General features: G+C 65.0%; 120 protein-coding genes and 1 tRNA gene (2 of these 121 running past the window's edge). 75 read left to right on the top strand and 46 right to left on the bottom strand.

Going from position 1 to position 110989, the window contains the following annotated elements; all coding sequences use genetic code 11:
• From IEY28_RS12915 to dhaM, 6 genes are all read left to right on the top strand, one after another.
• Positions 1-120 carry the 3' end of a hypothetical protein gene (locus IEY28_RS12915; protein ID WP_188998287.1) on the top strand. Its footprint begins 213 nt before the window's first position, so 120 of the gene's 333 nt are visible here — the last part of the coding sequence; its start codon lies beyond the left edge, outside the window; its stop codon occupies positions 118-120.
• Between the two features lie 51 nt (positions 121-171).
• On the top strand, positions 172-1416 hold the full coding sequence (locus IEY28_RS12910; protein ID WP_188998284.1) for an MFS transporter: 1245 nt from the start codon (positions 172-174) through the stop codon (positions 1414-1416).
• Between the two features lie 47 nt (positions 1417-1463).
• Positions 1464-2054, top strand: coding sequence for a thioredoxin family protein (locus IEY28_RS12905; RefSeq protein WP_188998278.1), 591 nt, complete (start codon positions 1464-1466; stop codon positions 2052-2054).
• A gap of 159 nt (positions 2055-2213) precedes the next feature.
• Entirely contained in the window at positions 2214-3212 is a 999-nt protein-coding gene (gene dhaK, locus IEY28_RS12900) for a dihydroxyacetone kinase subunit DhaK (RefSeq protein ID WP_188998275.1), read from the top strand.
• Positions 3209-3916, top strand: a complete 708-nt coding sequence (dhaL, locus tag IEY28_RS12895; protein WP_188998272.1) for a dihydroxyacetone kinase subunit DhaL — start codon at positions 3209-3211, stop codon at positions 3914-3916. The genes dhaK and dhaL overlap by 4 nt, the downstream gene beginning before the upstream one ends.
• Positions 3916-4296, top strand: coding sequence for a dihydroxyacetone kinase phosphoryl donor subunit DhaM (gene dhaM / locus IEY28_RS12890; protein ID WP_188998269.1), 381 nt, complete (start codon positions 3916-3918; stop codon positions 4294-4296). Before dhaL ends, dhaM begins: the two co-directional genes overlap by 1 nt.
• Before the next feature lie 9 nt (positions 4297-4305).
• On the opposite strand, the gene ptsP is transcribed toward dhaM, so the two are convergent.
• Both ptsP and ptsH1 read right to left on the bottom strand, forming a co-directional pair.
• Positions 4306-5997, bottom strand: coding sequence for a phosphoenolpyruvate--protein phosphotransferase (gene ptsP, locus IEY28_RS12885; RefSeq protein WP_188998264.1), 1692 nt, complete (start codon positions 5995-5997; stop codon positions 4306-4308).
• Positions 5994-6281 (bottom strand): phosphocarrier protein HPr, encoded by a 288-nt coding sequence (gene ptsH1 / locus IEY28_RS12880; protein WP_188998258.1) that lies wholly within the window; start codon positions 6279-6281, stop codon positions 5994-5996. Before ptsH1 ends, ptsP begins: the two co-directional genes overlap by 4 nt.
• A gap of 80 nt (positions 6282-6361) precedes the next feature.
• Here ptsH1 and IEY28_RS12875 point away from each other — a divergent pair, with 80 nt between their 5' ends.
• The 5 genes from IEY28_RS12875 to IEY28_RS12855 all read left to right on the top strand — a co-directional run bounded on the left by IEY28_RS12875 (position 6362) and on the right by IEY28_RS12855 (position 10889).
• Positions 6362-7312, top strand: coding sequence for a mechanosensitive ion channel family protein (locus IEY28_RS12875; RefSeq protein ID WP_188998254.1), 951 nt, complete (start codon positions 6362-6364; stop codon positions 7310-7312).
• Between the two features lie 38 nt (positions 7313-7350).
• Positions 7351-8019, top strand: coding sequence for an O-methyltransferase (locus tag IEY28_RS12870; protein ID WP_188998252.1), 669 nt, complete (start codon positions 7351-7353; stop codon positions 8017-8019).
• Positions 8020-8087: 68 nt separating this feature from the next.
• The gene (locus IEY28_RS12865; protein ID WP_188998247.1) at positions 8088-8480 is read left to right on the top strand and encodes a DUF8048 family protein; all 393 of its coding nucleotides are present in this window, start codon (positions 8088-8090) and stop codon (positions 8478-8480) included.
• Positions 8481-8560: 80 nt separating this feature from the next.
• Positions 8561-9163, top strand: a complete 603-nt coding sequence (locus tag IEY28_RS12860) for a chemotaxis protein CheC (RefSeq protein ID WP_166971279.1) — start codon at positions 8561-8563, stop codon at positions 9161-9163.
• 73 nt (positions 9164-9236) lie between these two features.
• Complete coding sequence (locus IEY28_RS12855; RefSeq protein WP_188998244.1) at positions 9237-10889, top strand: long-chain fatty acid--CoA ligase; 1653 nt, start codon at positions 9237-9239, stop codon at positions 10887-10889.
• Positions 10890-10912: 23 nt separating this feature from the next.
• On the opposite strand, the gene IEY28_RS12850 is transcribed toward IEY28_RS12855, so the two are convergent.
• Positions 10913-11689 carry a DUF6517 family protein gene (locus tag IEY28_RS12850; protein WP_188998240.1) on the bottom strand — a complete coding sequence of 259 codons (777 nt, stop codon included), beginning with the start codon at positions 11687-11689 and terminating at the stop codon, positions 10913-10915.
• Between the two features lie 127 nt (positions 11690-11816).
• Between IEY28_RS12850 and IEY28_RS12845 the strand changes: the two genes are divergently transcribed.
• Positions 11817-12971 carry an acyl-CoA dehydrogenase family protein gene (locus IEY28_RS12845; RefSeq protein ID WP_188998233.1) on the top strand — a complete coding sequence of 385 codons (1155 nt, stop codon included), beginning with the start codon at positions 11817-11819 and terminating at the stop codon, positions 12969-12971.
• Positions 12972-13075: 104 nt separating this feature from the next.
• A complete protein-coding gene (locus IEY28_RS12840) occupies positions 13076-13861 on the top strand; it encodes an N-acyl homoserine lactonase family protein (RefSeq protein ID WP_188998230.1) in 786 nt (261 codons plus the stop codon).
• 4 nt (positions 13862-13865) lie between these two features.
• Here the strand turns inward: IEY28_RS12840 and IEY28_RS12835 are convergent, their stop codons facing one another.
• Positions 13866-14042 carry a hypothetical protein gene (locus IEY28_RS12835; RefSeq protein WP_166971269.1) on the bottom strand — a complete coding sequence of 59 codons (177 nt, stop codon included), beginning with the start codon at positions 14040-14042 and terminating at the stop codon, positions 13866-13868.
• 133 nt (positions 14043-14175) lie between these two features.
• Positions 14176-14895 carry a DICT sensory domain-containing protein gene (locus IEY28_RS12830; protein ID WP_188998226.1) on the bottom strand — a complete coding sequence of 240 codons (720 nt, stop codon included), beginning with the start codon at positions 14893-14895 and terminating at the stop codon, positions 14176-14178.
• 216 nt (positions 14896-15111) lie between these two features.
• Between IEY28_RS12830 and IEY28_RS12825 the strand changes: the two genes are divergently transcribed.
• The 7 genes from IEY28_RS12825 to IEY28_RS12795 all read left to right on the top strand — a co-directional run bounded on the left by IEY28_RS12825 (position 15112) and on the right by IEY28_RS12795 (position 23655).
• Positions 15112-17010, top strand: coding sequence for a 2-oxoacid:acceptor oxidoreductase subunit alpha (locus IEY28_RS12825; protein ID WP_188998223.1), 1899 nt, complete (start codon positions 15112-15114; stop codon positions 17008-17010).
• Positions 17011-17012: 2 nt separating this feature from the next.
• Entirely contained in the window at positions 17013-17951 is a 939-nt protein-coding gene (locus tag IEY28_RS12820) for a thiamine pyrophosphate-dependent enzyme (RefSeq protein ID WP_188998220.1), read from the top strand.
• 98 nt (positions 17952-18049) lie between these two features.
• Positions 18050-18478 (top strand): HTH-type transcriptional regulator LrpA1, encoded by a 429-nt coding sequence (gene lrpA1, locus IEY28_RS12815; RefSeq protein ID WP_166971261.1) that lies wholly within the window; start codon positions 18050-18052, stop codon positions 18476-18478.
• Positions 18479-18513: 35 nt separating this feature from the next.
• A complete protein-coding gene (locus IEY28_RS12810) occupies positions 18514-20034 on the top strand; it encodes a DHH family phosphoesterase (RefSeq protein WP_188998217.1) in 1521 nt (506 codons plus the stop codon).
• A gap of 38 nt (positions 20035-20072) precedes the next feature.
• The gene (locus tag IEY28_RS12805) at positions 20073-20867 is read left to right on the top strand and encodes a CBS pair associated ParBc domain-containing protein (protein WP_188998214.1); all 795 of its coding nucleotides are present in this window, start codon (positions 20073-20075) and stop codon (positions 20865-20867) included.
• A gap of 135 nt (positions 20868-21002) precedes the next feature.
• The gene (locus IEY28_RS12800; protein WP_188998211.1) at positions 21003-22706 is read left to right on the top strand and encodes a methylmalonyl-CoA mutase family protein; all 1704 of its coding nucleotides are present in this window, start codon (positions 21003-21005) and stop codon (positions 22704-22706) included.
• A gap of 70 nt (positions 22707-22776) precedes the next feature.
• The gene (locus IEY28_RS12795) at positions 22777-23655 is read left to right on the top strand and encodes a hypothetical protein (protein ID WP_188998207.1); all 879 of its coding nucleotides are present in this window, start codon (positions 22777-22779) and stop codon (positions 23653-23655) included.
• A gap of 22 nt (positions 23656-23677) precedes the next feature.
• Here IEY28_RS12795 and IEY28_RS12790 read toward each other — a convergent pair whose 3' ends face one another.
• The 4 genes from IEY28_RS12790 to IEY28_RS12775 all read right to left on the bottom strand — a co-directional run bounded on the left by IEY28_RS12790 (position 23678) and on the right by IEY28_RS12775 (position 26773).
• Positions 23678-23956 carry a DUF7520 family protein gene (locus IEY28_RS12790; RefSeq protein WP_166971251.1) on the bottom strand — a complete coding sequence of 93 codons (279 nt, stop codon included), beginning with the start codon at positions 23954-23956 and terminating at the stop codon, positions 23678-23680.
• Between the two features lie 205 nt (positions 23957-24161).
• Positions 24162-25940 (bottom strand): cytochrome c oxidase subunit I, encoded by a 1779-nt coding sequence (gene ctaD / locus IEY28_RS12785; protein WP_166971249.1) that lies wholly within the window; start codon positions 25938-25940, stop codon positions 24162-24164.
• Positions 25941-26005: 65 nt separating this feature from the next.
• Positions 26006-26329, bottom strand: a complete 324-nt coding sequence (locus IEY28_RS12780) for a DUF6684 family protein (protein ID WP_188998204.1) — start codon at positions 26327-26329, stop codon at positions 26006-26008.
• Positions 26330-26377: 48 nt separating this feature from the next.
• Positions 26378-26773 (bottom strand): DUF7541 family protein, encoded by a 396-nt coding sequence (locus IEY28_RS12775; protein ID WP_188998201.1) that lies wholly within the window; start codon positions 26771-26773, stop codon positions 26378-26380.
• 183 nt (positions 26774-26956) lie between these two features.
• On the opposite strand from IEY28_RS12775, the gene IEY28_RS12770 reads away from it, so the two are divergent.
• Positions 26957-29293: a DUF7527 domain-containing protein gene (locus IEY28_RS12770; RefSeq protein WP_188998198.1), complete on the top strand. Its 2337-nt coding sequence runs from the start codon at positions 26957-26959 to the stop codon at positions 29291-29293.
• 18 nt (positions 29294-29311) lie between these two features.
• Here IEY28_RS12770 and IEY28_RS12765 read toward each other — a convergent pair whose 3' ends face one another.
• Positions 29312-29617 carry a hypothetical protein gene (locus IEY28_RS12765; RefSeq protein WP_135304560.1) on the bottom strand — a complete coding sequence of 102 codons (306 nt, stop codon included), beginning with the start codon at positions 29615-29617 and terminating at the stop codon, positions 29312-29314.
• A 186-nt stretch (positions 29618-29803) separates the two neighbouring features.
• Between IEY28_RS12765 and IEY28_RS12760 the strand changes: the two genes are divergently transcribed.
• From IEY28_RS12760 to IEY28_RS12750, 3 genes are all read left to right on the top strand, one after another.
• Entirely contained in the window at positions 29804-31180 is a 1377-nt protein-coding gene (locus IEY28_RS12760) for an adenylosuccinate synthase (RefSeq protein WP_188998195.1), read from the top strand.
• 215 nt (positions 31181-31395) lie between these two features.
• Positions 31396-31590: a methytransferase partner Trm112 gene (locus tag IEY28_RS12755; protein ID WP_166971241.1), complete on the top strand. Its 195-nt coding sequence runs from the start codon at positions 31396-31398 to the stop codon at positions 31588-31590.
• 125 nt (positions 31591-31715) lie between these two features.
• Positions 31716-32273 (top strand): DUF7524 family protein, encoded by a 558-nt coding sequence (locus IEY28_RS12750; RefSeq protein WP_188998192.1) that lies wholly within the window; start codon positions 31716-31718, stop codon positions 32271-32273.
• Here the strand turns inward: IEY28_RS12750 and IEY28_RS12745 are convergent.
• The 3 genes from IEY28_RS12745 to IEY28_RS12735 form a co-directional block, all read right to left on the bottom strand.
• A complete protein-coding gene (locus tag IEY28_RS12745; protein ID WP_188998189.1) occupies positions 32270-33349 on the bottom strand; it encodes a DR2241 family protein in 1080 nt (359 codons plus the stop codon). The two genes, IEY28_RS12750 and IEY28_RS12745, sit on opposite strands and share 4 nt — an antisense overlap.
• 93 nt (positions 33350-33442) lie before the next feature.
• Positions 33443-34324 (bottom strand): CbiX/SirB N-terminal domain-containing protein, encoded by an 882-nt coding sequence (locus IEY28_RS12740; RefSeq protein WP_188998184.1) that lies wholly within the window; start codon positions 34322-34324, stop codon positions 33443-33445.
• Positions 34325-34406: 82 nt separating this feature from the next.
• A complete protein-coding gene (locus IEY28_RS12735; protein WP_188998181.1) occupies positions 34407-35321 on the bottom strand; it encodes a helix-turn-helix transcriptional regulator in 915 nt (304 codons plus the stop codon).
• A 148-nt stretch (positions 35322-35469) separates the two neighbouring features.
• On the opposite strand from IEY28_RS12735, the gene IEY28_RS12730 reads away from it, so the two are divergent.
• On the top strand, positions 35470-36888 hold the full coding sequence (locus tag IEY28_RS12730; protein ID WP_188998177.1) for an FAD-binding oxidoreductase: 1419 nt from the start codon (positions 35470-35472) through the stop codon (positions 36886-36888).
• Positions 36889-36980: 92 nt separating this feature from the next.
• Here the strand turns inward: IEY28_RS12730 and IEY28_RS12725 are convergent, their stop codons facing one another.
• Complete coding sequence (locus IEY28_RS12725) at positions 36981-37139, bottom strand: hypothetical protein (RefSeq protein ID WP_188998173.1); 159 nt, start codon at positions 37137-37139, stop codon at positions 36981-36983.
• 115 nt (positions 37140-37254) lie between these two features.
• On the opposite strand from IEY28_RS12725, the gene IEY28_RS12720 reads away from it, so the two are divergent.
• The 6 genes from IEY28_RS12720 to corA all read left to right on the top strand — a co-directional run bounded on the left by IEY28_RS12720 (position 37255) and on the right by corA (position 41781).
• Positions 37255-37740: a DUF7523 family protein gene (locus tag IEY28_RS12720; RefSeq protein ID WP_188998169.1), complete on the top strand. Its 486-nt coding sequence runs from the start codon at positions 37255-37257 to the stop codon at positions 37738-37740.
• 63 nt (positions 37741-37803) lie between these two features.
• Positions 37804-39288 (top strand): cysteine--tRNA ligase, encoded by a 1485-nt coding sequence (gene cysS / locus IEY28_RS12715; protein ID WP_188998156.1) that lies wholly within the window; start codon positions 37804-37806, stop codon positions 39286-39288.
• A 115-nt stretch (positions 39289-39403) separates the two neighbouring features.
• On the top strand, positions 39404-39901 hold the full coding sequence (locus IEY28_RS12710; RefSeq protein WP_188998151.1) for a hypothetical protein: 498 nt from the start codon (positions 39404-39406) through the stop codon (positions 39899-39901).
• 48 nt (positions 39902-39949) lie between these two features.
• Entirely contained in the window at positions 39950-40585 is a 636-nt protein-coding gene (locus IEY28_RS12705) for a DUF6517 family protein (protein ID WP_188998148.1), read from the top strand.
• 51 nt (positions 40586-40636) lie between these two features.
• On the top strand, positions 40637-40807 hold the full coding sequence (locus IEY28_RS12700; RefSeq protein ID WP_188998143.1) for a hypothetical protein: 171 nt from the start codon (positions 40637-40639) through the stop codon (positions 40805-40807).
• Positions 40804-41781, top strand: coding sequence for a magnesium/cobalt transporter CorA (gene corA / locus IEY28_RS12695; protein ID WP_188998140.1), 978 nt, complete (start codon positions 40804-40806; stop codon positions 41779-41781). The genes IEY28_RS12700 and corA overlap by 4 nt, the downstream gene beginning before the upstream one ends.
• On the opposite strand, the gene IEY28_RS12690 is transcribed toward corA, so the two are convergent.
• From IEY28_RS12690 to IEY28_RS12675, 4 genes are all read right to left on the bottom strand, one after another.
• On the bottom strand, positions 41776-43002 hold the full coding sequence (locus tag IEY28_RS12690; RefSeq protein WP_188998137.1) for a tripartite tricarboxylate transporter permease: 1227 nt from the start codon (positions 43000-43002) through the stop codon (positions 41776-41778). The two genes, corA and IEY28_RS12690, sit on opposite strands and share 6 nt — an antisense overlap.
• A 97-nt stretch (positions 43003-43099) precedes the next feature.
• A complete protein-coding gene (gene rpl12p / locus IEY28_RS12685) occupies positions 43100-43441 on the bottom strand; it encodes a 50S ribosomal protein P1 (protein WP_188998134.1) in 342 nt (113 codons plus the stop codon).
• An 18-nt stretch (positions 43442-43459) separates the two neighbouring features.
• Positions 43460-44503 (bottom strand): 50S ribosomal protein L10, encoded by a 1044-nt coding sequence (locus tag IEY28_RS12680; RefSeq protein ID WP_188998131.1) that lies wholly within the window; start codon positions 44501-44503, stop codon positions 43460-43462.
• 1 nt (position 44504) lies between these two features.
• Positions 44505-45143 carry a 50S ribosomal protein L1 gene (locus IEY28_RS12675; RefSeq protein WP_188998129.1) on the bottom strand — a complete coding sequence of 213 codons (639 nt, stop codon included), beginning with the start codon at positions 45141-45143 and terminating at the stop codon, positions 44505-44507.
• Between the two features lie 149 nt (positions 45144-45292).
• Between IEY28_RS12675 and IEY28_RS12670 the strand changes: the two genes are divergently transcribed.
• Positions 45293-46930, top strand: coding sequence for a sensor histidine kinase (locus tag IEY28_RS12670; protein ID WP_188998126.1), 1638 nt, complete (start codon positions 45293-45295; stop codon positions 46928-46930).
• 82 nt (positions 46931-47012) lie between these two features.
• Here the strand turns inward: IEY28_RS12670 and IEY28_RS12665 are convergent, their stop codons facing one another.
• Complete coding sequence (locus IEY28_RS12665) at positions 47013-47501, bottom strand: 50S ribosomal protein L11 (protein ID WP_188998123.1); 489 nt, start codon at positions 47499-47501, stop codon at positions 47013-47015.
• Between the two features lie 149 nt (positions 47502-47650).
• Entirely contained in the window at positions 47651-47851 is a 201-nt protein-coding gene (locus IEY28_RS12660) for a VNG_1110C family protein (RefSeq protein ID WP_166971206.1), read from the bottom strand.
• Between the two features lie 243 nt (positions 47852-48094).
• Here IEY28_RS12660 and IEY28_RS12655 point away from each other — a divergent pair, with 243 nt between their 5' ends.
• The 5 genes from IEY28_RS12655 to artA all read left to right on the top strand — a co-directional run bounded on the left by IEY28_RS12655 (position 48095) and on the right by artA (position 54884).
• The gene (locus IEY28_RS12655; protein ID WP_166971204.1) at positions 48095-49207 is read left to right on the top strand and encodes an OBG GTPase family GTP-binding protein; all 1113 of its coding nucleotides are present in this window, start codon (positions 48095-48097) and stop codon (positions 49205-49207) included.
• Between the two features lie 60 nt (positions 49208-49267).
• A complete protein-coding gene (locus IEY28_RS12650) occupies positions 49268-49717 on the top strand; it encodes a TIGR04206 family protein (RefSeq protein ID WP_188998120.1) in 450 nt (149 codons plus the stop codon).
• A 55-nt stretch (positions 49718-49772) separates the two neighbouring features.
• A complete protein-coding gene (locus tag IEY28_RS12645; RefSeq protein ID WP_188998117.1) occupies positions 49773-50525 on the top strand; it encodes a VOC family protein in 753 nt (250 codons plus the stop codon).
• A gap of 377 nt (positions 50526-50902) precedes the next feature.
• Positions 50903-53740 carry a DUF7282 domain-containing protein gene (locus IEY28_RS12640; protein WP_188998114.1) on the top strand — a complete coding sequence of 946 codons (2838 nt, stop codon included), beginning with the start codon at positions 50903-50905 and terminating at the stop codon, positions 53738-53740.
• 142 nt (positions 53741-53882) lie between these two features.
• Positions 53883-54884, top strand: coding sequence for an archaeosortase A (gene artA, locus IEY28_RS12635; RefSeq protein ID WP_188998111.1), 1002 nt, complete (start codon positions 53883-53885; stop codon positions 54882-54884).
• Here artA and dph5 read toward each other — a convergent pair.
• A complete protein-coding gene (gene dph5, locus IEY28_RS12630) occupies positions 54881-55654 on the bottom strand; it encodes a diphthine synthase (RefSeq protein ID WP_188998108.1) in 774 nt (257 codons plus the stop codon). The genes artA and dph5 overlap by 4 nt on opposite strands.
• A gap of 75 nt (positions 55655-55729) precedes the next feature.
• Between dph5 and IEY28_RS12625 the strand changes: the two genes are divergently transcribed.
• The 3 genes from IEY28_RS12625 to IEY28_RS12615 all read left to right on the top strand — a co-directional run bounded on the left by IEY28_RS12625 (position 55730) and on the right by IEY28_RS12615 (position 57431).
• A complete protein-coding gene (locus tag IEY28_RS12625) occupies positions 55730-56710 on the top strand; it encodes a class I SAM-dependent methyltransferase (RefSeq protein ID WP_188998105.1) in 981 nt (326 codons plus the stop codon).
• 112 nt (positions 56711-56822) lie between these two features.
• Positions 56823-57236: a universal stress protein gene (locus IEY28_RS12620; protein WP_188998101.1), complete on the top strand. Its 414-nt coding sequence runs from the start codon at positions 56823-56825 to the stop codon at positions 57234-57236.
• 121 nt (positions 57237-57357) lie between these two features.
• Positions 57358-57431, top strand: a tRNA-Thr gene (locus IEY28_RS12615).
• A gap of 35 nt (positions 57432-57466) precedes the next feature.
• On the opposite strand, the gene IEY28_RS12610 is transcribed toward IEY28_RS12615, so the two are convergent.
• On the bottom strand, positions 57467-57976 hold the full coding sequence (locus IEY28_RS12610) for a DUF8102 family protein (RefSeq protein WP_188998098.1): 510 nt from the start codon (positions 57974-57976) through the stop codon (positions 57467-57469).
• Between the two features lie 54 nt (positions 57977-58030).
• Here IEY28_RS12610 and IEY28_RS21005 point away from each other — a divergent pair, with 54 nt between their 5' ends.
• From IEY28_RS21005 to IEY28_RS12585, 5 genes are all read left to right on the top strand, one after another.
• Entirely contained in the window at positions 58031-58162 is a 132-nt protein-coding gene (locus IEY28_RS21005) for an AbrB/MazE/SpoVT family DNA-binding domain-containing protein (RefSeq protein ID WP_188998095.1), read from the top strand.
• Positions 58163-58448: 286 nt separating this feature from the next.
• Positions 58449-58667: a hypothetical protein gene (locus tag IEY28_RS12600; RefSeq protein ID WP_188998092.1), complete on the top strand. Its 219-nt coding sequence runs from the start codon at positions 58449-58451 to the stop codon at positions 58665-58667.
• Positions 58664-61063 carry a phage/plasmid primase, P4 family gene (locus IEY28_RS12595; protein WP_188998089.1) on the top strand — a complete coding sequence of 800 codons (2400 nt, stop codon included), beginning with the start codon at positions 58664-58666 and terminating at the stop codon, positions 61061-61063. Before IEY28_RS12600 ends, IEY28_RS12595 begins: the two co-directional genes overlap by 4 nt.
• Positions 61064-61362: 299 nt before the next feature.
• On the top strand, positions 61363-61590 hold the full coding sequence (locus IEY28_RS12590; protein WP_188998083.1) for a hypothetical protein: 228 nt from the start codon (positions 61363-61365) through the stop codon (positions 61588-61590).
• A gap of 71 nt (positions 61591-61661) precedes the next feature.
• The gene (locus IEY28_RS12585) at positions 61662-64784 is read left to right on the top strand and encodes an SIR2 family protein (RefSeq protein ID WP_188998080.1); all 3123 of its coding nucleotides are present in this window, start codon (positions 61662-61664) and stop codon (positions 64782-64784) included.
• A gap of 42 nt (positions 64785-64826) precedes the next feature.
• Here IEY28_RS12585 and IEY28_RS12580 read toward each other — a convergent pair whose 3' ends face one another.
• A complete protein-coding gene (locus tag IEY28_RS12580; RefSeq protein WP_188998077.1) occupies positions 64827-66059 on the bottom strand; it encodes a tyrosine-type recombinase/integrase in 1233 nt (410 codons plus the stop codon).
• Positions 66060-66517: 458 nt separating this feature from the next.
• On the opposite strand from IEY28_RS12580, the gene IEY28_RS12575 reads away from it, so the two are divergent.
• Positions 66518-66928 (top strand): GNAT family N-acetyltransferase, encoded by a 411-nt coding sequence (locus tag IEY28_RS12575; protein WP_188998074.1) that lies wholly within the window; start codon positions 66518-66520, stop codon positions 66926-66928.
• 244 nt (positions 66929-67172) lie between these two features.
• Here IEY28_RS12575 and IEY28_RS12570 read toward each other — a convergent pair whose 3' ends face one another.
• A complete protein-coding gene (locus IEY28_RS12570; protein ID WP_220639386.1) occupies positions 67173-68060 on the bottom strand; it encodes a DUF6920 family protein in 888 nt (295 codons plus the stop codon).
• A gap of 241 nt (positions 68061-68301) precedes the next feature.
• Here IEY28_RS12570 and IEY28_RS12565 point away from each other — a divergent pair, with 241 nt between their 5' ends.
• Complete coding sequence (locus IEY28_RS12565) at positions 68302-68601, top strand: DUF7562 family protein (RefSeq protein ID WP_188998071.1); 300 nt, start codon at positions 68302-68304, stop codon at positions 68599-68601.
• A gap of 12 nt (positions 68602-68613) precedes the next feature.
• On the opposite strand, the gene IEY28_RS12560 is transcribed toward IEY28_RS12565, so the two are convergent.
• The 4 genes from IEY28_RS12560 to IEY28_RS12545 all read right to left on the bottom strand — a co-directional run bounded on the left by IEY28_RS12560 (position 68614) and on the right by IEY28_RS12545 (position 71543).
• Complete coding sequence (locus IEY28_RS12560) at positions 68614-69654, bottom strand: NAD(P)-dependent alcohol dehydrogenase (RefSeq protein WP_188998068.1); 1041 nt, start codon at positions 69652-69654, stop codon at positions 68614-68616.
• A 51-nt stretch (positions 69655-69705) separates the two neighbouring features.
• The gene (locus IEY28_RS12555; RefSeq protein WP_188998065.1) at positions 69706-70341 is read right to left on the bottom strand and encodes a PGF-CTERM sorting domain-containing protein; all 636 of its coding nucleotides are present in this window, start codon (positions 70339-70341) and stop codon (positions 69706-69708) included.
• Between the two features lie 64 nt (positions 70342-70405).
• On the bottom strand, positions 70406-70648 hold the full coding sequence (locus IEY28_RS12550; protein ID WP_166971167.1) for a DUF7385 family protein: 243 nt from the start codon (positions 70646-70648) through the stop codon (positions 70406-70408).
• Between the two features lie 31 nt (positions 70649-70679).
• Positions 70680-71543, bottom strand: coding sequence for a cytochrome c oxidase subunit 3 (locus IEY28_RS12545; protein ID WP_188998060.1), 864 nt, complete (start codon positions 71541-71543; stop codon positions 70680-70682).
• A 104-nt stretch (positions 71544-71647) separates the two neighbouring features.
• On the opposite strand from IEY28_RS12545, the gene IEY28_RS12540 reads away from it, so the two are divergent.
• The 3 genes from IEY28_RS12540 to IEY28_RS12530 all read left to right on the top strand — a co-directional run bounded on the left by IEY28_RS12540 (position 71648) and on the right by IEY28_RS12530 (position 74508).
• Positions 71648-73030, top strand: coding sequence for a hypothetical protein (locus tag IEY28_RS12540; protein WP_229783135.1), 1383 nt, complete (start codon positions 71648-71650; stop codon positions 73028-73030).
• Positions 73027-73293: a DUF7410 domain-containing protein gene (locus tag IEY28_RS12535; RefSeq protein ID WP_188998056.1), complete on the top strand. Its 267-nt coding sequence runs from the start codon at positions 73027-73029 to the stop codon at positions 73291-73293. The genes IEY28_RS12540 and IEY28_RS12535 overlap by 4 nt, the downstream gene beginning before the upstream one ends.
• Before the next feature lie 930 nt (positions 73294-74223).
• Complete coding sequence (locus tag IEY28_RS12530; RefSeq protein ID WP_188998052.1) at positions 74224-74508, top strand: DNA-directed RNA polymerase subunit L; 285 nt, start codon at positions 74224-74226, stop codon at positions 74506-74508.
• A gap of 18 nt (positions 74509-74526) precedes the next feature.
• Here the strand turns inward: IEY28_RS12530 and IEY28_RS12525 are convergent, their stop codons facing one another.
• The 3 genes from IEY28_RS12525 to IEY28_RS12515 form a co-directional block, all read right to left on the bottom strand.
• The gene (locus IEY28_RS12525) at positions 74527-75387 is read right to left on the bottom strand and encodes a hypothetical protein (protein WP_188998049.1); all 861 of its coding nucleotides are present in this window, start codon (positions 75385-75387) and stop codon (positions 74527-74529) included.
• A gap of 90 nt (positions 75388-75477) precedes the next feature.
• Positions 75478-76293, bottom strand: a complete 816-nt coding sequence (gene hisF / locus IEY28_RS12520; RefSeq protein WP_188998045.1) for an imidazole glycerol phosphate synthase subunit HisF — start codon at positions 76291-76293, stop codon at positions 75478-75480.
• Positions 76294-76375: 82 nt separating this feature from the next.
• Positions 76376-77455, bottom strand: coding sequence for a PQQ-binding-like beta-propeller repeat protein (locus IEY28_RS12515; RefSeq protein WP_188998042.1), 1080 nt, complete (start codon positions 77453-77455; stop codon positions 76376-76378).
• Between the two features lie 105 nt (positions 77456-77560).
• Between IEY28_RS12515 and IEY28_RS12510 the strand changes: the two genes are divergently transcribed.
• From IEY28_RS12510 to IEY28_RS12500, 3 genes are read left to right on the top strand one after another with little or no spacing between them, the layout of a single operon-like run.
• The gene (locus IEY28_RS12510; RefSeq protein ID WP_166971153.1) at positions 77561-77752 is read left to right on the top strand and encodes a DUF7550 family protein; all 192 of its coding nucleotides are present in this window, start codon (positions 77561-77563) and stop codon (positions 77750-77752) included.
• 54 nt (positions 77753-77806) lie between these two features.
• Positions 77807-79012, top strand: a complete 1206-nt coding sequence (locus IEY28_RS12505; protein ID WP_229783134.1) for an FIST signal transduction protein — start codon at positions 77807-77809, stop codon at positions 79010-79012.
• Positions 79013-79015: 3 nt separating this feature from the next.
• Positions 79016-80233: a sensor histidine kinase gene (locus tag IEY28_RS12500; protein WP_188998039.1), complete on the top strand. Its 1218-nt coding sequence runs from the start codon at positions 79016-79018 to the stop codon at positions 80231-80233.
• A gap of 1 nt (position 80234) precedes the next feature.
• Here IEY28_RS12500 and purL read toward each other — a convergent pair whose 3' ends face one another.
• The 5 genes from purL to IEY28_RS12475 form a co-directional block, all read right to left on the bottom strand.
• Positions 80235-82400, bottom strand: a complete 2166-nt coding sequence (gene purL / locus IEY28_RS12495; protein WP_188998034.1) for a phosphoribosylformylglycinamidine synthase subunit PurL — start codon at positions 82398-82400, stop codon at positions 80235-80237.
• Positions 82401-82459: 59 nt separating this feature from the next.
• Complete coding sequence (locus IEY28_RS12490; RefSeq protein ID WP_188998031.1) at positions 82460-83113, bottom strand: DUF2306 domain-containing protein; 654 nt, start codon at positions 83111-83113, stop codon at positions 82460-82462.
• A gap of 91 nt (positions 83114-83204) precedes the next feature.
• The gene (locus IEY28_RS12485; protein WP_188998027.1) at positions 83205-83795 is read right to left on the bottom strand and encodes a TetR/AcrR family transcriptional regulator; all 591 of its coding nucleotides are present in this window, start codon (positions 83793-83795) and stop codon (positions 83205-83207) included.
• 43 nt (positions 83796-83838) lie between these two features.
• Complete coding sequence (locus IEY28_RS12480) at positions 83839-84147, bottom strand: hypothetical protein (RefSeq protein WP_188998024.1); 309 nt, start codon at positions 84145-84147, stop codon at positions 83839-83841.
• 55 nt (positions 84148-84202) lie between these two features.
• Positions 84203-84763: a DUF7998 family protein gene (locus IEY28_RS12475; RefSeq protein ID WP_188998021.1), complete on the bottom strand. Its 561-nt coding sequence runs from the start codon at positions 84761-84763 to the stop codon at positions 84203-84205.
• An 89-nt stretch (positions 84764-84852) separates the two neighbouring features.
• Between IEY28_RS12475 and IEY28_RS12470 the strand changes: the two genes are divergently transcribed.
• The 4 genes from IEY28_RS12470 (at position 84853) to IEY28_RS12455 (ending at position 86371) form a co-directional block, all read left to right on the top strand.
• Positions 84853-85224, top strand: coding sequence for a cupin domain-containing protein (locus IEY28_RS12470; RefSeq protein ID WP_188998019.1), 372 nt, complete (start codon positions 84853-84855; stop codon positions 85222-85224).
• Between the two features lie 51 nt (positions 85225-85275).
• On the top strand, positions 85276-85512 hold the full coding sequence (locus tag IEY28_RS12465) for a DUF2249 domain-containing protein (protein ID WP_188998016.1): 237 nt from the start codon (positions 85276-85278) through the stop codon (positions 85510-85512).
• Positions 85509-85826 (top strand): cupin domain-containing protein, encoded by a 318-nt coding sequence (locus IEY28_RS12460; RefSeq protein WP_188998012.1) that lies wholly within the window; start codon positions 85509-85511, stop codon positions 85824-85826. The genes IEY28_RS12465 and IEY28_RS12460 overlap by 4 nt, the downstream gene beginning before the upstream one ends.
• Before the next feature lie 92 nt (positions 85827-85918).
• The gene (locus IEY28_RS12455) at positions 85919-86371 is read left to right on the top strand and encodes a thiol-disulfide oxidoreductase DCC family protein (RefSeq protein ID WP_188998009.1); all 453 of its coding nucleotides are present in this window, start codon (positions 85919-85921) and stop codon (positions 86369-86371) included.
• A 1-nt stretch (position 86372) separates the two neighbouring features.
• Here the strand turns inward: IEY28_RS12455 and IEY28_RS12450 are convergent, their stop codons facing one another.
• Positions 86373-86651, bottom strand: coding sequence for a glutamyl-tRNA reductase (locus tag IEY28_RS12450; RefSeq protein WP_188998006.1), 279 nt, complete (start codon positions 86649-86651; stop codon positions 86373-86375).
• Positions 86648-86914, bottom strand: a complete 267-nt coding sequence (locus tag IEY28_RS12445) for a DUF2249 domain-containing protein (protein ID WP_188998003.1) — start codon at positions 86912-86914, stop codon at positions 86648-86650. The genes IEY28_RS12450 and IEY28_RS12445 overlap by 4 nt, the downstream gene beginning before the upstream one ends.
• A gap of 89 nt (positions 86915-87003) precedes the next feature.
• Here IEY28_RS12445 and IEY28_RS12440 point away from each other — a divergent pair, with 89 nt between their 5' ends.
• A complete protein-coding gene (locus tag IEY28_RS12440; RefSeq protein WP_188998000.1) occupies positions 87004-88320 on the top strand; it encodes a hypothetical protein in 1317 nt (438 codons plus the stop codon).
• Between the two features lie 5 nt (positions 88321-88325).
• Here IEY28_RS12440 and IEY28_RS12435 read toward each other — a convergent pair whose 3' ends face one another.
• The 3 genes from IEY28_RS12435 to IEY28_RS12425 all read right to left on the bottom strand — a co-directional run bounded on the left by IEY28_RS12435 (position 88326) and on the right by IEY28_RS12425 (position 89370).
• Positions 88326-88616: a DUF7521 family protein gene (locus IEY28_RS12435; protein WP_396275597.1), complete on the bottom strand. Its 291-nt coding sequence runs from the start codon at positions 88614-88616 to the stop codon at positions 88326-88328.
• 73 nt (positions 88617-88689) lie between these two features.
• Positions 88690-88989, bottom strand: coding sequence for a DUF7521 family protein (locus IEY28_RS12430; protein ID WP_188997998.1), 300 nt, complete (start codon positions 88987-88989; stop codon positions 88690-88692).
• Between the two features lie 3 nt (positions 88990-88992).
• Complete coding sequence (locus tag IEY28_RS12425) at positions 88993-89370, bottom strand: winged helix-turn-helix domain-containing protein (protein WP_166971123.1); 378 nt, start codon at positions 89368-89370, stop codon at positions 88993-88995.
• A 208-nt stretch (positions 89371-89578) separates the two neighbouring features.
• Here IEY28_RS12425 and IEY28_RS12420 point away from each other — a divergent pair, with 208 nt between their 5' ends.
• The 10 genes from IEY28_RS12420 to IEY28_RS12375 all read left to right on the top strand — a co-directional run bounded on the left by IEY28_RS12420 (position 89579) and on the right by IEY28_RS12375 (position 100267).
• Positions 89579-90730 (top strand): multicopper oxidase domain-containing protein, encoded by a 1152-nt coding sequence (locus tag IEY28_RS12420; protein ID WP_188997995.1) that lies wholly within the window; start codon positions 89579-89581, stop codon positions 90728-90730.
• 358 nt (positions 90731-91088) lie between these two features.
• Positions 91089-91481, top strand: a complete 393-nt coding sequence (locus IEY28_RS12415) for an ArsR/SmtB family transcription factor (RefSeq protein WP_188997992.1) — start codon at positions 91089-91091, stop codon at positions 91479-91481.
• Entirely contained in the window at positions 91481-91924 is a 444-nt protein-coding gene (locus IEY28_RS12410; RefSeq protein WP_188997989.1) for an arsenate-mycothiol transferase ArsC, read from the top strand. Before IEY28_RS12415 ends, IEY28_RS12410 begins: the two co-directional genes overlap by 1 nt.
• A gap of 45 nt (positions 91925-91969) precedes the next feature.
• The gene (locus IEY28_RS12405) at positions 91970-93028 is read left to right on the top strand and encodes a DUF7973 family transport facilitator (protein ID WP_188997986.1); all 1059 of its coding nucleotides are present in this window, start codon (positions 91970-91972) and stop codon (positions 93026-93028) included.
• 167 nt (positions 93029-93195) lie between these two features.
• Positions 93196-94047 (top strand): CPBP family intramembrane glutamic endopeptidase, encoded by an 852-nt coding sequence (locus IEY28_RS12400; protein WP_188997983.1) that lies wholly within the window; start codon positions 93196-93198, stop codon positions 94045-94047.
• A 150-nt stretch (positions 94048-94197) separates the two neighbouring features.
• The gene (locus IEY28_RS12395; RefSeq protein WP_188997980.1) at positions 94198-96480 is read left to right on the top strand and encodes a nitric-oxide reductase large subunit; all 2283 of its coding nucleotides are present in this window, start codon (positions 94198-94200) and stop codon (positions 96478-96480) included.
• Between the two features lie 189 nt (positions 96481-96669).
• Positions 96670-96984 carry an Htur_1727 family rSAM-partnered candidate RiPP gene (locus IEY28_RS12390; protein ID WP_188997977.1) on the top strand — a complete coding sequence of 105 codons (315 nt, stop codon included), beginning with the start codon at positions 96670-96672 and terminating at the stop codon, positions 96982-96984.
• Positions 96981-98204 carry a TIGR04347 family pseudo-SAM/SPASM protein gene (locus IEY28_RS12385; RefSeq protein ID WP_188997974.1) on the top strand — a complete coding sequence of 408 codons (1224 nt, stop codon included), beginning with the start codon at positions 96981-96983 and terminating at the stop codon, positions 98202-98204. Before IEY28_RS12390 ends, IEY28_RS12385 begins: the two co-directional genes overlap by 4 nt.
• Positions 98205-98489: 285 nt before the next feature.
• Entirely contained in the window at positions 98490-99176 is a 687-nt protein-coding gene (locus tag IEY28_RS12380) for a PHP domain-containing protein (RefSeq protein WP_188997971.1), read from the top strand.
• The gene (locus tag IEY28_RS12375) at positions 99176-100267 is read left to right on the top strand and encodes an asparagine synthase C-terminal domain-containing protein (protein WP_188997968.1); all 1092 of its coding nucleotides are present in this window, start codon (positions 99176-99178) and stop codon (positions 100265-100267) included. The genes IEY28_RS12380 and IEY28_RS12375 overlap by 1 nt, the downstream gene beginning before the upstream one ends.
• Here the strand turns inward: IEY28_RS12375 and IEY28_RS12370 are convergent, their stop codons facing one another.
• From IEY28_RS12370 to IEY28_RS12360, 3 genes are read right to left on the bottom strand one after another with little or no spacing between them, the layout of a single operon-like run.
• Complete coding sequence (locus IEY28_RS12370; protein ID WP_188997966.1) at positions 100268-100678, bottom strand: universal stress protein; 411 nt, start codon at positions 100676-100678, stop codon at positions 100268-100270. It abuts the gene before it with no gap.
• A 29-nt stretch (positions 100679-100707) separates the two neighbouring features.
• Positions 100708-101184 (bottom strand): NUDIX domain-containing protein, encoded by a 477-nt coding sequence (locus IEY28_RS12365; protein ID WP_188997963.1) that lies wholly within the window; start codon positions 101182-101184, stop codon positions 100708-100710.
• 41 nt (positions 101185-101225) lie between these two features.
• Positions 101226-102200: a transcription initiation factor IIB gene (locus IEY28_RS12360; RefSeq protein WP_166971101.1), complete on the bottom strand. Its 975-nt coding sequence runs from the start codon at positions 102198-102200 to the stop codon at positions 101226-101228.
• A 223-nt stretch (positions 102201-102423) separates the two neighbouring features.
• On the opposite strand from IEY28_RS12360, the gene gatC reads away from it, so the two are divergent.
• From gatC to IEY28_RS12335, 5 genes are all read left to right on the top strand, one after another.
• A complete protein-coding gene (gene gatC, locus IEY28_RS12355; RefSeq protein WP_188997960.1) occupies positions 102424-102702 on the top strand; it encodes an Asp-tRNA(Asn)/Glu-tRNA(Gln) amidotransferase subunit GatC in 279 nt (92 codons plus the stop codon).
• 1 nt (position 102703) lies between these two features.
• Positions 102704-103987 carry an Asp-tRNA(Asn)/Glu-tRNA(Gln) amidotransferase subunit GatA gene (gene gatA, locus IEY28_RS12350; protein ID WP_188997958.1) on the top strand — a complete coding sequence of 428 codons (1284 nt, stop codon included), beginning with the start codon at positions 102704-102706 and terminating at the stop codon, positions 103985-103987.
• A 131-nt stretch (positions 103988-104118) separates the two neighbouring features.
• On the top strand, positions 104119-105282 hold the full coding sequence (locus IEY28_RS12345; protein WP_188997954.1) for a M48 family metallopeptidase: 1164 nt from the start codon (positions 104119-104121) through the stop codon (positions 105280-105282).
• A gap of 154 nt (positions 105283-105436) precedes the next feature.
• Positions 105437-106597: a M48 family metallopeptidase gene (locus IEY28_RS12340; RefSeq protein ID WP_188997949.1), complete on the top strand. Its 1161-nt coding sequence runs from the start codon at positions 105437-105439 to the stop codon at positions 106595-106597.
• 41 nt (positions 106598-106638) lie between these two features.
• Positions 106639-106818 (top strand): hypothetical protein, encoded by a 180-nt coding sequence (locus IEY28_RS12335; protein ID WP_188997945.1) that lies wholly within the window; start codon positions 106639-106641, stop codon positions 106816-106818.
• A gap of 198 nt (positions 106819-107016) precedes the next feature.
• Here IEY28_RS12335 and IEY28_RS12330 read toward each other — a convergent pair whose 3' ends face one another.
• The gene (locus tag IEY28_RS12330) at positions 107017-108120 is read right to left on the bottom strand and encodes a glycosyltransferase family 4 protein (protein ID WP_188997941.1); all 1104 of its coding nucleotides are present in this window, start codon (positions 108118-108120) and stop codon (positions 107017-107019) included.
• Between the two features lie 38 nt (positions 108121-108158).
• On the opposite strand from IEY28_RS12330, the gene IEY28_RS12325 reads away from it, so the two are divergent.
• Complete coding sequence (locus tag IEY28_RS12325) at positions 108159-109544, top strand: MFS transporter (RefSeq protein ID WP_338071845.1); 1386 nt, start codon at positions 108159-108161, stop codon at positions 109542-109544.
• A gap of 122 nt (positions 109545-109666) precedes the next feature.
• Here the strand turns inward: IEY28_RS12325 and IEY28_RS12320 are convergent, their stop codons facing one another.
• On the bottom strand, positions 109667-110716 hold the full coding sequence (locus IEY28_RS12320; protein WP_188997934.1) for a glycosyltransferase family 4 protein: 1050 nt from the start codon (positions 110714-110716) through the stop codon (positions 109667-109669).
• 89 nt (positions 110717-110805) lie between these two features.
• On the opposite strand from IEY28_RS12320, the gene IEY28_RS12315 reads away from it, so the two are divergent.
• Positions 110806-110989: the 5' portion of a ribonuclease P protein component 4 gene (locus IEY28_RS12315; protein WP_188997931.1), read on the top strand. 104 nt of this gene lie beyond the right edge of the window; the window shows 184 of its 288 coding nt (coding positions 1-184); the start codon lies at positions 110806-110808; its stop codon lies beyond the right edge, outside the window.

The following is a 110989-nucleotide window of genomic DNA, read 5'->3' as shown; positions in this document are numbered from 1 at the left end:
GAGAAACACGAGGTCGAAGGCGACGAAGCGCTGTTCGGCGTCGCGACGGAGACGGACGTGTTTCGCGCCGCTGCGGCGTTCGACGAGGCGGTTTCGGCTCGATTGGCCGAGGAGGAGTGACCCCGCCGAACCACACCGTTCTTTGTGGCGGGCCGCACACCCTGCCCTATCGTGGTCTCTGACGCCCAGTCCCGTCTCGTCGTCGGCCTCGTCGGGGGGTCGCATCTGGTCAACCACGCCTACTTCATGCTGCTGCCGCCGATTTTCGGGCCGCTGAAGGCCGACCTCGGGCTGACCGACGCCCAACTGGGTATCGCACTGGGGACCGTCGGCGTCGTGGTCACGGCGCTCCAGTTGCCGTTCGGGTCGCTGTCGGACTCTCGGAGTCGGACCTCGGTGCTGGCCATCTCACTGACGTTCGGAGCGCTGGGTGCGATGCTCACCGCCACCGCCCAGAGCTACCGTTGGTTGCTCGTCGCGAGCGTCGTCACCGGAATCGGTATCGCCGGTCACCACCCGGCACACTACCCGCTCATCGGGGCGGCGACGACGCCAGACACCCGTGGCCGGGCCTACAGCGTCCACGGCTTCACCGGGGCGCTCGGCTTCGCCGCGCCGCCGGCCGTCGTCGCGACGGCGAGCACGCTCGGTGTCGACTGGCGCGTCGCCATCGGCGCTATCGCCGTCGTCGGCGGCGTCTACGGTGCCGCCTGTCTGCTCGCCTTCGACCGGCGCGTCGACGAGACCATCACCCATCCGACGAGCACCGAGCAGTCGCGTGACGCCTCGCTCGCGACGCGGGTCCGGAGCGAACTCCGGACCGTCCTCGCCTCGCCGCCCATCGTCGCGCTCACCGTCCTCTGGTTCGTCACGTCGATGGCCGGGTGGGGTATCAAACAGTACACGGCGACGCTGCTCTCCTCGGGCTACCCGATTCCCGACGCCACCGCGAACTTCGCCGTCTCCGCGATGCTCGTCACCGGCGCGGTGCTCATCTTCGCCGGCGGATGGCTCACCGATCGGTACTCGCCGGGGCCGGTGCTCGTCGGCGGCTACGCCGCGCTCGTAGTCGTCGCGGGCTTGCTGGCGCTCGGGACGCTCCCCGTTCTGGGGGCGCTGGCGCTCGTCCTCGTCCTCTCGGCCACCGTCGACGGCAGTCGGCCCGCCCGAGCGTCGCTGGCCGACGCCCTCTCCTCGGCGGACTCTGCGGGCAAGAACTTCGGCTTGCTCACCGTCGGTATCTCGGGCGGCGCGGCCGTCGCCCCGCCCGTCCTCGCCGTCGTCGTCGAACGCGCCGGGGTCGCCGCGGCGTTCTGGGTCGTGGCCGGCATCGGCGTCATCGCCATCGGCCTGACGGCCGTCGTGCTGGCCGTGGGTGGGTCACGAGCGATGGAGTCGGTCCAACTGGGGAACTGAGCGGGGTCCGTGGGCTTTTATCGAACGACGACGTAGCGTCGCCCACCATGGTTTCGCTCGACTCCGACTCCGACGTGCTCGAACGTGGCGACGCCGCACCGACGTTCGAACTGCCCGGTGCCGACGGGGCGACGTACGCGCTCGACGACTTCGCCGACTACGACGCGCTGCTCGTCGTGTTCACGTGTAACCACTGTCCCTACGCGAAGGCGAAGATTCCCGAACTGAACCGGCTGGCCGAGGCGTACGACGACCTCGCCGTCGTGGGCGTCAACCCGAACGACGCCGAGGCGTACCCGGACGACTCGTTCGAACGGATGCAGTCACTCGTCGAGAGCGGCGACGTGGCCTACGACGCGTACCTCCGCGACGAGAGGCAGTCCGTCGCGGCGGCGTACGGCGCTCGCTGCACGCCGGACCCCTTCCTGTTCCGGAACGACGGCGGGACGTTCCGACTGGCCTATCACGGTCGACTGGACGACGCCCCGAACCCCGACGACGAACCGAGCGACCGAGAGATGGCTGCCCACGTCGAGACGCTGCTGGCCGGCGACGAGATAACCAGCGCCGAGAAGCCGTCCCGTGGGTGTTCCATCAAGTGGACCGAGGGCAACGAACCCGACTACTGGGACGTCTAATCACCGACCCCGCTGGGCCGTCCGACTCGCCGCTGGGACCCAGCCGAGTCCGTCGAACGAACCGACAGGCACGCTTTTCGAGCGAAAACGCCCTCGCACACTCCTGACACGCCCCTCGCTCAGCTTTAAGGACCAGTGCGGCGATTGTCATCATGTACCATGAAGAAGCTCATCAACGACCCGGACGACGTGGTCGACGAGATGTTAGACGGGATGGTCGCGGCGTACCCGGACCGCGTCCGTCGGCTGTCGGATACGAACGTACTGGTCCGCGAAGACGCGCCGGTCGGCGGGAAGGTCGGCGTCGTCAGCGGCGGCGGGAGCGGCCACGAACCGACACACGCCGGCTACCTCGGCGAGGGGATGCTCGACGGCGCGGCCGCGGGGGAAGTGTTCACGTCACCGACGGCCGACGAACTGGAGGAGATGGTCGCCGCCGTCGACAGCGGCGAGGGCGTCCTGCTGGTCGTGAAGAACTACGAGGGCGACGTGATGAACTTCGAGACGGCCGGCGAGATGGTCGAGATGGAGGGGACCGAGGTGGCCGAAGTCGTCGTGAACGACGACGTGGCCGTCGAGGACTCGCTGTACACCTCGGGCCGCCGAGGGGTCTGCGGCACTATCCTCGTCCACAAGGCGGCGGGCGCGAAGGCCGCCGAAGGAGCGGACCTCGATGAGGTCCAGCGGGTCGCCCAGAAGGTGGTCGACAACGTCGGCACGATGGGGATGGCCCTGACCTCCTGTGTCACCCCGGAGAAGGGGGAACCGACGTTCGACCTCGGCGAGGACGAAATCGAACTCGGCATCGGCATCCACGGCGAACCGGGCGTCGAACGGACCGACATCATGGACGCCGACGCCATCACCGAGGAACTCACCGAGTCAGTGCTGGACGACCTCGATCTCGACGAGGGCCAAGAGGTCGTCACTATCGTCAACGGCATGGGTGGCACGCCGCAGATGGAACTGTTCGTGGTCAATCGGAAACTGCAGGAACTGCTCGGCGACCACGGACTGGAGACGTGGGACGCGTGGGTCGGCGACTACATGACCTCGCTGGACATGGCCGGGTGTTCCATCACGGTCTGTGCCGTCGACGACGAGTTGCAGGAGTTGCTCGGAGCGCCGGCCGACACCCCGGCGCTGACGGTCCGATGAGCGACGAGGGTGCCGCCGTCGTCGCCGCCGTACAGGCCATCGCGGAGCGGTTGGAAGCCGAACGGAGCTATCTCACCGACCTCGACTCGGCCATCGGTGACGCCGACCACGGAGGGAACATGGCCCGCGGCTGGAGCGCCGCCGCCGAGAAAGTCGCCGACCTCGACGACCCCGACCCGGCGACGGTAGTCAAGACAGCGGGCAAGACGCTCCTCTCGGAGGTGGGCGGCGCGTCGGGACCGCTCTACGGCGGGTCGCTCGTCTTCGCCAGTCAGGAACTCGACGGGGGCATCACCGCCGACACCGCGGTGGCGTTCGCCGAGACCTACCTCGAAAAAGTGCAGGACCGCGGCGACGCGCGAGTCGGCGACAAGACGATGGTCGACGCGCTGGTACCGGCCGTCCACACCTTCAAGAAGTCCGTCGAGACGGACGACCTGCCGCCGGTCGAGGCGCTGGCAAAGGCCGTCGCGGCCGCCGAGCGAGGCGTCGACTTCACGGTCCCCATCCGGGCCTCGAAGGGCCGAGCGTCGTATCTCGGGTGGCGCTCGGTGGGCCATCAGGACCCCGGCGCGACCAGCACGCTGTACATCATGGAGGAACTGTTGGACGCCGCGACGGAACACGTAGACGTGGCCGAGACGCCCGCCGTCGACGCCACGTCGCCGACGATTCCCGACGGCGAGGAGGCCGCCGAGGACTGATGGTCGGCCTCGTAATCGTCTCGCACAGTCGGAAAGCCGCCGAGGGGATCGCCGAGGTGGCCGCCGAGATGGGCGGGGACACCCGCATCGAACCAGTCGGTGGCGACGGACAGGGCGGGTTCGGGACGGTCCCCGACGACATCGAAGACGCACTCGCGGCCGCGGACGACGGCGAGGGCGTCGTCGTCCTCGTGGACCTCGGGAGCGCCGTGATGAACGCCGACGTCGCCATCGAGATGAGCGACGTGGACGCGGTCATCGCCGACGCGCCGGTACTGGAGGGGGCGGTCAACGCCGCCGTCGCGGCGACCAGTCCGAAGGCGACGCTGGACTCGGTTCGCGAGCAAGCCGAGGCCGCACGGGACGTGGACAAACTCTGAGACGGGTGGTCACTCGACGCCGTCGAGTCGGGCCACCACCGCCGCCCGCGTCTCGCAGGCCAGAATCTCGTCCGCGAGGGCCGCCGCCGTCTCGCTGTCTGTCTCGCGAACCCGCTGTTTGACCGCCGGGACGGTGACGGCGCTCATCGAGAGTTCGTCGAGGCCGAGGCCGACGAGCAGTTCGGTCAGGTCGGGGTCGCCGGCCATCTCCCCGCACATGCCGACCCACGCGTCGCACGCGTGGGCGGCGGTCACGGTCCGGTCGACGGCGCGGAGGACGGCGGGGTGAAGCGGGTCGTGGAGGTCCGCGACGCCGTCGTTCTCGCGGTCGGCGGCCATCACGTACTGCGTGAGGTCGTTCGTCCCGATGGAGAGGAAGTCGAGTCTGTCGGCCAGCGCCCCGGCCACGTAGGAGGCGGCGGGCGTCTCCACCATGGCTCCGAGGGCGGGTATCTCGTAGTCGACGCCTTCGGTGTCGAGTGTCGCGGCCACGGCCTCGATACGGCTCAGGACGTCCTCGACTTCCTCGACGCGGGCCACCATCGGCACCATCACCGCGAGGCCGTCGCCCGCGTCGGTCGCCGCCGCTCTGAGGAGCGCTCGTAACTGCGTCTCGAAGAGGTCGGCGTGGTCGCTCAGCGAGAGGCGGACGCCGCGCCGTCCGAGGAACGGATTGGGTTCCGCCGGGAGGTCAAGATACGGGACCTGCTTGTCACCACCTACGTCCAGCGTCCGGACGACGACGCGTTCGTCGGGGAACGCTTGCAGGGCGGCCGTGATGGCCTCGAACTGCTCGTCCTCGTCGGGGGGTGCGTCGCGGTCCAGAAAGAGGAACTCGGTGCGGTACAGACCGATGCCGTCGGCCCCACGCTCGGCGGCGGGGTCGAGTTCTGCCGGCCGACCGACGTTTGCGGCCACCTCGATACCGCGGCCGTCGGCCGTCGAGACGCGAGCAGCGACGACCGGTTCGTCGACGTCCGAAGCGGCCGCTCGCCGCTCCTCGTTCGGGTCGACGACGACCTCCCCCGCCTCGCCGTCGACCAGCACGGTCGCACCCTCGGTGACGTCGTCGAGGCCGTCACCGACGCCGACGACGGCCGGAATCGCCAGCGACCGGGCGATGATGGCTGCGTGGGAGGTGCGCCCGCCGGTCACCGTCGCGATGCCGGCCACCGCGTCGGGGTCCAGTGCCGCGGTGTCGCTGGGGGTGAGTCGGTCGGCCAGCAGGACCGTCCCCTGGGGGAGCGACCCGAGGTCGACGGCCGCGACGTCGAGCAGTGCCCGCAGGAGGCGGTCACGGACGTCCCGCAGGTCGTCGGCGCGTTCGGCCATCCGTCCCTCCATCCCCTCGAACTGCGCGATGGCGTCCGCGTAGGCGTCGGAGACGGCGTGTTCGGCGGGGCTTCCATCGTCGATAGACTCCTCGATAGCGTCGACCAGTTGCGGGTCGTCGAGGAACTGCTCGTGGGCCTCGAAGACGGCGGCCTCGTCCTCGCCGACGGACTCTGCGGTCCGGTCGCGGGCGGCCCGGATGGCCTCGCGGGCGTCGCGCTGTGCGCGTTCGAAGCGCTCGCGTTCTGCCTCCCTGTCGACGGACGCGGGGTCCGGTCGCGCCGGGAGTTCGAGCGCCGTCGGTCGGTACCAGCGGGCGGTCCCGACGCCCGACAGCGGCGTACTGCCGACACCGGTGAGCGCCCTCACGAGGCCTCGCCCCCTTCGTCGACTGGCGTCGTCAGCACCGTTTCGAGGGCGTCGAGCGCGTCGCTCGCGTCCTCGCCCTCGGCGACGATGCGGACGGATTCGCCGTGTTCGACGTTGAGGCCGGTGACTGCGAGCATACTGCTCGCGTCCACCATGCCGTCCTCGCCGTCGTCGGCCCGGCCGACGGTGACGGTGGCGTCGTACTGGTTGACGGTCTGGACGAACTTCGAGGCCGGGCGGGCGTGCAGTCCGGCCTCCGGGACGACGTCGACGGTGCGCTCCATACGCCCCAATGGTGTGCGTGAACTATTACCGTGTTGGCGCCACCGAACCGTTTAGTCCTCCCCTCCCGTCGGGCACTGGTGTGAGTCGTCCAGTCGGGTATCTGTCGCTCGCGATGGCCGTCGTCTGTGCCGGCGGCGTCGCACTCGTCCGGCGAGTCGGTGTCGAAGGGAGCGTTCAGGGCATCGCAGTCGCTTTCCTCGTCGTCAAACTCCTCTCGCTCGCGGCCGTCGGGTTCGCCACGTACGGCTGTTACCGCATCCTGCTGAGTGTCTACGACCGTCGGACGGCGGACAAGCGCCGCCGGCACGACGCGAAGAACCTCTTCCGGTTGGGATTCGGCGCGGCCGGGACGCTGGCCGCGCTCGGGGTCGCCACCGAGCAGTGGGTCGGACTCCTGTTCTCGCTGGGTATCGTCGGGTTCGCGGTCACCTTCGCGCTCCAGCAACCCCTGTTCTCGCTCATCGGGTGGCTGTACATCATGGTCAAGCGGCCGTATCAGGTCGGTGACCGCGTCGCCATCGAGGACTCGAAGGGCGACGTGGTCGAGGTCTCCTTCCTCGTGACGACGCTGTGGGAGATAAACGGGGACCTCGTCTCCTCGAACCAGCCGTCCGGACGGACCATCACGCTCCCGAACAGCGTCGTCCTCTCCTCGCACGTCAAGAACTTCACACAGGAGGAGTTCCCGTTCGTCTGGAACGAACTCGCGGTGCAGGTGGCCTACGAGACGGACTTCGAGTTCGCCACCGAGACGATGCGGAGCGTCGCGGACGACTATTTGGGCGACGAGATGGCCGCCCGAATCGGCCGGTATCGGGAGCGCCTCGACGAGACACCGGTGGAACTGGAGGTGCAGGACCGGCCGACGGTCAACGTCGTGCAAGAGGAGTCGTGGGTGGAGTTCCGCCTGCGGTATCTGGCCCACCCGCGACGGGGACAGCGAGTGAAGAACGAACTGTACCGGCGCATCCTCGCGGCGTTCAACGAACACCCCGACCGGGTGAAGTTCCCCGTCAGTCGGAACCGGTGAGGCGAGACTTTACCCTCTACCCGGTCGGACGCTTCCCTATGGACGAGACGCCGCTGCCGGACGTGACCGAACAGTTCGCCCGAACGCTGGCCCCCGACCGAGACGAGGTCATCGCCGAGATGGATAAAAAGGCCGACCGCGAGGGGTTTCCGACGGTCGGGCCCGCCGTCGGGGGGTGGCTCAGGATGCTCGCCCGCATGACCGACGCCGACCGCGTCTTCGAGTTCGGCTCTGGCTTTGGCTACTCGGCGTACTGGATGGCCCCGGCGATCCCCGCCGACGGCGACATCGTGCTGACGGAGATCGACGCCGACGAACTCGACGAGGCCCGGGAGTTCCTCGCACGCGGGGGCTACGCCGACCGGGCGTCGTTCGAACACGGCGACGCCATCGAGGTGGTCGAGACGTACGACGGCCCCTTCGACGTGGTGCTGATAGACAACGAGAATGACCGGTACGCCGAGGCGTTCGCGGCCGTCCGAGAGAAGGTGCCGGTCGGCGGCGTCGTCGCCGCCGACAACGTCGTCGAGGCCGGAACGCTGGACTTCGAGGCGGTTCGAGCGCTCCTCGCCGGCGAGGACGTGGACGCCAACGCGACGAGTCGCGGCATCGCGACCTATCTCGAACGGGTGCGGGACGACCCGGACTTCGAGACGGGGTTGTTACCGCTGGGCGAAGGCGTCGCCGTGAGCGTGAGGGTGGCCTGAAAATTCATGCCATCGGCTCGGCCGACCCGAAGAATGATTCGTGTCCGTGTCGATAGTTCACGTACACCATGGCAGAGAGTGGTTCGGATTCCACGGCGGACGTGTTCGGGCTAGACGGTGCCGTCATCGACCGGACGGCCGAGAAAGCCGAGATGGAGACAGACCGGTTGGTGGGGGCACTCGACATCCTCCACGCCGAACTCATCGGCCGACACTCGAACCTCGAACGTACCACGGAGTACGTCACGGAGGGCGGCGTCCGTGCGTACCGCGTCGAGGAACCCGTCTGGGACGACTTCCTCGACGAGTTCGACTTCGAGTCCACCACCGAGGCCGCCGTCCGCTACTCCCACACCGAACAGGCCAGACTCCTGTTTGCGAAGTCGGTGCGCGGCGACGACCACTTTGGACCCCGCGAGGAGGGCGTCGTGGTCGGTATCGACACGGCCGAACAGTTCTGACGGCTCTCATTCTCGCCTGCGAAAATGGGGGTGCATAGCTTATGTGGCAGGCCCGGCAAGTCAGCGCCAACCGACCACACATGAGTTTGATGATAGATATCCGGAAGCTCGGGCTGTTCAATCAGATGGCCAAGGAAGGGGGAAATACCGTCGCCAACCACCTGAGTCAGATGACTGGGATGGAGACGGAAATGGAGATAACGAAGATCAACTTCATCGACATTCCGGACATCAAGACCCACGTCGGCGACGAGAAGCAGATCGGCATCAGCATCGAGATGGTCGAGAAACCCCACGGCCACATCCTCTTTCTGTTCAACGCCCGAAACGCGAAGGACCTCGCACACGGTATGATCGGCGACATGGGCGAGACGGACCCCAACGCGAACGGCTTCACCGACATGGAGCGGTCGGCGATTCAGGAGATCGGCAACATCATGACAAGCGGGTTCATCGACGGGTGGGCGAACGTCTTAGAGACGACCATCGACATCTCGACGCCGAACTTCACGTTCGGTCCCGGTAGCGGGATGGTCGACCAGTTGGTCGGGGACCGAGACAACGAGATGGCGCTGATGTTCGACTCGCGGGTGCACGCGCTCGACGCCGACATCAACGTGAAGGTGTACACGTTCCCCGAACTCGAGGAACTGGTCGACCTGATGCAACAGATCGAGGTCTGAGACGAGAAACAACTGCTATTCCCTCACGATTAATTTACTTGCTTTCTTGTAGTATGCGCTCTATCCACACGGTATGCCAGGTGGCTCAGCTCAGACCCTGCGACCCTTCCTGTGGCGCGCGGACCAACTGTACCCGGACACGGAAATCGTCTCTCGTACACACGAGGGTATCGTCCGCTACGACTACGACGAGTTCGCCGACCGGGCCGCCCAGTTAGCCAACGCGCTGGACGCGGCGGGCTACGGCGACGGCGAGCGAATCGGAACGTTCTGCTGGAACCACCACCGGCACTTCGAGACGTACTTCGGGATACCGGGGATGGGAGCCCAACTTCACACTATCAATCCGCTCCTGCCGGATAAGCACATCCAGTACATCGTCGAGAACGCACAGGACCGGACCATCTTCGTCGACCAGTCGCTCCTGCCGAAACTCGAAGGCGCAGTGGCAGACGACGCCGAACCGTTCGAATCCGTCGAGCGTTTCGTAGTGATGGGGGAGTCGGTCCCGGACACGGAGTTGGACGCGGTCGCCTACGAGTCGTTCGTCGGCGACCAGCCGACGACCTACGACTGGCCAGACCTCGAAGAGGACCGCCCCGCGGGGCTGTGTTACACCTCCGGGACGACGGGCCGACCGAAAGGCGTCGAGTACACCCAGCAGATGCTGTGGAGTCACACGATGGCCATCCAGTCCCCGCAGGGGATTCCGCTTTCCGACGACGACGTGATGATGCCCGTCGTCCCGATGTTCCACGTCAACGCGTGGGGCCTGCCGTTCTCGGCGACGGCCGGCGGTGCCAAACACGTCTACCCCGGCCCCCAGCCAGAACCGGCGGATCTCGCTCACCTCATCGAAGAGGAGGGCGTCACTGTCACCGCCGGCGTCCCGACGGTGTGGCTCGGCCTGATGGAGTACGTCAAGGAAAACGACGTGGATCTCTCCTCGCTCGAGCGACTCGTCGTCGGCGGAAGCGCCGCGCCGGAGGCGATGATTCGCTTCTTCGACGACCACGACGTCGAACTCGTCCACGCGTGGGGGATGACGGAGACGGCACCGGTGGGAGCCGTCGCCCATCTCAAATCGGACCTCGAAGACGCCGACTACGAGACGCAACTCCAGAAGCGGTCGAAACAGGGGCTTATCGCGCCCGGACTGGAGTATCGAGTCATCGACGACGACGGCGACGAGGTCCCACACGACGGCGAAGCGTTCGGCGAACTCCAGATTCGCGGCCCGTGGGTCACGACCGAGTACTTCAAGCGTCCCGAAGCCAACGAGTCAGAGTTCGAGGACGGCTTCCTGAAGACCGGAGACGTCGTCTCCGTCGACGAGGACGGCTACATCAAGATCGTCGACCGGGCGAAAGACGTCATCAAGAGCGGTGGCGAGTGGATCTCTTCACAGGAACTGGAGAACGCGCTGATGGCCCACGACCACGTCTCGGAGGCGGCGGTCATCGGCGTCCCCCACGAGCGCTGGCAAGAACGACCGCTCGCCCTCGTCGTCCCGACCGAGGACGCAGACGCCGACTCGCTGGCCGACGAGTTGCGCGAACACATCCTCGAAGAGTACCCCAAGTGGTGGGTGCCGGACAACGTCGTCATCATCGACGAAGTGCCGAAGACGGCGACGGGGAAGTTCAACAAACAGGCGTTGCGTGAGGAATACGCCGACGAATCGCTCGTCGAAGGCCGCGTTCCCGAGGACGCGTCACCGGAGTAAGCCACAGTCCTTCGACGGCCGTCTCACTGGACGCCGGCGACCAGCGAGCGCACTTCCTTGCGGTATGCCTCCGGTTCCAGACCGAGGTCGATGTCGACGGTGACGCTGATGCCCTCGCTCAGGTCGCTGTCGATGCTCTGCTCGAAGTTCTCTTCGGGGTAGGCGCCGCCGGACACCAGCACGTAGTCCCCGTGGTGCCACACCGCCAGTATCGCGCTGATTCCGATATCTGTGGGTGGTATCTCGACGCGCTCGGTCTCGCTGATGTCGAAGCTGATGCCCTCGAACGGGTAGACGGCTCCGAGATTCACCGTCTCGGCTGTCTCCCCGGTGTCGATATCGACGCTCCCGGTTCCAGTCCGCTCGATGCTCGTTAGCCCCTGATTTTCCATCTGCCGTTCGAACTGGTCGCGGGCGTTGGCCTGCACCTGATCGACGATTTGTGCCTGCCCGACACCCGCCGGAAGGTTGTCCAGATTCGGACTGAAATCGATGCGCGATGCGAACCAAACCGACAGCGCCGTCTCCATCCGCCCGAGCGTCCTGTCGGCGACCGTCTGTTGCAGTGCCACGTCCTGATACTGGAGGGTGTGCTGGACCGCTTGCAGGGTCACCGGTCCGTACGACTCTTCGAGGACGGTGCCGCTGTTCTCTCCGGATTGCTCCCAACCGCCCGATTCGAGTCGGTCGGAGGGAACCGACGGCTTCGGCGTCTCTGCGGCCGCAAAGAAGGACGAACACCCGCTCATTGCGGCGGCGCCGACGCTCGCTCCGACGGCCAGATAGTCACGTCGATCCATATCGTTGCCTCGTTGGTACCATCAAAAAGCATGCTGGCCCAATTATCAGGAACTTCGGGAAAACAACTTCAGAGGGGTTTCTGTGAGTTCCACGAGGTATATGGTGACACCATCCATGATAATCCCTATGGAGTTACTCTCTGAGTACCCGGTTCCGGACCACGCACTCGACGTCAAGCAGGAGGCACGGGAGTTCGCGGAGGAACACATCGCGCCTAACGCCGCCGACTACTACGAATCCGGGGAGTATCCACACGACATTCTCGAAGCGGGGATGGACGCCGGCCTCGTCGCACAGGACCTCGGCGAGGCGGTCGGTGGGAAGGGGTACGACCTACAGCAGATGCTCGCCATCGCCGAAGAGTTCTACAAGGCCGACGCCGGCATCGCCCTGACGCTCCAGCTAGCGAGTTTCGGTGCGGAGATCGTCGAGGAACACGGCGCCGACTGGCAACACGAGGAGTTCCTCCGGCCCGTCGCCCAGAACGACCAGATTACCGGTCTCGCCGTCTCCGAACCCGAGACGGGGAGCGACCTCGCCGGGATGACAACCAGCGCCGAGAAAGACGGTGACGAGTGGGTCATCAACGGCGAGAAGTACTGGATCGGCAACGCCGTCGAAGCCGACTGGCTCACCCTCTACGCGAAGACGGGCGACGACCCGAACAACCGCTACGGCAACTACTCGATGTTCATCGTCCCGACCGACGCTCCCGGCTACCACGCCGAACACATCCCGGAGAAGATGGGGTTCCGAGCGTCGAAACAGGGCCACATCGTTCTGGAGGACTGTCGCATCCCCGAGGAGAACATCGTCGGCGTCGAGGGCGCCGGGTTCTACATGCTCGCGGAGTTTTTCAACCACGGCCGCGTCGTCGTCGCGGGCCACGGTGTCGGCCTCGCGGCGGCCGCCATCGAGGAGGCCTGGGACTTCGTCCACAACCGCGAGGCGTTCGGCAAGACCGTCGACGAGTTCCAGGCCGTCCAGCACAAACTCGCCGATATGCATCTGGCCTTCCAGTCGGCCCGCTCGCTCACGTGGGACGCCGCAGAGCGGGTCGCAAATCAGGAGAACGCCGGCTACTGGGCGGCCCTCGCAAAGACCGAGGCCACCGAAGCGGCCACCGACTGTGCCGAGAAGGGGATGCAACTCCACGGCGGTCGCTCGGTGCTGACCGAGAACCGCATCTCCCGGGTCTATCGCGACGTACGCATCCCGGTCATCTACGAGGGCGCAAACGACATCCAGCGCAACCTCATCTACCGACAGGCCCCGCAGTAGGGCCGACCCGAATCCGTCGCCGTCGGGTGGTAACGGTGACGAATGCTCGATCGTGTGTGCACGTCTCACGCCGCGTTTTTGCTTTCAGAGCTCCTACATCTACCATGGACGATATCAGCGTCACGTTCGTGGACCGCGGGCGGGTACAGGCCGACCGCAACTTCGTCGTCGACGGTACCAGCGTCGCGACGGCGTCGGACCACGACCCCGACCACGAGTACGAGACGTACGTCGTCTGGAACCTCGTCATAGAGACGCCAAACCAGACGATTCTCTGGGACACTGGGTCGCATCCCGAGGCCGGCGACGGCTACTGGCCCGAACCGCTGTACGAGGCGTTCGCCCACGTCGACGCCGCCGAGCACTCGCTGTCCGACGACCTCGGGGCCGTGGGCTACGGCATCGAAGACATCGACGCCGTCGTGATGAGCCACCTCCATCTGGACCACGCCGGCGGCCTCTACAACTTCGCCGGCACGGACACCCCCATCTACGTCCACCGGGAGGAACTCCCCTTCGCGTACTACAGCGCGAAGACCGACGAGGGCTCTATCGCCTACCTCGCCAGCGACTTCGACCACGACCTGAACTGGCAGATAGTCCACGGCGACAGCTACCACCTCGCCGACGGCGTCGAACTGCTCCACCTCCCCGGCCACACGCCGGGCCTGCTGGGTGCGCTCGTCGACAGACCGAGCGACCCCTTGCTGGTCGTCGGCGACGAGGCCTACGTCACGGCCAACTACGACGGCCAGCCGATGGCGACCAGTCTGCTCTGGAACAACGGCGCGTGGAAGGAGAGTCTGGCGCGGTGCCAGAACGTCCAGCGTCAGACGGGTGCCGAGGTCCTTCTGGGCCACGACCTCTCGGTGTTCGAAGCCCTCGCGTAGGCCGCTAGCCGTCGACGGGGACGAGCGTCAGTTCCGCACCGTCCTCGGTCCGCACCGTCCACACGTCGTCGGTCCGGTCTACCGCGCTCCAGACGCCGAAAAACAGGTGCAGGTCCAGTTCGAGCGCGTTCACTCGCTGGCCGGTCGCTTCGATTCGGTACGTGTCGGGATCGGTGTCCATCTGTTCTCGGTTCGTTTCCCTCTCCGCTTCGCTTCGAGGGCCGCGTTCCCTTCGTCACGCGCCCCTCGCTAACTCACGGGTCACTACGTTCCCCGTTCGCGGTCGGAGACCCCTCGCCATGCTCGGCGTCTCCCTACTGCTCTACGAACCCGTAACTCGACTCCAGATGCTCGATTATCCAGTCGACCGTATCCTCGTCGTAGGTCCAGAAGCCGTAGAACTGCCGTGGCTCGCGTTCCTCGGCCAACAGGGCGCACTTCTGGCTGGGGTCGCCCCCGCCGTCGAAGACGACGAACCACGAGTCGGCTATCTCGTCGCTCCGTTCGAGGTGGAGCGTGAAGGCGCTCCGTTCGGGTGGGTCTACGTCCGGCACGGCGTAGGCGTGGACGTCGACGGCGGACTCGCCGAGGCGTTCGTAAAGGTCGAGTTCGCCCTTCAGCGTCGAGAGGGTCTGGAAGCCGGCGTACAGGGCCCCCTCGCCGACGCGCCACGCCCGGTCCTCTATCTCGCGGGAGGCCGCGACCATCCGTTCGATGGACCACGAGGTGAACATGGTCTCGTCGAGGTGGTCGAGGATGGACCGGTACGGCCGTTCGTCGGCGGTGAGGTGCCGGTCGCGCGTCTCCAAGGCGTCGTAGAACGCATCGAGATCCGTCGCGGTGACGACGCCGTCGTCGTCGCTCAGCGTGAGAAACTCTCCGGGGCGTCCGCTCTCCGTCCGCTCCGTGACGACCCGGACGTTCCGGTCGGCGAACTGCTCGCGCAGTTCGGCGGCAGTCGATTCGTCGGCGTTGAACACGGTGAGTGTTTTCTCGTGATGTTCAACCCCGGCGATAAGTTCCGTGAGCGACATTCACACGAAGAGTGTGGTGAGCGACCGGTTTAGGCCTTGCGACGACCGACAGTTTCGGCCTCTCACAGGGGGCTCTTCCTTTCGACGTTTCCGCCACAAAACTGAGTCACAGCCCTCATTAATCACGATTAATGAACCTTGATGTAGTGGAAAATCTTTAGTCGTGGCCCCCCAATTTCCCGGTACGGCACCAGAGCTGGGGCCGAGGATTTCACCATGACAGACAATGAACTAATCTGGCGAATCGCTGGCGGTTCCGGTGACGGAATCGACTCGACCAGCCAGAACTTCGCGAAGGCCCTGATGCGTTCGGGACTTCACGTTTTCACACATCGTCACTACCCGTCGCGCATCCGGGGCGGCCACACGTACGTAGAGGTACGCGCGAAGGACGAACCCGTCCAGTCGCGCGGCGACGGCTACAACTTCCTGCTGGCACTGGGTGACTCGTTCGCCCGGAACCCGCAGGAAGAGGCCTACTACGGCAAAGAGGAACTGAAGCCACTGTACGAGAACTTCGACGACCTCCGCGAGGGCGGCGTCCTCCTGTACGACGAGGGCCTCCTCGACGAGGAGGACGTCGACGAAATCGAACTCGAAGAGGCCGCCGAGGAGAACGACTGGCACGTCGTTCCGATGGACCTCCGCGGCATCGCCAAGGAGCACGGCCGCGAGATCATGCGGAACACGGCCGGTATCGGTGCGACCGCCGCCATCCTCGACATCGACACGGCGGAGTTCGAGGAACTCATCGAGCAGAACATGGCCGGCGACATGCAGGAGGCCAACCTCAACGTTCTGCAGGACGCCTACGACGCGGCGGCCGAACTCGACATCGACCACGACATCGAGGTTCCCGAGAGCACCCACGACGAGGAGCAGGTCATCCTCTCCGGGTCGAACGCCATCTCCTACGGCGCGCTCGACGAGGGCTGTCGGTTCATCTCGGGGTACCCGATGACCCCGTGGACCGACGTCTTCACCATCATGTCCCAACACCTGCCGGAGTTCGGCGGTATCTCCGAACAGGTCGAGGACGAAATCGCCGCGGCGGCACTGGCGCTGGGTGCGTCCCACGCCGGCGTGAAGTCCATGTCCGGATCGTCCGGTGGGGGCTTCGCGCTGATGTCCGAACCGCTCGGGTTGGCCGAGATGACCGAGACGCCTATCGTGCTGGTCGAAGCGATGCGTGCCGGTCCGTCGACCGGGATGCCGACCAAGCCCGAACAGGCCGACCTCGAACACGTCCTGTACACCTCACAGGGTGACTCCGCTCGCGTCGTGTTCGCGCCCGCGAACATCCGCGAGTGTTACACGCAGACGCGCGCCGCGTTCCGCATCGCCTACGAGTACCAGATTCCGGCCATCGTCGTCTACGACCAGAAGATACAGGGCGAACTCCGGAACCTGCCGGCGAGCCACTTCGACGAGGAGCCAAACGCCGACCCCGGGTCGGTCCTGACCGAAGAGGAGATTCAGGACGCGGCCCACCACTCCTCGGGCAAGTTCCAGCGCTTCCTCCACGAACCGGAGGACGGCTCGAACGTCAGTCCGCGCTCGGTCCCCGGGCAGAAGGACGGGCGCTACCTCGCGACGGGTAACGAACACAACCCCTCGGGCCACATCAGCGAGGACCCCGAGAACCGCATCGCCCAGATGAACCGTCGGCTGAACAAGCTCGACGACATCCGCGCCGACCTCGACGAGAACGCGAGTCATCAGGCCTACTACGGGCCGGACGACGCGGAGTACGGGATCCTCGTCTGGGGCAGCCAGCAGGACACCGTCTTCGAGGCCGTCGACCGCCTCAACGAGAACGGCCACTCCGTGAAGGCGCTGGGCGTCTCCGACATGATGCCCTACCCCGTCGAAGAGGTCAGCGAGTGGCTCGACTCCGTCGACGAAGCGCTCGTCGTCGAGATGAACGCCACGGCCCAGTTCCGCGGGCTGACCCAGAAGGAGATCGGCAAGTACGGCGATAAGCTGTCGAGCCTCCTCAAGTACAACGGCAACCCGTTCGAACCCGCCGAGATCGTCGACGGGTTCGAGTCCAGTATCAACGGCGAGGACCTCGCCGCGACCAACATGAAGTACCTCCCCGCAGCGGGTGACTAACCATGAGTGCATTCAGCGCAATCGGCGAAGAACGCGAGATCGACCGTGACGAGTTCACACCCGGCATCGAACCGCAAGCGACGTGGTGTCCGGGCTGTGGTGACTTCGGCGTCCTCAAGGCGCTGAAACAGGCCATGCCCGAGGTCGGGAGGAACCCCGACGAAGTCGCGCTGTTTACGGGTATCGGCTGTTCCGGGAAGCTCAACAGCTACTTCAACAGCTACGGGTTCCACACCATCCACGGCCGCTCGCTGCCCGTCGCCCGGGCCGCGAAACTGGCCAACCCCGAACTGGAGGTCATCGCCGCCGGCGGTGACGGTGACGGCTACGGTATCGGTGGGAACCACCTCATCCACACGGCCCGTGAGAACCACGATATGACGTATATCGTGTTCAACAACGAGATTTTCGGGCTCACCAAGGGCCAGACGTCGCCGACGTCGCCGAAGGGTCACAAGTCCAAGACCCAGCCTCACGGCTCGGCGAAGTCGCCCATCCGACCGCTCAGCCAATCGCTCAACGCCGGCGCGACCTACATCGCCCGGACTGCAGCCGTCAACCCCAACCAGGCGAAGGAGATAATCGCCGAGGCCATCGAACACGACGGCTTCGCACACATCGACTTCCTGACCCAGTGTCCGACCTGGAACAAGGACGCGAAACACTACGTCCCGTACACGGACGTCCAGCAGTCTGACGAGTTCGACTTCGACGTCTCGGACCGCGTCGAAGCCGCCGAGATGATGCGCAAGACCGAGGAACGACTGTACGAGGGTGAGGTCCTGACCGGCCGGATGTACGTCGAGGACGCCCGCCCCTCCTACGGACAGGAGAAGCGCGCCATCGGCGAGATGCCGGAAGAACCGCTCGCAGAGCGGTACTTCGACGAGGACGCGGAGTGGGAGCGGACCTACGACAACCTCCTCGAACACCACAAGTAACCACCTCGGTCCGGGCCTCCCCGTACCGTTTCTCGGGGCGCTCGAAACCGGGTTTCTGGTTCGGAAGATATTTTTTCGTCCATGGAAAAGAAACGTACATGAGTGCCGAGTCTACGGAGCGTCGAATCCTGTCGGTCCTAGAGGACGATGCTCAGGCATCCTACGCAGAGATAGCGAACCGGGCCGACGTCTCGAAGCCGACGGTCCGCAAGTACATCAAGAAACTCGAAGAGGAGGGCGTCATCGTCGGCTACTCAGCCGACGTCGACCCGAAGAAACTCGCGGGCCAGTCCATCGCGATGGTCGGTATCGACGTCGCGAGCGAACGCTACGTCGAGGCCACGCGAAAGCTGAAAGGCATCGACGCCGTCGAGTCGCTGTACACTTCCAGTGGCGACCACATGTTGATGGCCGAAGTCCGCGCGACGGACGGCGACTCGCTGGCGGCGGTCATCGAAGACGAGATACTCGCGCTCGACGGCGTCACAGCGGCTCACCCGTCGTTCCTGCAGGAACGACTGAAGTAACGGGTTTTTAGACGCTCCAGAGCGGACCAGAACCCATGCCGTCTCGGTTGGTGCTTGGAGCTGGTTCGACTGCACTGGCGCTCATCGACGCCGCAAGCGTTAGCCACCGCCCGCTCCACGTCGTCACCGACGACGAACATCGCGCCGAGACACTGCGGACCGACGACATCGCCGTGACGGTGGCCGACCCGGCCGACCGCGCGACGCTCGCCGGTATCGACATCGACCCGGACACCGTCGCCGTCGCGACGGACGACCCAGCAGTCAACACCGTCGCCGCAGAGACCGTCGAGACACTGTTTCCAGACGCGTTCGTCCTGTGTTATACGGGGTATGAAGCGACGCCCGACCAGCGAGCGACCCTCGAGCGGGTCGCCGACCGAGTCGTAGACGCCGAGGCGGTCGTCGTCGACGCCCTCAACCAGACTGTCGGGGCCGAAGGAACGCGGGTCCGCCAACTACAGCGGGTCCTTCGGGACATCGACGGCCACCTCGCTATCTTCGCCCACGACAACCCGGACCCGGACGCCATCGCCAGCGCCGTCGCGCTGGGAGAACTCGCGGAACGGGCAGGCTGTACCGTCTCCATTTGCTACTACGGCGACATCTCCCATCAGGAGAACCGTGCGTTCGTGAACTTACTGGAGTACGACCTCGTGAACCTGACAGCGGAGGACGCGGACGCACTGGCGGAGTACGACGGGTTCGCACTCGTCGACCACTCCAGACCCGGCGTCAACGACCAGTTGCCCGAGGACCTCGCCGTCGATATCGTCATCGACCACCACCCACCGCGTCTCCCGGTCGAGGCCCGCTACGTCGACCTACGGAGCGCCGTGGGGGCGACTAGTACGCTACTGGTCGATTACTTCCAGCGGTTCGGCGTCGACATCCCGGACCCGATCGCGACGGGACTGCTCTTTGGCATCCGAGTCGACACGAAAGACTTCCGCCGAGAAGTCTCGGTCGAGGACTTCGAGGCCGCCGCCCACCTCGTCCCCCGGGCGGACATGGAAGCCCTCCAGCGCATCGAGGACCCGAGTGTCAGCGCCGAGACGCTGACAGTCATCGGCCGAGCCATCGACAACCGGGAGAAAGAGGGGTCGGTGCTGTTGAGTTGCGTCGGCGAACTCGGCGACCGCGACGCACTGGCACAGGCCGCAGACAGACTCCTCGACTTAGAGGACGTGCAGGCGACGATGGTGTACGGCGTCATCGACGGGACGATCTTCGCCTCTGCGAGAGCACGCGGCGCCGACATCGACCTCGGGGAGGCCCTGCGAGACGCCTTCGGCCAGATCGGGTCCGCAGGGGGCCACGCCGACATGGCCGGCGCCCAGATAACGCTGGGCGTACTCGACGCCATCGACGACCGGGACGAGTCACTCCACGACATCGTCCGGTCGGTCGTCAACGACCGGTTCCTCGAAGCGGTACAATCTCGTTCCCACCGGTTGCTCGGCAGCGTCTACGGAACCTCGGAGTACGGGCCGGAGACGTACGCCGAAATCGTGCCGGAACCAGTCGAGAATTCGCCGGGCGACGACGAGGAGTAGCCGAGACTTTTTCACCACTCCCGGTCAATTCCGGGGTGATGGACGACCCGAGTCGACCGACGGTCGGCGAGTACATGACACGGGAGGTAGCCACCGTCGAACTCGACGACACAGTCGACGAGGTCGCGACCCGTATCGCCGAGAGCGACGAGTTCAGTGGCTTCCCGGTGACCGACGGACGACGCGTCGAGGGCTTTGTCAGTGCGCGTGACCTCCTGCTGGCGGACGACCACGAACCGATGTTCCGGGTGATGAGCGGCGACATCCTCGTCGCCCACCCGGACATGGCGGTACAGGACGCCGCCCGCGTCATCCTCCGGTCTGGCATCCAGAAACTCCCGGTCGTCGACGACGCGGGCCACCTCGTCGGCATCATCTCCAACGCGGACGTCATCCGCTCGCAGATAGAGCGCGCGACCCCGGACAAGGTGGAGAAACTCGGTCGCACGCTGGAGAACATCCACGGCATCACCACCCACGAGGAGCGGCGCGAAGTCGAGTTGGCCGATCTGACGCCGACACAGAAGACGGTGTACGCCGACGAACTGGAAGGCCGAGTCTACGAACTCGAACGGGGACTGGCCGAACCGCTGGTCGTCATCGACAACGGCGGCGACCTGTTGCTCGCCGACGGCCACCACCGAGTGAAAGCGGCCGACCGTCTCGGTGTCGACCGGATGGACGCCTACGTCATCGTCCTCGACGGGCCCGTCGAACTCGGCATGGCGGAGACGGCCGCCAACTCCGACCTCGAACGCATCGACGATATCGAAGTCGTCGATTACGCCCGGCATCCACTGGTCGAGACGACACAGCGGTTACAGGACGAGTAACGGACGTTTTGCTGACAGTATAGCCGTTTTCACGAGGGCATCCGGACGACATCTCCGACCGTCCGACGCCGTCGTCGCGGACGGAGCGGGGGCCGCGCCCGAACACTCTTGCGGACTGGTGACATATGGCGCGGTATGTACGACGAGGAGGACCTCCAGCGCATTCGGGACGCCAAAGGCGAGTGGGAGCGCGAGACACTCGACCCGGTACTCGACGCCTACGGTGAGCGCAGCGAGCGGTTCGCGACCGTCTCGAATCTGGAGGTAGATCGCCTGTACACCCCGCTCGACGTCGCCGACACCGACTACGAGACTGACATCGGGTTCCCCGGCGAGGAACCGTACACACGCGGCGTCTACCCGACGATGTACCGCGGCCGCCAGTGGACGATGCGGCAGTTCGCCGGCTTCGGCACGGCCGAGGAGACCAACGAGCGGTTTCACTATCTCACCGAGGAGGGCCAGACCGGTCTCTCGACGGCGTTCGACATGCCGACGCTGATGGGACTCGACTCCGACGCCGCGATGGCCGACGGCGAAGTGGGCAAGGAGGGCGTCGCCGTCGACACGCTGGCGGACATGGAACGCCTCTTCGACGGTATCGACGTCGGTGCGGTGTCCACGTCGTTCACTATCAACCCCAGCGCACCGGTCGTCTACGCGATGTACCTCGCTATCGCCGACCAGCAGGGCGTCCCGCGCGAGGAGATTCGTGGCACCCTCCAGAACGATATGCTCAAAGAGTTCATCGCACAGAAAGAGTGGGTCGTCCCGCCGGAACCCTCGCTGAAGTTAGTCACGGACGTCATCGAGTTCGCCTGCGAGGAGACGCCGAAGTTCAAGCCCGTCTCCGTCTCCGGCTATCACATCCGCGAGGCCGGCGCCACGGCCGTCGAGGAACTCGCGTTCACGCTCGCCGACGGGTTCGCCTACGTCGAGGACTGTCTCGACCGGGGACTGGACGTCGACGAGTTCGCCCCGCAGCTGTCCTTCTTTTTCAATTCCCACAACGCCATCTTCGAGGAGGTGGCGAAGTTCCGTGCGGCCCGACGCATCTACGCCCGCGTGATGGACGAGTGGTACGACGCCGAGGCCGACGCCAGCAAGCAACTGAAGTTCCACACCCAGACCGCCGGACAGTCGCTCACCGCCCAGCAACCACTCAACAACGTCGTCCGCGTGACGATTCAGGCACTCGCCGGCGTGATGGGCGGGACCCAGAGCCTCCACACCAACAGTTTCGACGAGGCGCTCGCGTTGCCCTCGGAGGACGCCGTCCGGGTCGCCCTGCGAACCCAGCAGATCATCGCCGAGGAGTCCGGGGCGGCCGACATCGTCGACCCACTCGGCGGGAGTTTCGCCGTCGAGGCACTGACCGACGAGATAGAGGAGAAGGCCACGAGTTACATCCACCACGTCCGCGACGAACTGGGCGACGGGTCGGTCCGTGACGGCGTCCTCGCCGGCATCGAGCAGGGGTACTTCCAGCGGGAGATACAGGACTCGGCCTACGAGTACCAGCGACGCGTCGAGGACGACGACGAGGTCGTCGTCGGCGTCAACGCCTACACCGTCGCGGAGGACACCGAGCCGGACGTGCTAACCGTCGACGAGGACGTCCAGCGCCGCCAGCGGGACCGCCTCGACGCGGTCAAGGCCGACCGTGACGACGCGGCCGTCGAGGCCGCACTCGACGACGTCCGGGCGGCCGTCGACGCCGGGGAGAACGTGATGCCGGCCATCGTCGACGCCGTGAAGGCGTACGCGACGATGGGCGAGATAATGGCCGTGTTCGAATCCGAGTACGGTGCCTACCGAGAGACGGCGGGCGTCGCCTGAGGCCGGTCGGCGAGGAAGGCCACGATAGCCGCTCCGGAGGTTTATATCGCATACCGAGCGAGCCCGCGCTATGGGACAGACGACCAAGAGGAGGCCGGGAATCGCACAGCAGCTACGACTCGTCGTTGGGACCGTCCGTCTACTTGTCCGGTATCCCGCACCGCTCCTTTACCCGGTGCTGAAAGCGCTGTCGGGGACACTCGCTATCGTCGCCGTCGGAGCCATCGCGCTGTCACCCGTCGACGGCATCGGACCGGACGTTCCCATAGGTATCCCGACGCTACTGCTCGTCGTCGGGAGCTGTCTGTTCTCGCTGTACGTCGTCGGCCCGATACTGGTCGTCCTCCTCGACGTCGCGTACTGCTACGAACTGCACGCACTCTTGCAGGGCACTCGACCGACGCCGGGTTCGGGACTGGCCTACGCCGTCCGTCGACTGCCGGCCATCTCTCTGGGTGCGCTCGCCGTCACGGGAACGTTCTTCGCCGGCTACGTGACCGATACCGGGAGCCTCCGAGTCGGGTCGGACGTTCTCGGGACGTTCCTCCCCCCGGCGCTAGCCATCGAGGACCGCAGTGCCAGCACGCTCGTCACTCGGATAGACGGTGCCATCACCGACCAATGGGGGAGTGCGGTCCTCACTGTTTACGGTGCGAGGACGTTCGAGTACCTCGCGGGGTGCCTCGGAATCGCGACCGCGGTCGGCGTCGTCGTCGGCCAAGTGCTCGGCGTTTTCACGGTCGACAGCGGCGTCCTTCCGGTCGCACCCGGCCTGCCGCAGGCAGCGTTCCTCGCCGTCGCCGTCTTCCTCGGCGGCTTCGCTCTCACGGCGTTCCTCCGTGGACTCGTACGCGGTCCCGTTTCGACGGCACTGTACCACTACGCCACGAGGGACAGCGTCCCGGAACGGTTCGCACTCGACGCTGGAGAGATGGTTCACATCGACTGAAAAGACGGCGGGCGACGGCGAACTACTGTCGTTCGCGCTGGCCGTCGTCGTCCGTGTGTCGGGAGATGTAGACCACCAGCGCCAGCAACACGCCGAGGCCGAGACCGACGGTGACCAGACCGTAGATGGCGACGCCGAGTGGCGTCGGCGGCAGTGCGATGACCCCGAACAGTTCCGGTTCGAGGTCGGACGGGCGGATGTTGCCCAGCACGAACCCCATCACGCCAGCGAGGGCGACGATGACGACGTACAACTGGACGACCACTCGTTCACCGGACCGCCCGACCGGTTGCTCGCTCATGCCCGCAGGTAGGTGACCGAGACGATTAGCCTTTTTCACTTCCGGCCCGTAGCCTGCCTATGAGTCAGAAAGAACTGCTGTTCGTCGTCCTCGCCGGTATCGCCGTGATGATGTTCGTGACGGCTATCGTGCTCGTCTCCGGCGCCTGAGCGATAGATCGCTTCCGCGAACAGCGCGGGACTAGCGCGAGGAAAAATGACCGTCTTCAGTCGTCGCTACGCGCTCCGGTCAGTGCGGATTGCTCCTCTTCTTCACCGCCGTCCGTGACGGTCGTCTCGAGTTTGCGGTCGAACCACTGGAACTCGCGGTCGAGCATCCCGTCGCGCTCGAGGTTCCACGGGTCGCCGTCCTCGACCTTCGGGCCTTCGAGCCACGACTGGACGACGTTCCAGACGAAGATGAGCTGACCGACGAACAGGATGAGCGCGCCGGCAGTGGCCAGCAGGTGGTACGTCTCGACCTGTGCCAGCGGCGCGATAGCGCCGTCGAACTGGTAGGTCGCATAGCGGCGGGGCATCCCGAGGTAGCCCAGCGCCAGCATCGCAAAGAACGTGAGGTTCGTTCCGACCATCGAGAGCCAGAAGTGGGCCTTCCCGAGGGTGCGCTGGTACATCCGCCCGGTGAACACCGGGAACCAGTAGTAGATGCCGGCGAAGGCGGCGAAGCCGATGGCCCCCATCACGATGTAGTGGAAGTGGCCGACGACGTAGTAGGTGTCGTGGAGGATGAGGTCGACCGGAATCGCGGCGAGGAAGACGCCGGTGACGCCGCCGATGATGAAGTTCGAGATGAAGCCGATACAGAACAGCATCGGCGTCGTCAGGCGGAGTCGCCCGTTCCACATCGTCGTGATCCAGTTGAACGTCTTGACGGCGCTCGGGATAGCGATAGCCAGCGAGACGGCCATGAACGAGGCCCGCAGGCGCGGGTCCATCCCTGTCGAGAACATGTGGTGTGCCCAGACGCCGAACGAGAGTACGCCGATAGCCAGCGTGGAGTAGACGACGAACTTGAAGCCGAACAGTTTCCGGCCGGCGAACTTCGGCAGGATGAGGCTCACAAGGCCCATCGGCGGGAGGACGAGGATGTACACCTCGGGGTGGCCGAAGAACCAGAACAGGTGTTGCCACAGCAGCGGGCCACCGCCCTCGACGGCGAAGAACGTCGTCGCGAGGTTGCGGTCCAGCAGGAGCATGACGATGGCGCTGCCCAGCAGCGGGAACGCGAAGAGGATGAGCGCCGACTGGGTCAGGATCGTCCACGAGAAGATGTCGAGGTTCGCCCAGCTCACGTCGTCGTCACGCTCGGTGAAGATGGTCGCGATGAAGTTGATCGCACCCATCGTGGCGGCGACGCCGGAGAGGTGCAGGCCCAGCAGCATCAGGTCGACGCCGGGGTTGGTCTGTTCGACCGACAGCGGCGTGTACATCGTCCACGCCGTCTGTGCGGGTTCGATCATGTTCTCGGTGACCGGTGCGAGGAAGAACCCGGCCCAGATGAGCAGGGCCGCCGGCGGGAGGAGCCAGAACGCGATGGCGTTGATGCGCGGGAACGCCATGTCGTCGGCCCCGATGAGGAGCGGGATGAAGTAGTTCGCGAACGCCGCGATGATGGGCGTCCCGAACAGGAACAGCATCGTGATGCCGTGACTCGTCAGAATGGAGTTGTAGGCGTTCGCCCCCAGCAGCGCCCCTCCGGGAGTGACGAGTTGAAGGCGGATGAGCATCGCCATGATGCCACCGACGGCGAAGGCGATGACGGCGTAGACGCCATAGAGGATGCCGATGTCTTTGTGGTCGACTGTCGTTAACCAGCGAACGATACCTGCGGGCTTCTCACGGTGAATGACGGTCTCGCCGGTCGCGGTACCGCCGCCCGCGAGCGGTGTGTACGACCGCCAGTTCTCGATGCGCGTGAGTAGCGCGGCGATACCGACGAGGAGGACGGCCATCAACCCCGTCAGCACTAGATCTCCTGCTGCCATGGTCGCACGTCAGGACTGGCCGATAATGAAAGGGTCGGTTCCGCGGTGCCCGCGGTTGATTCGGCTTACTCGTCTTCGAGCTCGCCGGGTGCGTCTTCGTCCTCGAACTCGGCGACTTCGTCTTCCGGCTCGTTCACCGCGCTGGCTTCCTCGAGGGATTCCTGTGCGTGCTCTGCGTTTTCGATCGCTCGCCCAGCGTAATAGGTCAGCACCGCCAACAGGAGGAACATCGAGATCATCAGCGCGAACTGAAGCCCGCTGAAGACGGGGTCCGTGCCGAACGCGGGAACGACCGCGAACGCCGCGATGAAAAAGAGGATGATGCCCAGTGGAATGACGTTGACGGTGAGGTCGAGCAGGGTGTCCTTTTCGAACCCGAACAGTGCCATGTATGACTCGGCGTTGGCGTAGGCCAGTAAATAGGCTGTTGGTTTCGCTCAGACCTTGGTCTGTTCGACGACGGACCCGGCCCCGCCCATCGCGACCATCACGGCACCGGCGACGACGACCGCGACCAGACGGGTGAACAGCGGTCCTTCGCCGACGTTCGCGAGCGTGAACGCCGACGTCGGTAACTGGAGGACGGCGACGAGCGCTGCGAGCAAGACGAGCAACACGCCGACCCCGACGAGCGTCGGCCACGGGCGAGTCGCGTAGCCAGACTCGGTGAGGATACCGGCGATGCTCCCGCCAAAGAGGATGAGGCCGAACACCGCGACCGGGAACAGCCCGATGAAGACACCGATTTCCGAGAGCGCTAGTCCCAGAGCGACGAACACCGGCCACGGACTCGACATCCGATACTGGTCGCTCAACCCCGGTTGCTCTTCCATACCCGCCGTTCGGTCTCGGCCGGCATATGCCCATCGGACTCTCCGTGATCCCCGTGCGTGTCGGTGGCGAGCGGAGCCGAGACCGCCGGTCACGTCCGCGTCTCTCGGCGAAACCGATCACCGTAGAGACACGTGTCTGACGGGGCACAAACTATTTGTCTGCCATCCGGCTTGATGAAGGTAATGAGTACGCAGACGGTAGAACTGGTTTCAGAGTGGGACTCGGTGCCCTTCGACGGCGGGTACGAGGGGCTCCGGACACTCGCAGACCAGGAGTTCTCCGGTGCCGTCGTCGCTGGCCCCACCCGGCTGTTCATGTTGAACGGGACGGTCATCGGTATCATAGACGGCGACATCGAAGCCTTCGAGACCGACAGTGGAACTGCCCGGGAAGCACCACACGACGCGCTTCCGCTTCTCGCAGTGATGCAAGAGCGAAACGACGAGGTCCGCGCGAAGTACTACACGCAGGAGACGTCGATAGCCGACGTCGACCGGACGCTTTCCGACGGGAACTTCACCGGGTTCGTCGAACTCTCCGAGAACGTTCTCTCTGGCGATTACTATCTGGTCTATCATCAGGGTCGCTCGATGAGCGTCGCCTGGGTCGGGAGCGCCGAGCGACTCATCACCGACGACGAAGCCTTCGAACAGGCAGACGACGAAGTGGGCATCTACGAGGTCAAACCCGCCGAGATCTCGCCCGTCGAGATTCCGGAACCGTCGACGGCAGCAGACGCCGCCGATGTGACCGATGGACAGGCTCCGAGCGACGGTACCGCCATCGACGACGCCTCGTCGGCCGACCCCTCGTCGACCGACGAGGGACCGGTTTCCGAACCAGCAGGAGAGACACAGCCTCCGGATTCGACGTCCGACAACGACGTCGCCGAACCAGCAGGAGAGACACAGCCCCCGGATTCGACGTCCGACAGCGACGTCGCCGAACCAGACACGGGTGAGTCGACCGCCGACCGTCGGTCGGGACCGGCCGCCGGTGGCCCACCGGGGTCGAAAGCCGCCGGTGCGAACCAGGGCGCCGCAGCGAATCGGACAACGGACCCCGAGACGACGGACGCGGGGACCGCGACCGAGCAGTCCCGGCAGCGTCGGTCACAGGGCCGTGACGACGTAGCGGAGCAAGCGAGCGCCGAGCCACAGTCGGCAGAGCCAGACGCACAGACGGCCGAGGCGTCCACGACGGAGTCACCGAATCCGTCGTCGGCAACTCGGCAGCGCACCCGTGATTCGGAGCCGACCCAACAGCCCGACCCGGCACAGAGAGAGCAGCGCTCGCCCGCAGAGCCACAGTCGCGACCGGACGCGTCCTCGTCACAGCGCCCGAGCGCGGACAGCGGGGGTGAAAGCGCCGCTGCAGCGACGACGGCGGACCTCGAGACACGCGCGATTCCGTCACTCGACCCCGACCGGTCTACGAACTCGCCGGACACCTCGGCCGCGAGCGACGACGCGGCCACGCAACCGACGGGCGACCAACACACGGAGGACCGCTCGTCACACACGACGACGGAGCAGGCACCAACCCAGACGACGCAGACGCCGACGTCGCCTGCACCGGAGCGAGTGGCCGACCTCGAAGCGGAACTCGACGGCAAGGAGGCCGAAATCGCCCGCCTCGAATCGGAGGTAGACGACTTAGAGACGACGAACGAGGAGCTACGGGCCGAGCGTGACCGCCTTCAGTCCGAGCTAGAGGCGGCACGGACAGAGATCGAACGCCTCGAAGACGGACTCGCAGAGGCCCAGAGCGAAGACACCCCGTCGGCCGGGACACGCCTGTCCGGGGCCGAAGCTATCGACGGGACGAACCTCTTCGTACGCTACCACTCGAAGGGCGAGGCGACCCTCGCTCAGGCCCACGACGGGGACGCCGACCCGACACAGGTCGAGGAGAACCTCCGACTGGAGTATCACACCCAGTTCGACGCCACCGACGCTGCCGTCGAGGGAACCGAGTTCGAGACGTTCCTTCAGGACAGCATCCACTACCGGTTCGTCGAGTGGCTGATTCGGAACCTGCTGTACGAGATTCGTGACACCGGCCACGCGGGCGCGATGCAGGTGCTGTACGACGCCTTGCCCGAGATAGACCGGGCCGAACTGAACGGCAAGGTGACGGTCACCTACACCGAAGACGGGCAGGAACACCGCTCACAGGAGCAGTTCGACGTCGTCGTCCGCGACCGGATGGGCAACCCGCTGCTCGTCGCGAACATCAACGACTCCCGTCAGCCAGCGACCGAGGGGCAGATGACCGACATCGTTCGGAACGCAGAGCGCGTGGGCAACGCCTCTGACTCGCTGGCGGCGGCGTTTCTCGTCACCAGTAGCTTCTTCGAGCCGGAAGCGCTCGAAACCGCCGAAGAAGCGACCTCCAGCGGTCTGTTCAGCCGAGACAAGCGCAAAAGCTTCGTGAACCTCTCGCGGAAAGACGGATACCACCTCTGTCTCCTCGAGGCACGAAATCAAGAGTTCCACCTCGCCGTCCCGGAACTCTGACGACACGAGGAAAGCGCGTTAGCCTTCTATTTCGGCCGCGTCCTCGATTTTCATTCCTTCGAGCTTCTCGATGATTTCGTCTATCTTCTCGTCTAGGTCGTCGACGAATTCGCCCGTCTGCTCGGTCGTGATGGCTCCCTGACTGGAGGGCTCGATGAGGTTCTCCTCTTCGAGGACGCGCAGCGAGTAGCGCACCTTGTGGTGTGGGTAGCCCGTCTCGTTGGACATCTTCACGATACCGATAGGCTCGTTCTCAATAACCATGCGGAGCACCTGCAAGTGACGCTCCAGCATGTCGACTTCCTTCTCAAGCCTGTCTATCATGGCAATTGTTAACTTGTGTTTGCAGGGTTTAAAAGTTGCCCTCGTGTACCCGTCTTTGCCGGTTTTTTGGTTCGGAGAGGTGTGTATTAAATGCGTCGTAACGATTCCCATGCCAAACAGTCACCCCCATAACCGCGCCGAGAGGGACCGTAATCTGTTTATCACGGTGGCCGGAACGTCCGTGCGATGACCGTAACCATCGTCGGCTCACAACTCGGCGACGAGGGGAAGGGCGGCATCGTCGACCTGTACGGCGACGACGTGGACGTCGTCGCGCGCTATCAGGGTGGCGACAACGCCGGCCACACCGTCGTCCACGAGGGCGAGGAGTACAAGCTCTCCCTGGTCCCGAGTGGAGCCATCCGCGGCAAGGTCGGCGTCCTCGGCAACGGGTGCGTCGTCAACCCGCGAACGCTGTTCGACGAGATAGATACGCTGCAGAACCGTGGTCTCGACCCGGACGTACGCGTGGCCGAACGGGCACACGTCATCCTCCCGTTCCACCGCGTACTGGACGGTATCGAGGAAGAGGTAAAGAGCGAGACGGACGACGAAGTCGGGACGACCGGTCGCGGCATCGGCCCGACCTACGAGGACAAGGCCGGCCGGCGCGGCGTCCGTGTCGGTGACCTGCTCGACGCCGACGTGCTTCGCGAGCGACTCGAGTACGTCGTCCCGCAGAAGCGGGCCGTCGTCGAGGACGTCTACGGCCTCGACGTCGAGGACCTAGAGGACCCCGACGCGCTGGACGTCGACGCACTCTTCGAGGAGTTCCGCGAGTTCGGCCGCCGCTTCGAAGCGGAGGGGATGACAGTCAACGCCGGTGCCTTCCTCACCGAGGCCATGGAGGACGGCCAGAACGTCATGTTCGAGGGGGCACAGGGGACCATCATCGACATCGACCACGGCAACTACCCGTACGTCACGTCCTCGAACCCGACGGCCGGCGGCGCCGCGGTCGGGACCGGCGTCAGTCCCGGCGTCGTCGGCGGCGGCGAAGTCGTCGGCATCGTCAAGGGCTACCTCACGCGCGTGGGGAGTGGCCCGCTGCCGACCGAACTCGGCGGCGTCGTCGGTGACACGCCCGGCTACGACGAACAGGGAGCAGGCGAGAACGAGGAACTGGCACATTACATCCGCGAGGAGGGCGGCGAGTACGGCACCGTCACCGGACGCCCGCGACGCGTCGGCTGGCTGGACATGCCCATGCTCCGACACGCGACCCGCGTCTCCGGGTTCACCGGTCTCGCTATCAACCACCTCGACGTGCTGGCCGGTCTCGACGAAGTGAAAGTCGGCCACACCTACACGCTCGACGGCGAGGAACTGACGTCGATGCCCCCACGCACCGAGCAGTGGGCGGAGTGTGAGGCGAACCTCCGTACCTTCGAGGGCTGGGAAGCGTTCGACCCGGCCGCCGTCGCGAGCGAGGGCTACGAGGCCCTGCCCGAGAACGCACGGACCTACGTCGAGTACATCGAGGACGAACTCGACACCCCGGCCTACGCTATCGGCGTCGGCCCGGGCCGCGGCGAGACTATCGTCCGCGAGTCGCCGTTCTAACGGTTCAGTATCTCGTTTTGGCGGTCCCGCGACGGCCGACAGCGGCCGCTCTCGTCGGACTCGGAATCGTTCTCGGCGGGTTCGATTCTCACCTCGCCACCGAGGCGGTCGGACAGCGACTCACCCGCGAGTTTGCACGCCCAGCCGGGTGAAGAGAAGTTCCGCGCCTCGCGCCAGACAGTACGCTTTTAGGGCTACCGGACCGACGCAGGTGTATGAAAGAGGACCTGATGGACATCATCTGCTGTCCGCTGGACAAACACGACCTCGACCTCGAGGTCGAGGAACGCGACGACGAGGAGATTCTGTCCGGACAGTTGGTCTGTACGGAGTGTGGCGAGGTGTTCCCCATCGAAGACGGTATCCCGAACCTCCTCCCGCCGGACATGCGCGACGAAGCCCCGGCCTGATAGTGGCTGTCGTAGCGATTTATCGGTACGCGCCGACCCCGGGGTCAGCCCGATACGGAAACAATCTACGACAGTCACTATGAGACCCCTGCACCTTTTTTATGTGTCCCCGCCGACATTCCGGTGTGCCTGACTCGCTCCTCGTCCACGTCAACCGCGACGAACTCCACGGGCTAGCGGTACCGACGACGTTCGAGACGAGCGAGAGCTTCGACGTCCGCCTGGTCAACCACGGGGAAGCCACGCACGTCCACCTCCACCTCGACGACGCGCTCTCCAGTCTCGCAAGCATCGAAGCGCCCAACCATCACGTCGAACGAGACAGCGAACGCCGGGTGCGGGTGACCCTGACTCGCGACGGGGCCGTCCGCGGGAAACTGAAAGTCGTCACGGCCTACGGCGCGACGACGCGCTACGTCGACGTCGTGGTCACCGAACCGGACCGGAGCGACGACCCGGTCGAAGTCGACGAGGACCTCGCGAAACCACAGCCGAAACCAGAACCCGGATCCGACTCCGTCCTCGCCGACGTCCCCGACGTGCCGGTGCTCGTGGTCGGTGGCGTCGCCCTGCTCGCGGCCGCCACCGCCGCGTTCTTCGTCCAGAACGTGGTGGTGTTGCTGGCGGCGCTCGCCGTCGTCGTCGGCGTCCTCGTGACGGTCTACGCCGTGCTCGCGACTTAATCGTCGGTCTCGACGCCGCAGAGGTTGCCGTCGTCGTCGAACAGTTTCGCCCGGAGGAAGCGCGCCCGGTAGCGGTTCGCCCCGTCGGCGGTGTCGGCTTCGCGGATGTCGGCGGCCCGGCCGTCGGCGACGGCGTCGACGATGGCCTCGACCTGCGCTTTCTCGCTGGGGGTCAACTCGAACTCGTAGGTCTGGGGCTCCTCGGCTTCGAGTTTGGTCCACTTGCGCGCGGCCGAGACGACGAGCGAGCAGGGTTCCCGGCAGGGGAACTCGCCGTCGCCCCCGTCCACGTCGAGGTCGGTGTCGGCGTCGTAGCCCCACTCGCGGCGTTTCAGACACTGCGAGTCGTCACAGCAGGCCTCGGCGACCCAGTTGACGTGTTCGTACCCCTCGCCGCGGTCCCACGTCTTGACGACGCCGTAGATGCCGGTCTGCCGTTCGACGGTCTCGTGCCAGTGGGTCACGTCCAGTTCGCCCTCCCGTTCGCGGTACCAGTTCTGGACCGTCGCGGGGTAGAACGTGTGGACGGCCTCGAGCAGTGCGGCAGGGCCGAGCGACGGGAACGCCCACCCGCGCTGGAGCGAGGGTGCGGTCTTGAGCGGTCGGTACCGCCCCCGGTCGTCGTGTTTCGCGATGTCACGGGCGGCGGCCGGGTCCTCGTACGTGTCCAGGTCGTCGACCGCCGTCCCGACGTCGGCCTCGTGCCGGAGGTCGTAGACCCGCCCGCCGTCCTCGGTCAGTGAGACGGTGACGGCGAGTTCGCCCCACTCGGTCGTGCGGCCGCCGGAGAGCGCGTCGTATCGCTCGGGGACCGGCGCCGACTCGGCACCCTCCAGCCACCGGAGGAACGCCCACCGTGGCTCGGCCTGTGGGGCGGTGGCGTGCCAGAAGTACCAGTTGGCGGCATAGGGCGAGTCCGTCGCGACCGAGCGGAAGTCGTCTTTGCCGAGGTCTTCGTGGGACTCCTCGGGCGTCTCGAACGTGTAACGGTCTTCCTCGCGGCCGACGTGGAGGCCGTCGAAATCGATACCGTCCGGCGCGGTAGCCACCAGCGCGTCCACGGAGTCCTCGTCCATACTGAACCACGGGACTCCCGCGGAAAAAGTTAGCCGGTTCGCCCGTCTGTTGCCGATTGTTACGGGTAGACGCAGTCGCTGACCGTCGCCGGGTTAGTCACCCGTCGCCGGGTTCCCGTTGCCGGTCTCCTCGCGGACCTGTTCGATAGCCCCGCTCACGTCGGCGCCCGCGTCGGCGGCGCGTTCGAGGACTACGTCGGCCATGAGCGGTTCCGTCCCGACGGCACCGGCGTACCAGATGTCGTGGCCGTCGACGGTTTCGGGGGTGTCCCAGCCGGTCCGGTAGTCGTCGGTCAGGCCCATGTCTTCGGGGATGTCCTCCTGCGTGTGGTAGCCGTCGGCGATAAAGAGGGGGACGACGACGACGTCCTCGCTCTCGAAGTAGTCGGTGACGTCGTCTACCTCGGGGTCCTCGTCCATGAACAGCGCCTGCACCTCGTCGAAGCGGTCCATCTCGCCGATGCGCTGGGCGTGGTACTCGATGGCCTTCGCGGAGTTCTCGTTGCGCTCGGTGCCGTGGCCGACCACGGCGAGTCCGAACCCCTCGCCCACGTCGGGGTCGTCCGTGACCGACTTCGCCCGCTGGACGATGACGTCGCTCATCGAGTCGTGAGTACCGACCGGGCCACAGTAGTGGACGGTCTGGCCGGTGTCGTCGGCGGTCAGCGTCGCGTGGGTGGCGCTCGTGCCGTCGGAGTCCCACATCTCGGGGTCCCACTCGTCGAGGCGGAACTCCCGGGGGATGACCTGTTCGGTGAAGTACCCCTCCGAGATGAACAGCGGCACCAGATACACCTCCTCGGCGTCGACGGTGCGTAGCCCCTCCCGGAACGACGGCTCCTCCTTCCAGAAGACTTCCCGGACCTCGTCGAACGCGCCGGTCGCACGGATGGTGTCCGCGTGTGAGAACGTCGGCGTGCTCGACTCGGCGTTGAGATGCGAGCCGTGGGCCGCGATGACGAGCGCTTCTTCCATACCACGCCGTTGGGACGAACCGCTCTTAGGGGCTTCGCTGGCGGTCCACACCGCCGGCGCTCCGGTGTCGGCCGAGCACCCCTCACTCCGAACCGGACGCCAGCGGTTCAGAGTCGGCTTTCACCGAGGCGAAGACGCGCTCTGCCCACTCGCGGGCGACGGCGTCGTCGGTGTCGACGAACACCTCCATCAGTCCCGTCTCCTCGTCGTAGCCGCCGACGCCGACCCGGTCGTCGAATATCGCGAGGCCGTACGGGAGCGTGTCGCGGGTCCGGAGCGTCAGGTGGCCGCGGTCGATGGCCTCGCTCGCCCGCTCCGGGTACGTCTCGAACAGTTTCTCGGCGATGTGCGGGAGATAGATGATCTCCGTGTCCGTCGCCTCGAACACCTGCTGGTGGAACTGCCCGAGGACCAGCGGTGCCATGTGGGTGGTGTTGAACCCGCGGAGGGTCTCGGAGTTCCGGACGAGCGAGACGAACCGCTCGACCGGTTGGTAGGGGTCCTCGGGCGCCGCAGTCGTGACGGTGGCGTTGACGAACGGTTCGATGACGAACTCCTGATGGTCGTCACAGATGGCGTCCAGCAGCGGCGTCAGGCGGTGGGCGGTCCGGACGTTCGCCTCGAACCGGAGGACTTCCTCCGCGACCGTCTGGCCGCGCCCGGTGAGTCGAAATCGTCCGTCGACCTTCTCGACGAAGCCCTGCCTGTCGAGCCACTGCGTGAACCGGTGGCTGGTCGCCCGCGAGACGTCGAGTCGGTTCTCTATCTCCCCGCGGTCGAGTGGCCGTTCGAGGAGGGCTTCGAGGACCGGCCCGTGACGGACGATGTCGCCGAGGTAGTCCGTCCCGACCCGTTCGTCCGCCGCCGCAAGTCGCTCGCCGAGATACCGACGGGTTCGTGCGTTCTCTAGGACGGATTCGAGGACCGGCGACCCCGGCGATGGCTCCGCACGCTCGGACGCGTCGTCGGTCGTCTCGTCCGTTCGGTCCGTCGCCATGGGTCTCTCTAGCTAGGTACGGTGGCCCACGGTAGTAACTCTAGCTACGCCACGACACGAGACGCGTTTCACGGGCCGAAACGGCGTTCACTCCGCCGAACGCTCGGTGACGAATGAGGCTAACAGCCCACACGGCGTCCGTTCGAGTATGAGTCAGGAACACGAGACGCTCCCGGGAGTCGAGCGGTTCGCCGACGGCGTCCACGGGGCGGTGATTCGACCGGACGACGACGCCTACGACGACGCCCGGGCCGTCTGGAACGGGATGATAGACAAACACCCCGCTGCCATCGTCCGGTGTGCGGGCGTTAGAGACGTCATCGAGACGGTAGCGTTCGCGCGTAAAGCGGACGTGCCCCTCGCAGTTCGCGGTGGCGGCCACAACGTCGCCGGGACCGCTGTCTGTGACGACGGCGTGGTCTGTGACCTCTCCGAGATGACCGCCGTGCGAGTCGACCCCGCGGAGCGAACGGCGTGGGTGCAGGCGGGCGCGACGTGGGCCGACCTCGACCGCGAGACGCAGGCGTTCGGACTGGCGACCCCCGGCGGCGTCGTCTCTGACACCGGCGTCGCCGGCCTGACCCTCGGCGGCGGCATCGGACACCTCCGCTGTCGGTACGGCCTGACCTGTGACAATCTCCGGGCCGCCGACCTCGTCACCGCCGACGGCGAGTTCGTGACCGCGAGCGAAGACACCCACCCGGACCTTTTCTGGGCGCTCCGGGGCGGCGGGGGGAACTTCGGCGTCGTCACGGCGTTCGAGTTCGACTGCCACCCCGCCGGTCCGGAGGTGGCCACGGCGCTCGTCTTCTACTCCGGGTCGGAGGCGAAGTCGTGTCTGCGAGCGTACCGGGAGTACGTCGAGACGGCACCCGACACCGTGAGCACGCTCACTTCGACGGGCGTGATGTACGACGAGGACCTGTTCGACGCGGACGTCGTCGGCGACCTGAAGTTCGCCGTCATGGGGTGTTACGCCGGGCCGCCCGAAGAGGGCGAAGCCGTGCTTGCCCCCCTCCAACAGTTCGCGGACCCGCTCGTCGACGTCAGCGCGGTACGGCCCTACACAGAGTTCCAGCAGATACTTGATGCGGATTACCCCGACGGCATGCGCTACTACTGGAAGTCGCTGTACCTCGACGCCCTTTCGGACCCGGCCATCGACCGCATCGAGTACTGGGGTGAGAAAGCCCCCTCACCGCTGTCGACTGTCGACGTCTGGGAACTCGGCGGTGCCATCACCGACACCGGCATCGAGAACAGCGCCTTCGCCGGTCGACACGCGCCGTTCTTGCTCGGTGTCGAGGCGAACTGGGAGGAGCCGGCGATGGACGACGCGAACGTTCAGTGGGTCCGAGACTGTCTCGATGACATGCGGCAGTTCTCCGACGGGTCTGTGTACCTGAACTTCCCGGGCTTCCTCGAAGACAACGACGAGACGATGGCGAGGACGTTCGGGACGGCCTACGACCGACTCGTCGCGGTGAAAGACGCGTACGACCCGACGAACCTGTTCGCGCTGAACCAGAACGTCAAGCCGTCGGGCGACGGTGAGCACGCCGGATAGGCGTCGACGACGACTTGCTGTCGAACCCGCCGCTGACGGGTCGTCGGTTCTCCGAGCAGGGTCGGTGAGTCGTGAATCGACGCAACCGGTGGTTACAGCGCCGTTAGCAGCAGGAACGCCAGCGTGACGGCGGCCCCGACCAGCGCGGCGTGTCCCGCCACACCGACAGCGAGGACGATTCCGGCGACGGTGCGCTCTATCGGTGCGAGTGGGTGTCCGAACGCCTCCCGCTCTCGTTGTGCGATGGCCATTTGTCTTCCCTCGTGTGGAGAGACGGCCGGTCGCCTATCAATACCACAGGACGGTTCTCAGTAACTGGGAGGTCCGATAGAACGGTTTTTGCACCTGCCGTCGTGAGCCTCGGGTATGTCACTCGCCGCCGCCACTCGCGAGGCCGTTCGAGCGCGCCCGTCCCTCTACGACGCGCTTCGGGCCGGCGTCGTCAACTACACCGCCGCCGCACGGACGTTAGACGTCGACGGGGACACGGACGCCGTCGCCACGGCACTGCGTCGCTTCGCCGAGGAACTGCCCGACGACCCGGCACACGAGAGCGAGGCCCGCGTCTCGATGCGGAGTGGAGTCGGGCGAGCAGACGGGGGCGGCAGCGACGGGAACGTGCTTCTCGAGATGGGCGACACAGCCTTCCTAGACGGCGCAGGCTCACTCACCGGCATCGTCGCCAGCGGCGACCTCTCACCGGCGGCACTCGGCGACGTGCTGGGTCGGTTGCGGGCCGCGGAGGTCCCCGTCGAGGCGGCCGGCGTCGCCGACGACTCGCTCGTGGTGGTCGTCGAGCGACGCGACGGGCCCGACGCGCTCCGGGTCGTCGAAGCCGCGGTGGGCCGCTGAGCAGGGCGGCGTCACAGCCCGGTTCCGACGCCTTGAAGCGGCCCCACACAGTCTGATTCGACAATGACGCTGCGCGTGACGAACACGCTGACCGGCGAGACAGAGCCGTTCGAGCCACGCGACCCCGACTCCGTTCTCCTGTACTACTGTGGCCTCACGACCTCTGACCCGCCGCATCTGGGCCACGCTCGCGGCTGGGTCCACGTCGACGTGATGTGTCGCTGGTTGGAGTGGCTGGGGTACGACGTGCGCCACGTCGAGAACTTCACCGACGTGAACGAGAAGATAGTCGCCCGCGTCGGCGAGGACGGCGACAGCGAGGCGGACGTGGCCCGCCACTACATCCAGCAGGTCATCGAGGACATGCGCTCGCTCAACCTCGACCGGGCAGAGGTGTATCCTCGCGTCTCCGAGCACGTCCCCGAGATCATCTCGCTCGTCGAGCGACTCGTCGAGTCCGGCCACGCCTACGAGGCCAACGGGTCGGTGTACTTCGACGTGACGAGTTTCGAGGACTACGGCAAACTCTCGAACCAGACCGTCGAGGACATCGAGGCACAGGGTGAGGACGCCGAAATCGAGAAGCGCCACCCGGCAGACTTCGCCCTCTGGAAGGCCGACGGCGTCGACCCCGAGGACATCGAGGAGCACCGCCATCCCGAGGCCGCACCTGCCGAGGAGGCCTGCGAGACGGCCCAGACGTGGGACTCGCCGTGGGGCGAAGGACGACCGGGCTGGCACATCGAGTGTTCGGCCATGTCGATGACTCACCTCGACGAGACCATCGACGTCCACGTCGGCGGGCAGGACCTCGTCTTCCCCCACCACGAGAACGAGGTGGCCCAGAGCGAGGCCGCGACCGGCCAGCGCTTCGCCGACTACTGGCTTCACGTCCGCCTGCTGGAGACGAAAGGCGAGAAGATGTCCTCCTCGCTGGGGAACTTCTTCACCGTCGCCGACGCCGTCGAGGAGTTCGGGGCCGACGTGTTGCGGACGTTCCTGCTCTCGACGGCGTACTCCTCGCGGGCCACCTACAGCGAGGAGACCATCGGCGAGGCCGAAGAACGCTGGGACCGCCTCCAGCGGGGCTACGAGCGAGCGGTCGAGGCCTGCGACAGCGTCGACGCCTACGCGAAAGTGACCGACGAGACGCTTCGTGACGCCGTCGCGGCAGTCCGCGCGGACTTCGAGGCGGCGATGAACGACGACTTCAACACTCGCGAGGCGACGACGGCGCTACTCGACCTCACGAGCGCCGTCAACACGCACGTCGACGACCACGACGACGCCTACGACTACCGTGGTCTGCGGCGGGCCGTCGAAACGTTCGAGGAGTTCGGGGCCGGCATCCTCGGGCTCACCTTCGGCGACGAACACGCGGAGAGCGACGTCGCACTCGCCGGCGACATCGTGGAACTCGTCCTCGACGTGCGCGAACAGGAGCGTGCGGCCGGCAACTACGAACGCGCCGACGAGTTGCGCGACGAACTCGAAGCGCTCGGCGTCGAGGTGCAGGACACGGACGACGGCCCGACGTACCGCCTCTGAATCGACGGCGCGGTTCAGTCACCGTCAGCACACTTCTCTAATAAAACAGCTGCGTACGCGTGCTATCCCCCGACAGTACGTATTTATATCCTTTCGAGATACATATGTATTCGTCATGATTACCGTACCATACAGTTCTCGGATACTACTGCTCGCGGTCGTGTTCGCGCTCGTCTTCGGGTCGGCCGCCGGTCCGGTGGCCGCCCAGAGCGACCAACCGGAGTGGGGCGACGAGATGTACGCCGAGTTAGAGGGCATGGTCGGCGTCTACAACGAGAACGTCGACGCCAGCGACCTCGGGGTCGCCGGCGATCAGTTGCAAGACGAACGGGTGAACCTCGTCGTGACGGACGCGAACGGGACGGAAGCCACGGCCTCGTTCCGGATGGACGGTGACCTGCAGATTCAGGAACTGAAACAGGGCACCCGTGACGACGCGACGATGAAGATGACCACCGACCGGGCGACGTTGACCGGTATCGTCGAGTCGAACGATCCCTCGACGGCGTTCCGGAACGCCATCACCGGCGGGGACATCACTATCGACGGCCTCGGCACCGTGAACGCCGTGAAGTGGGTCGTCATCAACACTATCGTCAGCCTGTTCGGGTGACGTCGGCGAACAGCTTTTTTATGCCCCACTGTCTCGTAGCGAACACCAATGCGAAAGCCGCTGCTCTCCGCACTCGTCGCCTTCCTCGTCGTCTCCGCCGGATGTACGGGCCTCATAACCGGCGAGACGGTCGCCTTCGAATCCGAACCGGCGACCGTCGAGGATTCGGCGCTCGAATCGACCGGCTACGAACTCACGAACTCGACCGAACAGAACATCACTCGCGACGTCACGTTCGCCGGGCAGAACCGGACGATTCGCGTCGTGAACAACGTCAGGCAGTATCAGCGCGGCGTCGACCTCGGACCGGTCGGGAGTCTCCAGTTGGCCCGGTTCGTCGTCGTCTCGACACCCGGCGCGAAAGTCGCCGGACAGACGCTGAACCCGGCCGCACAGTGGTCGAACCGGCGGGTCGTCGAACAGTTTGCGGGTCGTGCCAGCGGCGTCGGTGACGTGCAGTCCGAGGGCAACCGAACCGTCGAGGTACTCGGAGAACCCCGTGACGTCGGGATGTTCTCGGGGACTGTGACCGTACAGGGACAGGAGATAGACGTCCGGATGCACGTCGCCAGTTTCGAACACGAAGGCGACGTCCTGATCGTCCTCGCGGTCCACCCCAAGCAAATAAACGAGCGTGCCAGAGTCGACACGATGTTCGGCGGCATCACCCACAGCGGAGACTGACTCGGCGTTCGCGGGGGTACGCTTTTTTATCGGCACCGTGATTGGTGGGGCATGCAACCCGTCTCGCTGATGGGTGCTGTACTCACCGTCGTCGGGGTGCTCGGATACGTGCTGGGCGTCACGATGCCCTATCCGGGTCGTGCGTTCTCGCTGACCGCGCTCATGTTCGGGTTGACGGCGCTCGCCGTCGGCCGGTCCGGTCGAGCGGAGGGCGAACCGTGATTTCGGCACTCGTGTACGCCGACGAGACGGCCGTCGCCTACGACGATCTCGCCAGCGCCCGCCGCGCCGTCGGAACGACGTGGGTCCACGTCGCCGAGGCCACCGACGACGAGATAGACGCCGTCGTCGCAGCGTTCGACCTCCACCCGCTGGCTATCGACGACGTCAGGGGCGACGTCAGAGCCAAGACCGAGGAGTACGCCGACCACACGTTCGTCCTCATCAAGAGCGCCTCGCTCACTCCCGGCGAGACGACCTTCGAGAAGGAGGTACGGACCACCCCGATTGCCATCTTCATCGGTCGGGACTGGGTCGTCACGATGTCTACAGGGGCAGCCAAGCCGGTACAGCGGGTGATGGACGCCGTCGAACGCGGGGACGAACGCCTGCTCCACCGCGGCCCCGACTTCACCGCCTACCGCGTCGTCGACGTCGTCGTCGACGCCTACTTCGACCTGCTTGACGACGTCGAGACGGACATCGAAGAGATCGAAGAGGAAGTCACCGTCTCGACGGACATCGAGACGCTTGAGAAGATAAACGACGTCCGCCGGGACCTGCTGTCCTTTCGCAAGCAGGTCTGGCCCGCGCGTGAAGCCATCGGCGTCCTCGCCCGCGGCGACCCACAGCAGATACAGCCACAGACGGAGAAGTACTTCCGCGACGTCCACGACCACCTCGTCCAGATAGTCGACCTGACCGAGACGTACCGTGACCTCGTCTCCGGTGCGCGGGACATCTACCTCAACACGCTCTCGCAGTCGACCAACGAGGTGATGAAGGTACTCACCGTCGTCGCGACGATTTTCATCCCGCTGACGTTCGTCGTCGGCGTCTACGGCATGAACTTCGGCGAGAGCGCCTACAACATGCCCGAACTCGGCTGGACGTACGGGTATCCAGCCACTCTGCTGGGGATGACGTTGATGGTGGCCGTCATGCTCGTTCACTTTCGCCGTCGGGGTTACCTATAACATGAGGGGGACGAGCAGGACCCCCATCAGCGTCGCCCGCCGGCAGTCAAAGCGCGGCGGGACGTGGCCGGCGAGCGTCGCGGCCCCGAACGCGGCGACACCGATGTGACCAGCGAACACGCCGGAGAGGACGAGGAGCGCGGCCAACACGGACACAGAGAGCCACGCAGGGTCCAGTCGGCCGACCGTCCGCAGATAGCGGTCGCCGAGCCACGGGACCAGCAGGGCACCGGCGACGGCGGCGACGACGACGGCAGTCACCAACACCGGGAGTGCGAGCGGTACGTTCGCTCGGTCCAGTGCGACTAAGACTCCGGTTCGGGGGTCACCGAACGTGACGAGCGCGAACAGCGCGAACACCGCCGTGGCCGTGTTGACACCGCTCGTCGTGACGACGAACGCTCGCGGCCCGCGTGTCGACGTTACCCCCAACGCCAGGGTCGCCGCGATAGCACTCGACACACCGGGGAGGTAGCCGACGACGGCCCCACAGAGCGTGCCGACTGTCGCCAGCGTCGCAACCGTCCGTCGCGGCGTCGTCACCGCCGGGTCGGCCTGCGGCGGGACGCCATCGCCTTCGATTGCAGCGAGCAACACCGGCGCACCGAACAACCCGGCGAACAATGGGACGAGGACGTCGGCGACCGGGAGGACACCGGAGAGAGGCGCGTCGAGAAACAGGAGGCCGAGGCCGCCGCTCGACCCGAGCGACACCAGTGCGCCGACCCGTCGACGCGGCCCGCGTTCTGTCACGACGAGCAGCGCCGCGATACCGGCTAGCACCAGCGAGAGGTGCGCGGAGACGACTGGATACAGCCGCGTCATGACGGCCGTAACCGGGAGTGCTAGCGGGGCCGCGAGCAGGACGGCCCCGGCGCTTCCGAGCGCCGACAGGCGGAGTGCTTCGCGGCCTCGACCTTCGACGACGAGTCGATGTCCGGGGAGTGCTCCGGCGGCCATCGCCGGGTCGGGGACGCCGAGTGCCAGCGCCGGCACGACGTCGAGAAAGGTGTGTGTCACGCCGGCCGCCAGCATGGCCGCGCCGACGTACACGCGCGGTCCGGGAATCTGTCCAGCCGTCGCCGCGAGTAACAGCGCCAGCGTGTTGGCGTGCAGGCCGGGCACGAGGCCGCTTGCGCACCCGAGACAGACCCCACCCGCTATCGCGAGCACCACTCCCGCGACTGCCAGCGGCTCTGCCGTCAGTCTGACCGGGAGCATACGCTCGCTGGTCCCGGCTTCCTACTTCAACGTCGGGTCGACAGCGCCGTCGCTGGTCGGACGTTCGCGAAAGAAATGCTGGTCGAGTACTGCCGAGTTAGCCGAAGAGTTCGCCGAGACCCTCGCCGCTGGCCTCGTCGTCCTCGTCGTCGTCGCCGTCGTCCTCGTCTGCGGCCTCTTCCTCGGCCTCGTCGTCGTCCTCGTCGGCGCTCTCCTCGCCCTCGGCGGGCGCGGCGGCGCCGCCACTGGCGGGGACGGGTGCGGCAGCGGCCTGTTCGACGGCCTCCTCGATGTCGACGTCCTCGAGGGCGGCGACGAGGGCCTTGACGCGGGACTCCTCGACGTCGACGCCAGCGGCGTCGAGCACGTCGGTGAGGTTGTCTTCGTTGATCTCTTCGCCCGATTCGTTCAGGATGAGTGCAGCGTATACGTATTCCATTGTTCTGTAGTGGTGGTGTTAGAACATCGCTCCGAGCGCGTCGCCGGCGTCTTCGTCGTCGTCATCGTCGTCCTCGGCCTCGTCTGTGGCGGCCTCGGCGTCGTCGGCGTCGTCCTCGGATGCGGTGTCCTCGGTCTGGTCGTCAGTCGATTCCTCGGTGGCCGGGGCGGCATCCACGTCCTGGAGCTCCTCCGGCAGTGCCTCTTCGTCGTCGATCTGCGAGGCGAGCGCTCGGACCTGTGCGTCGGCCTTGCTCACGAGGTCGGGGACGACCTCGGGGTCCTCGATGGCGGCCTGCAGCGCGAGGCTCTTGGCGTCGCCGCTCGCGGACTGGAGCATGGTCGGCACGGTCTGTGCGGTCGGGTAGCCGGCGTTGACCGAGAGGTTGAACGCCTGCCCGGCGGCCGCACGGATGTTCTGCTCGTACTCCTCGACGTCGAGTTCGAGTTCCTCGGGTTCGAAGAGGACGCCGTCCGCGAAGACGCCGCGCAGGTCGAGACCGACCTCTTTGGGCTCGATGCCCAGTTCGTTGAGGACGTTCGCGAGGTCCTGCGAGACTTCCTCGCCGGCGTCGAGCACCGTCGAGTCGGAGAGGACCTGAATCGACCCCTCCTGAATGCGGGCGTCGGCACCGATAGCCTGCAGTTCGCCGACGAACGGGCCCGGGTCGACACCGGTGTCACCCTCGGGGATGACGATGTCGTTCGGGGCGACTTCGCCGGCGCCGATGGGCGCGGGCGTCTTCGACGCTTCGAGTTCCTGGAACAGCGAGAACGGGTTGCTGTTCGTGCCGATGAGGCCGACCTGCCCGCTGACGAACTGCGTCAGGTCTTCGAGGCCGTCGTCGACTTCCTCGAGGGCGCGTCGGAGCAGCGTGTTCCGGGAGACCCGGAGCTCCGCGGTGCCGTGGAGGTCACGGCGCATGTCCTGGAGCTGTCGGGACGGAATCCCGGCGATGTTGACGACGCCGACGCTCTCGTAGGATTCGACCATCTCGACGATGGAGTCGACCTCGTCTTGCTTCCACTGGGGGATGGTCTCTGTCTTGCGTTCAGCGCTCATATCAGGCCACCTCCACGGCGGGGCCCATCGTCGTCTTCACGTAGACGGTGTCGATGTTGAGCGGCCCCTTCTCGAGGTCGGCGTGCAGTCGACGTACGATGACGTCGATGTTGTCGGCGATGTCCTCGGCGGACATGTCTTCGGCGCCGACGCGCGTGTGGAACGTCCGCCGCTCCCCACTGCGCAGCTGCACGGTGTTTTTCATGCGGTTGATAACCTCGACGACGTCGTCGTCGGGGTCGAGCGGTTCCGGCATCTTCCCGCGCGGGCCGAGGACGGTCCCGAGGTATCGACCGATGTCCTGCATCATGTCCTTCTCTGCGATGAAGAAGTCAGTTGCATCGGCGAGGTCCTTGGCGGCGTCGTCGTCGCCTCCAAGTTCCTCGAGTTCGTCCTCGTCGAGTACGTCGTCTGCTGCCTCCTCGGCACGAAGGGCTGTCTCGCCCTCGGCGAAGACCACAATGTTGGTCTCCTGACCGGTGCCGGCAGGCAGAACGACGGACTCGTCGACGCGGTTCGACGGGTCGTTTAGGTCCAAATCGCGCAGGTTGACAGCGAGGTCGACCGTCTCGCGGAAGTTCCGCTCAGGTGCGTCCTCGAGTGCGCGAGAGACTGCGTTCTCTATTTCCTGGTCTGCCATTGTTCACCTCCGTAGTACGCCAAACGGCTTCTACGGGTCAGTGAAACAGGCGGATGCCTGTCTCGTGCGGCAAGAGGCCAATGCGACACTTAAAGCCGTCGAACCGACACTCCCACGGTTTATTACGCGACGGAGTATGGGTCGAGGTAATGCGTCTCCGGTCGGGGTTTCTCGGCGTCCTGTTCGTCGTCGCCCTCGTGTTGTCCACGGTCGTGTTCGCCGGGTTCGCCCTCCACCGCTCGGCGATTACGACACAGGAGCGACAGGCTCTCGAGTCGGACGCGTGGACCGTCGCCACCGACATCGACACCCGGTTGCGCGAGAAGCGGTCGACGGTCGCCCTGTGGGCGAGCAACGACGCCGTCGCCGACCACGGTTCGACAGCCCAGCAGCGAGCGGTCACGACGCTCCGCCGGCAGACCGCGTTCGAGGGAGCGTCGGTCGTCGCCGCCAACGGGACGATGACCGCCTTCGACGCGGCGGACGCCTCCCCGGAGGACCGGGCCACGCTGGTCGGGCAGGACTTCGGTGATCGGACGTACGTGCAGACAGCCCTGCGCGGGCAGTCACACATCAGTACTCCCTTCGAGGCGGAGAGCGGCAACTACGTCGTCATTCTGTCGGCACCGATCCGAACGAACGGGACCGTCGTCGGGACGCTCAACGCCGCCTTTCACCTGACTGCGACGGACTTCTTCGAGCGGGCGACGGCCTCACTCACGTCGGGGCGGTCGCTGCGTGTCGCCACCCGTGCAGACACGACGCTGTACGACCAGTCCCGGGAGTTCGATGCCCCGCTCACCGCGACGGCGACGGTCGAGTCCACCGGGTGGCGAGTCACCGTCGCCGCCGACCGGACGCCGCTGGAACGACGCCTGCGCCAGTCGACCGGGCTACAGGTCGGGGCCGTGCTGGCGACGCTCCTCGTCGTCGCCAGTCTCGGCGTCTGGGCGTCGCGCAGGACCATCGAACAGATAGAGCGGCTCTCTGACGGTCTCGGGGAACTAGAAGCGGGCGAGTACGACACGTCGCTGGACCTCGGCCCGGCAACGGAGTGGCGGCGAATCAGCGACCGGTTCGATGCGCTCGCGGCGACGCTCGACCGACGCGAATCCCAGTTGTCGGTGTTCAGCAGGGTGTTCCGACACAACCTCCGCAACGATATGTCGGTCATCATGCTCTCGACGGAACGGATCCTCTCCGCCGAGGACACCGACGAGGCGGTTCAAAGCTCCGCCGAGCGAATCTACAGTCGCGCGGAGTCGTTCATGGCGACGACCGAACACGCACGAACCATCCACGACGAACTCCTCGACGGTCGGCCAGCGACGCCGGTTCCTGCCGACGTGCGGACCGTCATCGAGGACGTCGCCCACTCGCTACGGACGAGGTATCCCGAAGCGACCGTCGAGGCGTCGGTGGCTGACGCCGCGGTCGTCGACGGCGGGCGTCGTCTCCCCATCGTCCTCACCGAACTCGGCGAGAACGCCATCGCACACAACGACCAACCGCCCGGCACGCGCCACCTCGCGTTCGACGCGTGGCGGGCGGACGAGACAGTCGCGATCGCGGTCAGCGACGACGGGCCGGGGATGCCCGAGACCGAACGCGAGCTATTGGTCGGGAACCTCGAAGAGACGCCGACGGCCCACGGGAGCGGACTGGGGCTCTGGTTGGTCAAGTGGCTGGTCGACTCACTGGACGGATCGATAGCCGTCTCGACGCCGGATGGCGAGGGGACGACGGTCACCGTTCGGGTGCCGGTCGACGGCGACGAGGAAGGGTAGGTCTGCCGGTCGCACGCTTCGAGCCCTGTCGGCACTCGGGACACGAAAGAGACCGCAAAATCCGGGTTGTTTCTGCCCGCGTTTAGGCCGCGGCGGCGTCCGCGAACTCGTCGTCGTACTCGCCCTCGTCGATGCGCTCTTTGAACTCGCGGGGGTCGTTGCCCTCGATGGTGACGCCCAGCGAGGTGCAGGTACCGACGACTTCCTTCGCGGCGTTTTTCAGGTCGTAGGCGAGCAGGTCGGACTGCTTTTGCTCGGCTATCTGCATGATCTGGTCGACGGTGAGGTCGGCGACGAACTCCTCGTGGGGCTCGCCGCTACCGGTGTCGAAGCCGGCCTCGTCCTTGACGAGTTCGGCCGTCGGCGGGACACCGACGTCGATGGTAAAGGAGCCGTCGTCCTCGTACTCGATGGTGACGGGGACTTCCGTGCCGTCGAACGCCTCTGTCCGGTCGTTGATCTCCTGCACGACTGCCTGCACGTCCACGGGCGTCGGTCCGAGTTCCGGACCGAGGGGCGGGCCAGGGTTGGCCTGTCCGCCGGGGACGAGCACTTCGATAGTTCCAGCCATGTACGGTCAATCCGTCCCGGCAGTTTAAAGGATTGCGTTTCACCCATCACCGCGTGAGCCCCACACACGGTTTCGTGTGCGCCAGCCAGCGGTCGCGAGCGGTGTCGAGTGAGACGGTCGCCGCCTTCGCCGACTGTGCCGGTTCGATATCAGGCGAAGGTCACGCCGTTCATCGCGAGGAAATCGCCGGCGTCCTTGATCTCGACGGGCGAGCCGATGATACGGACCGTCGGTCCTTCCTTTCGGACCGTGACCATGAATCGCGTTTCGAGTTCGTCCCGAATACCGTCGAGTGCACCCGCCGGTAAGAGAATCTGCGTGCTGTCGCGGAATCGATCAGCACCTGCCATTATCGAAATTTGATAGCGGCCGTCGTATAGGTGTGTCGGAATCGTAGAGCCGTCGCTCCGCACACATATTCGACCGAATACTCGACCGACGAGGTGCTGGGTGCTTTCTCGTCAACGATACTGACGGTACGTCCGCCCCGAGGCCACGCGAGATACCTCCCCATCGACCCACGCTATGCGAACCGGGTCCTCGTCGGAGAGGGAAGAAAACCTTATTCGGGACGAGGGGCCGACGTACAACTGATGGGGCTCGAAGAGGAGATACAGGAACTCGAAGACGAAATAGCGGACACGCCCTACAACAAGTCGACAGAGGCCCACATCGGCCGGCTGAAGTCGAAACTCGCGGAAAAAAAGGAGAAACTCGAACAGCAACAGTCCGGGTCGGGTGGCGGCGGCGGATACGGCGTCGAGAAACATGGCGATGCCACCGTCGCGCTCGTTGGCTTCCCGAGCGTCGGGAAGTCGACGCTGTTGAACGCGCTGACGAACGCCGAGTCCGAGACGGGCGCCTACGAGTTCACGACGCTCGACGTGTACCCCGGAATGCTCAAGCACAAAGGGGCGAACATCCAGATTCTCGACGTCCCCGGCCTCATCGAGGGGGCGGCGGGCGGTCGGGGCGGCGGGAAAGAGGTGCTGTCGGTCGTCCGGACTGCCGACCTCATCGTCTTCCTCGTCTCCGTCTTCGAGATCGACCAGTACGACCGCCTGCGCGAGGAACTGTACAAGAACAAGATCCGCCTCGACACCGAGCCCCCACGCGTCAACATCCGCAAGAAGGCCAAGGACGGCCTCTCGGTCAACAGTTCCGTGGACCTCGACCTCGACGAGGAGACGGTCAAGAGCGTCCTCCGCGAACACGGCTACGTCAACGCCGACGTCACTATCGGCGAACAGGTCGACCTCGACAGACTCATCGACGGCGTGATGGACAACCGCGAGTACGTCCCCTCCATCGTCGCGGTGAACAAGGCCGACCTCATCGAACCGGACTACCTGCCGACGGTCGAAGCCGAACTCGAAGAGCGGGACATCGACCCCGACGAGGCGATCTTCATCAGCGCGGAAAAAGAGAAGGGGCTCGACGGTCTGACCGAGCGAATCTGGGACGAACTGGGTCTCATCCGTATCTACATGGACAAACCCGGCCGGGGTGTCGACTACGAGGAACCGCTCATGCTCCGCGAAGGCGACACCGTCGACGACGCCTGCCGGAAACTCGGCGGTAGCTTCGACGAGCGGTTCCGCTTTGCCCGCGTCTCCGGGCCGAGCGCGAAACACGACGAACAGCAGGTCGGTCGTGACCACGAACTGGCCGACGAGGACGTCCTCCGAATCGTCGCCAGAAAGTAATTGTTCGATCGCCGCGTGCGTGTGCGAACAGACTAAACAGTCACAGCCCTGTCGACCGGTATGGTCGCTGGCCCTCGCCGTCGTCTCGTTGCCGTCGTCGTCGCCGGTCTCGTCCCGTGGACGGTCCTCGTCATCGGCGGCGAACTGACGATGGTGTTCACGTTTGGACTGTTCAACGCGAACCCGCCGCAGATGGTCTCGATATACGACTTCTTCTTCCGGTTCACCGACGGCCTCCCGCAGTTCATCGAGTCGTGGGGGACCGGCGTGTTGCTGTACCTACTCGCGCTGGGGAGCGCACTCTCGGGCGTCGTCTGGCGAGAAGACCACCGCATCACCGCGCTCGCGCTAGTCGGTGCGGGACTCTCCCAAATCGGCGTCGCAATGGGGTTCAACAGGCGTATCGGCTACGTCGCGCTCCCGGTCGGGACCGTCGTCTTGCTCGGACTCGCGTGGTGGTACTACTGGCCGCTGGTCCGGCCGCCATCAGTCTCGTCCCCGGCGGAGTGAGAGCGGCACCGCCGCGTGCGGTACCCTTTTCGCTCGCCCGGCCCACGGTCCGACTATGCTGACACTCGACCACACGATGATGCGTGTCGAAGATCTCGAGACATCGCTGGACTGGTACCGGGACTACCTCGACTACGAGGAGAAGGGACGCTGGGAGGCGGACACGTTCACGAACGTCTTCCTCGGCCCCGAAGACGTCCACGATGAGGGGGCGCTGCTGGAACTGACATATAACCACGACGGACGCACGTACACGATGGGTGATGCGTGGGGTCACGTCGCCGTCCGCGTCGACGACGTCTACGACGCCTACGAGGAACTGATGGACGCCGGCGTCGAGGACTACCGCGACCCGGACTCCTGTGGCGGGTCCTACGCTTTCGTCACGGACCCCGACGGCCACGAGATCGAAATCGTCGAGCGCGACCACGGGGCGAGGTGGAGCCTCGACCACACCATGCTCCGAGTCGAGGACGCCGACGCCGCGATCGGCTGGTACACCCGGAAACTCGGCTACGAGATGTTCCGACGGGCGGAGTTCGACGACTTCGCGTTGTACTTCCTCAAGCCCGAAGGCGCCGCCGACGAGGCGATGTCGGTCGAACTGACGTACAACTACGATGGTCGCTCCTACGAGATGGGCGACGCGTGGGGCCACGTCGCCGTCCGGACCGACGACCTCCACGAGACGTGGGACGATCTGCTAGTGCGCGGTGCCGAGGACTACCGCGACCCCGAGAGCTGTGACGACCGCTACGCGTTCACGAAAGACGCGGACGGCCACGAAGTCGAAATCGTCACGAACTGACAGGCCCCGGCGTTCCGAGGGGGCTGGCGACGTCCCGTGAGGCCGGCGTGCTCGGGGCTCCGAGACGGCCCGTCGTGGTGCTGGCGACGTCGAGACGCGCCGAGTGTCAGACACCCGCATGACACAGTTCTGAAACGAACCACAAAGTGCTTATATGTTCTCTATATCGTCTGTGTCGACTGATTTCGGGCGTGTCTCTCGTTCTCATGCCGCTTCTCTGACCACAAAGCATTTATAACATCCGGCATAGGTTTACAGCGTACCCCTACCCATGGCGCCAGAAGTGAGTACACCGGTTCGGTCTACGCGTGGCCGCGGTCGCCGCGCACCGACCACGTGGAAAACGGCTGACGCCGCCCGATAGCAACCAACAAACTATGACAGAAACTAACGAAAAAATCCGCAGCCTGTTCCTGACAGCGCTGATGGTGTTCTCGGTGTTCGCGATGAGCACCGCGTTCGCCGGTAGCGCTGCAGCAGCAGAGCCTAGCGTGGACCAGGCGGTCCACTATACCGCCGGGAACGCCGCCGCTGGCCAGGTCTCTGGCGTTAGCGAAGGCGATCCCGTTCTAGAGGTACAGTTCGAGAACAGCATCAACGACCCGAGCGGTGAGACGATCACCCTCGGCCTCACCAACGGTAACACCCAGACGCTCTCGCTCAGTGGTAACTACTACCACTCCGGGAGCCAGCTCGTCATCGACACTGGCGGTACGACGTACAACCGCATCCAGAACGTGAGCTTCAGTAGCGGTGTTACGGACGCGTCGTCCTCGGACACCATCGACGCCGAAGAGGACTTCGACGCCGTCTACGCGCCGACCACCATCGACGTGACGGACACCGAGCGTGGGACGTCCCCCGACGGTGACGACGAGGAAGCCTTCCGTGGCGCCCCCGTCGTCGTCCAGGCTGACGCAGGCCAGACGTTCGACGTCGTCTCCGAACCCAGCGAGGACCACAGTGTCAGCCGCCAGCGTGGTACTGGTTCCGAGTCCTTCATCTACGTCCTCAACACCGAGAACCTCGAAATCGGTGACTACAACGTCAAGACGGACAGCGCACCTGCGGGCAACACCAACAGCTCGCTCACCATCGAGGACCTCGGCTTTACGGCCACCGCCGACCAGAACTCCTTCGGTGAAGACGAAGACATCGAAGTGACGGTCGAATCCAGCGCTATCAACCGTCCGGTCGACGCCGAACTCATCGACTCCAACGGCAACGTTGACGCCGACACCTACAGCCAGAACCTGCAGATCGACTCCGATGGTGAGATCACCATCACGTTCAACACGAACGACGACGTCGATGCAGGTAACTACACGGTCAACGTGACCGACGTCGAGACCGGCATCACGGCCTCGACCGACCAGTTCACCGTCGCCCAGACCGGCGACGCACAGGCAAGCTTCGGTAGCTCCGTCGTGACGGAGGACAAGGGTGACATCGCGCGCATCCCGATCCAGCTCCAGAACACGGACGATGGTACGCTGACCATCGGTGACCGTTCCAACGACGGTTACCAGACGACTGTGGAGGTCGAGGACGGCAACGGTGACGGCGAAGTTACCGTGCTGTTCAACACCTTCACCGCTGCGAGCGGTCAGAGCTACATCGACGTCGCAGATGACGACGACGACGTCGAAATCGTCAGCTCGCCCGCAGAGATCAACCGCGACGGTAACGCGGCTACCTTCAACACGCCCGCCGGCAACAACCTGCTCGACGCCGCGTCCTACGACATGAACGTCACGGCAGAAACCGGCGCGAGCGCTCTCAAGAGCACCGACGTCGTCGACGACAGTGACGACGTCGCCTCCCTCTCGCTGCAGGAACGTTCGACCGACAACGTGCAGGTCTGGACCGCTCCTGACAGCGAGTTCAGCGACATCAGCGACGCCGCTGACGACGACAACGCCAGCGCGATCTACAACCTCGCCGGCAACAACAACCTGACCCAGACCGACACGGTCGCCTTCGACGACACGCTCGTCGTGCAGGTCGAAGCGTCCGGTCTGGAAGGTGCCTACGAAGCCGCTGGCGACGACGCTGCCGGCTACCAGGCTGTCAGTAACGACTTCAACAACAACACCAGCTCCCGGAACCAGGTCTCCGACGCGCTCTTCCAGCTCTCGCTGAACGAGACCAACCCCGGCGCCAACAGCGACGGTGTCAACTTCAACGTCGCTGACTTCAACACCAACGAGATCGCTGTCCTCTACGACGAGGCCAACGACACGCACTTCGTCGCCATCGACACGGACTCGGTCAACGCTGGCACCGGTACGCTCAGCGCCGTCGAGGACAACGACGAGTACGTTGCGAACTTCACGGTTCGTGACACCACGGAACTCTCGGAAGACACGGTCGAAGTGAACGACTCGTTCACCTTCGAAGAGCCTGACTCGACGCTCAACGGCGACGAGGACATCACGGTTCAGGCTGCATCTGGTCAGGAGATCGACGGCACGACCAACATCGCGCCCGGTTCGGAAGTCACCGTCCAGATCCGCAGCACCACCGAGAACAGCCCGTTCCTGAAACAGCCGACCGCCATCGTCCAGTCGGACGGTAGCTTCACGGCTGTCGCCGACTTCAGCGACAACAGCCCGGACACGAACTTCACTGCCGAAACCAGCATCTCGGACGACGAGATCGACGGCACGATCGGTGCCGCTCCGTCCTCGTCCGTGAGCATCAGTGATCAGGAGTCCAACGGTGAGACGGTCGTCGTCGACAGCGCCACGCTGTCCGAGGGCGGCTTCATCGCCATCCACAACGGTACGGCCTCCGGCGACGTCATCGGTGCCTCCAGCTACCTCGAAGCTGGCAGCCACGAGGACGTCGAGGTCACGCTGAACACCACGCAGTCCGAGGACTTCACCGCGGTCGCGATGCCGCACCTCGACGACGATGGTGACCAGACCTACGACTTCCCGGAGAACGACGATCCGTACACGTCCAACGGCTCCGCCGTGACCGACTCTGCTGCCGTGACTATCGTCACCGGCGAGCAGACGACCACCGAAGAGCCGACCACGGAGTCGACCACCGAAGAGCCGACCACGGAGTCGACCACCGAAGAGGCCACGACGATGGCTACGACCACGGAGGGGACGACCACTGGTGACAGTGGCCCCGGCTTCACCGCGGTCATCGCCCTCGTCGCCCTCGTCGCTGCTGCGCTCCTCGCGGTCCGCCGCGACAACTAACGGGATTTCCCGTCTCTGAGATTCCGCCCTTTCTTTCGCGCGCTACGTCGGTAGCGGCAGCGCCGTCGACGCGAGTGCACGCGGCCCGCACACACTGGCGTAACGACAAAGCATATAGGCCGGATTAGCCAACGTAGGCACAATGCGTCCGCTGCTTCAGTCTACCGTCTCGTTCGGTGGGCTCTCTTTCGACCCGCTGGTGTGGTCGGAGCCGCTGATGTGGCTGGTACTCGCGGCGTTTCTCGGCAGCGCAGTACTCCACCAGTTCGCGGAGGCGTGGGCACGCCGAGTCGCCGTCACGGGCTGGGGACTGTTCGCCGCCTTCTGGTTAGTTCTGGCGCCACACTTCATCCTGACACAGAAGAGCGCCATCGAGGGGGTCGGTGGCCTCGCGGCGGTGCCGTTGTCGCTGTATGCGGGCTATCTCCTCTGGAACGGCCGGGACTCGCTGTTCGTCCTGACGCGAGCGATCGGGCTGATGGGCATCGTCTACGTGCCGTTTATCACCATCGACCCCCTTCGCCAGTGGATCGTGGAACTGGTCACCGACCAGACGGCGTTCCTGCTGTCGCTGGTCGGCGTCGACCCCCTCGTCGTCGAGGGCTTTACGCACGACGGCATCCGCATCGCCACGAAGCAGTACCCCTACGAGAGCACGTTCTGGTTCGAACACGAGGAGGGGCCGATCACGTACAACATCCTCCTCGCGTGTACGGGGATGGGGAGTATCTCCATCTTCGCCGGCGGTATCCTCGCCGTGTCGGCGCCGTTACGGCGGAAACTCCGCACGCTCGCGATGACGGTGTCGGTCATCTACGTGTTGAACCTGTTCCGGAACGTCTTCATCGCCATCTCCTTCGGGCAACAGCGGATGCAGTGGTTCGAAGGGGTCGTCATGTCCCTGTTCGGTCTCTCGGACCCGCGGATGGTGTCGTACTACGTCGCGGACCGTATCCTCGCACAGACGGGGTCGGTCGTCGTGCTGGTCGGCATCACGTGGTTGTTGGTCCGTGAGTTGCCGGAGATAACCATCCTCGTCGAAGACTTACTGTTTCTCGTGACGGGGACGGAGTACGACCTCCAGAGCGCGTTCGACATCGAGGGCGAGGAGACGGAGGCGGCCGCGACGCCCGGCGACGACTAGGGCGCGTCGGCGATCGCCGTCAGGGCGTCTTCCTCTATCAGGTGGCGGTCGGCGGGAATCACCAGCAGGTGAAGCGGGTCCCCGAAGGATCGGGTGGCGAGTTCGTCGAGGGTGTCGGCGACGATAGTCGGGTCGGGGCTACCGGCGCGGGCGACGACGACGCCGAGCGTCTCCGGAAACGACTCGGCGAGCAGTCCCGCGGCGTGGTCGGCGGTCATGTACGTATCGTCGCTGTCGTCCCAGTGGGGGTCGTCGACCTTGATGTCCAGATACACCAGCGTGTGGAGGTTCCGAGAGCGGTTGTCCTCGATGGTCTGGACGACGCTGTCGGGGACGCCGTCGCCGCCGTGTGCCCGTTCGAACGGGAGCGTCGTCGCCTTCCCGAACCGGTAGTTCTGCAGGCCGGTCAGCGACGCGGCGGCGGTCTGTGCGGTGGTGCCGTGGACGACGCGGGTCTCGATGCCGCGCTCCTCGGCGCGCAGACGGAGGTCGGTGTGGGTCGTCGAGACCATGGTGTCACCGGCAGTCAGGAAGACGACGTCGTCCGTCTCCGCGGCGTCCAGTACCGGGGCGGGGTCCTGTTCGACGCCGGCCCGGTCACGGACCTCGATGGTCGTGTCGTGGTAGGCTTCTAGCGATTCGAGGTCGGTCCCGATCAGCCGACTGGTGTAGAACTCCGCGAAGACGCGGTCTGCGTCCCGTATCGCGTCTCGTCCGGCGATGGTGACCGAGCGTTCGTCGTAGAGGCCGAGGCCGACGAAGGTGAGCATACCCTGCGTCGGTCGTCGCTGGGGATAAAGGGCGCGAAGCGTCAGGCTTACCGCCGCCGGTCGGGGAGAGGTGGTATGGGCGTTCCCTGCGTTCGCGTCGCGCGCGAGGACGGCGAGGCGACTCGCCAGCGGTTGGCCGAGGCGGGCCTCGTCGAGGACGGCTACGACATCACGGTCGAAGACGGGTCGCTGTACGTCCCGGTCACCGACCCGACGGCCGTGCCCGAGGACCTCTCCGTCGTCGAGTTCGACGCCCCGGTCCGCGAGGGCCAGACCATGCCGGCGGACATCCTCGGGTTCGACCCGAGTTACGAGCGCATCGGGGACATCGTCATCGTCGACGAGGACGACCCGGCGCGGGCCCGCGAGATAGCGGCCGCCCTCGTGGAGTCCGACCTCCCGGTCGAAGGCGTGTTGAACCGCGCCTCGAAGATAAAGGGCGAACAGCGGGTCCGAGACTGGGAGGTGCTGGCCGGCGACACCACCGAAGTCGTCCACCGCGAGTACGGGTGTGCCTTCGAACTGGACCTCGCTGAAGTGTACTTCTCGCCGCGTCTCGCGACCGAACGCCACCGCGTCGTCGAACAGATCAGCGAGGGTGAACAGGCGTTCGACATGTTCGCGGGCGTCGGCCCGTTCGTCGTCCCGTTCGCGAAGCGCGGCGCGACCTGCGTCGGCACGGACATCAACGAGACGGCCATCGAGTACCTCCGGCGGAACGCCGAGCGCAACGGCGTCGCCGACCGCGTGACGGGCATCTGTGGCGACGTCAGGGACGTAGCCGCCGACTACGAGGGGTGGGCCGACCGCGTCGTGATGAACCTCCCACACAGCGCAGACGAGTTTCTGGACACCGCGGTCCGACTGGCCGGCGATGACTGCGTCGTCCACTACTACGACATCCAGCCAGACGAGGACCTGTACGGTCCCGGGGAGCGAGCGATACGCGCCGCGGCCGAACCCGAGTACGAGGTGTCCGTCGAGACGCGCCGGACCGTGCGGTCGTACGCGCCGGGCGAGCAAAACGTCGTGTTGGACGTGCGACTCCGGCGCTGACACGGTCGGTCCTTTGGGGCCGTCCTCCACCGGCGTCGAGACAACGTTTACTGGGTGGGGGTCGAACGTCGCTCCCACGGGGAAGTCGCTCGACTCCCCCTCGAAGGCATCCATGTACCGGATACTCGTACCCGTCGACGCCGACTCGGACCGTGCCCGCGGACAGGCCGCCTTCGTGGCGGAACTGCCGACTGCCGCGGAGAACATCGAAGCGATAGTGACCCACGCGCTGACGCCGGAGGAGATCGACGCGCCCGACGAACTGCAGTCCGTCGACCGCATCGAGACCGTCCGGTTGGTCCGTGACTACCTCGAAGAGCGCGACATCGCCGTCGAACTGGCGGAGGGCAGTCTGCCGCCGGCCGACGGCATCCTCGAACTGGCCGCGGAGTTCGACGTCGACCACATCGCGATGGGGTCGCGAAAACGCTCGCCGACGGGGAAGGTGGTGTTCGGGAGCGTCGCCCAGCAAGTGTTGCTGGAGTCGGACGTTCCCGTCACTATCGTCGGCGCCCGCGAGGCGTGAGAACGCGTCTCTCGACGCCCCCGATTCGCAATCCTTATTGCGGTTATCGCTGCAAGTAACGTGTGCAGACAGGCACACCGAGACGAGTTGTCGTCACGTGCGTCTGGCAGTGTGTGCCCGCGCCGGTGTAGCTCAGACTGGCAGAGCGAATCCTTCGTAAGGATTAGGCCGAGGGTTCAAATCCCTCCACCGGCTTCCGGAATAAGGGTTCAGAGCCGTTCTACGCCGTTCTACTCGTTTTCTGTGGTCTCATCCTCGAAGAACTTCTCGTTTAGACTGACGTCAGTCAACTCGATGCTCACGTCCACGTTAGCGGAGTAGCGTTTCTTTCCTTCGAGGTACTGACGCACGCCGTATTCCACCGCGTCGATGAACTCCTCGAACGCCGGTTGTTCCTCGCCTGTCTCCTCTACCTTCGGATAGAGGGGTTCGTCGTCGTAGTTCAAGCCGCGCATGATGAAAGCGAGCGCGTGGGGGACGTATCCAGCCGTGGCATACTCGTGGGTCTCTTCTTGCACTTCTTCGTGGGGCTCAATCTGCCGGGCATAATTACTCCCGAATACCTTTCGGAGTTCGTCTTGCTCAAGATACTCAAACAGGAGCATCAAATCGTGAAAGCCGTATTCTATCCGGCCACGGATACGCCGATCATATTCGCGAGGATTTGAGGGTTCGCTCTTACCTTGTATGTAGTTCCGCTGACTCTTGGTGAGTATCGATGCTGGTTTGTCGTCGGCCATACGATATACTGTGACGGCGCGTCACTAAATATTCTACTGATTCTACTTGGCGGTATGCGACAAGCACCAACGCGTGTGATCGCTGATGGTCGGGTGACGATTCCGGCCGCTGTACGTAACGAACTCGAAATAGAGCAGGGCGACTATGTCGTTGTCGAGGTCGAACCCTGGGGTGGCGATACGTGAGCACCACCCAGAACTCCGTCGTCGACAAAGTTCGCAGTCACCGTGACGAACTCGAAACGCTCGCAGAGAGTGACCTTCGGTGCGCGCAGTACGCACGGGAACTGCTTGCGTTGGCCGACGAGAATGGGGGTGGTCACTAAGCGGAATTGGAACGTCGTCGACGGGGACGTGGGAAGTCCGTCGACGGGGGCGATTGGGTACTCGACACGCTGGGGCGCGTGTCATCAATCTATTCGCACCCCGTCAGCTTGTACATTTCCCCCCTTGACGGCGGTTCCGCGTTTCTATGACCACTATCAACAAGCGTGAGATGGGCGAATTTGAGAACTTCGACGGCTTCGAGAACATCGAGTTCACCGATTTCGACCACGCCGAACAGCACCGCGATATCCTCGAAATCATCGCAGCGACGGACCCGATAACTCGCGGATGGGCGGAGTTGCTCCTCCGTATTATCGACGGTGAGTACGAGACTGTCGAACTCCCTGGAGGTGACACGCAATGAGTACCGACAAGGACACTTCTGGATCGGAGAGGTGTGACCCCAGGAAATGCGCCGAGCGCGTTGCCGACCACCTCCGCGAGGCTGGTCTTGACACCGAACGGTTCATCGAGGTTCACGACGGCGAGAAAAAATCTACCGACCACACGCAGTTCGAGCCGGACCGTGTCAACGGGAACTATGGCATCTACGCCGGCCGCCGTCTCGTGGACGTCGACATAGATATCTACGATGGCGAGGGTGACAGCAACGTGCTCGCCGTGGTGGACGACCTTCCCGAGACGCTGACGGTCGAGACGCCTCACACCGACGGTGAAACTGGCGGCCACCGCTTCTACTGTGTTGAGTCCGGCGACGAGTTCGAGACGGCGTCTGAAGCGTGTGAAGCCGTGTGGGGCGGGGCTACGAACCCCGCCCCGTCATGGGGAGAGATTCGCGTTCAGAATCAGTATGTCGTCGGACCTGGGTCGCAACTCGCCGACTGTCAGAAGGACTGGTGCGACGAGTGCGCCACGGATGATGGGGGCTGTTACGAGATAGCCGTTGACCGCCCCATCGCCACGATCACCGCCGACGACCTCGCAGACGTCCTCCGAGCTGACCCCGACCGTCCGACCACGATATCGACAGCCGAAAACGAACAAGTGGCCTTGGACGTCAGCAAAGACGGTGAGGATGTAGAGCGGGCGACTGCAGGTGACGATGATTCACCGACAGAAGATAGCGACCACCCCGACCCGGCTGCGGTCGTCACAGAAACCGGGGTGTCTGAGAAGTATCCGCGTGATGGGGACCGTTCGGAACATGACTGGGCCATCTGCAAGGAGTTCCACCGATACGGTGTCTCGAAGGCAGCGGCCGAACAGTGGTTTCACAGCGAACTCCCAGAGTCAAAGGTCGCAGAACGGGGTGAGATCGACTACGGGAAGACGAACGGCGGGACGTGGACGCGCTCGGGTGAGTCAGTGCGCAAGGAAGACGGCGCTCTCGGCACTCGCTCACTCGGTAACGAACAAGACCCCTTGGCCGGAAGCCAGTGGGACTTGGTGCGCGATCAGTTCCGCGATAGCACGAATGGATCCACCACATCAGCATATAACGTGGCTGCCGACTCTGTGCTGGCGGATGAATCGCTTGTCTGTGTGCGAGAGACTGGAGAGTTCTACCGCTACGACCCCGAAGAGGGCTACTATCGGCGGAAAGGAGAGTCGTACATCCGCGAACGGCTCCGCGATGCTATCCCCGGGTGCGTGAACAACAACCGGATGAACAACATCATCGAGCGCGTGCGGGATCGGTGCTACCTCGACCAGAACGAGTTCACCCCGCCTGAGGGAAAGGTTGTCGTCAAGAACGGCGTCCTCGACCTCGACACTCGCGAGGTAGAGCCCTTCACCCCCGACTACTACTTCACCGCCGGCCTGGACTGCGAGTACAACCCGGAGGCCACCGCAGAGGAGTGGGACGAGACGCTCTGCAGTACCGTCGCCACGGACGGGGCACGTGAAACGGTTCAGGAGTTCGTCGGCTACTATCTGGAGGTATGGCACCACAAGCGGGCCAAGAACCTGTTCGCTGTCGGGCCGACCGCCTCGGGTAAGAGCACGTTCGTCGACACCGTCGCCGCGCTGTTCGGTGAGGAGATGCCGAGTGTCACGAACCTAACGCCGCAGCAGCTCGCCGATACCCAGTTCGACCGGAGCGCGCTTGCCGAGGCCGCCCTGAACGCGCGGAACGACATCAACGCGACAAAAATAGAGGACAGCGGGACGCTCAAGACCCTCTTTGCCGGGGAGCGGGTGAAGATGGAGCGGAAGTACCAAGATCCGACATTCGGATCGCCGGCCGCGAAGCATCTCTTCAGCGCGAACTGGCTTCCACGCGTCGTCGGGGAGGACGAATCCATCTACCGACGGGTTCTCATCGTAGAATTCCCCGACACTATCCCGCGTGAAGAGCGCGATCTCGACCTCAAAGAACGGCTTCAGCGGAACGACCTACCCGGTATACTGAACTGGGCACTCGACGGCCGTGACCGGCTACACGAACAAGGGGGCTTCTCGCGCGACCGGAGCCTCATGGACACGCGGCTGAAGTGGCTTTCGTGGCGTTCAGCCCCACTCCGGTTCATGTTCGAACAGTGCGAGATTACCGGCGATAGCACCGATACGGTCGAACGCAAGAGTGCCTACCTGGCATATAAGCAATGGGCCGCAAGGAACGGATACGATATCCGACCTCAGCAGAGGATGACGACCTACTGGAAAATGGTACCCCACGTGGAGACCATGAGCCACGACGGAATGGACGTCTTCACTGGATTGAGGTTCTCAGAGGGCGGTACCGACACTGGTGACAAGCCACATCGTCGGCGAGGCGACGGCCTCCAAGACTACTAAGCGGCTTGTCTCCGGCGAAGTAGTCTATTCTCTAAATGTGTGTGGTGAGTTAACACTCTTTTAGACCCTGTCTCACGTCTTTTTCTTTCTGTATATATTTCGCCACCTACTGATGGAGGGATTCTTTGAGTGGCGATTACATACGACACGGTTCGTTACTGTGTTAACATGGCGCAATGGCGTTGATTTTCGCAAAGATGTTTCGCTGTGCCTCGCGCGTGCGCGCTGTCCTATCGCGAAAGAAACCAATTGGGTACCAGCAGGTGAGGTTCATGGTGTAGGAGAGCAATATCTATAACATGAGCACGGACTCGGGGTCAACGTCGGGAGATGACGACTTTCACCGTGATACCCGACGAGTGGTGAAAGCCCGTTTCGAACCGGATGTGTTTGAGCGCATCAATAAGATTCGACAAGACCGTGGCGTGGAATGGTCGACGGTCATTTTGTGCGGCATCGCAGAAATAGAAGAAGAGATCCCGCCGTATCACGAGCGGTTCAAAGATTACGATGACCAATCGACTTGAGAATAGCTTACCTCTCTTGATAATACAATTCAAGCTCAGGATTTTATTACCCATCATACTCTACGGGCCCTATGGCGATAGAAGATTATGATCAAGAATTAAATGAATTAGCAGGTAGAATTGCTAGTTCAAATTGTGCTCTGTTTGCTGGAGCGGGACTCTCAATTAATGCTGGTGGACCAAGTTGGGATGAATTAACTGAAAAGGCGAAATCCGAGTTTGATTATAATAGCCCACTGGACGAAAACTTTCAGATATTTTCAGATTTGAAACGAGAAGTTGGTGGAACTGAGTTACACCAATTTGTCCAACGCGAATTATCCGGTATTGAACTAGGCGAAGACGTCGAACCCCTTGCTAGCCTTCCCTGGTTTTCTACTTTTACTACAAATTTTGACACTGCTTTAGAGGATGCCCTAAGCAAATATCACAGAAGTGTACGAACGGTTCATGAAGGACGAGAATTCATTTTATCGGGGGATCCTTCTGACCTATACTGTGTTAAACTTATGGGCAGTATAGAAAAGAACTACGGAGATTCCGGCTCCATGGTTCTTACATCTGGAGAGAAATCTACAGCTCAGGATAAAAGATCTCATATTTTTCGGGAGTTAGGTAATCATGCTGCAAACTTATCATTCTTGTTCGTTGGCTATTCTTTCCGGGACAGAATTTTCACAGAAATATTAGAAAAGATAATAAACGAGGCAGGGGAATTAGAACGAACTTATTATGCACTATTTCGTTCCCCACTTGATGAAGAACAAGAATATTATCTGAATAGTCTAAACGTGGTGCCCATCATTGCAGATATAGAAGACTTCACTGAAGAGCTTGTGAAGAGGGTATCCCAACGAGATACGTCAGATCATAGAATGAAAAATATTCCTTTTGGGAGTCAAATGTTAGAGCTGTCTCTTGACGATATTGGCGACTTTGTTGAATCATATGATCCAATCTTGCTAGATGAACTTCAACGGGAAGGAGATGCCCAGAATTTCTTCAAAGGCGAGATAACCACCTTTAGACCATTTACTGAGGACTGGCATTTCACCCGATCAGAAGAGTCCGAGATTATTTCTAAACTCAGAAACCAAGAGCCGGACATAGTATCTGTTTCAGGATCACCTGGTTCCGGTAGAACCTTTCTGATAAACTCTACCATTGAGGCATTAATAAGAGATGAAGGTGGAATAGCAATCCGGATTCCGAGTCATAAAATAGATCCTATTCCTTCACATGGAGAACTGGACCAATTTCTGGAGTTTATAACCGATCGATGTGAGGAATTAGGCATTCCTGCACCTGAGTTTTGTGTGTTCTTTTCTACATCCGGCTTAGAGACAAATCAGCTCATGAATTTCAACCGTCTTAAAAGCCGCTCTGATTTTCATCTACAACTACTTATGGAATCTCCACAAGGATATTCATTCCCCAGCGATATGGAAGAGGAGAAAAAATGCGATAATATTGAAATTCAAGACGAAATCCCTCGACCCATCCGTCAGGAATTTAAAACATATGTTGTAGATACGGTTCGAAAACATCGATTACCTGCAATATCTGAACAAGAAGTCCAGAGTATACTGAATGACGATCCTGAATTTTTACCTGTTATGTACCGAGCCATAGATCCTGCTCGCCGTTCTATACAGGATATAATAGAGCAGGAGTATGAGGGACTAACTGATGAAGCGAAGCGAATTGTAAAATTTAGCGCTTTAGCTACTTCTGTGGATTTAGAAATGCCTATAGCAGTGTGTAGAAGGGCTATGACACACCAATCTGGAGAATTCTACAGCTTTCCGGAAATAATAAATATCGCTGAAAATGAAGCAAATGAGTTTATTAAGATATCTCGTGACGCTCGAACAAACCAATTACTAGCAATATATCATCCTATAGTCGCTAAGCATATTTGTAAAAAGATTGGCGAAAAAGAGATGGGCGAATATCTCTTAGATATTGCTGAGTCTGTCGATCTCCAATCTGGTATAGAAGGTGAGTTTGTGGGCAGGCTGATGATTAGTAAGGGTGTTAATAGAGAAGCCACGGAGTTCCTTCCTATCACAAAAGACTATCTAAAAGAATCTATGGATATTGTTACTAGTCGCCAGCCCGCAAGGCCTCTACTACATCACAAAGCAATATTGATGCAGGAGATGGGTGAGGACTCCTCTAAAGTCATCTCTACAATGGAAGAAGCCATAGCGGAACCACCAGAGGAATATGTTCTAACTGAAAGGAAAGAGAACGTATTGACATCTCTAGCTCGCATAAAATGGAAAATTAATAGAGACGAGTTGGAAAACGCGGATCGGTACAGTGAGGATATAATGGAAATATTTGCATACTTAGAAGATGCCCGGAGATCAGTTCTGAACTTGCATACATATGATCTCCAGTCTAATATACTAATGTCTATGGCTGAAGGCCGAGAAGAAAAAGAGAGGAATTCTCTGCTAAATGAGGCTATCAATTTAATTGAAAGAGCTATGGAAATGGATGGTGAGGCCGAAGACATAAGAACACTTGAACAGACGAGGGTTGAATTGTATGATCGTATTGAACGGGAACAAGCAGAAGAATTAGCTGAAAAACTTGTCGAACAAGATAACGATGGTTCTGGATATTATACACTAGCAAGGTTAGATTTATATGAAAATAGTGATCCCGCTGCTGCACTTCGACAACTGACCCGCGCAATGTCAGCAGAAGAATATCCGCCTGAGGCTATTGCCTTCAGAATTAAACTGTTGATGCAACAAGATGATCCCTTCTACGATCTTGTCGCTGAACTAGCAAAAGATCTAGATCTTAGAGATGATTTCGAGGATTCTTGGGAATCAGCATATCATAAAGCAATCGCATATTTGATTGATGGAAACTATCAGAAGGCGTATAGCCACTTTGAAACTTCACATTCAAGCGCACCTTGGAACCTACATGATACTGTCGATGTATTCTGGAAGGATGATGGGCAAAAAAAGACGTTCACGGGAAAAATAGGAAATCCACTCACTGACACTGAAGGATGGATTTATTCACACGGTTTGGAGGGGTGGGACGATGATATTTACTTTGATCCATCACTAGAAGACAGTGCTGGCGGAATTCGGTCTGGTAGAAACGTTGAATTTACTTTGGGATTCACACCAAGGGGTCCGAAGGCACGAGATATTCAAATCATATAATCTATTGTCAAATGTGGGCAAGTTGCGCCTAATATCTCACATTCACTCAGCAGCACCCATACGCTCTAACAGGGCCGTCTTCACGTCTGGGTCGTCAAGCAGGTCGTCAATGGTGTCAAGCTTCCCCTTTGTCGTCGCGTCCTCAGGGTCCGTGTCAGCATAGTCCTGTTTCACATCTGCCTCTACCTCGGCCTCGAAATTGGCGGCCGATTCGCCCCTCAGGGCGTAGCCACAACGCATACAGAACGCCGCTTCGGGTTCATTGAGTTCCTGACAGCGTCCACACTCCCGGACCTGTGGTTCGTCACCCTCCTCTTCGGGCACGTACAGCCCGTGCATCTCGTCGTAGGCGTTGTCGATGTCGCGCCCGGAGAGGTGGACGTACCGCGCGGGGACGTCCGACCCCTGTACCCACCCGAACCATGCACATAGCTGCGCCTCTTTCAGGTGGTTCGCCAAGTACGACGCGCGGGAGTGGCGGTAGTGGTGCGGGTTCGACGGTTTGTCTATGCCGGCCCCTTTCATCGTCTTCCGGAGTATCTTGTCCCGGATGTATCGGTAGCCGAGTTGGTCGTCCGGACTGCCCTGCTGGATCTTACACCACAGCGGCGCGTCCTTCGTCGGGTTCGGGTGGTCACTCAGCCACTTGTTAATGTGGGGAACGGATTCTACGAGCGGGAGACGGCGAGCGCCGGTCTTCCCCTCGATGACGATCTTCTTTCCGTGCTTGCGGTCCTCGATGTCGCCCACAGTCAGATCGATGAGTTCGCCGATTCTAGCGCCTGTCTCGTAGAGGAGCCAGATGAGTGCTCTGTCGCGTGGGTTCTTCGCGGCCTCCACCTGCGCTTCGACGTCGTCCTTCGTCAGCAAGTCCTTCGGGAGTTTGTCGCTCCCGGTGGAGTTGTTAAGTTTGATCCAGGCGACGGTTTCGGGCGCGTCGCCGTCTTCGTCGGGGTCGTGCCACTTCCAGAAACTCCGGATGACGTTCTTGTACGTGTCGATGGTCTCGTCACTATCATACTCGCTGTGGACCCACGCAACGAGGTCCTTCACGTCGGCCTTGTCCATCTCATCGAGCTGCTGGCTCTCCAGATGCTCGGCGATGACCTTCATGCGGGTGACGTTCTTCAGGAGCGTGGCTTTGCTCAGACCGTCCAGAACTTTGTCGCGTTCGTACTCGTGGATTAGTTCCTTATTCCGGGGGCAGATGACGTCAGACTGCTGTATATTCTCCGACGTCTCGTTTAGACGCTTCTCGTAGTTCTCGGTAGGCATGAATCAGATACGTGCCACACTAGCATAACTGTTTGTAACCCTTGTTCCGTAAGCTCTCCACCGGCTTTCTGCGACGAACGAACGTGAGGAGCGGAAGCCAAACAGGGATTTGAACGAGACCGGGGTTCTGCGCGAAGCGCAGGTTCTCGGGCGTAGTTCACAATCCGCGCCACCGGCTCTTTCCTTCGGAATAGCCCAAATGGGCAGACCCGCTTTCGTAAGTATTGGGTCGCGGAATGAAGCGGTTAGCCCCCACTACACGGACGTTTTTATCGGCTCGTTTCAGTGCTAACCATTCTCAAATGGCACTGTATCCGCCACTTCCCGCTGTTGGCCGTATTGAATCGCATCGGGTTGGTATCAGGCCGCGTATCGCCTGCTCGGTGTCTTTGCGTATCCGACCGTGCTGATACCATATCTCAAGTGCTTTTTTGCACTCATCAGTGCTATCCGAAAACATGGAGATTCGAGAGTTAACGGACGAAGCAGAGCGACGTGAGGCCGTCCCGATTCTCCGTCAATTGTGGAGTGATGTTGACCCTACTGATATATTGGAGTGGACAGCAGACGATGACTACCATTTGTTTGGTGGATTTGTCGATGGCGAGTTAGTCGGCGTGGCTGGCGTTCTCGTTAAACACGTCCTCCACCATGCTCGCCACGCATGGCTCTATGACCTTGTTGTAGACGAGCCTCAGAGAACAGAGGGATACGGAACTTCGCTTGTAGAGTTCGTAGAACAATGGGCTACCGACAAGGGATGTGAATATATTGCGCTGGCATCGCCACTGGCGAAAGAAGACGTTCACCGATACTACACGAACCGAAACTACAAAAGGTGGGGATACGTCATCGAGAAACCACTCTGATGCGTATGCCCTCTGTATGTGGAATACTAATACGCGAACTTTTCGGGCTCGTTCAGACAGTACGAATTACATATCTCTGCTATGTTTACGCCTTCGTGTCGGGGATTAGGGTCCTGCGGTACGGCACGCGACGACGGGGGATGTGTGCGTAATCGCCCGACGAAGCGTCGAGGGAGCAAATCCGCGCCACCGGCTTGCTTCCTGCGACGACCAACTCGCGAGCAGTGACAGCTAGGCGGACGTCCTACTTCGCTGTCTCGTACTCGAACGCCGTAATCTCTCCCCGCCAGTACGGTAGGTCACCGTCGGGGAGGGTCCACGCCACCTCGCCGCGGGTCGGCACGAGCATCCCCCCGCGCTCGGCGTAGTCCTCGAAGTAGCCGGTCCAGCGTGCCGTCTCGAACCCGTCGTCGACGGCGCGGTATCGCTCGTCGGCGACGACGCGGTCGACCAGATTGTCGTCGTCGAAGTGGAAGGAGAGCGACACCGAGACGTCGCCGTCGGTGAGGGTCGCCCGTGCGGTACTGTCGTCGATGGCTGTCCACTCGACGCCGCTCTCGGGGAGGAGAGCCGTCGGAAACCAGACGGCTTCGGCGAGATAACGTTGGAGTTCACCGGCGTCGAGTTCCGGCGACGGGTCGGCGTCGGCGACTGGGACCGTCCAGAGGAGGTGGGCGGCCAGCGAGCCAGTGCCGTCGACGTAGCTATCGATGACGCTGACCGGCAGGACCGACCCCAGCCGTATCGACGCGTCCCAGACGAATCCCGGCGGATCGACGGTGTAGTGTTGGGTCGCTTCGAGGGGGTGCCACGACGAGTCAGCGTCGCCGAGGCGGAACACGCCACGCTGGGTGAGCCTCGCCGTCCGGACGTAGGGCGTTCCGGGTTCGAGAACCGTCTCGAAGTACCGGCGGGCCGGGGCTGGAAGGTCGGCGAAGTCGGCCTCGGTGACGGCGCGTGTGGGCCCGCCGCTGGACGCGGCACGCAGGGCGTCGATCGATCGGGCGGTCCGTGCCGAGACTCGACGCTTCCCGACGAGGACAGTGCCGACGGCGGCGGTCGCCAACCCGAACAGGACGGTTCGACGGGTCGGCCACCGGCCGCGCTCCGTCGTGGTTTGATGGGCAGACATCGTCTCTCGGACGACGGTTCTCTCGCCGACGCCAAATACGTACCCGGGGTGTGTCATAGCACGACAGCGCCACGGACGGCCGTGAGCGCCTGATAGTTCCTACATAAACGTCCCTCACAGGTGGCGCAGTAGACAGACTCGTAGCGGGGTCGAACGACGGACCGAGCAACCGATGTCACGACTCTCTCTCCGACGACCCGAGACGCCCGACGACCACGTGTCTCGTGGGGGTGCTTGAACCGTGTCCGACCGCAACGCGTGGCACCGCGACGGCGGCGAAGTGACCTGCCTCTCCTGTGGCGAGTCGGTATCGCGTGACGACGCTCGCGAGTACGACAAGCACGGCGACCGCTGGAACCGCGAGGAGAAGTCCTTCGAGTTCCTCTGCAAACCGTGCTACCGCGAGTGCTGTCACAGTCCTCGGCGGGGGCTGGAGGAGCGGTTGATCGAGGCAGGCGCGGGAACGACGGACCAGACGACCTTCCTCCGACGGTACTGCGCGCTCGCGCGTGACGGTACACCGCCGGAACGTGAGCGGTGACCGAGCGCCCGGTCAGGGCGTGATGACCGCCCGCCCTTCGATTTCGCCGTGTTCCAGTTTCTCGGCGACGGTGTTTATCTCGGCCAGTTCGTACTGGGTGGTGTGGAGTTCGACGGCGTCGCGTTCGACCAGTGCGACCAGTTCCTGCAGTTCGGTGTACCGGCCGACGATGTTGCCCTGATAGGCGAACTCGCCGTTGACGAGCGCCTGTGCGGGTTGGTGGATGTGGCCGCCGTAACCGATGACGTGGTGGTCGCCGCCGGCGGCACAGACGTCCGGGGCCAGTGCCGTCGTCTCGTCGGCGCCGACGAAGTCTAGCACCTGCGCGGCGCCGACGCCGTCGGTGATGTCCGCGATCTCGCTCGCGACGTCCTCGCTCTCCGGGTCGATGGTGTAGTGAGCGCCCAACTCCACCGCGAGGTTACGGGCCTCCTGTTTGATGTCTACGGCGACGATGTCAGCGGCGCTCATCTCGGCGATGCACTGGAGTCCGATGTGGCCGAGGCCGCCGATACCGATGATGACCGCCGCATCGCCCGGATTCAGACCGCGAACGGCCTTCTTTGCGGCGTGGTAGGCCGTGATGCCGGCGTCGGCGTGGGGTGCGATTGCCGCCGGGTCGACGCCGTCGGGGAGTGGGATGACCGAGCGCTCGCTGGTGTGTAACTGGTCGGCGAAGCCGCCGTCGACGGTGAGGCCGTTGAACGACTGGTTCTCGCAGTACATCGTCTCGCCCTGTCGGCAGGGCCGGCAGGTGCCACAGGTCTGGACCGGGTGACAGATGACCTGGTCGCCCTCGGAGACGAGAGTCACCTCCGCACCCGTCTCGACGACGGTGCCTGCGTTCTCGTGGCCCAGTGTCAGCGGGAGGGTCTGCTCGACGTAGTCGGTCCACATCCCCTCGATGATGTGGTTGTCCGTCTGGCACCAGCCAGCGCCTTCGACTTCGACCACGACGTCGTCACTGTTCGATACCTGCGGGGCGTCCACCTCGTCGATCGAGAGCCCGTGCGCCATGTCGTCAGTGTACTCGTGGAGTCGTGCTGCGCGCATCCCGTGCTAGTACGTGACAACCGCTGAAAAAGACTCGGCGCGGGGACTCGTCTACGACCGGCGGGCGAAGACGGCCATCGACAGGAGTGCGAGGACGGCGGCGGTCACGCCGAACCCGGGGCCGAAAGCGGAACTCGGGGCGTTGCTCTGAGCACGGATCGGTTCCTCTACGGGTTCGTTGGCCTCGTACTCCCAGACTGCGGTCCGGTTCTCGACGACGTCGGCGTTGGACTCGTAGATATCGCCGGGCATCGTCAGTTCGTAGCGGACGGCCACGCCGTCGCCCAGTGCCACGTCGTCGTTCTCCTGCACGGTGACGAAGGTGCGGTCCTCGTAGGTGAGCGTCCCGTTCTGGACGGTCGTGTTCACGTCGCTCTCGGGTCCGGGAGTCCAGTCGGTGAACTGCAGCCGAACCGAGACGTTGTCACCGTCGAGCGTCTGTTCGTAGGTCACGTTCTCCATCCGACTCTCGTTGACGCCGTCGGTCAGGTACGCTTCGACGGAGTCGTAGCCCTCGTTCTCGGCGGTTCGCTGGAGGGCGTCGAAGACGGTGCCGCTCATCGTTAACTCCACTTCGTAGGCAGAGACGGTCCCGTCGGCGTCGACGCTGGCGTCGACGGTGGCGGTCACACAACCCGAGAGAGCGAGCACGACGACGACGGCGATCGCGGGGTGGGGCTTTCGCATACCGTCGAGTAGGACAGGAGCGAAATAAACGTTCGTGCTGGCGAGTACGGCCGTGAACCGCGAATCAGTGAGTCAACACGAGCAACTGGTCGTCGGTGCGGACGAGGCAGAACGGACTGCCGGGGTTCCCGAACGTATTCGTGCGGTTCTCGCTGACGAACAGGCGTTCGAACGCGTCGCCACAGGCCGGACACGCGAACCCCTGTCGGTTCTCTAGGGTCATCGTGCCACGGTCCTGTTTGAGCAGTTTCAGGCCGTGGCGGTAGTCGTGGACGTCGAAGCCGTCGCTGACGTCGAGTCGGTCCATAGAGACCACAGAGCGGGGAGTCGATTAAGCCTTAGACGAGGTTCGCGCCCATGTAGAGGACGACGACGAGGAACACCCAGACGACGTCGACGAAGTGCCAGTACATCGACGCCGTCGAGACGGAGGTGTGGCGTTCGGGGGAGTACTGCCCGTAGTACGCCCGGACGAAGACGATGCCCAGCAGGACCGCACCCATCGTGACGTGCAGGCCGTGCAGGCCGGTCAGGCCGTAGAACGCCGAACCGTAGATGCCCTGTGCGATGGTGAAGTTCTCGTGGACGATGAACTCGTAGTACTCGTACACCTGCCCGCCGATGAAGACGATTCCCAGCAGGAGCGTCAGGCCGAGCAGTTTCATGAACCTGTCGCGGTTCCCGTTCAGCAGTGCGACGTGGCTGTAGTGCAGCGTCACCGAGCTAATGAGCAGGATGACGGTGTTGACGATGACGAGCGACCCCCAGACGTGGGGGATGTCGGCTCCGACCCACACGTCGGTACCACGCACGATGAAGTAGTAGATGAAGCCCGCGCCGAACGTCGCGACTTCCGATCCGAGGAACAGCAACATCGCGAACTTCAGCGTTCGGCCGGAGTGGTGGTCGGTGCCACGTTCCCAGAAGTCCGAGACGAAGGCGTGGTAGAGCCAGCCGTATATCCCGACGAGGAACAGGCCGACGCTCGCGACGGTCGCCCCAGCCCCGATAGTCGTACTCACGAGTGCGTTCTCGCCCAGCGAGAGGACGAGCAGTGCCGCACCGACGTAGATGCCCGACCCGCCGATAGCGGTCACGAATGGCCACCAACTCGCCTCGCCGAAGCCGCGGGGCCAGTCCTCCGTGGCCGGGAGGTGATGGTCCCCGTGTCCGCCGTCCGCGTGCTCGTCTGTCGTGCTCATACCGACCCCTTGCGAAGCGATTACTAAAAGCCCATCCAATTCGCTCGCACGCATGCCGGCCCGATGTCGGAAACTACACGGCCCCGAGGTCCCTAGGCCCGCCGATGACAGCACGCCGACGCCGTGTCGCCGCGATGGCCGTGGGGTCGCTCTGCTGGCTGCTCGCCGTCGGGACGGCCAGTGCCCACGGCGGGAGTCTGGCTGCCGGCGGGCGTGAGTCGCTGACGATTCCGACGTGGCTCTTTCTCTCGACGGGCGGGGCCGCCGTCGGCGCGTCGTTCCTGCTGGCCTCGTTCGTCACGGACCGCTCGTTCGTCGAGCGCGTCCACGCCTGGGGGACCCCGCTCGTCGACGGTGAGGCCCGTATTCCCCGAGTTCTCGGCCGCGCAATCGGTGTCGCGGGGCTGGCCGCCGTCGTCGTCGTGGGGTTTTTCGGCCCGACGACGCCGCGGACGAACCTCGCAATCCTGCTGGTGTGGGTCGGCTGGTGGGCCGGCCTCGCGATGACGACGTATCTGGTCGGCAATAGCTGGCGCGTGCTCAACCCACTGTCGACCATCGCGCTGGCGCTCCCGTCGCTGGACCGAACGTACCCCGACCGACTGGGCGCGTGGCCCAGCGTCGTCGGCCTGCTGGCGCTCGTCTGGCTGGAAGTCGTCAGTCCGCTGGCCGACGACGCGCGACTGCTTGCGACGGCCGTGGTGGGGTATAGCGTCCTGACGCTCGCGGGGAGCGTCGTCTTCGGCCGCGAGACGTGGTTCTCCGAGGCCGACCCGGTCGACCGGGTGTTCCGCTACTACGGCCGCGTCGCGCCCGTCAGCCGCGCCGAAGACGGAAGCCTCCGCCTGCGTCTGCCCGGCATGACCCTCTCGACGCCGCGACTAGTCGACGGGGCCGACGAGGTGGCGTTCGTCGTCGCACTGCTCTGGGTGACCACCTACGACGGCCTCGTGACGACGCCCGCGTGGCGCGCTCTGACGACCCCGCTCGTTTCGGCAGGCCTCCCGCCCCACCTCCTGTATCCGTTCGCCCTGCTGGCCGGATTCGGCCTCTTTCTCGGCGTCTACCGCCTCGCAGTACGGGTTAGCACGCGGACCGCCGAGACGTACCTCGCGCCCGACGAACTCGCCGAGCGGTTCGCCCCGCCGTTGCTGGCTATCGCCGCCGGCTACCACTTCGCACACTATCTGGGCTACTTCCTCTTTCTCGCGCCGGCGCTGGGGACGGCCACGCTCGCGCCGTTTGCGGACCCGGCGGCGGTGCCGGTCTACCAACTGCCGGACTGGTTCGGCGGCGTCGCACTGGCAGCGGTCATACTCGGCCACCTCGTCGCTATCTGGGTGGCCCACGCCGCCGCTTTCGACCTCTTTCCCTCGCGACTGCAGGCCATCCGCTCGCAGTATCCGTTCGTCGCCGTGATGGTGTTCTATACGATGACCAGCCTGTGGGTCGTCTCCCGCCCGGAGGTGCCCCTTCCCCACCTATGACTCAGTCAGACCACGCGTACGACGTGCCCGCCGACGCACCGGTCTTCGAGTGTGACTACTGCGGTCGCCCGTTCGCCCGCGAGAGGTGGCTGGCGCTCCACCACGGCCTCGACCACCCGAACGAACTCGACGACGACGAGGTGACGGCGTTCCGCAAAGCCCACGAGGACGAGGAGGACTCGCTGGGCGCCTTCCGCTTGCAGGCGCTCGGCGCGCTGGTGGCGATATACTTCGTCCTCCTGATGATCTACGCGCTAGTGTGAGTCGTCCTCGTCGTTCCCGTAGTCTCGGATTCCCCACTCCCGTCGCGAAGGACACTCCGGAAGCCCTCACCCGCTCGACTGAGATCTCAAACCTGTCCGCCCTCTATCGTGGCTCTCCGGAATCCCTCACCCGCTCTACTGAGATCTCAAACCTGTCCGCGCCTTCTATCGTGGCTCTCCGGAATCCCTCACCCGCTCTACTGAGATCTCAAACCTGTCCGCGCCTTCTATCGTGGCTCTCCGGAAGCCCTCACCCGCTCCGGGGAGCTGTGCGGGATATTCTCGCTGCGCTCGAATAGTGCCCACACAGCTCCCCGGACCGCGTTCGCCCTTCCAGTCCGCCAAGGATCCGCGCTACAGGCCTGCCTTTCCCCGAGGAGCGCCACGGAGGGCGCTCCCGGCCATCTGGTGTCTGGTGCTAGTGGGCGGTGGAAGCGTGTCGCTCGCGGCGCGAGCGACCGGGGAGGCGTGGGGACACGTCTGCGACCGCGCTCCGTCGCGGTCGCACCGCTGTCCTCGGCGGACTGAAAGGGCGAGACCGGTGGCGGCCGCTGCACGGGCCCTATCCGAGCGGAGCGAGGATATCCCGTACAGCGGCCGCGAGCGGTCGAGGGCTTTCGGGGATCTGTGAGCATCGGTCGTAACGGAGCGGTCGAGGGATTTCGGGGATCTGTGAGCATCGGTCGTAACGGAGCGGTCGAGGGATTTCGGGGATCTGTGAGCATCGGTCGTAACGGAGCGGTCGAGGGATTTCGGGGATCTGTGAGCATCGGTCGTAACGGAGCGGTCGAGGGATTTCGGGGATCTGTGAGCATCGGTCGTAACGGAGCGGTCGAGGGCTTTCGGGGATCTGTGAGCATCGGTCGTAACGGAGCGGTCGACTACGGAGAAGCGACACGTTGATGGGCCGCTGAGCGAGTACACGTAGGCATGGACCTTCGCGTCATCGACAAGTCGGACACGGAACTCTCTATCGAGATTGCGGGCGAGGACCACACGTTCATGAACGTCATCAAGGGGGCCCTGCTGGAGACGGAGGGCGTCACGGCGGCGACCTACGACGTGAACCCCGAGCAGTCCGGTGGCCAGACCGACCCCGTCCTCACCATCAAGACCGAGGCGAGCGTCGACGCGCTGGACGCCCTCGAAGACGGCACGGACCGCGTCATCGAGAAGGCCGACAGCCTCACGGAAGCGTTCGAGGCCGCGGCGTAAGCCGTCTCTCTCCCGCTCTCAGCAGACGACGTAGGTGACGAACACGCTGCCGTCCGGCGCGACGTGGATATCGACGCCGACGGTGCCCGCTTCTGCCGCGCGGAACCGGTTCCCGCGCTCGACGTAGCTATCGACGAGCGACGCCGCCAGCGCCGCCTCGCTGTCGAAGTCGCTCACCGAGCGACCGGTTCGGTCGTAGGCGACCTGATAGGCGACGATGTTCGGGCGCTCGCAGGCGAGACCGAACCGTTCGAAGGCGTTCTGTTCGGGCCCCGACCCGTCGCCGGCCCGGGCGGCGACGATGGCCTTGTTGTAGTAGGCCGCGGCGTCGTCGGCCGTCGCGTTCCGGGTCAGGGCTCCGGCGCCTTCGCTCGTGCGGCGTTCGTTCAGTGCCTCGACGTAGGCGTCCTCGGTGGCCGACAGCGAGAGGCCGTCCGCCGTGTCGGCGCTACCGGGTGCCGACGGAATCTCGGGCGGGCCGGCGGCCGCCTCACTGCCGAATCCCGGTAGGGTGACGACGCCGAAGACGCTCAGCAGGACGACGCCCAGCAGGACGGCGACGGCGGCGTAGCCCGCGACGTACTTCGGTTCGAGTACGTCCCGCCAACTCGTTCCGATGTCCGCCATCGGGTCGGTATCGGCCACCCGTTCGCGCTCGAAGTTCGCGCTCCCACACCGCCTGCAGGGTGGGGAGTTGCGCTGGTGCTGGCGGCCACAGTCCTGACAGACCCAGACGGAGCCGCCGTGGACCTCGCCGTCTGCGGACCGGGTCGGGCCGACGGGCTGGACCGCCCGCTCGTACGTGCCGTGGCCGCAGTTGTCACAGGGCGGGTCGTTCTCTTCGTGAGGTTTGCCACACCACTCACACCGCCATTCCATTGGGTAACCGTAGGTGACCGAGCTACAAAGAGTGCGCGGAACCGGCGTGCAACAGCACGGGGGCCGGACCCCCGCGGTCGCTACCCCGTCCTACAACCGGACCGGAATCCCCTTGCTGTCTAGGTACTGCTTCGTCTCCTCGATCGTGTACTCGCCGAAGTGGAAGATAGAGGCGGCGAGACCGGCGTCGGCACCGGCGTCGACGAACACCTCTTCCATGTCGGCGGGACTGCCACAGCCAGAGGAGGCGATGACGGGCGTCGAGACGGCATCACAGACCGCCTTCATCAGCGGGATGTCGTAGCCGTCCTTGGTGCCGTCGGCGTCGATGGAGTTGACGAAAATCTCGCCGGCCCCGCGTTCCTCGGCCTCCATCGCCCACGCGACGGCGTCCAGCCCCGTGCCCTCGCGGCCGCCCTTGACGGTGCACTCGAACCAGCAGGACTCGCCGTCCACCTCGACGTAGTGTTCGCCCTCGTCGTCGAAGCGCCGGCGGGCGTCGAGCGAGATGACGATGCACTGACTGCCGAACGCCGCCGCGCCCTCTTCGATGAGTTCCGGGTTCGCGATGGCGCCGGAGTTGATGGATACCTTGTCGGCGCCCGCCCGCAGCGTCTCCTTGATGTCCTCGCGGGTGCGGATGCCGCCGCCGACCGTGAGGGGGATGAACACCTCGTCGGCGACCGCGGAGACGGTTTCGAGCATCGTCTCGCGACCCTCGGCGGAGGCGGTGATGTCCAGAAAGACGAACTCGTCGGCTCCGGACTCGTTGTAGGCTTTCGCCATCTCGACCGGGTCACCGGTGTACTCCAGGTCCTCGAAGTTGACGCCGGTGTAGACGGCGGCGTCCCCGTTCTCGTCGACGTCCACGTCGATACAGGGGATGATGCGTTTCGTGAGCGTCATTCAGTACCCGTTCGTTCGCTACAGGGGCGTTTGACGGTTTCGACTGGTGCAAAAGCCGATAGCGGGCGGCGGGTGCGACGGCTCACTCCCGGTCGAGTGCGAACAGGCCGTCGTGACTGCCGACGAAGACACGGTCCTCGTCGACCACGGGCGTGACGGAACTGTATCCGACCGGGACCGACCACCGTTGCTCGCCGCTCGCGACCGAGACGCCATAGCAGTTGCCGTCGTTGCTCCCGACGTAGGCCACCTCGCCGTCGGGGCCGACTGCCGGTTGGGTCACGAGCCAATCCGCGGCGTCGAAGCGCCACCGCTGGTCCCCGGTGTCCCGTCGGTGGGCGTGCAGCGACCCGCTGGCTGTCCCGAGCAACACAGTCTCGCCGGTCACGACTGGGCTGCTGCCGGCCAGTGCCTGTCCGGTGTCGACCCGCCACCGTTCGCGGCCGTCGGCCGCGTTCAGAGCCACCAACTCGCCACGCTCTTCCGCTGGGACGCTCGTCGCGACGTACACCGTGCCGTCGTCGACGGTGGGTGTCTGCGTTCGGTGGGCGCCGAGGTCGGTGTGCCAGCGTTCGGTCCCGTCGGCCGCCGCCAGTGCGTTGACGGTCCCGCTGTCGCTCCCGACGACCACCGTATCGGCCGTGGCTCCGGCCGGCGTGAGGCCGTCTGTGTCTTTGCGGGCCGTCCACCGGACGGACCCATCGGTGCCGTCCAGCGCGGTCAGGCCCCCTCCGCTCACGTACACGGTCCCGTCAGCCGCGGTAATCGACTCCAGCGACGTCACGTCGGGGGCCTTCCAGACAGACGTGCCATCGAGACGGACCGCTCGCGTGCTGTCACATCCGGAGACGTACACGAGTTCGTCGCCCCGCGTGCTCTCGCCCACGTCGAGGCCGGAATCGTAGCAGACGGTGTCGTCGGGGTCGTCGAGCAGGACCCGCCACCGTTCCGTCCCACCGGTGTCGAACCCGAGCAGGCGCCACATCGTCAGGACAGCGAGCGTTCCGTCGGCGAGGGCCAGCGCACCGACGGTGCCTTCGGTCTGCCGGTGCCAGGCGACGCGCGCGTGGCGCTCGCCGGTGACGCGGTCGAGGCAGCCGGCGACGGCCGCGCTCCCGAGGCCGCCGACCGTCGCCAACAGGCGCCGTCGCGTGTACTCCATACCACGACTGGACGGGCCAGCAAAAAGTGTCTTCAGGTGGCTCAAAACCGGTTTTGAGCGAGCGAATCCGACAGTTACAGGTAGCCGCTTGCAGAACGCCCGTACATGGGAGACGACCACCACGAGGACGACCGACCGGCGTTCGACCCAGCGAACGTCGAACTGCCATCGAAGGAACCGCCGCTTCGCGAGACGGCTCCCCAGAGCGACTTCACGATGTCGCAGGTGTCGACGGGTGCCGTCGTCGCACTCGTCGGACTGGCGCTTACGTTCGGTATCGCCTTCGCACTGGTCTGACGGGACCGAACGGGGGAGGTAGGTATAAGTGGGTTCGGTGATACGTATGGTATCGTGTCACCCGACCAGTCAATAGGGACGACGGTCTCGACCGGGACCTCGGTGTCGCCCGACGGACGACGTGCCGGGCAAGAAGCCACCAGTACGGCCCGGAGGGGCCTCGATGCCGACCGAGTGGATTTCTGTCAGGTCTTCGTCGACTCGAGTTACGATCCGCACGAGGTCCTCTCGGGCGTCGAGACCGTCGTCGACGACGACACCGCCGTCGTCGGGTGTACGGGCACCGGGAACTTCACCGAGACCGAGACGCTGGCAAACGGTATCGCCGTGGCACTGGTCACCAGCGACTCGTTTCGGTTCGACACCGCCATCGCCACCGGGCTCGGCGAGAACATCCACGGGACTGTCAGAGAGGCCGCACGCGCCTTGCCCGACGACATCGACTATCCGTATCAATCAGCACTCGTCTTACACGACGGTCTGGCCGGTGTCGGCGAGCGACTGGCACTCGCGATCCAACGACGGCTGGGACCACACGTCGGGTTCGCCGGCGGGGCGGCGTCCGACAACTATCAGATGGAGTCGACGCCGGTGTTCTGTGACGGGACCGTCGCGGAGGACGCGCTGGTTCTGGTGCTCGTCTCCGGCACTCAGCGGGCGGTCATCTCGGTCGACCACGGTCACGAACCCATCTCGGAACCGCACGCGGTGACCGACGGGTCGGGTAACGTCGTCCGCGAACTCGACGGTGAACCGGCCTTCGAGGTGTGGAAAAACGCGGTCCGCGACCACGTGACGGCGTTTGACTTCGACGTCGACGCGCTCTCGCTCGAATCGGAGGAGATGAATCGATTGATGGGCGTCTACGAGTTCGGCATCGATCAGGGCAATGGCTTCAAGATACGCTGGCCAAAGTCTATCGGACAGGATGGCTCGCTCTCGTTCGCCGTCGACGTCCCCGAGGGGACCGTCCTCCGCGTGATGTACGGGGGCCAGGAGAGTCAGATAGACTCCGTCCGCCGAGTCGCCGAGGAAGCAGTCGCGCTCGCCGAAGGTGACCTCGCCGGTGGATTCATCTTCGACTGTGCCTGCCGCGAGATAATCCTGCAGGACGAGTTCTCCGATGCCGTCGACGAACTGGCGTCTGTCCTCTCGGTTCCCTTCGCCGGATTCGAGACGTACGGAGAACTGTGTATGCAGATGGGACAACTCAGCGGCTTTCACAACACGACGACGGTCGCCTTCCTGTTGCCCGAGTAACCGATGGACCGAAACGAACTCGTCTCGAAGTTCGCGGAGACGGTGGGCATCGAGAAGGCGGAGTCCGTGGTCGACGAGGCGATGGCCGACATCGGTATCGAGGGGTCTTCGTCGATGACGAACACGGACGCCCGCGACGTCTGTGAGATCATCCACCACGAACACGACGGGTACATCACCCTCGTCGCGAGCGAACTTCGCGTCCAACTGGCGGCCCAAGAGCGGTTCGCCGCGCTCCTCGAGAACATCCCGGACCCGGCCGTCGTCGTCACGTTCGACCAGCAGGAACCGTACGTCAGTTCGGTCAACGACGCTTTCGAAGTCGAGTTCGGCTACACGCGGGAGGAAGCGGTCGGAGCGTCGCTCCCGGCGCTCATCTCGACACCCGATCAGGCCGCTGCCGACATCGTCGCCAACTGGTGGCAAAATACCAACCAGTCCGAACAGGAGGTCACACGGATAACCGCTACCGGCGAGGCCCGGACGTACCTGTTCCGGAGCGTCATCGTCGCCCGCGAGGGCGGCGAGGTCGAAGGGTACGGCATCTACACCGACATCAGCGAGCGCAAGCGCCGCGAGCAGCAACTCGCGTCACAGAACGAGCGCCTCGACGAGTTCGTGAGCATCGTCAGCCACGACCTTCGGAACCCGCTCAGCGTCGCCGCCGGTCACACCGACCTCTTGCTCGAGACGGTCGACGACGAGACGGTTCGAGAGCGCCTGCAAGCCGTCCGCGACGCCCACGACCGGATGGAATCACTCCTCGAAGACTTGCTCGAACTCGCCAGACAGGGACAGGTCGTCGGGTCGACCCAGCGGGTCGACCTCGAGACTGTGTCCACCGACGCGTGGGCACAGGTCGATACGGCCGATGCGACGCTGACCGTGGACGCGCCCGTGTCCGTCGACGGCGACCCCGACCGCCTCCAGCAACTGTTCGAGAACCTCTATCGGAACGCGGTCGAACACGCCGGCCCGGCGGTGGCCGTCACCGTTGGGACGCTCGGCGAGGGTGGCCGCGACGGGTTCTACGTCGCCGACGACGGACCCGGCATCGCCGCCGCCGACCGCGAACGGGTGTTCGAACACGGGTACAGCACCGATACCGATGGAACCGGGTTCGGCCTGTCAATCGTCCAGAGCATCGCGGAAGCCCACGGCTGGTCGGTCAGCGTCACGGAGAGCGAGACGGGCGGCGCGAGGTTCGAGATCAGGCGCTGACTCAGGCCAGTTCGTCGTCGATGGTTGACCGGAGGTCGGTGATCTCGCTCGCGTGGTACTGGAGCGTCTCGTCGTTGACGGTGAGCGAGAGGTGGTTCGAGCCGTTTGCCTCGCCCAGTTCAGTCACTGGGGCGACGCCGTCGAAGGCCTCGTGGACGGCTGCTGGGTCGGTGGTCTCGAAGACGACGCGACCGGGCCGTTCGTTGAACAGGAGGCGCTTCCGGGTGCCGCGTTCGACCGTCTCGACGTCGACGCTGGCGCCGGCGTCCTCGTGGACCATCTCGGCGAGTGCGACCGCGAGGCCGCCGTGGCTCACGTCGTGGGAGGCGAGTACGTGGTCCTCGTCGGCCACCTCGGCGATGGTCTGGACGAGGCCCGTCGGGTCGGCAGGGAGTTCGGGGAAGGCGTCGGTGCCGCCGAAGACGGCGGTGTACTCCGAGCCACCGAGGCGCGGGTCGGCCTCGCCTTCGAGGGCGGCGTCGCCGACGACGACGAGGGTCCCCTCGCCGGAGAGGTCCATCGGCGGGGCGTCGTACCCCTCTTTGACGCCGACCAGTGCGAGCGTCGGCGTCGGCGGGATGGGGCCGGTCACCGAGTCGTTGTACAGCGAGACGTTGCCGCCGACGACGGGCACGTCGAGGTCGCTGCACATGTCCGCGAGGCCGTCGACGATGCCCTTGAAGCCGCCGTAGACGTCGGGCTTCTCGGGGTTGCCGCCGTTCAGACAGTCGACGGCGGCGTGGGGCACGGCGCCCTTCGCGGCGACGTTGGTGGCGTTCTCCAGCGCCACGGCGCGGGCGCCCTCGTAGGGCGCGGCGTCGGTCCAGTTGGGGTCGGCGCCGGCCGAGAAGGCAAGCCCCGTGCCGGCCTCGCGGATGGCCAGCAGGGCGGCGTCGTCGCCCGGCAGGACGCTCGTGCGGACCTGCACCTCGTGGTCGTACTGGCGGTAGACCCACCGTTTGGAGGCGGTGTTGGGGCTGGCGACGATGCGTTCGAACGCCTCGGAGAGGTTGACGGTCGGGAGGTCGCGCTCCTGTTCCGGCGGCTCCTCGCTCGGCAGGTCGTTCATCGGGGCGCCGTCGCCGAGGAACTCGGCCTCGACGTCGACGACCGTCTCGCCCTCGAAGGTGCAGACGTAGTTCGTCCCGGGGGCGGTGAGTTCGCCGATGACCGAGCAGCCGAGGTCGTAGCGCTCGGCGAGTTCGGCGACGCGGTCGACGTTCTCCGGCGCGACTTCGTACACCATGCGCTCCTGACTCTCGGCGAGCAGGTACTCCATGGCGTTCATGTCGGGTTCGCGCTCGTGGACGCGGTCGAGTTCGATTTCCGCACCGAGACCGCCCTTCGCGACGAGTTCAGAGGACGCCCCCCCGAGGCCGGCCGCTCCGAGGTCACGGGCCGACTCGACGAGGGCCTCGTCCAGTAGCGCCTCGTTGCACTCGATGAGGAGTTTCTCCGTGTAGGGGTCCCCGACCTGCACGGCCGGTCGGTCCTCCGTCTCGGCGTCCTCCGCGAGGTCCTCGCTGGCGAAGGAGGCTCCGCCGAGGCCGTCGCGCCCGGTGGAGTTCCCGACGAGGACGAGTTTGTTGCCCGGTTCCTGCGCCTCGGCGGTGATGGTGCGCTCTGGCTCCATCAGGCCGATACAGGAGACGTTGACGAGCGGGTTGCCCTCGTAGTCGTCGTGGAACGCGACCGACCCGGTCACCGTCGGGACGCCGATGCAGTTGCCGTAGTGGGAGATGCCCTCGACGACGCCCTCGAAGAGGTAACGGGAGTGTTCTCGCTCGAAGTCGCCGAAGTACAGGCAGTCCGCGAGCGCGATGGGGTAGGCGCCCATCGAGAGGGTGTCGCGGACGATGCCGCCGACGCCGGTGGCGGCGCCGTCGAACGGGTCGACGTAGGAGGGGTGGTTGTGGGACTCGACGCCCATCGTGATGTACATCTCCTCGCCGTCGCCGTGGCTCGGGAGCGAGACGACCGCGGCGTCGTCGCCGGGGCCGATGACGACCTGGTCGCCCTCGGAGTCGAACGCCGTCAGGAGCGGTCGAGAGGAGCGATACGCACAGTGTTCGCTCCAGAGATTCTCGAAGAGAGCGGCCTCCGCTCGGGTTGGCTCCCGACCGATTTCGTCGACCACGATGTCGTGGTCCGCGTCGGACAGGCTCATTAGGTTCCCGTGGCCACCGGCCGGCTAAATCGCTTTCCATGCAGGTGCGTCGGCGGCGACTACGCTGACACAAAGCGCGCTTCGTACCGGCGCTGGAGATACACCAACAGCGGCGTCCCGAGGAGCGTGGGCCACAGCCATCGGCCCACCGGTGGGAGGAACACGAAGTTCACCGCCGAGAACGCTGTCACGGTGGCGATGTAGCCCGCTCCCATCCGGGTGACGTGTTCGCCGAGCCACGCCCGCGGGTCGGTCTCGGTGCGGAACGACCGGACGTCGGCGACGGTGAGGACGGTTCCGAGGACGCCGAACACGAGCACCACCACGGCGAAGCCGTTGCCGGCGAGGAACTGGAGCGTGCCCATGGCGAGGAGGCCGACGCTGGCGAGGCCGTACAGCGTGACCGCACCCCAGTCGACGGCGGTCGGCGCGTCGGCCGGTCGCTTCCGCGAGAGAACCCGATAGCCAGAGAACACGAAGTAGAAGCTGAAGACGGCGACCAAAGCGAGGAACTGCCGCGTCGCCGTCGGGTCGAGAGCGAACAGCGCGAGCGCCGTCGCGGCGACGACGACCATCCCGTAGACGTACGCGCGGCCCGCATGTCGGTGTCGCAGGCCGCCTTTCTCCGTGACGAACGCCCCCACCCCCGCGAACAGCGCGAGAAAGCCAGCCACGATGTGGACCCACAGCGTGGCCGTTTCCACCGTCGTCATTCCCCGGTCCTCCCGAACCCGCCGTCCGTCGGTTGCTGTCGCATCGGGTGATCGTTCGGCGACGGTGACAATAAGCGTACTGAGTGGACACTCAGCCATCCGTCTCGGCCAGTAAACTATCGATATACGCCGACCACGCCCTGCGGAGGTCCTCTCCCACGTCCATCTCCAGTGCGACGTGAAACCCGGTCGACCCGTCGGCGGCGGCCAGCAGGAACGCGGCGGTCGCTCGCGGGTCAACGTCCCGAAACACGCCCTCCTCGACGCCCTCGGTGACGATGCGTTCGAGTTCGTCCAGCGTGGCGGATTCGAGCGCGAGCAGTGGTTCCCGTAGCGTCTCGTTGTACGGTGCGTGCGAGAGCAGTTCCATGACGGCGACGTGGAGGCCCGCGCCCTCCTCGCCCGGCGAGCGAAACAGCGACGCACAGGCGGCCCGCAACTCCGCCACCGGACCCTCGGCGTCACGCGCCGCCAGTTCCTCGCCCAACTGACCGGCCGCGTCTTCGAGAAACGCCGCTATCATCTCGTCCTTGCTGTCGAAGTAGTAGTAGAGGCCCGCCTCGCTGTTCTCGTACTCCTCGGCTATCTTCGCCGTCGTGAGCCGTTCGTACCCGTGTTCGGCGAGCGCCCGTCGGACCGCGCGTACGACCTCGGCGCGGGCGTCGGCGTCCATCTCCGGCATACTGTCGAGTGAGCGCTCACTCGCTTCAGCGTTTCGCACCGGGCTACTCGACGACGTACGACCGGTGTTCGCCGCGGCTCTCGACGTCGACGAAGCGGTAGCGCCGCGCGTCGGTCAACTGGCCGGCGAACGCCGCGTCGTCGGCCCCGTCGACGTCGTACACCTCCTCGGCACCGACGAATCCGCGGTCGCGAAGCGTCTCGACTGTGGACTCGGGAAGGTCGCACTCGGCGGGGAGTTCGACGACGAGCAGTCGGTCGGTGAAACTCTTTGCCGTCCACGCGTCGGCGACGTCGGGGCGAGCGGCGATGTCGGCGGCTAGCGAACGGACCGTCTCGTCGCGGTCGGACATACACGCGGGTTGGCTCTCCGCTCGGGAGTCGTCAGTCCCGAAGGTGTTCGCCCCCTCAGAACGGCGTCTCCACGTCCGTCTCGTCCGGTAGGTCGTCGCCGTCGTCTGCACTCCCGGGGTCGTCCGGTATCTCCCCCGTCTCGCGGTACGTCGCTTCGAGTTGCTGCAGTTTGCCGTTGATGGCGACGCTCTGGTGGTGCATCGAATCGACACGCACCCTCACGAGGTCGTACTCGTGGCGCTCAGTGAGGCCGTTCCACGCGCGGAAGGCGCCGACGGTGAGGGTATCGCTCTGCGGGCAGAACTCCGTGGTCGGCGTGAACTCGGCTCGCAGGACCGCCGGGTCGTCGGCCTCGCGTGCGTACCGGAACCCGGCGTCGGGGTGTCGGTGGTCCAGGTTCAGGCGGGCGAGGTTGTAGCCGAAGGTCATATCGTAGACGCCGCGTTCGGCGAACAGGCCCATCGTCACGCGGTGGAACGCAGCGTGGTCGGCGTCGGTCAGCACGTCGTGGCCCTCCAAGACCTCGCCCGGGTCGGGGACGTGTTCGGGGACGAACGCGTCGTAGTCGTCGAATCCGGTGTCGTCGCCGCCGCGGATGCCGGAGAGGAGACTCATGGACGGAGGTAGACGCTCCACCCCACAGACAGTGTCCCCGAACACGTTCGGCAGAATCCCCTCCAGCAAGTGCGATCCACGTCCGCGTGATGGTAACCACGAGCATCGACGCCGAACGCGAGTACGTAGACGACGGATTCTCGGCACAGACGATTCACGAGACGGAGCGCCAGAAAGTCGTACTGGGGTACTTCGAACCCGGACAGTTCATTCCGGTCCACGCCCCGGACAGCGACGTGGCGATAACCGTCCTCAGCGGCGAGGGAACGATCCGCGACGGCGACGAGGAGCGCTCGGTAAGCGCCGGCGACGTGGTGGCGGTTCCGGCGGGCGCGGACCGTGGCATCAGAGCGGACAGCGGCCGACTCGAAGCGACGCTCGTCACCGCGCCGCCGCCGACCGACGCCGAACACGAACCGGTGCGCCGGGGGCTGAAACGGGGCGAGTTCGACCCCGAGTGACGAACATATTCGGGAGAAGTCCCTCCGCCGGCGACGGCGAACCGCCGAGTGATGCCCGCCGCGAAACTCGACTTACGCAACATGGCACCGCCCGAGCGACACCCGACCATCCACTCCGCGTTCGACGAACTGGACCCGGGTGAGACGCTCCGCATCGTCAACGACCACGAACCGAAGCCGCTGTTCTACGAACTGCAGGCGGAAGTCGACGCGTTCGACGCCGAGCGCTACGACTGCCGTAAGGAGGAGGAGGGCAAGTACGTCGCCGACCTTCCGAAGAAAGCATGAGCGGCGCCGACGCCGCCGGCCTCGAACGCGTCTCGCTGTCCGACCTCGACGGGTCGGGCCGCGCGCAGTTGTTCGAGGGCGAACCGAAGACGGTCCGACTGACGCTGTCGGAAGGCGACGAGGTGCCGCCACATCAGCATCCGGGCCGGGACATCGTCTTCCACCTGCTGGACGGCGAGGTGGACCTGACGCTGGGCGAGACGACGCTCTCGCTCTCGGCGGGCGACGTCGCCCGCTTCGACGGCGACCAGGACATCTCGCCGGCCGCCGTCACCGACTGCGAGGCGTTGCTGGTCCTCGCCGAGTCGGCGTAACTACGCCGGGACCGCCGCGGTGACAGCGGTAGCCGGGACGAACGACGTTTTCAGGCCGGACGCCGTAGAGCGTCCATGGGTGTTACGGCACGATGGACGCTGACAACCGCTCGGAGGCGGCAGCCGTGACCGACGACGCGCCGGTGGGCGACCGCCCCGTACTGCTGTTCGACGGCGTCTGCAATCTCTGTAACGGGACCGTCCAGTTCGTCATCCCGCGGGACCCCACGGGACTCCTCAGGTTCGCACCGCTGCAGTCCGAGGCCGGGACGGAACTGCTGGAGCGAGTCGGCCTGCCGACCGACGACATGGAGTCCGTCGTCCTCGTCGAGGGCGACGAGGTGTACCGGAAGTCGGCGGCGGCTATCCGCGTGGCGGAACTGCTCGGGTGGCCCTACAGTCTCGCGAGCGTCGGCCGACTCGTGCCCCGTGGGATACGGGACGCCGCCTACGACGTCGTCGCGGAGAACCGATACGACTGGTTCGGGCGCAAGGACCAGTGTATGGTGCCCGACGACGACGTGCGCGACCGCTTCCTCGGCTAGCTCAGCCGAACAGTTCGACGGCCGTCTCGACGGTCCGGTCCCCGGCGTTGCTAGACTGGCGGAGACTCTCCCGCGGGACCGCGAGCAGTCGCTCAGCCAGTCGTTCGCTCAGGCGCTCGACGGCGGCCGCCTGCTCGTCGGTCAGGTCGCCCCGCGCTCGCAACTGTGTGAGCGCCTGTTCGAGTTGCTCTGCCCGAATCCCGGCGGCACGGGACTCTATCTGTCCGATTGCCTGTTCTACGTCCGGCGTCGTCTCGTGGATGTCGTCGTTCACACTCATCGGTTCCAGATGACCGTCACCGTCGCCTCGTCGGTGTCGACGGTCTCGTAGTCGTAGCCGCGGTCCTCGAGTTTCGGATAGAGGTGCTGTGGCGCGCGGTCGTTGTACTGGACGAGGACGGTGTCGTCGTCGAGCGTCGGCAGCAGTTCCAGCGTCTCGGCCAGCGGCTTCGGCGGCCCCAGTTCGCGCACGTCGAGGCGTTCTGTCGGTGCGTCGGCCGGCGCGTCCGTCTGGGCGAGGACGGCGTCGGTTGCCAGTGACATACGCGAGGATTGACGCTCGTCCGCGCCGTCGGTTTCCCCGAACGTGTTCGGCCACACCGACAGCAGGCCGGCGCACTAACCACCGAGTGATGAGCGCGATACCCGGGAACGTCGACACGGACGCTGGGCCGCCGATGACGGTGCCGTTGCGCCACTTCGTCGTCGCGCTGGCCTTCCTCGTGGCCGGCGTGGCCGTCGGGGTAGCGGGCGGCCGCGGCGGCCACCTCGCACAGGTCCACCTGTTGCTCGCTGGCTGGGTCTGTCTCACCATCATGGGGGCGATGACGCAGTTCGTCCCCGTGTGGTCGGGCGTCGCCCTGCACTCTCGCCGGCTCGCTGCCGCCCAGTTGCCACTCGCGGCCGTCGGGTTCGCGGGATTGGCCGGTGGCCTCCTGTTCGGCGTCACGGCCGTCCTCCCCGTGGCCGGTGTGTTCGCCGTCGCGGGCGTCTGGACGTTCGTCTACACGATCGGTCGGACGCTCGCCGACGCCGAGTGGGACGTGACGACCGCCCACTTCGCCGCGGCGCTGGGCTTTTTCGTCCTCGTGACGAGCGCGGGCGTCGTACTGGCGCTCGACCACGCCGTCGGCGTCCTCCCGATGGTCGGCGTCACGCGGGCCGACCTCCTGTCGGCTCACGCCACGCTCGCGGTGTTCGGCGCAGTCTTGACCACCGTGGCGGGCGCGCTCGCGCAACTCGCGCCGATGTTCACCCAGACCGACGCCACTCGCGTCGGCGGCCTGCTCCAGCGAGCGGAGACGGTGGGCTACCCACTCGGCGTCCTCCTCCTCGCCGGCGGACGGCTGCTGGGGATTCCCGCACTCGCTCGCGTCGGTGGCGTCCTCGTCGCCGGCGGACTGGCCGTCGTCGGCCTGTTGCTGGCCCGTCGGCTCCTCGCCGCGAGCGTCGAGCGCACGCCGATGCTCACCCGCTACGCCGTCGTCGCCGTCACGCTGGTGGTCTGGGCGCCGCTCTCGGCGTGGGCGTGGTGGCAGGACCCGATCGCCTACGGCAGCCTGTTCGGACACCCGGCGGTCGGGACGCTGCTGCTGGTCGGCGGCGTCGGGTTCGTCGTCCTCGGGACGCTGTACCACGTCGTCCCGTTCATCGTCTGGGTCCACCGCTACAGCGACCGCCTCGGGTTCGAGGACGTCCCGATGATCGACGACCTGTACGACGACCGGGTCGCGCTCGCCGACGGGGCCTGTCTCGGCCTCGCTACCGTCGCCGTCCTCGTGGCTGCAATCGCTCCCGTACCGACCGGGAGCAGTCTGCTCGCAGGTGTCCTCGCGTTCGTCGGGGCCGCGCTGTTCGCGGGCAACCTCCTCGGCGTCCTCGTCGAACACGGGCCCCAATCGCTGCCGGTACTGGTCGGGGGGCGGTTCGTCGAGGAGTCCGAGTCCTGACTCGCTCATTCTTCGTTCGGCTGGTCGGTGTACAGCGAGTAGGTCAGCACGGCGAACCCGGCGGCGGTGAACACGCTCTCGACGGCGGTACTCGTCACCACGGGGAACGCAAACAGTTGGTGGAGGCTCCCGGCCAGCAGTGCCCCGGCGGTCACGAGACCGATACCGACCCACAGCGCACGCATCGCAGTCGCTTTCGTCCGGTTGTACGCCCTGTACGTTAGCGTCGTGAGGACGGCCCCACAGACGAGTGTCACTGTCTTGGCCGCCACGAGGAGTACGGTACTGGGGTGCATCATCGTGGTGGGCACTGCACGACTCTCTCAAATATAAACTGGCGCGCGTTGCCAGCGAGTGAGAAGCCCCGCCTCAGCGCACGTACAGGGAGTAGAGGATGATACCGAGGCCGATTGCGGTCAGGGCGCTGGAGACGAAGACGCTGGTGTAGATGAGGTTGACCCCGTAGTACGTCCCGACGACGAGGTCGAGGGCCCCGCCCAGAATCGCACCGAGCGTGACGACCCCGAACCCGTAGGTGAGCCACTTGTGTTGTGGCGTCCCCGTCCGGTCGTAGGCCTGATACGAGTAGTACGTTATCAGCCCGCCGATGATGAGGATGAGCGTCTTCGAGACGACGACACCGACCTGTGAGCTTGGAATGTGAACCATGGATTACGTCTCCTTTCGAACTTCGGACCAGAGGTTTTCGAGCCGTTGGTCCGGGGACCGGGCGCGGTGACTGATGTCGACGGCGAACTCCCGGTCTTCGTCGAGCGCGATGACCACTTCCTTGAAATCGACCGCGTACCGACTGGCGTGTTGCCCGTCGGGCCGGACCTCGACGCCTTCGTACAGCAGGGACGAGTCGGTCAGTAGTTCGAGCTTACGATAGGTCGTAGACAGTGGGACGTCGCTCGCCTCCGAGATTTCGCTCGCTGTCATCGGCTCGTCGAGTACGCTGACGATAGACCGACAGTCCTCGTCGTCGAGGGCGTCGAGAACCGTGGTCAGCTCCGGCGTGTCGTCGTCAGCGAACGGATCCCGAACCATCCTTGTCGCCAACTCATTTCCCGCCCCCTTTAACCTAACCGACTCACGCCGAACGGCGGTCTCAGAGAGTCACGACCGGAATCCCCCAGAATATTCGGGGTTTGGTATATTGATGGAAGCGCCCGTTCCCAGCCGCTGAGAACGGTTCTGTCACCGTGAGAACGCCCCTACGGGGGTTTATGTACACACTCGATACGTTCAGGTGTCCATGAGCAAACGAGTCGGTGCACCCGGTTCAGGTATCTCGCGTCGTGACTTCGTGAAGGCTTCCGGCCTCGGCGGAACGGTCGCTCTCGCTGGTTGTACGGCCCCCGGAAATCCGCAGGACTCGGTCAGCACGTCGACGGAGGCGAGCGCCAGTCAGGCCGGCGGCGACCTGCCGACGACGTCGCCGCCAGAGATCGTCAACGTCGACGAGCAGGGCGGTGAGGTGACGCTCTCGTCCGTGCCGGCACGCCACGAGGCTCACCCGGGCGAGTCGATGGGCGGCCCCGTCGAACTGCCGCAGGTCTGGGCGTTCAAGGCCGACGACGGCGACCCGAGCGTCCCCGGTCCCATCCTCCGGACGACGGAGGGCGAGGACATGGAGGTGACCTTCGACAACACCGACGGGAAGCGCCCGCACACCGTCCACTTCCACGCGGTCCGAAAGAAGTGGGAAGACGACGGCGTGCCCACCACGACTGGCATCCGAATCGATCCCGGCGAGAAACACACCTACACGATCCCCGCGAACGTGCCGGGGACGCACCTCTATCACTGCCACTACCAGACCCATCGGCACATCGACATGGGGATGTACGGCATCTTCCGCGTCGACCCGAAGGGCTACGAGCCGGCCGACAAGGAGTACTTCCTGACGCTAAAGGAGTGGGACTCCCGACTCAACCGCCAGATGGCGGGGATGGACGCGAACTACGACGTGCGGAACCGTCGCCCGGACACGTTCACGATCAACGGGAAGTCTGCGCCGCGGACGCTCCACCCCGAGGACGGGTCGCCCATCATCGTCGAACAGGGCGACACGGTCCGTATCCACTTCTGTAACAACGGGTACATGGACCACCCGATGCACATCCACAATCACCGGTTCCAAGTCGTCGCCAAGGACGGGGGCACGATTCCGGACGTGGCCCGCCACGATCAGGACATCACTAGCATCCCGCCCGCCGGCCGACACACCATCGAGTTCGAGGCGGACGCCGACCCCGGCATCTACCTCGCGCACTGCCACAAAGTCAGCCACGCGATGAACGGGAGCGCGTACCCCGGCGGCATGGTGACCGGAGTGGTCTACAAGGAGGCGATGGACACGGACATCTTCAAGCAATTGATGGAGTACGCGGGGTACGAGGGTTGAGCGAAGCGAGCGGCGGAGCCGTGACCTCCGACGGCTGACCCCGGGACACCGAGCGGTCGACTAGCCGCCCGAGACGTCGCCGGACGCCATCGAGAACGCGACGCTGCTGGTGCAGGACCATCGGACCCACCTCTCACGTGGGGCGGTCGGACCCTCTCGGTCACAGTGCCACGGTACATTTTCCGGTCGTTGGACTCGGGTATCCGGCCCGAAGTGACGCTACGCGCGGGTGGGGACGCGCACGGTGACGAGGGGTCCGGCGGCGTGATTTCGACGTCGGCTGCTAGCGGATAACGGCAGCGAAGACGGTCTTCGAGACTCGGAGCCATTATATGAATGGTTGCTCAACTACTCAACCATGTCCGAGACAGACCGCCTCGAACGGCTCATCGCCGACGAGTGTGGGGAGTGTTGTGAGTCAGACGTCGCGGAGCGTCTCGAATCGCTCGAAGCGTATCGGGACGCGATTCCGGACGACGCCGGGACAGACCGGAGCGCACTGCAGACGCTGAGCAACGAGACGCGGTACGACATCGTGTACCTCCTGTCGGCGGCCGACCGGGAGCTCTGTGTCTGTGAGATCAACCCGCTCGTCGACGTGAGCGATAGCGCCATCAGCCACGCACTGTCGGACCTCCACGACGCGGGGCTGGTCACTCGCCGGAAGGACGGCACGTGGCGGTACTACGAGACGACCGACCGCGCAGCGGAACTCGTCGCGGCGCTCGATGCGACGCGGGGTGGTGAGTGATGGCCGATACGCCGCTCAGGGTGGCGTTCGTCTGTGTCCAGAACGCCGGTCGGTCCCAGATGTCGGCCGCCTTCGCCGAGCGAGAAGTCGAGAAGCGCGGCCTCGACGACCACGTCGAGGTCGTCACCGGCGGGACCCACCCGGCCGACAACGTTCACGACGAGGTCGTCGCGGTCATGAAAGAGGAGGGGTTCGACCTCACCGACCGGACGCCGCGCGAGATTACGACCGCCGAACTGGAGTCGTGTGCGTACGTCGCGACCATGGGCTGCTCGACGCTCGAACTCGACGCGGACGCCTCGGCGGTGACAGTTCGGGACTGGGCACTCGACGACCCAGCGGGGCAAGATATGGACCGGGTCCGGGAGATCCGCGACGAGATACGGGCGCGGGTCGCCGCGTTGTTCGACGACATCGAGGCGGAGCTTCCGAGCGATGACTGACGAGTATCACTGGGCGAGTACGGCGGCTATCGGGGTGAGATAACCGTGGCGCTCTCAGAGCTGTGGGCCGTCGAGATGCTTCTGGCGGCGTTCGCGGGCGGTGCCTTCGGGGCGGCGATCGGTGCCCTCCCGTCGTTCACGCTCGCGGGACTGCTGGTCGTCGTCGGTGAACTGTACAAACTCGTCGTCCGGACGACCGGTGCCGACGCTGTACCCGTCGACATCACGGGGACTATCGGCTTCGGCGTCGTGCTGGGTCCACACGTCGCGTTCGGTGGCGGGGCCGCGGCACTGGCCTACGCGACGAAACAGGGGTACCTCGACGGAGACTTCGAGTACCATCCGGCGAAAGACGTGGCCCGTGGTCTCGGGAGCAAGCCCGACGTACTGGCCGTCGGCGGCGTGTTCGGCGTCGTCGGGTACTGGATAGCGACAGTCTCCAGTTCCGTCTCGGTCCCCGTCGACCCCGTCGCACTCGGCGTCGTCGGTTCGGCGGTCGCACATCGCCTCGCGTTTGGGTACAGCCTCGTCGGTGCGGCCCCCTCCGAGTGGTTCGATATGCGGCCCGACGAACGGGGTCGCGACACGGAGGACAGCGGCGGAGCCGTGACGGACGGCGGGACGCCGGCAGTCGAACCTTGGCTCCCCTATCAGTACCGCTGGAGCGACGTCGCGATGCTCGGGGCAGTCGTGGGCGTCCTCGGCGGCTACGTCGCGTACCTGACCGCGAGTCCGTTCCTCGCGTTCGGTATCAGCGTCGTCGCGCTGGTCTTTGTCAACGCCGGTGTGGCGAACGTTCCGGTCACGCATCACATGTCGCTGCCGGCCAGTACCGCGGCGCTGGCACTGGTCGACGCCCCGGCGGCCCAGCTCACACCGGCGGTGGTAGCCGGGAGTGTGCCGCTCGGACTGGCGTTGTTGGTCGGGGCGGCTTTCGGCGTTCTCGGGTCGCTCCTCGGCGAAGTGGTGCAGCGAATCTTCTATGCCCACGCCGAAACGCACTTCGACCCGCCAGCGGCGAGCATCGTTCTCACGTCGCTCGTCGTTGCACTCCTCGCACTCCTCGGCGTGGTCGAGTCCCCAGTCTGGGTCCCGCTCCCCTGAGCGACGCGGCGGCGTCGGCCCGCCGGTCCGACCCCGGGCCGGTACGCGTTCGTGGCTCTCGTCGACCCGCGCGGACCCGGATTGCCCCGGTCATCGACGTCGAGCGGGACGTTCCGGTCGTGTCGAGATGAAAGACGTTTTCATTTTCCCATCGGAAGACGGACGGGATGTCGCACACTGCGACAGACCCGCCGTCGTTCGAGCGCGGGTCACTGGTCCCCGTCGTAGCGTACCTCCTGACAATCGCTGTGCTGTCCGGATTCGTTCTCGTCTCCTCGGGGGAGTCACCGTCGCCCCTTCTGGGAATGGTCTGGGGGCTGTTCCTCGTCGCACTCGCCGTCGGCGCGTTCGTGGTCGAAGGGGTCTCCCCGCGCTCGCTCGTACCGCCCCTCCGTTCGGTTGCCCCGGTGTTCGCGCTCGTCGCGGCGTTCTGGGCGCTGTACAACCTCCTCGCGTTCGGGCTGGCTCTCGGCGGCGTTCCCGGCGTCACGACCACTCCGTCGAGGGTCACGGCACACCCGTCCCTCTACCTCGCTGCCCTCGGGAGCGCTCTCCTGTTCACCGCGATTCCGGAGGAACTCGTCTTCCGCGGGTACCTCCAGTCGAAGGTCGGAGCGCTGGCCGAGAGCCGAACGCGTCGTTCGGTCGCGACCGGTATCGCGGTCGCGGCGGTCCTCTTCGCACTCTTTCACCTCCCGCGGTGGTTTCTCGCGTCGGGCCACGGCGTCGGGTCGGCGCTCGCGGTCCGATTGCTCGGTCTGACGCTCATGGGGCTCACGTACGGGCTCGTGTACGCGCTGACGCGGAACCTGTTGCTGGTCGCCCTGTTCCACGCGACGATGAACCAGCCCCCGTTCTTGCTCACGGTACAGTTCCCAGCCGAGTTTCACCTCCTCGTCGGCCTCGTCGAGTACGCCGCGATGGTCGCTCTCGTCGTGGTCGCCGTGCGGTTGGGCGGGTCGACTGAGCTGACTGTGTCACGGGCCCGACACGCGCCGTCGTCCGCCACCGACGACTGAGCGCCGCGAGTGGCGGCATCGCCGTCGCCCACTCCTAGTTTTAGGCAATCCTAAATCATCTCAGTCTTCGTCCGAACGTGTTCGCACCCGTCGTCGGTCCCCGAGAACTGGGGCTGCCTACAAACCCGAGGACGGAGAACCGCCGCCTGTATGCAAGTCTCACGACAGACGCTTGCGAAACTGCTCGTCGCCGCGTTCGTCATCAACCTCGTGGTGATGGGCGCGGGCGCTGCGCTCGCCTACGAGAAGGCACCGCCCATTCCCGAGCGGATCGCCGGTCCCGACGGCGAGACTATCGCGACTGCTGCGGACGTACAGAACGGCAAAGAGACGTTCCAGAAAGACGGCCTGATGAACCACGGGTCGATACTGGGCAACGGCGCGTACTACGGCGTCGACTACACCGCCGACACGCTGGACCTGAAGGTCCAGTACATGCGCCAGTACCACGCCCGGGAGGAGTACGGCAGTGACTTCGACGCGCTCTCGGCCGAGCGACAGGCCGCCATCGAGACGCGCGTCGAACAGCGTCTCGACCGGCAGGGCTCGGGCGACGTGGTGGAGTACTCCGCCGCCGAGGTGTACGCCCACCAACAGATTCGCGAGGAGTACGTCGAGCGCTACCACGAGGGGAGCCACGAGCGTGGCGTCCCCGAAGGCATGATCGCCAGCGAGGACGCCGCCCGGGACTTCGCGGACTTCGCGCTCTGGACGGCGTGGTTCTCCCACGCCGACCGCCCGGCGGGTGACCACTCCTACACGAACGAGTGGCCCTACGCACCCGGTGCCGGTAACGACGCCACCGCCGCAGCCATGACGTGGAGCGTCGTCGCCATGGTGTTGCTCGTCGCCGGTGCGGGCGCGGCGGTGTGGCTCTACCGCAGCATCGACCTCCCCGAACCCGAAGTCGAGGGCATCGACGTGCCCGCGCCCGACAACGTGGCGCTGTTCCCCGGCCAGCGGGCGGCCACGCGGTTCATCCCCATCGCGGCCGGGTTGTTCCTCGGGCAGGTCCTCCTCGGGGGCCTGCTCGCGCACTTCTACGTCGAGCGCGCCGCGTTCTTCGGTCTGGGCGAACTCGTCGGGGTGAACGTCCTCCAGTGGCTCCCCTTCGCCATCGCGAAGACGTGGCACATCGACATGGGTATCCTCTGGATAGCCACCCTGTGGCTCGGTGCCGGCCTGTTCCTCCCGCCGTTGCTGACCGGGCACGAACCCGACCGGCAGGGCACGCTGGTCAACGTCCTGCTGGGCGCGCTCGTGGTCGTCGTCGTCGGCGGCCTCGTCGGCATCTGGCTCGGCATGCAGGGCTTCTTCGAGGGTGACCTCTGGTGGTGGCTCGGCAACGAGGGGCTGGAGTACCTCGAAGTCGGCCGCGTCTGGCAACTCGGTCTGCTCGCGGGCTTCCTCATCTGGGCCGGCCTCGCCTACCGCGGCTTCAAGCCGCTGCTCGACGACGAACCGAAGTACGGCCTCTCGCATCTCATCCTCTACGCCGGTGGCTCTATCGCCCTGCTGTTCACCGCTGGCCTGCTGTACACCCCGAAGACCAACATGGCCGTCACGGAGTTCTGGCGCTGGTGGGTCGTCCACATGTGGGTCGAGGGGGCCTTCGAGTTCTTCATCGTCGCCATCGTCGGCATCACGCTGGTGTCGATGAACCTCCTGAAACGCCAGAGCGCCGCCAAGGCCGTGATGTTCGAGGCGCTGCTGGTGATGGGCACCGGCGTCATCGGCGTCTCCCACCACTACTGGTGGATCGGGATGCCCGACATCTGGGTGCCGCTGGGGAGCGCCTTCTCCACGCTGGAACTCGTCCCGCTGGTGTTCATCCTCTACGAGGCCATCAACGAGTACCGCGCGATGGCCACCGGCGGCGAGAGCTTCCCGTACACGATTCCGTTCATGTTCATCGTCGCCTCCGGCGTCTGGAACTTCGTCGGCGCGGGCGTGCTGGGCTTTTTCATCAATCTCCCGCTCATCAACTACTACGAACACGGCACCTACCTCACCGTCGCCCACGCTCACGCGGCGATGTTCGGGGCCTTCGGCTTCCTCGCGCTGGGTATGGCGAGCTACATGCTCCGCATCAGCGTCGACCCGAGCGACTGGGACGGGTCGTGGCTTCGGGCCGCGTTCTGGTGCTGGAACGTCGGCCTCGCGCTGATGGTGCTGGTCTCGGTGACGCCCATCGGGTTCCTCCAGCTAGAGGTGGCCTTTACCGAGGGCTACGCCGCCGCCCGGAGCGTCGCGTTCTACGAACGCCCGCTGGTGCAACTGCTGTTCTGGGCGCGGATGCCCGGTGACGCACTCATCATCCTCGGGACGGTCATCTTCACCGCCGACGTGCTTCGCAAGCGGTTCTCCCTGCGGTCGGTGCTGGCCGACGACGACGACGCGCCGGTGTCGGACCCGGTCGTCTCCGACGACTGAGCGACCGCGAGCCGTCGGTTTTTCCACTCTTTCGAGAGACGGCGGCTCGATAGCGACGGGTCGTACCGGGAGTCGCTTTCTCGGACGTAAACTGGATGGGACTATATCGAATCCGGATGGGTTCGGTCCGGTTCCCACCCGCTGGGAACACGCTCGACCCGTTTTTTGTCGGGCAGACAAGTGTCGCGTATGGGAGAACTCGACCACGAGGTGGACGCCCCGCGCGGCGCGACCAGCCGCGAGTGGGAAGTGTTCTGCCGGGAGTCGTCGGCGGACCCGCTCACGCACGTCGGGAGCGTCAGCGCCCCGTCGGCGGACATCGCCCGCGAACAGGCGACCCAACTGTTCGCCCACGCCGCCGAGGCGCTGTGGCTCTGCCCGGCCGACGAGACGGTCCGGGTGCAAGCGGAGTCGCTGGCGCTCGACCCAGCGGCGGACGGGACCGACGCGACGATGGACGCCGAGTCGATGCAGGCGGAGACCCTGCGAGGTGAGCGGGAGTGATCTCCGTCTCGAAACTGCTGACCGACCTCGACGCGGAGGGCGACGGCCTGCGTTATGACGCCGCCGAGGAGTCCACGAAGTCACAGATTCGCGACGAGAAACAGCGCCGTCCGGTCGTCGTCTGGAACGTCACCAAGCAGTGTAACCTCTACTGCGATCACTGCTATGCCGCCGCCGACACCGACATCGCCGACGGCGAACTCACGACGGCGGAAGGAAAGGCCCTGTTAGACGACCTCGCCGACTACGGCGCGCCGGTGATTCTGTTCTCCGGGGGCGAACCGCTCGTCCGGCAGGACCTCGAAGAACTCGTCGCGTACGCGAACGAGGTCGGCGTCCGCCCCGTCCTCTCGACCAACGGCACCCTCATCACCGAGGAGCGAGCGGCGTCGCTGAAAGCGGCGGGGCTGAAGTACGCCGGCGTCTCCGTCGACGGCCTCCCCGAACGCAACGACGACTTCCGCGGGATGGAGGGGGCGTTCGACGGCGCCGTCCAGGGCATCCGGAACTGCCTCGACGCCGGCCTGAAGACGGGCCTTCGCTACACCATCACGGAGCGCAACGCGCCCGACTTGGAGGGGGTCGTCGACCTGCTGACCGACGTCGGCGTCGACCGCTTTTGCTTCTATCATCTGGACTACGGCGGCCGCGGCACCGAGATCGTCGACGCCGACCTCACCCCCGTCGAGCGCCGGGAGGCCGTCGAGCGGGTGTGTGACATGACCCGGGAGTACCACGACCGGGGCGAAGAGATAGAGACCCTGCTGGTCGGGAACTACGCCGACGCGGCCTACCTCGTCGAGTACGCCCGCGAGCACATGAGCGAAGCCCAAGCCCGCAGAGTGTACGAATACCTCCGGGTCAACGGTGGCGACCCGACTGGCGAACGCGTCGCCGACGTCGACTATCAGGGCAACGTCCACCTCACCCAGTTTTGGCAGGGCTACTCGCTGGGCAACGTCCGTGACCGCCCGTTCGGCGACATCTGGGAGGACGAGTCGAACCCGCTCGTCCGGGCACTCCGAGAGCGCGAGGACCGTCTCACGGGGAAGTGCGCGGACTGTCGGTACGCGGGAGTCTGTCGCGGCGGGTCGAGACTCCGGGCGCTCACCGTCGAAGACGACCTGTTCGCGCCGGACCCGCAGTGTTACCTCGACGACGACGAGATTCGTGGTCCGGAACCCTTCGCCGGCGGCGACGCGACGAGTCCGGCGGACTGAGCGCTTCGGGTCAGGGGTTGCCGGTGGTCGTCGAGGGACGTATCAAAGCCCTCCGCGTTGAGGCCACGGCCTCATTCTACTCCCCGCGGTACGTCCATATGCGACCGTCGACGACGGTCGCGGCGTATCGTGTCAGTGACTCCAGTCTCGTGGGAGTGAGCAGAACGGTTCGTTCGGGCCACGACCGCCCGTTGGACGCGGGCGGCCACTGCTCGTGTTCTCTTTCGGTGACATCACGCCCCGTGTACCGGGGCGCTTTTGGCCGGGCCACCTCTATGACCGCTCGTGCTGTCGGTCGAGCTTCACACGCACTCGGCGCTGTCCCACGACGGGCGCGACCCGGTCGAGCTACTGCTGGCACAGGCAGAAGCCGTCGGACTGGACGCGCTCGCGGTCACCGACCACGACGAACTGGACGCGAGTCTGGAGGCCGCCGAACTCGCGCCGGAGTACGGTCTCGTGGGCATCCCCGGGATGGAGGTGACCTGTGCGGCGGGGCACGTCCTCGCGCTGGGTATCGAGTCACCGATTCCGGCGGGCCTGTCCTTCGCCGAGACGCTCGACCGCATCCGCGACCAAGGGGGGCTGGCCGTCGTGCCCCACCCGTTTCAGGAGTCCCGTCACGGCGTCCTCGAACACATCTCGAAGGACGAACTCGCGACGGCGGACGCCATCGAAGTGTACAACTCCCGCTTGCTGACCGGCCGGTCGAACCGACAGGCAGAGCGGTTCGCCCGGCGGCGGGGGCTGCCGATGACCGCCGGGAGCGACGCCCACATCGCCGAGATGGTCGGGCAGGCCGTCACGAAGGTCGACACCGACGAGCGCTCCGTCGACGCCATCCTCGACGCCGTCGAGAAGGGACAGACGACCGTCGAGGGCGAGCGAACGCCGTGGCGCATCAGCTTCCGGCAGGCCGCCGGGGGCGCGAAGCGCCGCGTGAAGAGCCGACTCGGGAGCTTTCTGGACTGATGGAGGGCACAGACGAGGCAACCGTTCGCGCCGCCGTCGAGTCCGGTGACTCGCTCCCCGGTACCGCCGGCTTCGCGGGGCGACTCGACGACGCCCTCGTCAGGGACGTACTCGGGCGGTATCCGCTGTTCGTCGAGAGCGGCGCGGCCGGTGGTGCTGTCCCGGACGCCGACTGGAGCGCCGACCCCACCGAACTGGCCGACCCCGACCCGGTCCCGGCGGGCCACGTCCGCGACGCCGACGGGACGCGCGAGGTGTGGTCCCTGCCGGACCCGGACCCCTTTTCGAATCCCGAGACGGCCGTCGAGGCTGTCCGGGACGCCGTCGAGACGAGTATCGACGCCGTGGACGCGGACGGCCTCGCGATTGCCTTCTCGGGCGGGGTCGACTCCGCGCTACTGGCCGCTCGACTAGACGCGCCGCTGTACGTCGCCGGATTCCCCGACAGCCACGACGTCGAGGCGGCCCGGTCGGCGGCCGAGTTACTAGGGCGGGGCCTGCGAGTGGTCGAGTTGACCCACGACGCCATCGAGCGGGCCGTCCCCGGAATCGTCGCCGCCACGGGCCGGACGAACGCCATGGCGGTCCAGATCGCGCTCCCGCTGTATCTGACCGCCGAACGAGTCGCTGCCGACGGGTTCGACCGACTCGCGCTCGGACAGGGCGCCGACGAACTGTTCGGCGGGTACGCCAAGGTGGCGAAAGCGCCCGAGGACCCGCGCGTCGACGCCGACACGGTACGTGGCGCCCAGCGAGAGGTGGTCGCGACGCTTCCGGACCAGCTATCTCGCGACGTGCTAACCCTCCGGGCCGCGGGCGTCGAACCGGTGACGCCGCTGCTCCACGACCGCGTCGTGTCGGCGGCCCTGCGACTGGACGACCGGATGCTCGTCGACGGGGAGACGCGCAAGTGGGCGCTCCGGCAGGCGGCACTCGGGTCGCTGCCCGAGGCCGTCGCGATGCGAGACAAGAAGGCCGCCCAGTACGGGTCGCTGGCCGCCCGGGAACTCGACCGACTGGCCCGACAGGCGGGCTATAAGCGCCGGATGGACGACCACGTCACCCAGTACGTCGAGTCGCTGGTCGAGTGATTACTCCGTCGGTGTGTCGCTCCCGGTGATGGCGACGGGGCGCTCGGAGTCGAGGATGACCGCTTGACTCACGCTCCCGAAGACGAACGCACCCAGCGGCGACCGCTTCCGACCCCCGAGGATAATCATGTCGACGTCGTATTCCTCGGCGATGCTCACTATCTGCTCTTCCGGCGCGCCGTAGGTGGTGACCGTCTCGACGGCGACGCCGGCATCACGCAACGCTTCGACCATCGTCTTTCCGGCGGGCGTCTGTTCGACGGTCGTCTTCTCGGCTGTCTCCTTGGTGTCGAAGACGTGCAGGACGACCGCCTCCACCTCCTCGTCCGCGTACGGCAGTGCCGTCGTCGCCGCCACCTGGGCGGTCGCTCGCTCCTCGCTCGCGTCCACGGGAAGTAACACCTGATACATGCCCCCCGAGACGGGTCTTAGACCGATAGTTAGCGACTGCTTATCGTCTCGATGGCCTGCGTCCCGATCTCTACGACGTCCGCCGGAATCTCGTCGCGCCGGTCGGCGAGGTCCGCGGCCGTAAACCACGTCCAGTCGTCGGCCGGTTGCTCGCCGGGGTCGGGGTCGATGTCGCGGGACGGCGCGTCGCCATAGAAGATGAAGTCGACGTGCTGGTGGCCCACCTCACCGTGCTCGTGGACGTTGATGTCCTCCAAGAGGAAGTGCTGTGGCTGAGGAATCGAGCGGACCGTCTCGCTCTCGATGTCTTCCTGTGGGGCGACGAGGTCGACGGCCATGCCCAGTTCCTCGCGCGTCTCGCGCAGGGCGGCCTCGTGGGGGAGTTCGTCTCGGTCGACGTGACCGCCGGCGGGGAGCCACATGTCGAGTTTGTCGTGTTCGTGCAGGGCGACGCTCCCCTCGCTGACGGCGTAGACGGTCGCGACGAAGTGGCGGGTCGTCTCCATACGGGTGGCGACGGGACAGGGGAAAGTCTACGTTACGAAGTTCAGGGGTGGACGCTGTCCTCGGCTTCCAGCAGTTCGTGATAGCGGTTGCGGATGGTGACCTCGGAGATGTTCGCGACTTCGCTGACCTCGCTCTGTGTGACCTTCTCGTTGGTCAGCAGCGAGGCGGCGTAGACGGCGGCCGCGGCGAGACCGACGGGGGACTTCCCGGAGTGAACGCCCTCCTCTTTGGCGTTCTTCAGTAGTTGGCGGGCGCGGCGTTCGACCTCCTCGGAGAGGTCGAGGTCCGAGGCGAAGCGCGGGACGTAGCTCTCGGGGTCGGCAGGCTGGATTTCGAGGCTGAGTTCCCGGACGACGTAGCGGTAGGTGCGGGCGATCTCGTCTTTGTCGACCCGGGAAACGTTGGCGATCTCGTCGAGCGACCGCGGGGTGCCGGCCTGTCGGGCGGCGGCGTACAGCGACGAGGTCGAGACGCCCTCGATGGAGCGGCCGGGGAGCAGGTCCTCGTCGAGCGCGCGGCGGTAGATGACAGAAGCCGTCTCGCGGACGTTCTCGGGGAGGCCGAGCGCGGAGGCCATCCGGTCGATCTCGCCGAGCGCCTGCTTGAGGTTACGCTCTTTGGAGTCGCGGGTGCGGAACCGCTCGTTCCAGGTGCGCAGGCGCTGCATCTTCTCGCGCTGGCGCGAGGACAGGGAGTTGCCGTAGGCGTCCTTGTCCTGCCAACCGATGTTGGTCGACAGGCCCTTGTCGTGCATCATGTTCGTCGTCGGCGCGCCGACGCGGGACTTCTGGTCTTTCTCCTTCGAGTCGAACGCACGCCACTCGGGGCCGGGGTCTATCTCGTCTTCCTCGACGACAAGCCCACAGTCCTCACAGACGGTTTCGCCGCGCTCGCTGTCGGAGAGCAGAGAGCCACCACACTCGGGACAGACGAGTCCCTCGTCTGCCTCCTCTGTTGTCTCGTCGACGTCGGTTTCGTTTTCATTCGTGTATCGGCGGATGGTGGTATCGGTCATTGGTAGCGAACTGACGGGTCTGGGTACCCGAAAAACGTCTCTTGTACCCTTTTGTTGTGGCCGGAGCAACTTAAAACCTTTCCCGATTCACAAACATAGCGTTTGCCTTTCGTAAAACTCCGTTGGTAGTTTTTGCCGAAATACTTCCACTGCGAGAACTGCCCCCAACAGTTTGGCCCCCTGTTTCGAAACGCTTACCGCCGGTCCGATACTCCGCCCGGACATGAGCGACAACGCCGTCGACCCGAGCGAGGTACGTCACATCGCCGACCTCGCCCGTATCGACCTCGACGACGACGAGGTCGAACGGTTCACCGAGCAGTTCGGCGAGATTCTGGCCGCGTTCGAGGCGCTGGACGAGGTGCCCGAGACCGAGCGCGAGGCAGACCTCGCGAACGTCATGCGACCCGACGAGGTCCGAGAGGGCCTGCGTCAGGAGGAAGCGCTCCAGAACGCCCCCGAGACGGAGGCCGGGCAGTTCAAAGGGCCGAAGGTGTCGTGAGATGACCGACTACAACGGCTACATCGCCACGGAGACCATCGAGGGCGCCGACGACGGCCCCCTCGCCGGCCGCACCGTCGCCGTCAAGGACAACATCTCCACCGAGGGCGTCCAGACCACCTGCGGCTCCGCGATGCTCGACGGGTACGTCCCGCCGTACGACGCGACGGTCGTCGCGCGTCTGAAAGAGGCCGGTGCGACCATCCCCGGGAAGACCAACATGGACGAGTTCGGGATGGGGACGACCACCGAAACGTCGGCCTACGGCCCCGTCGAGAACCCCGTCGCCGAGGGGCGGGTCCCCGGTGGCTCCTCCGGTGGCTCGGCGGCCGTCGTCGCGGCGGGCGACGCCGACATGGCACTGGGAAGCGACACCGGTGGCTCGATTCGCTGTCCGGCCGCCTTCTGTGGTGTGGTCGGTATCAAGCCGACCTACGGCCTCGTCTCTCGGTACGGCCTCGTCGCCTACGCGAACAGCCTCGAACAGATCGGGCCGATCGCCCCATCCGTCTCCGAGGCCGCGGAACTGCTGGAGGTCATCGCCGGTCCCGACGAGCGTGACGGGACGACGCGAGACGCCAGCGAGGCGGTCGAGGGCTACGACTTCGCCGACGCCGCCGACGGCGACGTCGACGGCCTCTCTATCGGTGTCCCGACCGAACTCCTCGACGGCGCCGACGAACAGGTCGTCGAGACGTTCTGGACGGCGTTGGACGACCTCGAAGCGCAGGGCGCGACTTACCACGAGGTCGACCTCCCGAGCGTCGAACACGCCGTGGAGGCGTACTACGTCATCGCGATGTCCGAGGCGTCCTCGAACCTCGCCCGCTTCGACGGCGTCCGCTACGGCCAGTCGGGCGGCTACGAGGGCAACTGGAACGAGTCGTTCGCCAATTCGCGCGAGGAAGGCTTCGGCGAGGAGGTCAAACGTCGCGTCTTGCTGGGCACCTACGCCCTCTCGGCGGGCTACCACGACAAGTACTACAAGAAGGCTCAGGACGCCCGTGCGTGGGTCAAGCAGGACTTCGACGAGGCGCTCTCGGAGGCCGACGTGCTGGCGTCGCCGACGATGCCGGTGCCGCCGATGAAGCGCGGCGAGAGCCTGGACGACCCGCTGACGATGTATCTGGCCGACGCCAACACGACCCCGGTGAACCTCGCGAACCTCCCGGCCATCTCGGTGCCCGCCGGCGAGACGGACGAGGGCCTCCCCGTCGGCCTGCAACTCGTCGGGCCGGCCTTCGGCGAACGGACGATTATCCGGGCCGGCAGCGCGCTGGCCTGATACTGGTGGCTGTAACAAACTGAAGTAATTTGCCACCCCGAGGTGGCGAATATCTTTACGAACTTACAGCCACCAGTATGAGAACCCGTGCCGAGACACCGGCATAGCGCCGGTCGATGTCCCACCCCGTCATGCTTTTTATACAGCGTATCGAAATTCGAACGATAGTGCCTGCCACCCACTCCACCCTCCGCCTGCGGCTGGCTGCCCTCCTGCTCGGCCTCGTCGCTTTCGACGTGGTCGCCGTGGTCACGGCATACGTGTTGGTCCACATCGCCTACGGCCTGCTGCCGATGTTTGGCCTCCCGGTCGGCGCGTCCTTCTGGACCCAGGGGTTCCATCTCGTCTCGCTCCGGCCCGCGGTACTGGCCGGAACGCCGCTCGTGTTGGCCTTCCAGTTCGTGTTCGGCTATCGGGTCACGCTACGGGAGGCCACCGACGGCCCGGACCTACCCGAGGCGTCCGAGCCAGAGACCACCAGAGAGCGCTTCACCGCTATCAAACACGAGCGGACGGCGACACAGCTCCGCGAACGGGTCACGCGGCTGGCCCAGACGGTGGACATGTCGACACCCGACGTGCGCGTCATCGACTCGACGACACCGAACAGCTACGCCGCGAGCCGGCCCGGCGAGCGGACGCTGTTCGTCACAACGGCGCTCGTCGACCAACTCGACGGCGACGAACTGGACGCCGTGCTCGCCCACGAACTCGCCCATCTGAAAAACGGCGACTCGTTCGTGATGACGGCGGCGGCGTTCCTACCGATCGTCAGCGCACGCGCCACACGGTGGCTCCGAACGACGCTCGAAACCTCGGTGTACACCCACTGGTTCTTCGACGGCGAGACCAGCAGAAACGCCATTAGCGCTGCCTATTTCTACCTCCCGCTGGTCGCGTTCGCGTTCCTCGCGATGCCGTTCACGGCGGCGCTGTATCTCGCCAGTACGGCTTGCTACCGGCTCTTGTCCAGAGTCCGGGAGTACGCCGCCGACGCCGGCGGTGCCGCCATCTGTGGCTCCCCGGCGGCGCTCGCCAGCGCACTTGAGACGGTGACGGACGACCGGCGTCCGGACGCGGACATTCGGACCGCCGAGACGGGCGTTCGGGAGCTGTGCGTGGTACCGTACACGATTACGGACGAGACGCCCGACCCGCCGGCGGGGCGGGCCGAACGGATCGCCCATCGGTGGCACACCGTCACAGAGCAGATACTGCCCGGGTCCCATCCAGACGTTGACGACCGCATTGCCGCCTTACGGGGGCGACAGTCCGACCTCGACCAGCGCAGCTAGTCCCGCACGTCGATGATGAGGCTGGTGTTCGGGCGACACGAGACCGTCCGGACCTGTGTCCCTGGCTTGAAAGAACAAGCAGCAGCGGGCGTAACGCACCTGTTTGCAGCGGTTTCCCGGTATACTTTTTATACAGTGTTACGAAGGAGGAACTATGGCAGCCCTCCCCTCCGCCAAACTGCCGCTCCGTGCGCGGTTGGTCGCCCTCATTGCGGTGCTCGTCGCCTTCGACGTGGTCGCCGTGGCCGCGGCGTACGTGCTCGCTCACGTCGCGCTCGGACTGGCCCCGCTCTTGGCCTACCAGTGGGACAGTCTGTTCTGGACGATGAGCTTCGACTACGTCCCGCTGCGGCCGGTACTCCTCGTCGGGACGCCGCTGACGCTCCTCGCGCAGTCGGTGTTCGGCTATCGGATGACGCTACAGGACGCGCTGGCCGACGGCGAGCGAACGGCCGAACGGACGCCCGAGGACGTCGAGGCGATGCGCGCGAAGATAGACCGGGCCGACACCGCACAGGCAGTCCGTGACCGCGTCGAGCGGTTGGCCCACACGGCGAACATGACCACGCCGGACGTGACTGTCGTCGCGTCGTCGACGCCCAACAGTTTCGTCGCCGGACGGCCCGGTGAGCAGACGCTGTTCGTGACGACGGCGCTCCTCGACGCGCTCGACGACGCGGAACTCGACGCCGTGTTGGCCCACGAACTCGCCCACCTCAAGAACGGCGACGCGTTCGTGATGACCGCGGCCGCGTTCCTGCCGGCGGTCACCGCCCGGTTCAACGCCGTCCTCGCGGACCAGTGTCGACATCTGGCGATAGTGGGCAGGCTCCTCGGGAGCGACGCCGAAGCCGACGACGAGGACGACGGGTCGAGCGGATTCGGCCACCACCAGATCGCCGTCCAGTTGTTCGCGCTCGTCGCGATGCCGACCGCCGCCGCGCTGAACCTCGCCAGCACGGCCTGCTACCGGCTCCTCTCCCGTATCAGGGAGTACGCCGCCGACAGCGGTGGCGTCGCCATCTGTGGCTCGCCCGCGGCGATGGCGAGTGCGCTTGAGACGCTCACTGCCGACCGTCGGCCGACCGCGGATTACCGCACCGCCCGGACCGGCGTCCGCGAACTGTGTGTCCTCCCGTACGCTCTCGACGAGGCGGGCGACGACCCGACGACGGATCGAACCGGGAGGGTGGGTCGGTTGTGGCGGAGGGGCTGCGAGCGCGTCCTCCCCGACTCCCATCCCGACGTGGCCGACCGAATCGACGCGCTCGGCGAGCGACAGGTCGACGTCGACGGCGGTCGGTCGCGACGCTGACGACCGGCACGGTTTATTCCGCTGGCGTTCGTTGCACCCCTATGACAGACGACGAGGGACGACTCGCGTGGATTCACTGGCCGACCGTCGCGAAAGGCGTCGCCGTCGGTGTCGGCGTCGGACTCATCCTCGCACTGATGCTGGAGGACTTCGTGTTCGGGATGCTGCTGGGGTTGGTGAACGGCCTCGCGTTTGGCATCGGGTGGTCGCGCTCGCGGTGAGACCCCAGTAATCAGGTGAGCCGTTTTTCTCCGGGTACGACCAAACCGACCTGTACGCCTCGCTCGCCGACCGCGCCGAGGGGGCCCTGTCGGACCCGCGGGTTCGCCGTCGCTGTTCGTTCTCGAACCGTGGGCGGGACCGGAGAGACAGTGACGAAGACCGGGCGTCGGGGCAGACAACCCTCACGGACTGCTGCGCTACAGGACGGAGTCGTAGACGGTCGCCAGTCGGTCGACCGCGTGGTCGACGCTGACTGCGTCACGACGCGCGAGACAGGTCTCTCGCAGGCGCTCGCGCTCGTCCAGCGTCCGCTCGATAGCCCGTCGGAACCTGTCGACGTCGCCCTCCGGGTAGGAGTACCCCGTCTCGCCGTCGTGGATAGTGTCAGAGAGCGCACCGGCGTCGACGCCGGCGACAGGGGTACCACAGCAGTTGGCTTCCAGCGCGACCAGCCCCTGCGTCTCGACGGGACTCGGGAACGCGAACACGTCCAGCGCGCTGTACAGGGCTGGCAGTTCCTCACGGTCCAAGAACCCGAGAAAGCGGACGTCGACGTCGGCCTCGGCGGCCATCGCTTTGAGGTCCTCGCGTGCCGGGCCGTCGCCGCCGAAGACGACGGTCACGTCGAGACCCTCACAGGCCGTGACGATGTCTTCGAGGCACTTCTCGTGACCGTGCCGGCCGGTGTAGCCGACGAGGGGACCGTCCGGCAGGTCGTGGCGCGCACAGAAGTCGTCGCTCTCCGACGGCCTGAAAAAGTCCGTGTCGACACCGTTGGAGATGACCTCGACTCTGGCGTCGGCACCGACCGTCTCCCGGACGTGGGCGGCCGCGCGCTCGCTCGGGGCCACGACGACAGCGGCACGGTCCAGAAACCACCGCTCGTAGTGTTCGGCACTGGACTGGACGGCCGACTCGACGGTCGTGTTCGAGGAGACGTACTCGGCGTACTCGCCGGTCGGCGTGTGATAGGACGCCACCAGCGGCGCGTCGAGTTTCCGCGCGAGTCGCTGGCCGGCCATCCCGAGACTGAAGGGCGTGTGTGCGTGGACGACGTCGGCCCCGTTGACCGCGTCCGGAATCTGGGGCATCCCGAGGCGGAACCCCTCGTAGAACGGGAACGGCAGGCTCCTGACCGGATACTCCCCGTCTTCGGCGTCGTGGTCGCTCCTCGGGTAGACGACGTCCATCCGACCGCCGCGGGCGTGCCAGCGGTCCCGCCACGTCTTGACCGTGTACGTCACCCCGTTGACGGTCGGGAGGTACGTGTCGGTGAACGCGGCCACCTGCGGCAGTGTCATCGACGCGGCGTAATCAGACCAGCGGGTAAACCCTTGCTATTGGCCGCGAGAAGCCCCCCGCCGTCGGTGGGCTTTTCAGCCCCCGTCCTGTCCATCTCCCAATGGCTTCGGACCGCTGGCTGTACGCGTGGGCGCTGGGCTCTGTTGCACTCGGTGCCGCCTCGTTGCTCGTCCCACTGTACTTCGTCACTATCGGCGGGAGCACGCTCCTGCTGGGCGTACTCGCCGGTGTCGCGGCCGCCGCGGGCGCGCCGGGCGCACTCATCTTCGGCCGTATCGCGGACCGGACCGGCAAGCACCGCTCGCTCGTCCTCGTGGCGCTGGCACTCGCCGGTGGTGCGCTCGTCGTCGTCTCGCTGACCGAGTCAGAGTGGGTCGTCATCGCCGGCAACGGGGTGTTGTGGTTCGCCGCCGGTGCCGTCGCACCGGTTCTCACGCTTCTCGTCACCGTCGGGTCGCTCGAACGCGACTGGCCGGGCCGCTTTGCCACGCTCAACCGCTATCAGGGGTGGGGCTGGGCCGGGGGGCTCGTCCTCGGACTGGCGTGGACGACGACTCTCTCCGGGCCGCTCGGGACGAAAGTAGCTCAGCAGGCACTGCTGTGGCTCTGTGCGGGCGTGGCTGCCGTCGCGGCCGTCCTCGCCGCCCGGTGGCTCCCCACCGGCGTGCAGACGGCAGACGCGCCCCGACCGAGCCGTATCGCTCGCGCCATCGCTCGCTCCCGTCGACTGCCGGTTCGCAGTGCGACGTTCCCGGTCGGACCCGGCCGCGTCTACTGGCTCACGCGGTCGTTCCATCCCCGGCAGGTTCTCGCTCGCCTCACGCCGTCGCTGTCGCTGTACTTCGCCGCCATCCTCGCTGTCTTCGCCGGGTTCGGCGTGTTCTGGGGACCGCTCCCCTCGTACCTCTCGGGGACGCTCGGCTACGACTCGGGGACAATATTCGCGCTGTATCTGGTGTCCAGCCTCGGGTCGGCGCTGTTCTACGGCGGGGCCGGCCGACTCACAGACCGGTACGACGCCACGGGTATCCAGACCGGTGGGCTGCTGGCCCGGGCGATACTCCATCCCACGGTGGCTTTTGTCACTGTTCTCGTCCCGGTGGCGTCGCTGGCCCTCCTGACCAACGGCGTGGTGTTCGGCCTCATCGGCGTGGCGTGGGCGCTCATCGCCGTCACCGCCGCCAGCATCGTCACTCGTCTCGCACCCCCGGCCATCCGCGGAGAGTCCTTGGGGCTGTACACGGCGCTTTCCGGCCTCGCGAGCGGCGTCGGGTCGATACTCGGTGGATGGCTCGGCGGCTACGGGTTTACGCTGGCGTTCGGCGTCGCCGGCGGATTGGTCTTCACCGGGACGGCCGTCGTCGCCGTCCTCTGGCGGCGGACTCCGACGACGGTCACCGAGCGCCCCACCGGCGCCGACTGAGATCTCGTCTCGGTGGTTGGCGTCGCCAACGCGTTCGATCAGACGATGACTATGGTCTCTCGCCCGTCGGATACGTAACGGCCGGTGAGTCGAACACGGTTCGAGCTGGCGGTCGTCCGGGCTCAGACCAGTTCCTCGTACGTCTCGACCAGTCGCTCGCCGACCCGGTCGAGGCCGTGTTCGCGGGCCGTCTCCATCGCGTTCTCGCCGAGTCGCTCGCGGAGGTCCGGGTTCGCTTCCAGACGCTCTACGGCCTCGCGGAACTCCGCCTCGTCCGAACAGATGAGACAGTCGTGGCCGTCCTCGTAGTACTCCCGGAAGACGGGGATGTCCGAGAGGACGACGGCCTTGCCACAGGCCATCGCTTCGAGGACGACGATGCCCTGATTCTCGACTTTCGAGGGGAACAGGAACACGTCGCCGGCCCCGTAGGCCCCGCGAATGTCGTCGACCCAGCCGGTGAACGTGACGTTCTCGGGCGGGTCCGACGTCCACTTCCGCACCTCGGCCGACCCGTGTGGCCCGTCGTCGTACGTGCCGAACCACGCGAAGTCGTAGTCGGTCTGCTGGGCCAGTTCGCAGAACGTGGTCAGGCCCTTGCGTTCGAAGACGCTCCCGACGGCGAAGACGACCATCCCGTCTAAGTCGTACTGCTCGCGGTACTCCTCGCGGAAGGACTCGAATCCATCCAGCGGGGCCGTGTCGACGCCGTTGGTGATGGGCCGGATGGGCGCGTCGACTGGATAGTCTTCGAGGACGCCCTTCGTGTACTCGGAGGGACAGAGGACCGTATCGGCCTTCGAGTAGAACCACTGCAGGTACTCGCCCAGCGCGGGTGCGACGAGGTTCGACCCGCGGAAACTCCCGCGGAAGTCCTCCCGGGTGACGTGAGCGTGCAACACGAGCGGGATGTCGTTGCGCGTAGCGTGGCGAGCGACGGCGACCGATCCCGGCCCGATCATGTTGCAGTGAGCGATGTCGTACTCGCGGAACACCGGGTCGTCGAACGCGATGTTGCCACCGACGGCCCAGCCGGGGTGGCCGTCGGTCCACGGTGTCGTCAGTACCTCCACGTCGGTGTCGGCGAGCGCCTGTCGCTGGTGGTCGACGGACGTACCGATGCCCGACCGATCGAGGCGGTCGGCGAGTTCGAGGTAGTTCAGGACGCGCACGGACGGTCCGACCGTGGCCGCGAGCAAAACTGTACCGACTCCGTGCGCAGTCCGGAAGGCGTTTTTACGCGCCGGTCGGAGTGTGTGCGATGACAGACGAGGCGACTATCGCTCGCGAGCGCATCGACCGCCTCCAGTCGATGGCTCGCGACGCCGTCTGTGAGGGGCGCGAGGACCGGGCCCGCGAGTACGTCAGGCGGGCGCGACGCATCGCCGAGCGACACCGTCTTCGCCTCCCGCGGGAGTTCGAGCGGTCGATATGCCGCTCCTGTG

The sequence above is a fragment of the Haloarcula pellucida genome, assembly GCF_014647235.1.
GTDB lineage: Archaea > Halobacteriota > Halobacteria > Halobacteriales > Haloarculaceae > Haloarcula > Haloarcula pellucida.
This window is presented reverse-complemented; position numbering and strand designations above follow the sequence as displayed.

Bases quoted from the DNA above. Each gene is read 5' to 3' on its own strand.
- IEY28_RS12905 (WP_188998278.1), top strand. From the start codon at position 1,464: ATGGTTTCGCTCGACTCCGACTCCGACGTGCTCGAACGTGGCGACGCC.
- dhaK (WP_188998275.1), top strand. From the start codon at position 2,214: ATGAAGAAGCTCATCAACGACCCGGACGACGTGGTCGACGAGATGTTA.
- dhaL (WP_188998272.1), top strand. From the start codon at position 3,209: ATGAGCGACGAGGGTGCCGCCGTCGTCGCCGCCGTACAGGCCATCGCG.
- dhaM (WP_188998269.1), top strand. From the start codon at position 3,916: ATGGTCGGCCTCGTAATCGTCTCGCACAGTCGGAAAGCCGCCGAGGGG.
- ptsH1 (WP_188998258.1), bottom strand. From the start codon at position 6,281: ATGGAGCGCACCGTCGACGTCGTCCCGGAGGCCGGACTGCACGCCCGC.
- IEY28_RS12870 (WP_188998252.1), top strand. From the start codon at position 7,351: ATGGACGAGACGCCGCTGCCGGACGTGACCGAACAGTTCGCCCGAACG.
- IEY28_RS12865 (WP_188998247.1), top strand. From the start codon at position 8,088: ATGGCAGAGAGTGGTTCGGATTCCACGGCGGACGTGTTCGGGCTAGAC.
- IEY28_RS12860 (WP_166971279.1), top strand. From the start codon at position 8,561: ATGAGTTTGATGATAGATATCCGGAAGCTCGGGCTGTTCAATCAGATG.
- IEY28_RS12855 (WP_188998244.1), top strand. From the start codon at position 9,237: ATGCCAGGTGGCTCAGCTCAGACCCTGCGACCCTTCCTGTGGCGCGCG.
- IEY28_RS12850 (WP_188998240.1), bottom strand. From the start codon at position 11,689: ATGGATCGACGTGACTATCTGGCCGTCGGAGCGAGCGTCGGCGCCGCC.
- IEY28_RS12845 (WP_188998233.1), top strand. From the start codon at position 11,817: ATGGAGTTACTCTCTGAGTACCCGGTTCCGGACCACGCACTCGACGTC.
- IEY28_RS12840 (WP_188998230.1), top strand. From the start codon at position 13,076: ATGGACGATATCAGCGTCACGTTCGTGGACCGCGGGCGGGTACAGGCC.
- IEY28_RS12835 (WP_166971269.1), bottom strand. From the start codon at position 14,042: ATGGACACCGATCCCGACACGTACCGAATCGAAGCGACCGGCCAGCGA.
- IEY28_RS12830 (WP_188998226.1), bottom strand. From the start codon at position 14,895: ATGTCGCTCACGGAACTTATCGCCGGGGTTGAACATCACGAGAAAACA.
- IEY28_RS12825 (WP_188998223.1), top strand. From the start codon at position 15,112: ATGACAGACAATGAACTAATCTGGCGAATCGCTGGCGGTTCCGGTGAC.
- IEY28_RS12820 (WP_188998220.1), top strand. From the start codon at position 17,013: ATGAGTGCATTCAGCGCAATCGGCGAAGAACGCGAGATCGACCGTGAC.
- lrpA1 (WP_166971261.1), top strand. From the start codon at position 18,050: ATGAGTGCCGAGTCTACGGAGCGTCGAATCCTGTCGGTCCTAGAGGAC.
- IEY28_RS12810 (WP_188998217.1), top strand. From the start codon at position 18,514: ATGCCGTCTCGGTTGGTGCTTGGAGCTGGTTCGACTGCACTGGCGCTC.
- IEY28_RS12805 (WP_188998214.1), top strand. From the start codon at position 20,073: ATGGACGACCCGAGTCGACCGACGGTCGGCGAGTACATGACACGGGAG.
- IEY28_RS12800 (WP_188998211.1), top strand. From the start codon at position 21,003: ATGTACGACGAGGAGGACCTCCAGCGCATTCGGGACGCCAAAGGCGAG.
- IEY28_RS12795 (WP_188998207.1), top strand. From the start codon at position 22,777: ATGGGACAGACGACCAAGAGGAGGCCGGGAATCGCACAGCAGCTACGA.
- IEY28_RS12790 (WP_166971251.1), bottom strand. From the start codon at position 23,956: ATGAGCGAGCAACCGGTCGGGCGGTCCGGTGAACGAGTGGTCGTCCAG.
- ctaD (WP_166971249.1), bottom strand. From the start codon at position 25,940: ATGGCAGCAGGAGATCTAGTGCTGACGGGGTTGATGGCCGTCCTCCTC.
- IEY28_RS12780 (WP_188998204.1), bottom strand. From the start codon at position 26,329: ATGGCACTGTTCGGGTTCGAAAAGGACACCCTGCTCGACCTCACCGTC.
- IEY28_RS12775 (WP_188998201.1), bottom strand. From the start codon at position 26,773: ATGGAAGAGCAACCGGGGTTGAGCGACCAGTATCGGATGTCGAGTCCG.
- IEY28_RS12770 (WP_188998198.1), top strand. From the start codon at position 26,957: ATGAGTACGCAGACGGTAGAACTGGTTTCAGAGTGGGACTCGGTGCCC.
- IEY28_RS12765 (WP_135304560.1), bottom strand. From the start codon at position 29,617: ATGATAGACAGGCTTGAGAAGGAAGTCGACATGCTGGAGCGTCACTTG.
- IEY28_RS12760 (WP_188998195.1), top strand. From the start codon at position 29,804: ATGACCGTAACCATCGTCGGCTCACAACTCGGCGACGAGGGGAAGGGC.
- IEY28_RS12755 (WP_166971241.1), top strand. From the start codon at position 31,396: ATGAAAGAGGACCTGATGGACATCATCTGCTGTCCGCTGGACAAACAC.
- IEY28_RS12745 (WP_188998189.1), bottom strand. From the start codon at position 33,349: ATGGACGAGGACTCCGTGGACGCGCTGGTGGCTACCGCGCCGGACGGT.
- IEY28_RS12740 (WP_188998184.1), bottom strand. From the start codon at position 34,324: ATGGAAGAAGCGCTCGTCATCGCGGCCCACGGCTCGCATCTCAACGCC.
- IEY28_RS12735 (WP_188998181.1), bottom strand. From the start codon at position 35,321: ATGGCGACGGACCGAACGGACGAGACGACCGACGACGCGTCCGAGCGT.
- IEY28_RS12730 (WP_188998177.1), top strand. From the start codon at position 35,470: ATGAGTCAGGAACACGAGACGCTCCCGGGAGTCGAGCGGTTCGCCGAC.
- IEY28_RS12725 (WP_188998173.1), bottom strand. From the start codon at position 37,139: ATGGCCATCGCACAACGAGAGCGGGAGGCGTTCGGACACCCACTCGCA.
- IEY28_RS12720 (WP_188998169.1), top strand. From the start codon at position 37,255: ATGTCACTCGCCGCCGCCACTCGCGAGGCCGTTCGAGCGCGCCCGTCC.
- cysS (WP_188998156.1), top strand. From the start codon at position 37,804: ATGACGCTGCGCGTGACGAACACGCTGACCGGCGAGACAGAGCCGTTC.
- IEY28_RS12710 (WP_188998151.1), top strand. From the start codon at position 39,404: ATGATTACCGTACCATACAGTTCTCGGATACTACTGCTCGCGGTCGTG.
- IEY28_RS12705 (WP_188998148.1), top strand. From the start codon at position 39,950: ATGCGAAAGCCGCTGCTCTCCGCACTCGTCGCCTTCCTCGTCGTCTCC.
- IEY28_RS12700 (WP_188998143.1), top strand. From the start codon at position 40,637: ATGCAACCCGTCTCGCTGATGGGTGCTGTACTCACCGTCGTCGGGGTG.
- IEY28_RS12690 (WP_188998137.1), bottom strand. From the start codon at position 43,002: ATGCTCCCGGTCAGACTGACGGCAGAGCCGCTGGCAGTCGCGGGAGTG.
- rpl12p (WP_188998134.1), bottom strand. From the start codon at position 43,441: ATGGAATACGTATACGCTGCACTCATCCTGAACGAATCGGGCGAAGAG.
- IEY28_RS12680 (WP_188998131.1), bottom strand. From the start codon at position 44,503: ATGAGCGCTGAACGCAAGACAGAGACCATCCCCCAGTGGAAGCAAGAC.
- IEY28_RS12675 (WP_188998129.1), bottom strand. From the start codon at position 45,143: ATGGCAGACCAGGAAATAGAGAACGCAGTCTCTCGCGCACTCGAGGAC.
- IEY28_RS12670 (WP_188998126.1), top strand. From the start codon at position 45,293: ATGCGTCTCCGGTCGGGGTTTCTCGGCGTCCTGTTCGTCGTCGCCCTC.
- IEY28_RS12665 (WP_188998123.1), bottom strand. From the start codon at position 47,501: ATGGCTGGAACTATCGAAGTGCTCGTCCCCGGCGGACAGGCCAACCCT.
- IEY28_RS12660 (WP_166971206.1), bottom strand. From the start codon at position 47,851: ATGGCAGGTGCTGATCGATTCCGCGACAGCACGCAGATTCTCTTACCG.
- IEY28_RS12655 (WP_166971204.1), top strand. From the start codon at position 48,095: ATGGGGCTCGAAGAGGAGATACAGGAACTCGAAGACGAAATAGCGGAC.
- IEY28_RS12650 (WP_188998120.1), top strand. From the start codon at position 49,268: ATGGTCGCTGGCCCTCGCCGTCGTCTCGTTGCCGTCGTCGTCGCCGGT.
- IEY28_RS12645 (WP_188998117.1), top strand. From the start codon at position 49,773: ATGCTGACACTCGACCACACGATGATGCGTGTCGAAGATCTCGAGACA.
- IEY28_RS12640 (WP_188998114.1), top strand. From the start codon at position 50,903: ATGACAGAAACTAACGAAAAAATCCGCAGCCTGTTCCTGACAGCGCTG.
- artA (WP_188998111.1), top strand. From the start codon at position 53,883: ATGCGTCCGCTGCTTCAGTCTACCGTCTCGTTCGGTGGGCTCTCTTTC.
- dph5 (WP_188998108.1), bottom strand. From the start codon at position 55,654: ATGCTCACCTTCGTCGGCCTCGGCCTCTACGACGAACGCTCGGTCACC.
- IEY28_RS12625 (WP_188998105.1), top strand. From the start codon at position 55,730: ATGGGCGTTCCCTGCGTTCGCGTCGCGCGCGAGGACGGCGAGGCGACT.
- IEY28_RS12620 (WP_188998101.1), top strand. From the start codon at position 56,823: ATGTACCGGATACTCGTACCCGTCGACGCCGACTCGGACCGTGCCCGC.
- IEY28_RS12610 (WP_188998098.1), bottom strand. From the start codon at position 57,976: ATGGCCGACGACAAACCAGCATCGATACTCACCAAGAGTCAGCGGAAC.
- IEY28_RS21005 (WP_188998095.1), top strand. From the start codon at position 58,031: ATGCGACAAGCACCAACGCGTGTGATCGCTGATGGTCGGGTGACGATT.
- IEY28_RS12600 (WP_188998092.1), top strand. From the start codon at position 58,449: ATGACCACTATCAACAAGCGTGAGATGGGCGAATTTGAGAACTTCGAC.
- IEY28_RS12595 (WP_188998089.1), top strand. From the start codon at position 58,664: ATGAGTACCGACAAGGACACTTCTGGATCGGAGAGGTGTGACCCCAGG.
- IEY28_RS12590 (WP_188998083.1), top strand. From the start codon at position 61,363: ATGAGCACGGACTCGGGGTCAACGTCGGGAGATGACGACTTTCACCGT.
- IEY28_RS12585 (WP_188998080.1), top strand. From the start codon at position 61,662: ATGGCGATAGAAGATTATGATCAAGAATTAAATGAATTAGCAGGTAGA.
- IEY28_RS12580 (WP_188998077.1), bottom strand. From the start codon at position 66,059: ATGCCTACCGAGAACTACGAGAAGCGTCTAAACGAGACGTCGGAGAAT.
- IEY28_RS12575 (WP_188998074.1), top strand. From the start codon at position 66,518: ATGGAGATTCGAGAGTTAACGGACGAAGCAGAGCGACGTGAGGCCGTC.
- IEY28_RS12570 (WP_220639386.1), bottom strand. From the start codon at position 68,060: ATGTCTGCCCATCAAACCACGACGGAGCGCGGCCGGTGGCCGACCCGT.
- IEY28_RS12560 (WP_188998068.1), bottom strand. From the start codon at position 69,654: ATGCGCGCAGCACGACTCCACGAGTACACTGACGACATGGCGCACGGG.
- IEY28_RS12555 (WP_188998065.1), bottom strand. From the start codon at position 70,341: ATGCGAAAGCCCCACCCCGCGATCGCCGTCGTCGTCGTGCTCGCTCTC.
- IEY28_RS12550 (WP_166971167.1), bottom strand. From the start codon at position 70,648: ATGGACCGACTCGACGTCAGCGACGGCTTCGACGTCCACGACTACCGC.
- IEY28_RS12545 (WP_188998060.1), bottom strand. From the start codon at position 71,543: ATGAGCACGACAGACGAGCACGCGGACGGCGGACACGGGGACCATCAC.
- IEY28_RS12540 (WP_229783135.1), top strand. From the start codon at position 71,648: ATGACAGCACGCCGACGCCGTGTCGCCGCGATGGCCGTGGGGTCGCTC.
- IEY28_RS12535 (WP_188998056.1), top strand. From the start codon at position 73,027: ATGACTCAGTCAGACCACGCGTACGACGTGCCCGCCGACGCACCGGTC.
- IEY28_RS12530 (WP_188998052.1), top strand. From the start codon at position 74,224: ATGGACCTTCGCGTCATCGACAAGTCGGACACGGAACTCTCTATCGAG.
- IEY28_RS12525 (WP_188998049.1), bottom strand. From the start codon at position 75,387: ATGGAATGGCGGTGTGAGTGGTGTGGCAAACCTCACGAAGAGAACGAC.
- hisF (WP_188998045.1), bottom strand. From the start codon at position 76,293: ATGACGCTCACGAAACGCATCATCCCCTGTATCGACGTGGACGTCGAC.
- IEY28_RS12515 (WP_188998042.1), bottom strand. From the start codon at position 77,455: ATGGAGTACACGCGACGGCGCCTGTTGGCGACGGTCGGCGGCCTCGGG.
- IEY28_RS12510 (WP_166971153.1), top strand. From the start codon at position 77,561: ATGGGAGACGACCACCACGAGGACGACCGACCGGCGTTCGACCCAGCG.
- IEY28_RS12500 (WP_188998039.1), top strand. From the start codon at position 79,016: ATGGACCGAAACGAACTCGTCTCGAAGTTCGCGGAGACGGTGGGCATC.
- purL (WP_188998034.1), bottom strand. From the start codon at position 82,400: ATGAGCCTGTCCGACGCGGACCACGACATCGTGGTCGACGAAATCGGT.
- IEY28_RS12490 (WP_188998031.1), bottom strand. From the start codon at position 83,113: ATGACGACGGTGGAAACGGCCACGCTGTGGGTCCACATCGTGGCTGGC.
- IEY28_RS12485 (WP_188998027.1), bottom strand. From the start codon at position 83,795: ATGCCGGAGATGGACGCCGACGCCCGCGCCGAGGTCGTACGCGCGGTC.
- IEY28_RS12480 (WP_188998024.1), bottom strand. From the start codon at position 84,147: ATGTCCGACCGCGACGAGACGGTCCGTTCGCTAGCCGCCGACATCGCC.
- IEY28_RS12475 (WP_188998021.1), bottom strand. From the start codon at position 84,763: ATGAGTCTCCTCTCCGGCATCCGCGGCGGCGACGACACCGGATTCGAC.
- IEY28_RS12470 (WP_188998019.1), top strand. From the start codon at position 84,853: ATGGTAACCACGAGCATCGACGCCGAACGCGAGTACGTAGACGACGGA.
- IEY28_RS12465 (WP_188998016.1), top strand. From the start codon at position 85,276: ATGCCCGCCGCGAAACTCGACTTACGCAACATGGCACCGCCCGAGCGA.
- IEY28_RS12460 (WP_188998012.1), top strand. From the start codon at position 85,509: ATGAGCGGCGCCGACGCCGCCGGCCTCGAACGCGTCTCGCTGTCCGAC.
- IEY28_RS12455 (WP_188998009.1), top strand. From the start codon at position 85,919: ATGGACGCTGACAACCGCTCGGAGGCGGCAGCCGTGACCGACGACGCG.
- IEY28_RS12450 (WP_188998006.1), bottom strand. From the start codon at position 86,651: ATGAGTGTGAACGACGACATCCACGAGACGACGCCGGACGTAGAACAG.
- IEY28_RS12445 (WP_188998003.1), bottom strand. From the start codon at position 86,914: ATGTCACTGGCAACCGACGCCGTCCTCGCCCAGACGGACGCGCCGGCC.
- IEY28_RS12440 (WP_188998000.1), top strand. From the start codon at position 87,004: ATGAGCGCGATACCCGGGAACGTCGACACGGACGCTGGGCCGCCGATG.
- IEY28_RS12435 (WP_396275597.1), bottom strand. From the start codon at position 88,616: ATGCACCCCAGTACCGTACTCCTCGTGGCGGCCAAGACAGTGACACTC.
- IEY28_RS12430 (WP_188997998.1), bottom strand. From the start codon at position 88,989: ATGGTTCACATTCCAAGCTCACAGGTCGGTGTCGTCGTCTCGAAGACG.
- IEY28_RS12425 (WP_166971123.1), bottom strand. From the start codon at position 89,370: ATGGTTCGGGATCCGTTCGCTGACGACGACACGCCGGAGCTGACCACG.
- IEY28_RS12420 (WP_188997995.1), top strand. From the start codon at position 89,579: ATGAGCAAACGAGTCGGTGCACCCGGTTCAGGTATCTCGCGTCGTGAC.
- IEY28_RS12415 (WP_188997992.1), top strand. From the start codon at position 91,089: ATGTCCGAGACAGACCGCCTCGAACGGCTCATCGCCGACGAGTGTGGG.
- IEY28_RS12410 (WP_188997989.1), top strand. From the start codon at position 91,481: ATGGCCGATACGCCGCTCAGGGTGGCGTTCGTCTGTGTCCAGAACGCC.
- IEY28_RS12400 (WP_188997983.1), top strand. From the start codon at position 93,196: ATGTCGCACACTGCGACAGACCCGCCGTCGTTCGAGCGCGGGTCACTG.
- IEY28_RS12395 (WP_188997980.1), top strand. From the start codon at position 94,198: ATGCAAGTCTCACGACAGACGCTTGCGAAACTGCTCGTCGCCGCGTTC.
- IEY28_RS12390 (WP_188997977.1), top strand. From the start codon at position 96,670: ATGGGAGAACTCGACCACGAGGTGGACGCCCCGCGCGGCGCGACCAGC.
- IEY28_RS12375 (WP_188997968.1), top strand. From the start codon at position 99,176: ATGGAGGGCACAGACGAGGCAACCGTTCGCGCCGCCGTCGAGTCCGGT.
- IEY28_RS12370 (WP_188997966.1), bottom strand. From the start codon at position 100,678: ATGTATCAGGTGTTACTTCCCGTGGACGCGAGCGAGGAGCGAGCGACC.
- IEY28_RS12365 (WP_188997963.1), bottom strand. From the start codon at position 101,184: ATGGAGACGACCCGCCACTTCGTCGCGACCGTCTACGCCGTCAGCGAG.
- IEY28_RS12360 (WP_166971101.1), bottom strand. From the start codon at position 102,200: ATGACCGATACCACCATCCGCCGATACACGAATGAAAACGAAACCGAC.
- gatC (WP_188997960.1), top strand. From the start codon at position 102,424: ATGAGCGACAACGCCGTCGACCCGAGCGAGGTACGTCACATCGCCGAC.
- gatA (WP_188997958.1), top strand. From the start codon at position 102,704: ATGACCGACTACAACGGCTACATCGCCACGGAGACCATCGAGGGCGCC.
- IEY28_RS12345 (WP_188997954.1), top strand. From the start codon at position 104,119: ATGCTTTTTATACAGCGTATCGAAATTCGAACGATAGTGCCTGCCACC.
- IEY28_RS12340 (WP_188997949.1), top strand. From the start codon at position 105,437: ATGGCAGCCCTCCCCTCCGCCAAACTGCCGCTCCGTGCGCGGTTGGTC.
- IEY28_RS12335 (WP_188997945.1), top strand. From the start codon at position 106,639: ATGACAGACGACGAGGGACGACTCGCGTGGATTCACTGGCCGACCGTC.
- IEY28_RS12330 (WP_188997941.1), bottom strand. From the start codon at position 108,120: ATGACACTGCCGCAGGTGGCCGCGTTCACCGACACGTACCTCCCGACC.